The 115,343-nt window shown below is 33.7% G+C and carries 92 protein-coding genes and 1 tRNA gene (2 of these 93 cut by a window edge); 57 read left to right on the top strand and 36 right to left on the bottom strand.

Translation table 11 applies throughout. The features are described 5' to 3' along the window. From O5O44_RS10935 to O5O44_RS10895, 9 genes are all read right to left on the bottom strand, one after another. Positions 1-538: the start of a site-specific DNA-methyltransferase gene (locus O5O44_RS10935; protein ID WP_289194391.1), read on the bottom strand. It extends 1,406 nt beyond the left edge of the window; the window shows 538 of its 1,944 coding nt (coding positions 1-538); the start codon lies at positions 536-538; the stop codon falls past the left edge of the window. A 25-nt stretch (positions 539-563) separates the two neighbouring features. Then, complete coding sequence (locus O5O44_RS10930; protein ID WP_289194390.1) at positions 564-2,432, bottom strand: site-specific DNA-methyltransferase; 1,869 nt, start codon at positions 2,430-2,432, stop codon at positions 564-566. Between the two features lie 22 nt (positions 2,433-2,454). Beyond that, on the bottom strand, positions 2,455-2,646 hold the full coding sequence (locus tag O5O44_RS10925) for a helix-turn-helix domain-containing protein (RefSeq protein ID WP_289194389.1): 192 nt from the start codon (positions 2,644-2,646) through the stop codon (positions 2,455-2,457). 534 nt (positions 2,647-3,180) lie between these two features. Then, positions 3,181-3,840 (bottom strand): phosphatase PAP2 family protein, encoded by a 660-nt coding sequence (locus tag O5O44_RS10920; protein ID WP_289194388.1) that lies wholly within the window; start codon positions 3,838-3,840, stop codon positions 3,181-3,183. A gap of 1,161 nt (positions 3,841-5,001) precedes the next feature. Beyond that, on the bottom strand, positions 5,002-5,751 hold the full coding sequence (locus O5O44_RS10915; RefSeq protein WP_289194387.1) for a sugar phosphate isomerase/epimerase family protein: 750 nt from the start codon (positions 5,749-5,751) through the stop codon (positions 5,002-5,004). A gap of 108 nt (positions 5,752-5,859) precedes the next feature. After that, complete coding sequence (locus O5O44_RS10910) at positions 5,860-5,994, bottom strand: hypothetical protein (RefSeq protein ID WP_289194386.1); 135 nt, start codon at positions 5,992-5,994, stop codon at positions 5,860-5,862. Between the two features lie 6 nt (positions 5,995-6,000). Continuing rightward, the gene (locus O5O44_RS10905) at positions 6,001-6,975 is read right to left on the bottom strand and encodes a type I phosphomannose isomerase catalytic subunit (RefSeq protein ID WP_289194385.1); all 975 of its coding nucleotides are present in this window, start codon (positions 6,973-6,975) and stop codon (positions 6,001-6,003) included. A gap of 14 nt (positions 6,976-6,989) precedes the next feature. Then, the gene (locus tag O5O44_RS10900) at positions 6,990-8,531 is read right to left on the bottom strand and encodes a sulfatase family protein (protein WP_289194384.1); all 1,542 of its coding nucleotides are present in this window, start codon (positions 8,529-8,531) and stop codon (positions 6,990-6,992) included. A 25-nt stretch (positions 8,532-8,556) separates the two neighbouring features. Beyond that, on the bottom strand, positions 8,557-10,125 hold the full coding sequence (locus tag O5O44_RS10895; RefSeq protein ID WP_289194383.1) for a sulfatase family protein: 1,569 nt from the start codon (positions 10,123-10,125) through the stop codon (positions 8,557-8,559). A 302-nt stretch (positions 10,126-10,427) separates the two neighbouring features. Between O5O44_RS10895 and O5O44_RS10890 the strand changes: the two genes are divergently transcribed. The 4 genes from O5O44_RS10890 (at position 10,428) to O5O44_RS10875 (ending at position 18,570) form a co-directional block, all read left to right on the top strand. Next, positions 10,428-11,453, top strand: a complete 1,026-nt coding sequence (locus tag O5O44_RS10890; RefSeq protein WP_289194382.1) for a glycoside hydrolase family 130 protein — start codon at positions 10,428-10,430, stop codon at positions 11,451-11,453. Positions 11,454-11,456: 3 nt separating this feature from the next. After that, complete coding sequence (locus tag O5O44_RS10885; protein ID WP_289194381.1) at positions 11,457-13,085, top strand: sodium:solute symporter; 1,629 nt, start codon at positions 11,457-11,459, stop codon at positions 13,083-13,085. 121 nt (positions 13,086-13,206) lie between these two features. Beyond that, a complete protein-coding gene (locus O5O44_RS10880; protein WP_289194380.1) occupies positions 13,207-14,604 on the top strand; it encodes a sulfatase family protein in 1,398 nt (465 codons plus the stop codon). 150 nt (positions 14,605-14,754) lie between these two features. After that, on the top strand, positions 14,755-18,570 hold the full coding sequence (locus tag O5O44_RS10875; RefSeq protein ID WP_289194379.1) for a hybrid sensor histidine kinase/response regulator transcription factor: 3,816 nt from the start codon (positions 14,755-14,757) through the stop codon (positions 18,568-18,570). A gap of 54 nt (positions 18,571-18,624) precedes the next feature. Here the strand turns inward: O5O44_RS10875 and O5O44_RS10870 are convergent, their stop codons facing one another. Then, a complete protein-coding gene (locus O5O44_RS10870; protein WP_289194378.1) occupies positions 18,625-19,542 on the bottom strand; it encodes a carboxylesterase family protein in 918 nt (305 codons plus the stop codon). A 294-nt stretch (positions 19,543-19,836) separates the two neighbouring features. Between O5O44_RS10870 and O5O44_RS10865 the strand changes: the two genes are divergently transcribed. From O5O44_RS10865 to O5O44_RS10720, 30 genes are all read left to right on the top strand, one after another. After that, the gene (locus O5O44_RS10865; RefSeq protein WP_289194377.1) at positions 19,837-21,123 is read left to right on the top strand and encodes a hypothetical protein; all 1,287 of its coding nucleotides are present in this window, start codon (positions 19,837-19,839) and stop codon (positions 21,121-21,123) included. A 6-nt stretch (positions 21,124-21,129) separates the two neighbouring features. Beyond that, a complete protein-coding gene (locus O5O44_RS10860; RefSeq protein WP_289194376.1) occupies positions 21,130-22,335 on the top strand; it encodes a hypothetical protein in 1,206 nt (401 codons plus the stop codon). 27 nt (positions 22,336-22,362) lie between these two features. After that, positions 22,363-24,825, top strand: a complete 2,463-nt coding sequence (locus O5O44_RS10855; protein ID WP_289194375.1) for a T9SS type A sorting domain-containing protein — start codon at positions 22,363-22,365, stop codon at positions 24,823-24,825. Between the two features lie 20 nt (positions 24,826-24,845). Continuing rightward, positions 24,846-28,058, top strand: coding sequence for a SusC/RagA family TonB-linked outer membrane protein (locus tag O5O44_RS10850; protein WP_289194374.1), 3,213 nt, complete (start codon positions 24,846-24,848; stop codon positions 28,056-28,058). 10 nt (positions 28,059-28,068) lie between these two features. Next, entirely contained in the window at positions 28,069-29,658 is a 1,590-nt protein-coding gene (locus tag O5O44_RS10845; protein ID WP_289194373.1) for a RagB/SusD family nutrient uptake outer membrane protein, read from the top strand. Positions 29,659-29,668: 10 nt separating this feature from the next. Beyond that, positions 29,669-31,492: a sulfatase family protein gene (locus O5O44_RS10840; RefSeq protein WP_289194372.1), complete on the top strand. Its 1,824-nt coding sequence runs from the start codon at positions 29,669-29,671 to the stop codon at positions 31,490-31,492. A 44-nt stretch (positions 31,493-31,536) separates the two neighbouring features. After that, on the top strand, positions 31,537-32,877 hold the full coding sequence (locus O5O44_RS10835; protein ID WP_289194371.1) for a sulfatase family protein: 1,341 nt from the start codon (positions 31,537-31,539) through the stop codon (positions 32,875-32,877). A gap of 115 nt (positions 32,878-32,992) precedes the next feature. Further along, positions 32,993-33,319, top strand: coding sequence for a hypothetical protein (locus O5O44_RS10830; protein WP_289194370.1), 327 nt, complete (start codon positions 32,993-32,995; stop codon positions 33,317-33,319). A 25-nt stretch (positions 33,320-33,344) separates the two neighbouring features. After that, positions 33,345-34,862: a T9SS type A sorting domain-containing protein gene (locus O5O44_RS10825; RefSeq protein WP_289194369.1), complete on the top strand. Its 1,518-nt coding sequence runs from the start codon at positions 33,345-33,347 to the stop codon at positions 34,860-34,862. A 223-nt stretch (positions 34,863-35,085) separates the two neighbouring features. After that, positions 35,086-37,110: a T9SS type B sorting domain-containing protein gene (locus O5O44_RS10820; RefSeq protein WP_289194368.1), complete on the top strand. Its 2,025-nt coding sequence runs from the start codon at positions 35,086-35,088 to the stop codon at positions 37,108-37,110. A gap of 240 nt (positions 37,111-37,350) precedes the next feature. Next, positions 37,351-38,214, top strand: coding sequence for an alpha/beta hydrolase (locus O5O44_RS10815; protein WP_139002885.1), 864 nt, complete (start codon positions 37,351-37,353; stop codon positions 38,212-38,214). After that, positions 38,211-39,269 (top strand): SUMF1/EgtB/PvdO family nonheme iron enzyme, encoded by a 1,059-nt coding sequence (locus O5O44_RS10810; RefSeq protein WP_289194367.1) that lies wholly within the window; start codon positions 38,211-38,213, stop codon positions 39,267-39,269. Before O5O44_RS10815 ends, O5O44_RS10810 begins: the two co-directional genes overlap by 4 nt. Before the next feature lie 35 nt (positions 39,270-39,304). Then, the gene (locus tag O5O44_RS10805) at positions 39,305-41,026 is read left to right on the top strand and encodes a phospho-sugar mutase (RefSeq protein WP_289194366.1); all 1,722 of its coding nucleotides are present in this window, start codon (positions 39,305-39,307) and stop codon (positions 41,024-41,026) included. A 166-nt stretch (positions 41,027-41,192) separates the two neighbouring features. Then, on the top strand, positions 41,193-44,063 hold the full coding sequence (locus tag O5O44_RS10800; RefSeq protein ID WP_289194365.1) for a ligand-binding sensor domain-containing protein: 2,871 nt from the start codon (positions 41,193-41,195) through the stop codon (positions 44,061-44,063). A gap of 204 nt (positions 44,064-44,267) precedes the next feature. Next, the gene (locus tag O5O44_RS10795; RefSeq protein WP_289194364.1) at positions 44,268-45,755 is read left to right on the top strand and encodes a T9SS type A sorting domain-containing protein; all 1,488 of its coding nucleotides are present in this window, start codon (positions 44,268-44,270) and stop codon (positions 45,753-45,755) included. Positions 45,756-45,848: 93 nt separating this feature from the next. Then, positions 45,849-48,935: a SusC/RagA family TonB-linked outer membrane protein gene (locus tag O5O44_RS10790; protein WP_289194363.1), complete on the top strand. Its 3,087-nt coding sequence runs from the start codon at positions 45,849-45,851 to the stop codon at positions 48,933-48,935. Between the two features lie 10 nt (positions 48,936-48,945). After that, entirely contained in the window at positions 48,946-50,724 is a 1,779-nt protein-coding gene (locus tag O5O44_RS10785) for a RagB/SusD family nutrient uptake outer membrane protein (RefSeq protein WP_289194362.1), read from the top strand. Between the two features lie 22 nt (positions 50,725-50,746). Further along, positions 50,747-52,348: a PKD domain-containing protein gene (locus O5O44_RS10780; protein ID WP_289194361.1), complete on the top strand. Its 1,602-nt coding sequence runs from the start codon at positions 50,747-50,749 to the stop codon at positions 52,346-52,348. Positions 52,349-52,579: 231 nt separating this feature from the next. Then, positions 52,580-55,840, top strand: coding sequence for a carbohydrate-binding protein (locus O5O44_RS10775; protein WP_289194360.1), 3,261 nt, complete (start codon positions 52,580-52,582; stop codon positions 55,838-55,840). Then, complete coding sequence (locus O5O44_RS10770; protein ID WP_289194359.1) at positions 55,840-56,544, top strand: fibronectin type III domain-containing protein; 705 nt, start codon at positions 55,840-55,842, stop codon at positions 56,542-56,544. Before O5O44_RS10775 ends, O5O44_RS10770 begins: the two co-directional genes overlap by 1 nt. Positions 56,545-56,652: 108 nt before the next feature. Further along, positions 56,653-57,519: a glycoside hydrolase family 16 protein gene (locus tag O5O44_RS10765; protein ID WP_289194358.1), complete on the top strand. Its 867-nt coding sequence runs from the start codon at positions 56,653-56,655 to the stop codon at positions 57,517-57,519. Positions 57,520-57,611: 92 nt separating this feature from the next. After that, positions 57,612-59,027: a glycoside hydrolase family 30 protein gene (locus O5O44_RS10760; protein ID WP_289194357.1), complete on the top strand. Its 1,416-nt coding sequence runs from the start codon at positions 57,612-57,614 to the stop codon at positions 59,025-59,027. A gap of 26 nt (positions 59,028-59,053) precedes the next feature. Then, on the top strand, positions 59,054-60,568 hold the full coding sequence (locus O5O44_RS10755) for a sugar porter family MFS transporter (protein ID WP_289194356.1): 1,515 nt from the start codon (positions 59,054-59,056) through the stop codon (positions 60,566-60,568). A 345-nt stretch (positions 60,569-60,913) separates the two neighbouring features. Continuing rightward, the gene (locus tag O5O44_RS10750) at positions 60,914-61,573 is read left to right on the top strand and encodes a hypothetical protein (protein ID WP_289194355.1); all 660 of its coding nucleotides are present in this window, start codon (positions 60,914-60,916) and stop codon (positions 61,571-61,573) included. 340 nt (positions 61,574-61,913) lie between these two features. Further along, a complete protein-coding gene (locus O5O44_RS10745) occupies positions 61,914-62,462 on the top strand; it encodes a hypothetical protein (RefSeq protein WP_289194354.1) in 549 nt (182 codons plus the stop codon). 771 nt (positions 62,463-63,233) lie between these two features. Then, positions 63,234-63,572 (top strand): single-stranded DNA-binding protein, encoded by a 339-nt coding sequence (locus O5O44_RS10740; RefSeq protein WP_289194353.1) that lies wholly within the window; start codon positions 63,234-63,236, stop codon positions 63,570-63,572. Positions 63,573-63,653: 81 nt separating this feature from the next. Beyond that, positions 63,654-64,103, top strand: coding sequence for a JAB domain-containing protein (locus tag O5O44_RS10735; RefSeq protein WP_289194352.1), 450 nt, complete (start codon positions 63,654-63,656; stop codon positions 64,101-64,103). A gap of 18 nt (positions 64,104-64,121) precedes the next feature. Further along, positions 64,122-64,301 (top strand): hypothetical protein, encoded by a 180-nt coding sequence (locus O5O44_RS10730; protein WP_289194351.1) that lies wholly within the window; start codon positions 64,122-64,124, stop codon positions 64,299-64,301. 466 nt (positions 64,302-64,767) lie between these two features. Then, positions 64,768-65,184 carry a BfmA/BtgA family mobilization protein gene (locus O5O44_RS10725; RefSeq protein WP_289194350.1) on the top strand — a complete coding sequence of 139 codons (417 nt, stop codon included), beginning with the start codon at positions 64,768-64,770 and terminating at the stop codon, positions 65,182-65,184. Positions 65,185-65,345: 161 nt separating this feature from the next. Then, positions 65,346-65,846, top strand: coding sequence for a hypothetical protein (locus O5O44_RS10720; RefSeq protein WP_289194349.1), 501 nt, complete (start codon positions 65,346-65,348; stop codon positions 65,844-65,846). A gap of 3 nt (positions 65,847-65,849) precedes the next feature. Here O5O44_RS10720 and O5O44_RS10715 read toward each other — a convergent pair whose 3' ends face one another. Together O5O44_RS10715 and O5O44_RS10710 are read right to left on the bottom strand one after the other, a co-directional pair. Further along, a complete protein-coding gene (locus O5O44_RS10715) occupies positions 65,850-67,061 on the bottom strand; it encodes a site-specific integrase (protein ID WP_289194348.1) in 1,212 nt (403 codons plus the stop codon). Between the two features lie 239 nt (positions 67,062-67,300). Then, positions 67,301-67,385, bottom strand: a tRNA-Ser gene (locus tag O5O44_RS10710). Positions 67,386-67,571: 186 nt separating this feature from the next. Between O5O44_RS10710 and O5O44_RS10705 the strand changes: the two genes are divergently transcribed. The 3 genes from O5O44_RS10705 to O5O44_RS10695 all read left to right on the top strand — a co-directional run bounded on the left by O5O44_RS10705 (position 67,572) and on the right by O5O44_RS10695 (position 70,939). Beyond that, complete coding sequence (locus tag O5O44_RS10705) at positions 67,572-68,201, top strand: NAD(P)H-dependent oxidoreductase (protein ID WP_289194347.1); 630 nt, start codon at positions 67,572-67,574, stop codon at positions 68,199-68,201. Between the two features lie 152 nt (positions 68,202-68,353). Continuing rightward, on the top strand, positions 68,354-69,556 hold the full coding sequence (locus O5O44_RS10700; protein WP_289194346.1) for a DegT/DnrJ/EryC1/StrS family aminotransferase: 1,203 nt from the start codon (positions 68,354-68,356) through the stop codon (positions 69,554-69,556). Positions 69,557-69,820: 264 nt separating this feature from the next. Then, positions 69,821-70,939 carry a T9SS type A sorting domain-containing protein gene (locus tag O5O44_RS10695; protein ID WP_289194345.1) on the top strand — a complete coding sequence of 373 codons (1,119 nt, stop codon included), beginning with the start codon at positions 69,821-69,823 and terminating at the stop codon, positions 70,937-70,939. A 65-nt stretch (positions 70,940-71,004) separates the two neighbouring features. Here the strand turns inward: O5O44_RS10695 and ribB are convergent, their stop codons facing one another. The 6 genes from ribB to tpx all read right to left on the bottom strand — a co-directional run bounded on the left by ribB (position 71,005) and on the right by tpx (position 78,221). Then, positions 71,005-72,150: a 3,4-dihydroxy-2-butanone-4-phosphate synthase gene (ribB, locus tag O5O44_RS10690; RefSeq protein WP_289194344.1), complete on the bottom strand. Its 1,146-nt coding sequence runs from the start codon at positions 72,148-72,150 to the stop codon at positions 71,005-71,007. Positions 72,151-72,181: 31 nt separating this feature from the next. Then, complete coding sequence (locus O5O44_RS10685) at positions 72,182-74,074, bottom strand: LptF/LptG family permease (protein ID WP_289194343.1); 1,893 nt, start codon at positions 74,072-74,074, stop codon at positions 72,182-72,184. A 78-nt stretch (positions 74,075-74,152) separates the two neighbouring features. Beyond that, positions 74,153-74,788, bottom strand: a complete 636-nt coding sequence (lolA1, locus tag O5O44_RS10680; protein ID WP_289194342.1) for an outer membrane lipoprotein periplasmic chaperone LolA1 — start codon at positions 74,786-74,788, stop codon at positions 74,153-74,155. A 68-nt stretch (positions 74,789-74,856) separates the two neighbouring features. After that, a complete protein-coding gene (locus tag O5O44_RS10675; protein ID WP_289194341.1) occupies positions 74,857-77,238 on the bottom strand; it encodes a DNA translocase FtsK in 2,382 nt (793 codons plus the stop codon). 115 nt (positions 77,239-77,353) lie between these two features. Next, positions 77,354-77,722: a diacylglycerol kinase gene (locus tag O5O44_RS10670; RefSeq protein WP_289194340.1), complete on the bottom strand. Its 369-nt coding sequence runs from the start codon at positions 77,720-77,722 to the stop codon at positions 77,354-77,356. Then, positions 77,715-78,221, bottom strand: coding sequence for a thiol peroxidase (gene tpx / locus O5O44_RS10665; RefSeq protein WP_019387570.1), 507 nt, complete (start codon positions 78,219-78,221; stop codon positions 77,715-77,717). Before tpx ends, O5O44_RS10670 begins: the two co-directional genes overlap by 8 nt. Before the next feature lie 283 nt (positions 78,222-78,504). On the opposite strand from tpx, the gene katG reads away from it, so the two are divergent. Both katG and O5O44_RS10655 read left to right on the top strand, forming a co-directional pair. Next, positions 78,505-80,724, top strand: coding sequence for a catalase/peroxidase HPI (katG, locus tag O5O44_RS10660; RefSeq protein ID WP_289194339.1), 2,220 nt, complete (start codon positions 78,505-78,507; stop codon positions 80,722-80,724). Positions 80,725-80,802: 78 nt separating this feature from the next. Continuing rightward, positions 80,803-81,273: an ankyrin repeat domain-containing protein gene (locus O5O44_RS10655; protein ID WP_289194338.1), complete on the top strand. Its 471-nt coding sequence runs from the start codon at positions 80,803-80,805 to the stop codon at positions 81,271-81,273. A gap of 33 nt (positions 81,274-81,306) precedes the next feature. Here O5O44_RS10655 and O5O44_RS10650 read toward each other — a convergent pair whose 3' ends face one another. The 5 genes from O5O44_RS10650 to nhaC all read right to left on the bottom strand — a co-directional run bounded on the left by O5O44_RS10650 (position 81,307) and on the right by nhaC (position 85,287). Next, a complete protein-coding gene (locus O5O44_RS10650) occupies positions 81,307-82,281 on the bottom strand; it encodes an MBL fold metallo-hydrolase (RefSeq protein ID WP_289194337.1) in 975 nt (324 codons plus the stop codon). Between the two features lie 188 nt (positions 82,282-82,469). Further along, the gene (locus tag O5O44_RS10645) at positions 82,470-82,727 is read right to left on the bottom strand and encodes a DUF6952 family protein (RefSeq protein WP_289194336.1); all 258 of its coding nucleotides are present in this window, start codon (positions 82,725-82,727) and stop codon (positions 82,470-82,472) included. Next, positions 82,708-83,022, bottom strand: a complete 315-nt coding sequence (locus O5O44_RS10640; protein WP_289196445.1) for a thioredoxin family protein — start codon at positions 83,020-83,022, stop codon at positions 82,708-82,710. Before O5O44_RS10640 ends, O5O44_RS10645 begins: the two co-directional genes overlap by 20 nt. A gap of 5 nt (positions 83,023-83,027) precedes the next feature. Beyond that, the gene (locus O5O44_RS10635) at positions 83,028-83,672 is read right to left on the bottom strand and encodes a peroxiredoxin (RefSeq protein WP_019387564.1); all 645 of its coding nucleotides are present in this window, start codon (positions 83,670-83,672) and stop codon (positions 83,028-83,030) included. 139 nt (positions 83,673-83,811) lie between these two features. Continuing rightward, on the bottom strand, positions 83,812-85,287 hold the full coding sequence (gene nhaC, locus O5O44_RS10630; protein ID WP_289194335.1) for a Na+/H+ antiporter NhaC: 1,476 nt from the start codon (positions 85,285-85,287) through the stop codon (positions 83,812-83,814). Between the two features lie 429 nt (positions 85,288-85,716). Here nhaC and O5O44_RS10625 point away from each other — a divergent pair, with 429 nt between their 5' ends. From O5O44_RS10625 to O5O44_RS10615, 3 genes are all read left to right on the top strand, one after another. Beyond that, on the top strand, positions 85,717-86,490 hold the full coding sequence (locus O5O44_RS10625) for a hypothetical protein (protein ID WP_289194334.1): 774 nt from the start codon (positions 85,717-85,719) through the stop codon (positions 86,488-86,490). Between the two features lie 40 nt (positions 86,491-86,530). Beyond that, positions 86,531-87,553 carry a metal-dependent hydrolase gene (locus O5O44_RS10620; protein ID WP_289194333.1) on the top strand — a complete coding sequence of 341 codons (1,023 nt, stop codon included), beginning with the start codon at positions 86,531-86,533 and terminating at the stop codon, positions 87,551-87,553. A gap of 174 nt (positions 87,554-87,727) precedes the next feature. Next, a complete protein-coding gene (locus O5O44_RS10615; RefSeq protein ID WP_289194332.1) occupies positions 87,728-88,174 on the top strand; it encodes a hypothetical protein in 447 nt (148 codons plus the stop codon). Between the two features lie 40 nt (positions 88,175-88,214). On the opposite strand, the gene O5O44_RS10610 is transcribed toward O5O44_RS10615, so the two are convergent. Beyond that, complete coding sequence (locus O5O44_RS10610; protein WP_289194331.1) at positions 88,215-89,417, bottom strand: aminotransferase class I/II-fold pyridoxal phosphate-dependent enzyme; 1,203 nt, start codon at positions 89,415-89,417, stop codon at positions 88,215-88,217. 188 nt (positions 89,418-89,605) lie between these two features. On the opposite strand from O5O44_RS10610, the gene O5O44_RS10605 reads away from it, so the two are divergent. From O5O44_RS10605 to O5O44_RS10595, 3 genes are all read left to right on the top strand, one after another. Then, a complete protein-coding gene (locus O5O44_RS10605; protein WP_019387557.1) occupies positions 89,606-90,064 on the top strand; it encodes an Lrp/AsnC family transcriptional regulator in 459 nt (152 codons plus the stop codon). A gap of 153 nt (positions 90,065-90,217) precedes the next feature. Then, on the top strand, positions 90,218-90,736 hold the full coding sequence (locus tag O5O44_RS10600) for a hypothetical protein (protein WP_289194330.1): 519 nt from the start codon (positions 90,218-90,220) through the stop codon (positions 90,734-90,736). Between the two features lie 2,164 nt (positions 90,737-92,900). Next, on the top strand, positions 92,901-93,701 hold the full coding sequence (locus O5O44_RS10595; RefSeq protein WP_289194329.1) for a sensor histidine kinase: 801 nt from the start codon (positions 92,901-92,903) through the stop codon (positions 93,699-93,701). On the opposite strand, the gene O5O44_RS10590 is transcribed toward O5O44_RS10595, so the two are convergent. From O5O44_RS10590 to panB, 4 genes are all read right to left on the bottom strand, one after another. Further along, positions 93,702-95,081 (bottom strand): aldehyde dehydrogenase, encoded by a 1,380-nt coding sequence (locus O5O44_RS10590; protein ID WP_289194328.1) that lies wholly within the window; start codon positions 95,079-95,081, stop codon positions 93,702-93,704. It lies immediately after the preceding gene. Between the two features lie 26 nt (positions 95,082-95,107). Next, positions 95,108-95,803, bottom strand: a complete 696-nt coding sequence (locus O5O44_RS10585) for an RluA family pseudouridine synthase (RefSeq protein ID WP_289194327.1) — start codon at positions 95,801-95,803, stop codon at positions 95,108-95,110. 28 nt (positions 95,804-95,831) lie between these two features. Then, positions 95,832-96,185 carry a four helix bundle protein gene (locus O5O44_RS10580; protein ID WP_019387549.1) on the bottom strand — a complete coding sequence of 118 codons (354 nt, stop codon included), beginning with the start codon at positions 96,183-96,185 and terminating at the stop codon, positions 95,832-95,834. Between the two features lie 73 nt (positions 96,186-96,258). Then, complete coding sequence (gene panB / locus O5O44_RS10575; RefSeq protein WP_019387548.1) at positions 96,259-97,077, bottom strand: 3-methyl-2-oxobutanoate hydroxymethyltransferase; 819 nt, start codon at positions 97,075-97,077, stop codon at positions 96,259-96,261. Positions 97,078-97,194: 117 nt separating this feature from the next. Here panB and O5O44_RS10570 point away from each other — a divergent pair, with 117 nt between their 5' ends. Then, the gene (locus O5O44_RS10570) at positions 97,195-97,656 is read left to right on the top strand and encodes a nuclear transport factor 2 family protein (protein ID WP_289194326.1); all 462 of its coding nucleotides are present in this window, start codon (positions 97,195-97,197) and stop codon (positions 97,654-97,656) included. A 1-nt stretch (position 97,657) separates the two neighbouring features. Here O5O44_RS10570 and O5O44_RS10565 read toward each other — a convergent pair whose 3' ends face one another. After that, positions 97,658-99,079 (bottom strand): L-serine ammonia-lyase, encoded by a 1,422-nt coding sequence (locus O5O44_RS10565; protein WP_289194325.1) that lies wholly within the window; start codon positions 99,077-99,079, stop codon positions 97,658-97,660. Positions 99,080-99,402: 323 nt separating this feature from the next. Between O5O44_RS10565 and dnaK the strand changes: the two genes are divergently transcribed. From dnaK to O5O44_RS10550, 3 genes are all read left to right on the top strand, one after another. Continuing rightward, positions 99,403-101,310, top strand: a complete 1,908-nt coding sequence (dnaK, locus tag O5O44_RS10560; RefSeq protein ID WP_289194324.1) for a molecular chaperone DnaK — start codon at positions 99,403-99,405, stop codon at positions 101,308-101,310. A gap of 132 nt (positions 101,311-101,442) precedes the next feature. Then, complete coding sequence (locus tag O5O44_RS10555; protein WP_289194323.1) at positions 101,443-102,099, top strand: hypothetical protein; 657 nt, start codon at positions 101,443-101,445, stop codon at positions 102,097-102,099. A gap of 131 nt (positions 102,100-102,230) precedes the next feature. Then, positions 102,231-103,460, top strand: coding sequence for a class I SAM-dependent rRNA methyltransferase (locus O5O44_RS10550; RefSeq protein ID WP_289194322.1), 1,230 nt, complete (start codon positions 102,231-102,233; stop codon positions 103,458-103,460). A gap of 84 nt (positions 103,461-103,544) precedes the next feature. Here O5O44_RS10550 and O5O44_RS10545 read toward each other — a convergent pair whose 3' ends face one another. From O5O44_RS10545 to O5O44_RS10530, 4 genes are all read right to left on the bottom strand, one after another. Further along, the gene (locus O5O44_RS10545; RefSeq protein ID WP_289194321.1) at positions 103,545-104,045 is read right to left on the bottom strand and encodes a nicotinate-nucleotide adenylyltransferase; all 501 of its coding nucleotides are present in this window, start codon (positions 104,043-104,045) and stop codon (positions 103,545-103,547) included. Positions 104,046-104,328: 283 nt separating this feature from the next. Next, entirely contained in the window at positions 104,329-104,829 is a 501-nt protein-coding gene (locus tag O5O44_RS10540) for a nicotinate-nucleotide adenylyltransferase (RefSeq protein ID WP_289194320.1), read from the bottom strand. Between the two features lie 329 nt (positions 104,830-105,158). Next, positions 105,159-105,677, bottom strand: a complete 519-nt coding sequence (locus tag O5O44_RS10535) for a hypothetical protein (RefSeq protein WP_289194319.1) — start codon at positions 105,675-105,677, stop codon at positions 105,159-105,161. A 159-nt stretch (positions 105,678-105,836) separates the two neighbouring features. After that, positions 105,837-106,535: a Crp/Fnr family transcriptional regulator gene (locus O5O44_RS10530; RefSeq protein WP_289194318.1), complete on the bottom strand. Its 699-nt coding sequence runs from the start codon at positions 106,533-106,535 to the stop codon at positions 105,837-105,839. Between the two features lie 329 nt (positions 106,536-106,864). On the opposite strand from O5O44_RS10530, the gene O5O44_RS10525 reads away from it, so the two are divergent. Continuing rightward, complete coding sequence (locus O5O44_RS10525; protein ID WP_289194317.1) at positions 106,865-107,812, top strand: NAD(P)H-dependent flavin oxidoreductase; 948 nt, start codon at positions 106,865-106,867, stop codon at positions 107,810-107,812. Here the strand turns inward: O5O44_RS10525 and O5O44_RS10520 are convergent. Continuing rightward, positions 107,801-108,157: a hypothetical protein gene (locus O5O44_RS10520; protein WP_289194316.1), complete on the bottom strand. Its 357-nt coding sequence runs from the start codon at positions 108,155-108,157 to the stop codon at positions 107,801-107,803. The genes O5O44_RS10525 and O5O44_RS10520 overlap by 12 nt on opposite strands. 197 nt (positions 108,158-108,354) lie before the next feature. Here O5O44_RS10520 and O5O44_RS10515 point away from each other — a divergent pair, with 197 nt between their 5' ends. Then, positions 108,355-109,248 carry a YncE family protein gene (locus O5O44_RS10515; RefSeq protein ID WP_289194315.1) on the top strand — a complete coding sequence of 298 codons (894 nt, stop codon included), beginning with the start codon at positions 108,355-108,357 and terminating at the stop codon, positions 109,246-109,248. Positions 109,249-109,303: 55 nt separating this feature from the next. Further along, on the top strand, positions 109,304-109,681 hold the full coding sequence (locus O5O44_RS10510) for a DUF2200 domain-containing protein (protein WP_289194314.1): 378 nt from the start codon (positions 109,304-109,306) through the stop codon (positions 109,679-109,681). 41 nt (positions 109,682-109,722) lie between these two features. On the opposite strand, the gene O5O44_RS10505 is transcribed toward O5O44_RS10510, so the two are convergent. Beyond that, the gene (locus O5O44_RS10505; protein WP_289194313.1) at positions 109,723-110,295 is read right to left on the bottom strand and encodes a GNAT family N-acetyltransferase; all 573 of its coding nucleotides are present in this window, start codon (positions 110,293-110,295) and stop codon (positions 109,723-109,725) included. A 72-nt stretch (positions 110,296-110,367) separates the two neighbouring features. Here O5O44_RS10505 and O5O44_RS10500 point away from each other — a divergent pair, with 72 nt between their 5' ends. From O5O44_RS10500 to O5O44_RS10480, 5 genes are all read left to right on the top strand, one after another. Beyond that, positions 110,368-110,790 (top strand): PaaI family thioesterase, encoded by a 423-nt coding sequence (locus O5O44_RS10500; RefSeq protein ID WP_019387531.1) that lies wholly within the window; start codon positions 110,368-110,370, stop codon positions 110,788-110,790. A 2-nt stretch (positions 110,791-110,792) separates the two neighbouring features. Then, positions 110,793-111,908 carry a chorismate-binding protein gene (locus O5O44_RS10495; protein ID WP_289194312.1) on the top strand — a complete coding sequence of 372 codons (1,116 nt, stop codon included), beginning with the start codon at positions 110,793-110,795 and terminating at the stop codon, positions 111,906-111,908. Positions 111,909-111,958: 50 nt separating this feature from the next. Continuing rightward, on the top strand, positions 111,959-113,719 hold the full coding sequence (gene menD / locus O5O44_RS10490; RefSeq protein WP_289194311.1) for a 2-succinyl-5-enolpyruvyl-6-hydroxy-3-cyclohexene-1-carboxylic-acid synthase: 1,761 nt from the start codon (positions 111,959-111,961) through the stop codon (positions 113,717-113,719). A 97-nt stretch (positions 113,720-113,816) separates the two neighbouring features. Beyond that, positions 113,817-114,155: a DUF2853 family protein gene (locus O5O44_RS10485; protein WP_019387528.1), complete on the top strand. Its 339-nt coding sequence runs from the start codon at positions 113,817-113,819 to the stop codon at positions 114,153-114,155. A 264-nt stretch (positions 114,156-114,419) separates the two neighbouring features. After that, a complete protein-coding gene (locus O5O44_RS10480; protein ID WP_289194310.1) occupies positions 114,420-115,253 on the top strand; it encodes a CvfB family protein in 834 nt (277 codons plus the stop codon). Here the strand turns inward: O5O44_RS10480 and O5O44_RS10475 are convergent. Continuing rightward, on the bottom strand, positions 115,238-115,343 hold the final stretch of the coding sequence (locus O5O44_RS10475) for a hypothetical protein (protein ID WP_289194309.1). 326 nt of this gene lie beyond the right edge of the window; the window shows 106 of its 432 coding nt (coding positions 327-432); its start codon lies beyond the right edge, outside the window; the stop codon is at positions 115,238-115,240. The two genes, O5O44_RS10480 and O5O44_RS10475, sit on opposite strands and share 16 nt — an antisense overlap.

The following is a 115,343-nucleotide window of genomic DNA, read 5'->3' as shown; positions in this document are numbered from 1 at the left end:
TAACAACTTGTTTTCCATAAAAAACTTCTTTAACCAGTAGTAATAGGTTATGCAGTTCCTGATAACCAATGCTTATAACTACCTTCCCACTATCACTAAGCAACTCTTTTGATATTTGCAAACGTTTACTCATAAATGACAACCATTTGCTATGACGGTAAGCGTCTTCTTTGTCGACAAAATTGTCATTGTAAAGAAAATCTTTATTTCCCGTATTATAAGGTGGGTCGATATATATGAGTTCAATCTTGCCTTTATGAGTAAACGTAAGAGCCGTAAGTGCGTGTAAATTATCTCCTTCAATTAGAATATGGTTAGGATTATTATTTAAATCACTTTCATTAATTATAGCACGTTCTTTTACTTCTTTTAAAATAGGCAGCTGTTTACGAAGTTGCTCTTCAACTTCTTCTGGTTTATCTTCCCAAACTAAACCGTACTTTTTTCTAGTGTTTATTAAATTAATTAAGTACCCACGCTCATCTTGTGTTAGACCGTCTAAAACTTTTATTTTATTAATTATATCTCTTTTATTCATTTATACACCTTGATACAATCATTATTTATTCATTTTCTAAAATATCATCTTCCAATACAGGAACAAACTCTTTGTTTTCTTTAGGCAATACATTTTGATAAGCCTTGTAAATAGCATCAGGTAATGCCGCAAGCGTTATATTATCTGCTATTACCTCAAACTCCTCGTGGTACGCGTATTGGCCATTGGCAAATACGTATACTTTTATTGTACTTTCTATAGCTTGGCTTGTAACAAATGCAGTTAAGGCTTCGATTGCTTCTTCTATATACATATCGTCGTATACGACATATACATATTTCCCTTGATTGTTGGTAAATAGTTTGTGCCAAGATTCTTTTTCTAAGGCACTAGTTATCTCTAAATAACAATCTTCTTTTATGCATAACAACTCTGTTGCTAATTGGGTTAATTGACGCTTATTACTTAATGAGGGCTCTCTATCAACAAAAGCAGTCTTGTAATAGCGAAGATTGTTGTTTTTTAATCCTTCTATCTGCTCGCCTTTAGTACTGGTAAATCCCTCTATTACACGTTTATTACGCTCATAGGTAACTTCCTTTGCAATGTTGTTTTCGTTATTCGTAACAATTATACCTTGTCTAGAACCGTTGTCTTCTGAATTTAAATTTAATAGCGTATGCAACGTTGTTCCTGAACCCGCGAAAAAATCCAATACTACTAAATCTTTTGAATCAACGGAATCTATCAATCTGTTAATTAAATCTGTGGGTTTAGGATAATCAAATTTACTTTCTCCAAGTATTTCTAATAACTCATTACTGCCATCACTTTTTGTACTTATGATTGACCTTAATAAAAAACTATTAACATCTTCTAGATACTTTATAGTACTAGGTTGTGTGTTTTCATCCTTGGCAAACCAAACTTTACCGCAGACAAATGAACCGTCATATCTTTCAACCACATTATTATAGTCTAACATTTCTTCAAAGGTGTCTTTAGTAAATCTCCAGCCTCTATCTGGAACTTTAGCTGGTTTCAGGGTTTTAGGGTGTAGCACATCATACCTAGGGCCTACAGTTTTTGCATTAGGCCAACTAACATTTATTTTACCCCATAGTTTATAATCTGAATCAAATGAGTTATACAATGTTATACCTCTATCGTAATCATTTTTCTTAAAAAACTTCTTAATTTCCTTTTCAGCTAACTCGATTTTAAGTTTTTTTCTTTTTAAAGATTTAACGAACTCATTTACATCTTCAATACCATCTTTCTTTTGTGAAAAAATATGCTGAGAACTATAACGTTTTGCGTACAAAAGTACAGACTCGTGAATGTTACCGATTCCTTTGTCGTTTTTAGGTATTCTTTTGTTCCATATAATTTGCTCAACAAAATTATTTTCACCAAATATTTCATCAAGTAAAACCTTAAGGTTATGACATTCATTTTCATCAATAGAAATAAAAATCACGCCATCATCTTTTAACATTTTATGTGCAATTCTTAAACGTTTTTCCATAAAAGAAATCCACTTGCTATGGCGGTAAGCATCCTCTTTATCTACATAATGGTCGTTATATATAAAATCCTTCTTTCCTGTATTGTATGGTGGGTCTATATAAATGAGGTCTATTTTGTTTTCGTGGGTAAAAGTGAGTGCCGTTAAGGCGTGTAGGTTGTCGCCTTCTATTAGTATATGATTAGGGTTTTGTTGCTCTTCGGTATCATTAACGATAGCGCGTTCTTTTACTTCTTGCAGTACAGGTAGTTTGGTGCGCAACTCTTCTTCTACGTCTTCAGGTTTGTCTTCCCACACTAAGCCGTATTTTTTTTTGGTATTTACTAAGTTCACCAAATAAGCACGTTCGTCTTGGTTTAAGCCTTCTAAGGATTTTATTTTATTGAGTATGTCTTTTTTGTTCATACGTTTTGCTAATTATAGCGCATTATTTTTTTGTGTCTAACAACACTTTAGGGTCTACGTTTAATATTTCTGCTATTTTATATAGTACTTCTAAACTTGGTTGGTTTCTGTTTTGCACATACCCATTAACTGTATTAAAACTTTTACCAAGTTTATCTGCTAACCAAACTTGCTTGATTCCTTTAGCTTCAAGTACTTCTTTAATTCGGTTCATAGGGAATAGAATTGAATGTTAAATATATAGTTTTTACTTGATATTAATATAACGTATTGCGTTATATTTTTCTAATATGTTTCAATCAATATAAAACCCAAATTAACCTATGGGTTATTTTGGGTTTAATAGAGTACAGTAAGTTTTAATTACGCAACAACTTTTGCTTTCTCCTTTAAAGTTTCAAGATACTTTATCATATTGCCTTTACACCATTCCTCTCGTGCTAATTTTGGTGGGTGACCTATGGCTTTAGCTTTGTGCTACATATCCCAGAAAGAAATCCAGTACATGCATATAAATTTTAAGGTTCGCAATATTTTGTATTAAAGAATTTACTATTTTCAAATACTAAATATAGTATCATGTGCGAAGATGCAATAACACCAAAAACGAAACTTCATAGTTGGATGTATACCTTACTATATCCAGTGGTATTAGACTTAATTATTTTCCTTTATTAATGCTTTATACAAAGGCAAATTTTTAGGATATTTATTCTCGTTAACATAACATGAGTCATTAGTACAGGTGCTAAAAATTCATGCTTAAATAAAAACCGTAATGCTCATTGTCAATTCTCGGTATAAAACTAATACCTTTTGTATTCTTGAAGGGGTTCCATTTAATAATAGGGTGTAATAAATAAACCAATTCTGTTACTAAAATAGCGATGCCGGAACTGACAATAACATCGCTAACCCAGTGTGCATTGTTCATTACCCTAAATACCCCAGTTGTTGTAGCAAAAGCATAACCGCTGTAGGCTAAAAATGGAGAAGTGTCTATAAACTCATGATATAAAATACCAGCGTTTGTAAATGCACGCGACGTATGTCCGGAAGGGAAAGATTTTAAATCGTCGTCTCCGTTGGGTCTACGTTTTTTGGTCCATACTTTTAATTTAAATGTAATATAATCAGAAACTATATTGGCAATTACAAGGTTTTTAGTTTGGTCGAACCAATGGTTTTTGGATTGCACACCTAAAGCATCGGCTGCATACATTTCTACAATTGGAACATATAACGTGTAATCATCAATCTCGAAAGCATAATTGTTTCCTACAGTATGTCGTACTTCTCTTTGAAAATCCTTTTCAAAATGACTTCCACTTAGTAAAGACCCTCCAACTATTAAAGAAGCAGGTAAAATGGCCTTTTGAAGAAACGTTTTTTCTTTTTTTTGTTTCATAAAAAGCGAGTCTGTTTGAGCATTTACAGGAATTGATAAAATGCTAAAAATCAATAAATAGAGTAGTGGTTTAAAGCTCATTAAAAGGGTTATTATTTATAAAATACTTTGTTATACAGATAAAAAATGAAAATGCATTTTTCATAGGTTCAAGACATATGTCTCCTTGAAATTACAAAATAATTTAAATATAAATACTTTGTTATCAATATTTTACAATATAATAGCTATCAGTTAGAATGAGTAAATGCCGTACAGCATTTACTTTTTTGTTTGATATAAAATAGTTTTCTATGAAACTGTTTAAATTAAAAAGGGCAAAAACAAAATGTTTAAAGGCTTTTAGTGGAATTTGACATGTTTCTTGTGGAGAGGGAGGGATTAGATATCCCCAACAGGCTATCCTGTACAAGCATAAAACCCTCACCAAGCTGCGCTTGTTAGGTTTTTTATATTTATTCACTTCTGAAAAGGTGTTTTCAGCGCTTTTAAAAATAAAAAACCCGCAACATTTGTTGCGGGTTTCTTTTGCGGAGAAAGAGGAACTATCCAGAATTTATTTTTTCTAGGTTTTATGGGGTCTAAAAACTGCCTGAAATTTCAGTGACTCCGAATTAGCCCCTTTTTAACAATTATTTAACGATTTTAAGAGAATTTAGGGAGATTTATGCAAAATTGGTATTTGTTAGATTCTTTAATTTTAATTACAAAAAAAAACAACTTAGTTGAAGCTTTAAGCTCTCGATATCAATTGGGATTTTGGTTGACCGGGCTGGGGCTCGAACCTGTATATTAATCAATTGATATTCAAAAATTTAAGGTAGTTTTGGTGTTTGAACTCACCGAATAACTCACCAAAAGTGTTTTTAATAAATAATGAACTTAAATGAATTTATTTGAATGCAAAATCAAATATAGTTAATGATGGCCGTATTACCATGAAAAACTCTAAAAATGTATATTATAATAATGGATTATCTAATTAAATATAGAGTGTTCTACATCCATTATCCCAATATTTACTTTGACGTCTTAAATTTGTTGTGCGAAATTCTGTGGAAGTATGGGTAGAATACATTTTGTTGCACTTATTGTAAAATTAATATGATATTTTTTTATTAATAAATTTGATGATTTTAGGTTTATGCCAATTTTTGACAACTATACTAAGCAATTTTTCATACTCTTTACACATTCTTGCAAGGAGGAAACTGGATTATCCGAGTTAGCCTCGTATTCAATTACAGCCACGCCATTAAAATTTATTTTGTCTAATGTTTGAACAAACTCCCTTAAAGGTAAATTTCCTTTACCAATTACAACATCACGCCACTGAGCATTGCTATCAAAAGTAAAATCTTTAAAATGAACCCCATAAATTTTGTCCCCATATCTTTTTACCCAATCTAATGGATTGCCATGTTCTGGACCAATTTGCATTGCCCAGCCAGTATCAAGACACAAACCAATCTGCGGTCCTCCTAATTTTAAGAGATAATCAATAACGTCATTCGAGCCCGCAAATTTATATCCACCATGACAGTGTAAGCCCACTTTTATGCCAAATTCATCGCACCAATTTTTGACTTTTGGAATTGCTTTTTCAAAAGAGTCTACTTCAAAATGGGCACTTATGTATTTTGCACCTGCAGTTGCTGCACACTCAAACCATAACCTTTCTTTGTCATTGCCTACAAAAGTCTGAACACCAATTGATACAATTGAAATATTATGGGATTCATAAATTTTTATTACCTCTTTCCAATTTGCTAGATCATTAAAGTCTGCATGGACTTCGCATATTTCAATTGAATCCAATCCTATTTCCTTAACTTTTTTTGCAACAATGGCATTATCCTTATAGTTCCTAAAACAGTAACTCTGAACACCAAATTTATTTAACTTAAACATTGTTCTTTAGAAGTATATATTGATTATTCAAATTATCTTCATTCATTAGATGAGAAACTTAACTCAAACAATCAGGTTATTTGTGATTTTACTTTTTTAAAACTAAGGTCATATGCTTGAGATGGTGTTTGCGTCGGGTTCTCTCTCTTCTAAAACTTTTGAAACCTCTTTTAAAACATCTTTCCGAACCCCTAGTTTTTCAGCTTTTAGCAATATTTCAATAATGTAATCTTCGTTTGTCATAAGGGACTAGTAATAAACCTCCAAAATTTTAGATTCTTTTTGAGGTGTTAGCTTTAATTGGTTAATAATAGCCGGAATCAAAATACTCTCTCCTTTGGCTAAAGAATAATTGGCATTATCAACGGTAATTTCTAAACAACCTTCTGTACAGATATAAATCACGAAAGAATCTATTTTGGTATAATCTTTGTTTATTTCTTTTGTAAGATAAATGATGTTGGTTTTAAAATAGGGGGTGTGAATCAACTTATTAGAAACATTACTTTCCGTCTTATAGGCAGTTGTGTACGCCTCCTGCACCTCAAAATCCAGTACATCTAAAGCTAAATCATTATGTAGTTCTCTTTTTTCTCCTGTAGTTTTGTCTACTCGATCATAATCGTAAATACGATAGGTGATATCGGACGTTTGTTGAATTTCTGCAAGCAGTACCCCAGCACCAATAGCATGTACTCTACCTGTTGGGATATTAAAAGCATCGCCAGCTTTGGTTTTTACAGAGTTTAAAACTTCTAAAACCTTATTGTTTTCTAAATATTTGGAATAGGAGTTCTTGTCTAACTGTTTGTTAAAACCAACAATAATCTCTGCGCTGTCATCAGCATCCATGATATACCACATTTCATTCTTTCCAAAAGAATCGTGACGCTCTTTAGCTATATGGTCATGTGGGTGTACTTGGATAGATAATGGAGTTTTAGCATCAATAAACTTAATAAGCAGTGGGAATTCGGTTCCAAAAGTCTTATAGACATTGTCCCCTAATAACTGCCCTTTAAATTGTTCCGTCAATTCTTTAAGGGTTTTTCTGGAAAATTCGCCATTAGCTACCTTGGTTTCATCACCTTTTACATCTGATATTTCCCAAGATTCGCCGTTGTTATCCCCTTTAAATCCTTTGTTTAAAACCTTGTTTAGTTTATTTCCTCCCCAAAGTCTGTATTTAGAAATAGGTGTAAATTTTAGTGGATATAAATTCATTTTTTGTTTAAGTTTTAATCTTTTACTTGATATAGTTTTATATTTCCTTTTGTGGGTCCACTAATATTACTAGGACGTTTCCATTTAATGGTTTCATTTCTATGATTAGCCTCCTTAATTTGGTTTTTCATCCAATTATTTAAAAATTGTGTGTTGCCTTTATTCTCAAATGCTCCTAGGACGTAATCAGTAGTGGCTTTCATATGATTTTCTAGAGCAGTCCGAAGTTCTCTAACAATCTCTTTGTAATTTGGGTCATCAATAAGGTTATTAAGTGCATTTGGGTCTTTTTCATAGTCATACAACTCTTCAGATTCCCTATATAACCAATGATTGAAGCGTTTTTCAGCTTCTAAATCTGTTTCTGCCAATTTTTTCATGGTTTTGAATGATGTATGAGATGCTGAAGCTGATTTAAACTCATATTTTCCAGTAGCCCAAGCGTTAAATACGTAACCGTATTTTTTTGTAATTACAGTTCGCGAGGGTCTTGGAATACCACCTGCATTTTCATCAAATTGCCCGAAAACATATTTATTTGATTTATTAACTGTTTTTGGATTGAACGACGTTCCTTCAAAATGTGACGGAATATCTATATTTAACATATCCAAAATAGTTGGCGCAATATCTATTGCTGAAACTAAATCTTTAGTATTTCTAGTATTAGGATTTATACTATTGGGCCAGCGAACTATAAAAGGAACACGTAGGCCGTTTTGATAAGTTGTAGATTTAGCATACGGTAATGGCATTCCGTGATCCGATAAAAGAATAACAATGGTGTTCCCTGAGAAACTACTGCTGTCTAATGTCTTTAATATAGCCCCAACACAATCATCCCCTCTTTTTACAGAATTGTAATAGTTTACCATTTCCTGCTTTATCCTTGGGTTTTTAGGCAAAAACCCCGGTATTTCAACATCGTCTTTTGTGTAGATCTTAGACGGCTTAAACTTATCAAACCCTTTCTTTCTGGAAGCCATATCATTAAAAAAAGGTTTATGTGGATCGGCTACATTTACCACACAATAAAATGGCTTATTAGAATTTTTTACGTTACTAAAGAACTTAGTTACTAGTTTACTATACGCCTCCGCAGATCGCTTTTCTATACCTTTAAATCCAAGTGTAGTATTCCAAAATAAATCAAAATCCGGACTTAAACTTGAATCTGGAGCTTTGTTAATTACTCCGGTGTAGAAGCCTTGTTCTTTTAAAATCTCGGGCAAGGTTTTGTGCTCTGGCTGTACATAGTAAAACCCTCTCATACCACTTTGATGTGGGTATAAACTGGTTTGAATAACACTTCTTGAAGGAGAACAGTTAGAGACTTGCACATAACCATTTTCAAAAACCAAACCTTCGTTTCCTAATCGATCTATGTTAGGTGTTAGGTCTGGAATTGTATTGCCATAAATTCCTGCCGAATCCCAATTCATATCATCTAACGTTATAAGCAGAATATTGGGCGTATTTCCTTTGTTTTGACCATTAACTGATTTGCATGATACTAGGCTAAATAAAGCTATCAGTAAAAAGATATTTCTTATCATTATAGGGGTCTTAAATTAGTAGTTTTTATTTCTTTTTGTGAGACTCCAAACCTCCAAAATTTGTATCGGATATTTTTCGCAATTCATCTAAACTAAGGTTGTTGCCATATTCCTTTTTTAAGCTATATAATTCGTCCTTTAAATTTGAAATGAGTAGTTGATAGGACTTGTCTTCAATCAAATTGTTTAATTCATTGGGGTCATTCTCTAAATCATAGAACTCCCAAACATCCACATCATAGTAAAAATGAATGAGTTTATATCTATCTGTTCTTATACCATAATGAGGCTGGACATGGTGCCAAAATGGGTATTCGTAGTAGTGATAGTACATAGATTGGCGCCATTCAGTATTCGGGATACCACTTAATTGTTTAAAAAAACTTTTACCTTGTACTTCTTTTGGGATGTCTACACCAACCATATCTAATACAGTAGGAGCCAAATCTATATTTGATATTACATCAGCAATTACAGTTTTGGGTTTAATCTTTTCTGGATAACGTATTACAAAAGGCATGCGTAACGATTCTTCATACATGAATCGTTTGTCAAACCAGCCATGTTCCCCCAAAAAGAACCCTTGGTCCGAAGCGTAAATAACTATAGTATTTTTCTCAAGATTGTTCTCCTTTAAATAATTTAGAACCTTACCAATATTATCATCAACTGATTTAATGGTCGCTAGATAGTCTTTAATGTATTTTTGATATTTCCATTCCTTTAAAGCCTTTCCCTTTAAACTAACGTTAGGTAAAACAACTTCATTGGGATTATTTCCAAAATCTAGCCATTTTCTTGTTTCTTTTTTAGTAAGTGAATCCGGAGGCATTAATTTCATGTCTCTTCTATTGAAGAAATCCATCGTCATATGGGTGTCGCCTGCAGTTTGTTCCCTGCCTTTATAGTCGTCATAAAAAGTGTCCGGAAGCGGTAAATCTTCATGTTCCCATAACTCTTCATATTTTTTGTCCGGGGCCCATTCTCTATGGGGTGCTTTATATTGAAGTAGTAAACAAAATGGCTTATCACTTTCTTTATTTTTTAGCCATTCTAGAGCAAAATCGGTGGTTAAATTTGTTGCATACCCTTTTTCGTTTACTGGTATACCATTTTCGCTGTAGGTTGGATTCCAATACACACCTTGTTCACCATGGTCAATATGATATTTGTAATAATCAAACCCTCGTGGTTCTGAAGCCAAATGCCATTTGCCAACTAAGGCGGTTTGGTAGCCGGAATTTTGAAGTGCTTTTGGGTAGGTCCATTGAGTTCCATCAAAATAACCACCTTGATAGTTTTTGTAATAACCATTTATATGATTGTATTTTCCGGTTACAATAGATGCTCTACTGGGGCCGCAAATGGCATTGGTGCTAAATGCGTTTATTAATACGGCTCCTTCATCAGCTATCTTGTCTATATTAGTGGTAGGTGCTATACCTTTATATCTATCATTATAAGCTGAAATAGCACTTGTGGCATGGTCGTCAGAAAGTATAAAAATAATATTGGGTTTTTGTGATTGACCAGTATCACTCTGGCAGTTTCCAAAAACGGGAATTAGGCATAGTAAGAGAAAGAATTTATTCATATCTATTCAATTTGAGAATATAGGCTTATAGGCAACAAATTTAATTCGCTTGATGCTTTATTAGGTTTGTTTATTGGGCAAAGTTATCTTTAAACTGACCTTTGGTCATTAAAACCCATTGGAGTGTCTACGCGAATATTGCAATACCTAGTACCATAATACAAAGATTTAGGTTGAATCCCCCCTTTAGTTATCAGGTTGACCATCTATTTATCCTTATTGACCTATTTGAAAACCTTTATTTTCTAATATCAAATTAATATTGTGCAAATAAAAATTTACTAATAAATATTTCTAAACTGATGAAACTTAAAAAATTTGCAGGAAATCCAATATTAACTCCAAATCCAAAAAACGATTGGGAGAACCTTGTAGTTTGTAACCCTGGAGTGTATTATGATAATGGAAAATTCTATATGCTTTATAGAGCTGCAGGAGATGATGAAGACCATGTCATAAGATTTGGTTTAGCAGTAAGTGAAGATGGAGAAAATTTTAAACGTGTGTCTGATAGACCAGTTTTAGGCCCAAGTGAAGATGGTCCAGATATGGGGTGTATTGAAGATGCTAGAATTGTAAAGTTTGATGATTATTATTATGTAACCTATGCCTACAGGCCTTTTCCTCCTGGACAATATTGGAAATTTGCTCATGATGAGGTTTTAACAGAAGATCATGGAGATCATGCACCACATTTTATAAATAATAATATGGCAAACTCTGCTTTAGCGATGACTAAAGATTTTAAAGAATGGATAAAATTAGGAAGAATTACAGATTCTAACTTAGATGATAGAGATGTCATTTTATTTCCAGAGAAAATCAACGGAAAATATGCCATGTTACACAGGCCAAAAGAATGGATTGGAGAAGAATATGGTGTAAGCAAGCCAGCAGTTTGGATTCGCTTTAGTGATGATATGTTAGTATGGAAAGAACCTAGTACTATCCTTATAGGTGGAATTGATGGTGGATGGGAAGAAAAAGTAGGTGGAAGCACACCTCCTTTAAAGACTGATAGAGGTTGGTTAGTATTATATCACGGTGTAGAAAATGGAGGTTTAGGATACTATAGAGTTGGTGCTGTAATGTTAGACTTAGAAGACCCAACCAAAGTAATTGGTAGAACTAAAGACTATATTATGGAACCAGAATTCGATTATGAAATTGAAGGCTATTATAAAGGTTGTGTTTTTCCGACTGGAAATATGATTGTAGATGATACTTTGTATGTGTATTATGGAGGAGCAGATAAATACATAGGTTTGGCAACTTGTGATGTAAATGAATTAATTGATTTTACACTTAGTAAAGAACAAAATTCATAAAATATGCTAGCAAATAATATTATTACCAATGGCCCAAATTGGGTAAATGGTCTTTCTTGGGCAGACATTGTTATTATCATACTTTATTTTCTTTTTATAGTTTACCTAGGTGTTAAATACAGTAAAAGTAAGGATGAAAAATCGTATTTTCTCGCTGGTAGAGGGATGACTTGGCCAGTTATTGGTTTTTCTCTTTTTGCCGCTAGTATATCTAGTTCAACATTAATTGGACAAGCTGGTGATGCCTATAGTACAGGGATTGCCGTTTTTAATTACAACCTGATTTCGGTTTTGGTTATGATATTTTTTGCTTGGTTTATTTTACCATTCTACATTAAATCCAAAATATTTACTATTCCTGAGTTTCTTGAAAAAAGGTTTAATGTAGCTTCTAGGTATTATTTTTCGGCAATCACCATTATTGTAAATATCTTCTTAGATGCAGCAGGTTCTTTATATGCTGCTGCAATGGTAATGAAATTGGTGTTTCCAGAGGCTTCAATATTAACCTTGTCAATCATATTTGCAATTGTAGTGGCTGCTTACACCATACCAGGAGGTCTATCTGCTGCTATTAGAGTTGACTTAATGCAAGGTGTTTTTCTTTTGGTAGGTTCCGTGATTTTAACTTTTTATGCAATCTATAATGGCGGTGCAGAATATGTAAAAGAATTACTGACTGAAGGAGATGTTTTAATGAAGCTTGTAAGACCAAATAATGATTCATCTGTACCTTGGCTGGGAATGATTGTTGGGATTCCAATTTTAGGACTATTCTTTTGGGGAAACAATCAACAATTGGTGCAACGTGTACTTACAGCAAAATCTATTGATGAAGGACGTAAAGGAGTTTTATTGGTTGGTTTTTTAACCATGCTAACATTGTTTCTAATCATTATTCCTGGAGTAATGGCTATTAAATTATTCCCAGAATTACCAAAGCCAGATATGGTTTATCCAAACCTAATTATGGAATTATTACCCAATGTGCTTATTGGGTTTATGATGGCTGCTATGGTAGCTGCATTAACATCTTCGTTAAGTGGGTTGTTAAATTCAGTTGCAACACTTTTTACGATGGATTTTTATAATAAAATAAAGCCAGAAAGTACATCAAAACAAAAAGTAAGAGTTGGAAAAACGGCTTCTATTACAGTATTAATCATTGCTGTAATGTGGGCGCCACAAATTGGAAAGCAATTTGGAACGCTATTAAAGTACTATCAAGAAATGTTATCAATTATGGCACCGCCAATTGTAGCTGCATTTATTTTAGGAATCTTTTGGAAAAGAACCAATGCAACTGGCGCTTTCTCTGGTTTAATAGCAGGAATTTTACTAGGAATAGCCAATATTATTTTTACCGTAAACAACGGACATTCAATTTTTGGTGACATACACTTTTTACTAACAGTGCCATATTATTTTGTGTGGAGTATGTTGGTTATGGTAGTAGTTAGTTTAGCGACTAAAAAACCACCACTTGAGAAGACTGAAAACCTAACCTTCTCTTTAGCAGAATTTAAAAGAGAAACCATTAATTTAAAGCAACAAGCAGTTTATAAAAGCTATAGATTTTGGTCTTACTTACTTATTGTTTTTTGTGTCATCATTTTAATTGCATTCTGGTAAAAAATAGATTATGAAATTTTTAAACAACTATAAAACAATACTTTTATTATTTGTTGTTGCAAGTACCTTCTTTTCTTGCGCTCAACAAGAAACAGCTAAAAAGCCTAACTTTTTATTTATTTTGGTAGATGATCAACCTTTTGATGCATTAGAATCTAGTGGTAGATATCCATTTCTTAAAACACCAAACATGCAGCGTTTACAAGATGAAGGAGCAATCTTTGAAAACTATTATGTTACACAATCCATTTGTTCACCATCTAGAGCGAGTTTCTTAACAGGAACATATCCGCATATACATGGTGTTAATCAAAATAATCAGCATGTTGATCCAGATTGGGAAACCTATCAACCATACAATCAACATTTGCAAAGTGCTGGTTACCAAACAGCTCATGTGGGTAAAATTCACATGGCACACTTTAAGGGAGAAAAACATATCAGGCCTGGATTTGATTATTGGTACAGCTTTATTGGGCAAGGAGAATATTTTGACCCTATGGTAAATGATAATGGTAAGGAGTATCAGGAAAAAGGGTATATGACAGATATTTTAACGGGCAAAGCAATTGATTGGCTAAAAAAAGAAAGAGATCCCAATAAACCTTTTAGTTTAAATCTTTGGCATAAAGCGGTGCATGAAAACCATTCTCCAGCACCAAGACATAATAAAATTTTTAAAAATGACAGCCTGCCTACACCTCCTTATGGTACGCATCTAGAAAACTTTGCAGGGAAACCTGAATGGCAACGTATTAAAGCATGGGATTCTAAATGGAAGCAGTATGTTCGCTCAGACACCATAGCTCCAAAACCTTGGCCAATTAAAGGATATAAGTTTAAGAGTCTATTAGAAACTTTATTGGCTGTAGATGAATCTCTTGGTAAAGTCATTCAAACTCTTGAAGAGATGGATGAATTGGAGAATACTGTCATTATCTACAGTAGTGACAATGGTTATTTTATGGGGGAGCATGGTTATTGGGATAAGCGTATTGCTTATGAAAATTCTATGAAAATACCTATGCTAATAAGATATCCAGAAAAAATTAAGGCAGGTACGGTAATTAATGAAAATGCTTTAAATATAGATTTGGCTCCAACTATTCTAGAATTGGCAGGAGTGAATGCTCCTGAATATATGCAAGGAGAGTCTATGCTAAATCTTTTTGATGAAGACAAAGAGAATGATCAGTGGCGAAAATCATTTATGTTTGAGTATTATGTTGATGATGAATACCCCTATGCGGGACCAGATATGTTGGCTATCCGCTCAGAAAAATATAAGTTGATAGATGCTTTTTTAGAAAATGATATTGATGAGTTGTATGATTTGGAGAATGATCCAGGAGAGATGAAAAACTTAATTAATGATCCAACATACGATACTGTAGAGAAAGAATTAAGAGAAAAATTAGAAAACCAAAAGAAGAAGTATAAGTACAATACCGATAGAGATTGGTGGTTGAGAACCCAAATTCCAAAGAAAAATCATAGTAAGGGTATAGAAATTAGATAACTACTCGTTCTCTAATTGTTTCAAAAATACAATCTTTTAAAATTTAATTTTTGTTTTTTTAAAAACAAGAACAATTAGTTAGGCTCATCCTAGTCCCTCAGCTATAAATTATAGAGCTTTATACAGTTCAAAAATTAGTATTTTTAGTATATGAAAAAACTAGTGATTTTATTTTTGTTTTGTTTATTGTTCGTATTCTTTAATACAGCACTTTATAGTCAACAAATAATTCATTTAGACAGTAAAGATGGTCTAATTAGCGGAACAATCAATGCATTTGAACGTGATAGTTTGGGCTATATGTGGATTGGGACAGATCAAGGGGTCAATAGATATTCTGGAGTAGAGTTTAAAAATTACGACCTAGATGAGAACAACAAAATAAAAGGGAAGGAAATTGCTGATCTCCTTAATGTAAAGGGCAATCTTTATGCAATAAGCTCTGGTGGTTCTCTTATTAAATATCATTATGAGAAAGATCGTTTTGAAGAACTATATACAGAGACCAAGAACAGGTTTATATCTTTAACAAATCTAAACGATTCGAATATACTCATAGGGCTTTCTGCAGGATTTATCGTTTATGATTTATCAACACATCGGGCTACAGAAGTACAATTCAAAAACTTTATCAATAATAGGAAAGTTGAGTTCTATAATAATATGGTGTATGCCGCTTCTTCAAGAGGACTTTTAGTCTTTAGTTACAAAGAAGACACTAAAAAACTTGCCTTAGAACAAAAATATTTATCAGACCAAGACATTATAGATTTTGCTTTTGATTCTGAAACAAGAATTTGGGTAGGTACAGAAGTAGGAGGTTTGTATATCATCAATAAAGAAGATATTAAGAACATACCCATTAGTCAAATTTCTAATAAGACATATGCCATTCGTCAAATTGATTTTGATAAGAATAATAATGCTTTAATTGCTATAGATCGATTAGGACTGTTTCTTTTAGATGACAAATTTGAGATTGTTAAATCCTATAGCCATAATGAAGATAATCAAAATTCTATTAGTCAAAATAGTATATATGAAATCTATGTTGATGATACGAATGCCTACTGGTTGGGAGTTAGGGAAGGCGGAATAAACATTGTTTACGATAAAGAAAATGTATTTACCAATATTAAGCATGTACAAAACAAGGCTAATAGCATTCAAAACAACAACATAAGGTCTATTTATGAATCGACTTCTGGCGCTGTCTGGTTTGGTACAGAAAACGGTGTGAGTAAATACGATGAGAATAAGAATTGGACTAATTATAATAAAGATCCTAAATTGTATAATACAGCCGTTTTAGCGGTAAATGAATATCAAAACAATTTGATGTTAGGAACCTATGGGGAAGGATTATTGGTCTTAAATCAAGACAATGGTAAAGTTTCTAATTTTAAGTTGGAATCTAAAAAACCTTCAAAATTTATTTTTAGAATAAGAGCTTATGATGATAATTTATGGATAGGAGGTAGTGATGCACCGTTAACACATTTTAAAAACAGCAGGTTTGTAAATACATATTCAGTAGGATTGGTAAGGTCTTTGGTAGAAGGATATGATAATATAAATTATGTTGGTACTAACACAGGTTTTTTTGAACTTAATACACGTAATGCGAGTATACGAAAAATTGAAGAATCCATTTTTAACGCCTTTAACGAAATCTATGATTTAAATTTAGACTATGTAAACAACTGTATTTGGATTGGAAGCAAAAATGGTTTGTACAAATACAACTTGAGTACAGAACAATTAGAAAATTTAGCAGATAACACCAATAAAAGAATAGGAACCGTTTATTCTATTAAAAAAGACAATATGCAAAACCTCTATTTTGCATCAGTTTCTGGTCTTTGGAGGTATGACATTAAAAATAAATTCTTCAGAAAGTATGGCCTGCAGGATGGAATGTTAATTGACGAATTTGGTATTGGAGCTTCCGCCAAGTTTAAAGATGGCAGATTAGCTTTTGGTGGTGCAAAAGGAGCAGTTGTTTTTAACCCCATTGATTTGTTTAAGGACAGGCCTCTTTCAGACATATTTATCTCAAACTTTCAGATAAACGGTAAAGAACCCGATAGTTTAACACTTTCAAAAAATATCAATTATACTAAAAAACTGGTGTTAAATTATGATCAAAATACCATCTCTTTTAATTATGAAACCATCAAGTTTCACGGCTCTAAGAGTAATGCTTTTCAGTCTAAATTAAAAGGGTTTGATAAAGATTATCATGTAAGCTATGGTAATGAAAAAATATACTATTCAAACTTGAATCCTGGAACTTATCAATTACATGTAAAGGGTTTTAATGCAGATGGAGTAAAAGGAGACAATGATTATACCCTAGAAATTGTTGTCAAAAAACCTTTCTGGAAATCCATTTGGGCTTTTGGTTTTTACATGCTACTTTTTCTTTTAATTGTCTATTTAATTTTTAGAATTTCTAGAGCCAATATTCAAAAGCGGTTTGATGAAAACAGGATTAAGTTTTTTGTTGAGGTAGCGCATGATATTAGAACTCCGGTATCGCTTATTCAGCTACTTGTAAAACAACTCACAAATCAGGAAAATACAGAAAAGTCAATAGAACTTATTCAAAGAAACTCACAAAACTTAAATGAGTATGTAACCCAACTGTTAGATTTTCAAAAGATAGATAGAAAGCAACTAAAACTAAGCGTTAGCAAAGTAGATTTAAAAGATTGTTTAGCCAAAATTATTAATGATTTTACACCTATTCTTCAAGAAAAGTCTTTAGATATATCCTTAGAAGTTAAACACATTCCTGTATGGTTTGACAAAGCTAAAATGAACCGAATTTTTTACAATTTAATTTCAAACGCCATTAAGTATAGTAACGAGGGAGGAGAAATAAAGGTGAAGGCATATTTAGATGACAGTAATTTTAAAATTGAGTTTATAGACAATGGTGTTGGTATCCCAGAAAAGCAGCAAGAATTAATATTTAAACGTTTTACTAGAGGAACTAACGTTTCCAATAAAGGAATTCCGGGTACAGGTATTGGGTTACTATTGTCTAAAAAAATAGTAGAATTACATGGTGGTAAAATACTGTTGGAGAGTAAAGAGAATATAGGTTCTAAGTTTACTATTGTTTTGCCTAGTGGAACAGAACACTACAGTGACGAGCATATTGTAGATGAAAGCAATCAAGAAGAAGCAAAAGCTAATGTTGACGAACTGATCACTAAGAATAAGCTCATTCTTTTAGTAGAAGATAATGAAGAATTACGAGGAGCCGTTAAAAATGAGTTAGTAAAAAATTACACCGTTATTGAAGCTTCTAACGGTAAAGAAGGCTTGTTGTTAGCGCTCTCAAAAAACCCTGATTTAATTATCACAGATGTTATGATGCCAGAAATGGATGGTAAAGAGCTGTGTAATTTGCTTAAAACCAATTTTAAAACAAGTCATATCCCTGTAGTTATGTTAACTGCGCTTGCAGATATAGACGATAAAATACAAGGATTAGAAACCGGTGCAGATGCTTATGTAGAGAAGCCATTTAATGTATCTATTCTTACCGCAACGATCAATAATCTTATTAGATCTAGAGAAAATGTGAATAGATTGTTAGGCGATAAAGAAGTAAAAAAACAGATGACACCAGATGAGAGTTTCTTGTCTGATGTTATAAATGTGATCAAAGAGAATTTAACAGAAAAAGATTTTTCTATTGATACTTTGTGTGAGGTCATGGGGCTCAGTAGGTCTAATCTATTTAGAAAATTAAAAGGATTAGTACATATGTCTCCATCAGATTTAATTGTAAAAATTAAACTGGGGCATGCAGAGGAATTAATGAAAAAGAAAGCACATAGTAGAATTTCTGACATTGCTTATGAATCTGGATTTCAAGACCCAAAATATTTTAGCACACTGTTTAAAAAACACTACGGAAAAACACCAAAAGAGTTTATGGAAAACAACTAATCTTTACTTCTAAGATTTTCCATGTTACTTACCATTGAATTAGCGATAGAATAATTAATCTGGGCGTTTATATTGCAACATCCAATTAACAATGTCTACATCGAACACCTCCCCAGTTTGGTTTTTGTCCCAAAAGGTTTGATCATAAACACCATGGTCTATACGATGGTACTGTCCATCAAAATCATCTTGGGTAAAAACAGTAATCTTCTGATGATTTTGGTCAGGATACTGTGCTTCAAACTTATTCGCTACGCTCGTGGATCTGCTTACGGGTAAGGTTGGATCCCGTTGTCCATGAAACATCCAAAAAGGCATTAACTTTAACCCTTCAATTTTAGTGTCATTTACATCCACAGTTCCCGCCAAAGAAACCGCGGCAGCAATTAAGCTGGCATCGTAACTAAATGAATTGAGATATGTCCAAGTTCCATAGCCGCCCATACTAAAACCTGAAAGGTAAATTCTATTTGTATTGATTGCATTCGGATATGTATCGATAAGATATTCAATAAATTTTTTCAATTCATCTCCCTCCCAATTCGCTGACGTTTGAGGAGCAAAAACAGGAAGGGCTACTTTAGGGCTCCACAAACCAAGTTTTATAGCACGTATGGCTGCACCTTGATCTACCTTGTTTAAATCATCAGGATTGTTTGCACTGTTTCCTCGGTTTCCAACCCCATGGAGGAAAACTAAAATGGGATATTGTTTTCCGTCAGTACCAAACCCTTCAGGTCTTCGAACTACATATCCATAAGGAGATGTGTTTTCGCCTTTTAAACTTTGCTCCTTTACATAAGTAGCACTTGTTGGAAGGTTTACTAAATCAGTATCGTCACTAACGAGTGCTAATTGTTCTATTTCTGTAGTAGTAGCATCATTAGGAATCGTTGCTTCAACATCATCGTTTTGTTGGCAAGCAGCCATTTGTATTGCAATAATACAGGTAAATATTGTTTTAAATTTCATAGTATACCATTTAGAGATATAAAAATATAAAACCAATAAAGGTTAAAGGTTTTTGTTCAATTAAGTTTAAAAACAGTTTTCAACCTTATTTTATGATGGTTGTTAGCTACAAAGTATGGCTTAAATGGTTGTTTTTTAGATTCATGTGTTGTTTTCGGGTAAGCTGAGCAATTATTTTTCAAAAGGATGTGAAATTAGGTTTTGACTACTATTTAAACCTAGTTGAATTGCTTTTCTACCTATTTTGTTTCTTTTTTTTGGATTTTGCAGTATCGATAATTTATCTGAATACAAATGAAAAAAACAAAAGCATTTTACTTACCCATATTGCTTGTTGCAGTAGGTTTAATTTACTTTTCAATAAGTGCATTTAATAATAGTGAAACCAATCAAATTAAGAAAGCTGAAAAGAGTATTGAATCTTACAATTTTGCCATAGGAACTCAAACTGTAGGGGCAAAATATAAGTTTACAGAGAAGACTATGTTGGTAGAAACGGCGAATGAGATTAAAAACATGGGCTCTAATCTTCTTAAGTTTTCTATGCACCCTAGATATTGTTCAGAAAATTATGGATTACCAAAAAACGACAATATAAACTCGCTTACCAAATTGGCAACTCTAGAGCCATCTATGAAAGAGGTGTTGGATATGGATTTTAAGTATTACCATATTTGGGTTTATGGATTTTCTCAATACACGCCAGAACCAGTAGGTAAGAAGGACGATACGGCTCAAATAAAATTCATAAACGGATACCCTGAGAAATACAAAGAGGCTTTGTATAAAGAGGTGTATGATTTTACATCACACCTTTTAAAAACATATAGTGGTTCTGGTAAAGTTTTTTATTTAGGAAACTGGGAAGGCGATTGGCATTTAAGGTCAGATTATGATAGAACGAAGCCCGTGAATCTGAAAACTTTAGAGGGTATGACGCAATGGGCAATAACGAGACAAAAAGCTATTGATGATGCTAAAAGGGATGTAAAGCACAGTAAGGTTGAGGTGTATCATTATATAGAGGTTAATTTGGTTAGAAAAGCTTTAATGGAACCAGAGGCAAAAGTGGTTGCCAATAGTATTGTAAATGTAGTAAATCCAGACTACGTATCGTATTCTTCGTATGATGCTACTAACCCATATAAAAAAGAAACAGCGTTAAACGAAAACCTTAAAAAATCACTGGATTATTTGGAGTCACAGTTGTCACCAAAAGAAGGGCTACCTTCTGGAAAGCGCGTATGGATTGGAGAATATGGTAACCCTAGCATTCATCACAATGATGAAATGCAAAATTTACGCTCTATCTGGACCATAAAAACGGCATTGGAATGGGGTACGCCTTTTATTTTGTATTGGGAGATGTACAACAATGAAATTAAAAAGGAGACAGGAGAACAAGTAGGATATTGGCTGATTGATGATAAAGGTACAAAACAACCCATTTGGCATACACACAACAATTTTTACAAAGAGTCTAGGACTTTTGTTAAAGATTATTTAGATAAAAACAACTTGCTTCCCAGTTTTGATCTCTTTAGAAAACATGCGCTGAAGTTTAAAAGTTTAAATCCATAAATCCCTATGAAAGTTAATAGATATCTTATTTTTTGTTTGCTTTTATCAAGCGGACTGCTATTTGGGCAAAAGGTAGATTATGACCCAATATTTGAGCTTGAGGATTACAATTTTGTATTGGGAACACAAGGTATTGGTGGTAAATACCAGTTTACTAATGATTCGAAGCTGGTAGAGCAAGCTAAGCATATCCGTTCTATGGGTTCTAATATTTTAAAGATTTCCTTGGGACGAAATACTACAAAATCTTACAGCTTAAAAGAGGTTAAGGCAAATACAACTTTAGAACTTTTTAAATCCATTCCGGATTTCAAGAAAGTTTTTGACATGGACTTTAAATATGTTTTTGCGTGGGTGCATACACTTACCGATGTGAAATGGAAAAACAGGATAAATAAAAGGGAGGAGCAAGATCTGTATAACGAAATGTTCGAGTTAGCCACATACCTGTTAAAAGAATATAACAATTCCGGTAAAACCTTTATGATTGGAAATTGGGAAGGCGATTGGTTATTACACTCTGGTTTTAACAGGAACATGACACCATCTAAAACTCATGTAAAGAACATGACCAAGTGGTTTCAGATAAGGCAAAAAGCCATTGATGATGCCAAAAGAAAAACCGAACACAAAAATGTGGAAATCTATCACTACGTGGAGGTGAATTTGGTTTTAAAAGGGATGCAGGGCAAAACCTGTATTTCAAAAGATATCCTTCCTAAGGTTGATGTAGATTTTGTGTCGTATTCCAGCTATGAGGCGATTAAGAACAAGAGCTATGACGAGAAAAAGAATACATTAAAAGGAATCTTCAACTATCTGGAAGGGCAACTAAAACCTAAAAAGAATTTACCATTTTCTAGAAGAGTTTATTTGGGAGAGTATGGCTATCACGCTAATAAAAATAAGCCTGAAACTCTAAAAACGCAAGACAAAGAGACTAAAGAGATTATGCAAATTGCACTGGAGCTGGATATCCCATTTGCACTACACTGGCAGATGTATAATAATGAATATGATAAAAATACAGGACGTTCAAAAGAGATGTCACTTATAAATGAACAAGGAGAAAAAAGACCGCTGTATTATTTACACCAGAATTTTTACAAAAAAATGAATGCTTATTTAGAGGGCTATAAAAATGAAAATAAAGCATACCCTCCGTCAGACGTATTCAGAAAAAAGGCTTTGGAGGTTTTAAAAGCCTTGTAGTCAAAAATAAATTGCAAAAAAAGAACTATGAAAAAAATTACTAATAACAAGCTTATACTTCTAGTGTTTAGCTTTTGCTTAACGCTGTCAACTACATATGGGCAATTATCACTTATAAGTGATCAAAATATAGATTTTTCCGAGGCTATAACAACCGTATCCAATGGTAATTGGAGTGACTCTTCAATATGGAGTACAGGGGTTGTGCCTACAGCTACAGATGATGTTAGTATTGAAGGGAATCATACCATATACATCGATGTACAAGGAACGACATCTGGTCAGGTTGTGGATTTATGCAACAATTTAAGAGTAAAACAGGGAGGTGTGTTGCAAATGGGACATAACACGCCCAATTTTGCAAAAGACTTGCGTATAAATGGTAGTATTTTATGTAATGGTACTTTTTCTGCTGGTAGAAACCAGCCCTCGGGTGCTGGAGATGGACTGATATATGATTATAACAGTCGTATATACTTAAATCTAAATGAAGAAACAACATATGTATCGGGCTCAGGTTTTTTTAATCCCAAGTCCTTAAACATTTCAAGTTCTTCTGGAGAAAGAAATTTGGTTATAGACCTATACAATATAATTATAGATGATAGTTTTGCTATTAAATCTAATAATAGGGTTAATGTAACCATTAAACATTATTCCTATATTAATATTAAGCAGAACCTTGGTCTTACAGGTAGTACTTACCAATGGAGCTTACCAACGGCTAAAGCAGACTTAACAATCGAAGGTGTCGTAATTGCCAATAATGTAAGTCTGTTTACAAAAAATACAACGTCAGGAGATTCATCTTCTTTAACAATAGCAGATAAGGGGAGTTTATATGTGCAGTCAATCAATGAAGGCGATTTAAATGTAATAAGTGAAGCAGCTGGTTTTAATCTAAATATAAGTACAGACGGTCTTTTTAGATTAGGAGAGGGTGTTGATTTTGATAACCTGCTTCAAAGCAATCCTAATTTTAATTTTACTAATAATGGTGAGTTAAGGGCACATTATTCAAGTACGTTACCGACTAAAGCACAAATTACGTCTGCCATTGATGCAAATGACCCAAACCTTGGAGTAGATGTTAGTCAAATTCAAAATATTTTTGGGTCTAGTCATATCGCTGGTTGGTATAATTTTACCGATAGACCTTATTTGTTGGAAGGATTAGATTATTATAAAGATTTTGGAGCTACTTCCATTAAAACAACACTAACAGCTATTAACGGAAAGATGTTTAGTGCCTACCCCTTTAACCATACATGGCCAAGTTTTCCAACATTAAAGGATGTAGCCCAACATCAATATATTGATTCCTTGTTTAAAAGGAAGCATATAAAAACACATACATTTTGGACGACTACAAAAAATAAGGGCGATTGGAAAAAAGGCCCCGACTTCGACCATAGCAGTTATTTAAATGAAGAACAACAATTTTACGATTTAACCAAACACCTGCTGGAGACCTATGGAGCAACGCGAAAAACCTTTGTATATCAAAACTGGGAAGGTGATTGGATGCTACGAGGGCAAGGCGTACTGTGGGAACAAGACCCAACACTTATACCCGATGATGTTGAATGGGATATTGAAGGTATGGCTCGTATGTTTAGGGCTAGACAACGAGGTACGGAGCGAGCAAGAAATGAGGTTTTTAATGATTCAGTAAAAGTTTACCATGGTATTGAGTTTAATAAACTATGGTGGAATGACAGCGGTACGCGTAAAACCATGATGGAAAGTGATATTCCATGTGTTATAGCTGATGTAGCCTCTAAAACGAGATTAGATTTAACCTCTTGGTCTGCTTACGATGGAGGTTGGACTAATAATGCTAATCCTCACGGACATGCTATGTGGAAAGGCTTGGAAATAGCACGCTATTTTACAACAGAAACAAGAGATCTTCCTTTTAGTTTTCCAGTACAAATAGGGGAGTTTGCTATTAATGAAAATCCACCTTATAATGGAAGTAACACCCAATCGGTCATAGAAAACCGTTATGGCAGGTATATCGGGGTGGCATTAGGGCTTAATATACCGAATTTCTATTTATGGAATTTGTATTGCTCTGGACAACAAGGAGCACCAAATGGTTTTACCTGGGAAAAAGGCGTGCAATACGAAGATGATTTTCTTTATGAATGGATGGATGGTAAATGGCTAATTGAACCAGATGGTTCTTGGGGTCATGCCGCTAGTTTTTTAATGGAACAATGGGCTATAACGCTATCAACAGAGTCTCCAGAAAGCATCAGCAATGTAACAATATATCCAAATCCTGCCATAAATGAGGTTAACTTAAAGGGGGTAGAGAGTGGTGCTAGAATTTTATTTTTTGATATTCATGGCAGAGCCTTAAAAATGTTTACCTACCAGCAAAATGAAAATATTGATGTTTCTGGATTAAGTGCTGGTTCATATATAGTACGTATTCAAGATACAAATAAGTCCATTGAAATAAAAAAACTAATTATTAACTAAAATCAAACTAAATTTAACTTATGAGAAAATTAATTTTATTTGTTTTATTGTTCCCTGTCTGCCTCATGGCACAGGAAATTAATATAAAAGGCAAAGTACTAGACAAAGAAACAAAACAGCCTTTACCTGGTGCCGCTATTCTTGTAAAAGGAACCTCCAAGGGAGCCGTCACAGATTTTGACGGGGAATTTCAAATTGATGCAGAGAAAGGAGCCGTACTTGTATTTTCATATATAGGTTATAAAACTACAGAATTAAAGGTTTCTTCACCTTCGGTTCAAGTTCTTTTAGAATCTGATATTTCACAGCTTGATGAAGTTGTGGTAAGTGTAGGTTACTTCGATGTTACTAAAAAAGATTTATCGGGTTCAATTGCTCAGGTTACAACAGAGCAACTGGAGAAAAATAGAACAAACTCTATAGAACAAATGCTACAGGGTCAAGTAGCTGGTGTTGTTGTAAATGAAAGTTCAGAACCAGGTGGAGGCATTGCCATTTCTGTTAGAGGAACAAACTCTATGCTTGGTGGAACGCAACCTTTATATGTAATTGATGGTATTCCAATTGACCCACTAACAGATGCCGAAGGAAATGGAGGCTCGGGGCAATCACAAAGCTCCCTTAGCTTTTTAAATCCAAATGACATAGAAAAAATGGAAGTGCTTAAAGATGCCGCGGCTACAGCAGTTTATGGAGCTAGAGGAGCCAATGGGGTTATTATTATTACCACAAAAAGCGGCGGAAAAGATGGGGGCAAAGATGCATTAACACTAACAGTTGATAATTTTATTACAGACGTTGTAAAAAATATTGGTGTTATGGATGGCCCTCAGTTTGAAGATTATATGAATCAAAGAGTCATTAACCAATTATATGTAAATATTACTGACCCGCAGAGGGCAGGTGGTGCTTTTGATGGCTCTCAACCTTTAACCGTAGATAATTACCCAGAATTAGCAGCTTTTAATTTGCCTTATCCTACTACTACAGGAGTTAACAATAATTGGCAAGATTTAACATATCGAATGGCATTTTCAAATGCGTACAATCTATCATATCGTGGCGGAGATAGAAAAAGAAATTTATCTGTGAGTTTAGGCTTTCAGGATATTGAAGGTGTTATTATTAACACAGGTAATAAGAGAGTGACTTTTAATGTGAACGGTAAAAGAAAAGCTTTCAATGATAAAATTGATATTTTTACAAGAACTAATATGGCTTACAATACAGGTAATGCTGCTTCTGTAGGTAACAGTCAAATTTTCCAACAAAGAAGTGTGGTGTCGCAAGCGTTGCAGTTTCAACCCATTTTTGATATTTTGGAGCCTGGACAAGATGATGATATTTATGCAGATTTAAATGAAGGAAATGTTATTTCAAATCCTTACACACTAGCTAAGTTCGTGACTGATAGAAAGCAATCCGTTAATTTTATTCAAAATGTTTCAGTATCCGCTAAAATAACCCCAAAACTAACGGGAGTTGTTAAAGGCGCTTTTAACTATCAAAAAAGTAATAGAGATAGTTATTATCCAACGAATACCACACGGGGTAGAAGAAATAATGGTGAGGCTACACAATCTTTTATAGAGAACAAGAAAATTTATACCGAAGCAAGTTTACGTTATAGAAACAATTTTAAAGGTCACCGTGTTGATGCTATTCTTGTAGGTACTTATGAGAATAATAATATTCGCGCTATGTTTAACAAGGCATTTGGCTTTGGTAATGATGCAACAACCTTTTATACTTTTGAGTCGGCAACAGATGTATTAGTACCTATTGCACAATTTAGAGAGTTTGGTTTATTGTCTGGGCTTGCTAGAGTTGGGTATAATTACAAGAGTAAATATTATATAGATGTAAATACACGTATAGATGCGTCTTCTAAATTTGCCGAAAATAATAAAAGTGCTATTTTCCCTTCTGTGGCGTTAGCTTGGGCAATTTCTAACGAAAACTTTTTAAAGAATTCTAATTCAATTTCTAATCTAAAGCTAAGACTATCTTATGGTAAAACGGGAAGTAATCCTATAGCTCCTTATCAGTCACTAGCGCTTTTAACACCAATTAGATATAACTTTAATAATCAGTTGGTAACAGGTTTTTATGAATCAAACTTGGCTAATGATGACTTAACTTGGGAAACTACAGACCAATTCAATGCCGGTTTAGATATTGGACTTTTTAATTCTAAGGTTGGCTTAACCATAGATACCTATTATAAGTTGACTTATGATTTACTTCAAAATGTAACATTGCCAGCATCAAATGGTTTTGCAACGATTGTTGACAATTTTGGAGAAGTTGAAAACAAGGGTATTGAATTGGGTATTAATGCAGCGCTTTTTGATACTGATAAATTTGGATGGAATGTATCAGGTAATTTTTCATTGAATAGAAATAAATTAGTGAAACTAAACTCTAATTTAGAATTTCAATTGGGGCCATCAGTCGGATTTAGTCAGGCAAACCCAATTATGTTTATGGAAGGGCAACCTTTAGGTATTTTTTGGGGAGCTCAAACCAATGGAATTTATCAAGACTGGGATGAAGCTATAGCTAGTGGTATTGATGGTGCTGCTCCGGGAGAAATTAAGTACATTAATAATTCGGTTGATCTTGATGGTAGTGGTCAACCATTGGCAACACAAGAGATTAATTTTGAGGACTATGTGCAAATCGGTGATCCTAATCCTGATTTTACTGCTGCGATTACCAATAATTTCAGTTTAGGTAATTGGGATATGAGTGTATTATTCACAGGTCAAAAAGGAGGTGATATTTTCTGGGTAGACTCTTGGGCCTTAACCGGAAACCAAAACAGTAGAAATGGCTTGTTATCGTCTTTTGAAGATTCATGGAAAGCACCATTAAATGTTGATGCTTCTGGTAATGTTACCTATAACCCAGCTGATGGACAAACGACTAATGTTGGTAACCCAGCACCGCTTACAGACCCTGGGCAAAGAGCTATCGTTTCAGACAGGCAAGTTTTTGACGGGTCATACATAAGATTAAAAAACCTAAATATTGGCTATACCATTAACTTTAAAAATAGTAAAAGTTTAAGGTTATATGCTACGGGTCAAAATTTGGTGACTTGGACAGATTACCCAGGTTATGACCCAGAAGTGCAAACGTATAACAAAGACCCTCAGAGAAGAGGTGTTGACTTTGGAGGGTATCCAGGTACGAGAACCTATACGTTAGGATTAAAGTTTAATTATTAAAAAATTGATTATGAAAGCATTTAAATTGAAAAACATGAAATTTAAGTTGTGTTATTTACTAATTGTTTCATTCATTTTTGTTAGTTGTGATGAAGCATTAGAGGAAGAGCCTTTTACGCAAATAGGAACAGATTTTTTCTATCAAAACGATACGGATGCATTGGCTGCAGTAACAGCAGTTTATGCCCAGTTAAAAAGTGGTGTTGGTTATTACAGACAGCAATTTTTATCCAATGCTTTTGCGGCCTCGGATCAAGGAGCCTCTAGTTGGAAACATGGGAATTTTAGAAGTGGTACTATAGCTAACACAGACCAAAATTTGCCTAACTTTTGGAAAGAAGCTTATGTTGGCATAAAAGATGCCAATAATGTGATAGCTAGGGTGGCTCAAACAAGCAATATAGATGAAGAGCTAAAATGGAGAGTAATTGGAGAGGCAAGATTTTTAAGAGGTTTAAATTACTTTAACCTGGTAAGGTGTTTTGGAGAAGTACCACTTAGAACGACACCAGTACAACCAGGAGAAGAAGGGTTACCAGTGTCTCCTATTGAAGATATCTATGAGGTAATTATTAACGATTTTCAATTTGCGGCAGATAATTGTTGGGGATTTAATGAAACTAGAAATGGTTATATCAATAATATTGGAAGGGTAACAAAGGCGTCAGCACATGCAATGTTAGCTAAAACCTATTTACAAATAGCCTCTTCAAAGCGCAGTGCTATGGCTGGGGTATTAGGCAATGAACGCTATAATGGTATTTCAGAATCGCCAGAATCGTATTACCGAATGGCCAAAGAGCAATGTGATTTGGCGTTAAACGAAAACGGTTATCAATTGGTGTCTAATTTAGAAGATTGGAAAAATATTTTTTCAGCTTCAAATGGAAATAACCCAGAATTGTTATTTGATGTGCAAGGTTCCTCAATTGTGGAACAAGGTACCGCAGTTTCCAATTTATTTTGTCCTAGAAACGCTGGCCTTAGCGGAGGTGGCTGGGGTGGCACCAATAAAATGCAAGGAGGTTTTATAAATAACAATATAGACAAGACCGATATTCGATTTCAAAACTCCATTATTCAGAATTTTCAAGACGCTACCAAAACATATGTCTTGAATCCTAATAGTACGGGTTATATCAGGACCATAACCGCAACAGGGGCAGCAAATGGAAACTTGAACGTAGTATATACATCAAAATATATCGATACCAATGCTACAACAGAATATACAAGCCAACAAAATTGGCATATTATTCGCTTGGCAGAGGTTTATTTGATGCGTGCAGAAGCTTTGGCAGAGATTAACCAAGACCCAGCTATGGCCAACGCTGATTTAAGTACATTGAGGAATCGTGTGAGTATGGATAATTTTGACGGGACTGGGCTATCTATGGAAGAATTCAGGCATGCCATTTTGCATGAAAGATTTCAAGAATTATCATTAGAAGGCCACCGCTTTTTTGATTTAACCAGAATGGGTGTTTATGATGAATACTGTAGGTCAAGTTATAATAATACGGTTGGAGCAAGGCAGCCTGAAGATTATACCTGGCCAATTCCGTTAATTGAATCGTCTGCAAACGGAAACATAGATTAATAAATCACCTATGAGAAAATTATTTTTTGGGTTCTTACTGCTTTGTGCATGTAACATTCATGCACAAAGTAATAGTCAAAAACCTAATGTTGTCTTTATAATTTCAGATCAGCATAAATTAGAAGAAACCGGAGCATACGGAAGCCAAAGGTCAATTACACCAAATATTGATGAACTAGCCAAAACAGGGGTAATGTTTAATAACGCTTACACACCCGCTCCTGTTTGTGCACCTGCAAGGGCATCATTGGTTACCGGTATGTATCCCTATGCCAATGGTGCCATATATCATAAAGCTCCAGTAACTATGCCCAATGGGAAAGTTAAAAATCTAGGTAGTGGGTACCTTAGGGAAACTGGTTATCATGAGGGCATTGTTACCTTAGCAGATGTGTTTAAAGAGCAAGGGTATGTGTCGGCTTCACCAGGTAAAATGCATGTGCACGGTGAACTCCAAAAAGATGTAGACGAAGACCATAAGGAAGGAAATGATATGGGCTTTGATGAAATTGGCCTAAGGTATTATACATACTTCCCTGGCGGCCATTATGAAGATGAAGTGGGTGAAGATACCTATATGCGTTACAGACAATTTAAGAAGTATGGGAAAACCTATAAGGGAGGCTCTATGCATCTTAATGAGGAATATGTGCCTACTCTTGTTAAGAATGATGAGGATAACTTTGATATGGTGGTGGCACGAAAATCTGTGGAGTTTATCAATAAAAGAGCAGAAGATGGCAAAAACTTCTTCTTACATGTAGGTTTTGAAAAACCGCATGCCCCATTTACAACTACCCAAACGTATTTGGATATGCATACGCCCTCTGAATATCAATTACCTGAAACTTATGATGACTGGTATAAAAAAGGTAAATACCCTTGGGTGCCAAATTGGGTACATTCAGGAATTCCTAAAAACCTTGAAAAAGCTCAAAATGTGATGGCTGCCTACAATGCTTGTATTACAGAAATGGATGATATGGTAGGAAGAGTAGTCAATGCCTTAAAGGAGAAAGGGCTTTATGACAACACTATTATTATCTACACTACAGATCATGGAGAGCATTTATTTGAACATGGTTTAAGAGGAAAACACAATATGTATGAAGATGCTGTAAATGTGCCATTCATTGTATCGTATCCAAAATTATTTAAAGGGAATACAATCAATAATTCCATTGTTAGTTTTATAGATTTAATGCCAACATTGGCAGAATTAATTAATGGTAAAACTCCAGAAACCGCGCAAGGTGTTTCTTTATTAGATGTATTAACTAAGGGAGAGGAGTTAAAAGACAGAGTTGTGTATTCGGAATTTAGGGGAGGAGATTACAAATTGTTGCCAGGAGCTAGAAATGTGCCGTCTAGAATGATGCGAAAAGGCGATTATAAATTTGTTTACACCCATGGCATTATAGATCAATTATATAACATTAAGACAGATCCAGATGAATTGAATAATCTAATTTTTGATGATAATTACAAAACAATTTATCAGGACATGTATTTTCAAACATTGGCAGGGTGGCAATTTCAAGAGTATGCTCCCATAGCGGTTTTTTTGAAAAAGAAAAAAATAAAATGGCAGAAATCGGATGCCTTTAATACCTACGCGGTATATTATTCTTTATCAGACAATATAGAGGAGGCTCGTTTAGTTCTAGACAATATTGCTGAAAATAGTTTTGAACCTAAAGAGAAAGGCTATTATTGGTTGGTTGCAAGACCCAAACTCTCTAAAACATCAAAATTTTATGGAGATGATATACCTGTTGCAGTTGAAAATTATAGTTATACGCTCCCTATATCTGACATATTGAAATTTGATTAATAGCAAACTTTAATATTTTATTAGTTTTAAAAAACCGGGATAATATGAGAAGAATAAATTTAATTGCAAGTTTAAAGGTCGTTCTCTATCTCGGTTTTTTTTTCTTATCCATGAATCTATACTCGCAAGAAAAACCAAATATTATTTTTATTCTGGCCGATGATTTAGGCTATGGAGACCTAAGCTGCTACGGAGCCAAGGACCTTAAAACACCCCAAATAGATAAACTGACCCAACATGGAGTCAAGTTTACAAGAGCATATGCCAACAGTACTGTATGTTCACCCAGTAGAGCCTCTATCCTTACAGGAAATTACCCAGATATGGTTGGTGTTCCAGGAGTAATTAGGGATATGCCTGACAATACCTGGGGAAACTTAAAAGACGATGTAATTACACTCCCTGAAGCCTTACAAAAATTAAACTATAATACGGCACTTATAGGAAAATGGCACTTAGGTTATAAAAGTCCCGATTTGCCCAACAACAGAGGGTTTGACTATTTTAAAGGCTTTGTGGGGGATATGATGGACGATTATTACACTCACAAAAGAGCAGGTGTAAATTGGATGCGGGAAAATGCAAGAGAAATAAACCCTAATGGGCACGCCACAGATTTGTTTACAAATTGGACTTTAGATTATTTACAAAAACAAAAGAAATCCGACAAACCATTTTTTCTTTTTTTAACATACAATGCCCCTCATGACCCCGTGCAACCCCCAATGGAGTGGTTAAATAGTATTCAAAAAAGGGAAAAGAATACACCTCTTAAAAGACAAAAAATGATTGCTTTTGTTGAACATCTTGATTTTAATATTGGTAGGATTTTAGAGCATTTAAAAAGGACTCAATTAGATAAAAACACTATTGTGGTTTTTACTTCAGATAATGGTGGAGCCTTAAACTATGGAGCAAATAACCAACCTTTTTCTGGAGGGAAAGGCGATATGTTAGAAGGAGGTATTAGAATTCCTTGTATTGTTAAACCACCCAACCAATCAATATCTAGGGTTATTGATACACCTTTACTGCTAATGGATTTTTATCCAACCTTGTTAAAGTTTGCTGGAGAAGGAGAGATTAATTCAGAATTACCTTCAAGAAGCATAGTACCACTTCATGGTCTAACAAACTCAGAAGATTCCAGAAATATGGTTTGGGTACGAAGAGAAGGTCATAAGTTTGGAGGTAGGGCTTATTATGCCATTTCAGATGGAAGGTATAAATTACTTCAAAACAATCCTTTTTCAGAATATAAGCTATTTGATTTGGTCCATGATCCAAAAGAGACAATTCCCTTGGATGATCCTCAAATAAAACAAAAGTTAAAGAAAGCTCTAGCTAAACATATACAGACAGCCGGTAGTATATCGTGGCAATAAGCATTTCATCCTGTATGGTCAGATGTTCAACCTTTATGAACAGCAGTAAAACCTCTTTTTTTTGTCTTGTAAATATCTTGCAGGAACAATAATCTATAAATTAAAAATATTGATAATGAGGAAATTAAAATTGCTATTAGCATGTATGACTTTTTTTATTGCTCTTGGAGTAAATGCACAAGTAAAACCAGAAAAAAAGGCAAAGAAAATTGCTAATGAAATGACCGAAGTCTTAACGTTAGATAAACAAGAATCTAAAGCTATTTACAAAATTCAATTAGAACGCTTCAAAGAAGGAGAGGCTATTAAAAAGGAATATGCTAACCAACCAGAAGTTAAAAAGCAAAAGCTTAAAAAGCTTGGGAACAAAGTCTATAACCAACTAAAAGAGGCTATAGGTATTGAGCAACTAAAAAAATGGAAAGCTCATAAAAATAATTAATTATTAATTCAAAAAACTAAAAATCATGAGACAAACAATTACTTTTTTATTACTAGCTGTATTTACAGCAGTACTTACAGCGCAAACCGTTAATATTCAAGGAGACCCCTATGGGGGAAATCCTTATGCAACAATTACAGACGCTATAACGGCATCAAATGACGGAGATGTTATATTAATTACAGGAGTACATACAGAGCCAATTTCTTTTGATAAAAGTATTACTCTTAGAGGAACAGACCCAACAACAGATATTATTCAAGCTGCAGCTTCTGCATCTTCAGACGGAACGGGTAGTAGAGTTATAAGCGTAGGTGAAGGTGCCCTTACCATTACTATAGAAAACCTTGGAATTAGATATGGAAATGATGCCAATAATGGTGGTGGAATTAATGTTGACAAAGTTACAGGTCTAATAACATTAAAGAATTTAATAATTGAGGATAATTACACCGCAAAAAATGGTGGTGGTTTAAGTTTTGCAGGTACAAATGCAGATGTTATTGAATGTACAGTAAAGAATAATACATCAACTTTAGATGGTGGTGGTATTATAGCAGCCCCTAATAATGGAGCGGCTATAAATTGTACTGTAAATGTAAAGCAGTCTTTGGTAGATAGTAATACAGGTAGAAATGGTGGCGCAATCTATATCAACGGAAATAAAGATTTTGGAGATGATTATACTATCGATGTTAATATTGAAAATAGCACCATATCCAATAACAATGCCACGAGTGCAGGTAGTGGAGCCGGTGGAGGAGCTGTTTGGTGTAAAGTAGCACAATATGTAGGAGCGACAGCAGGACTTGGGAATATTAACTTGAATTTAGTACATGCTACAGTATATAACAACTCGCACGTTAATCTTACTAAAAGTGGATTCCGTTTTACAGGACCAGCTGGAGTTACAACTAATTTTAGTGCTTTTAATTCTATTATAGTTTCATTTGGTGACGATGTAGCTACAAAAGCTATAAATTTTGCCAATGCTAATTTAACCAATATGGTAAACTGTATTCTTGGTGGTCTAGAAGGAGCAGCAGGTTCATTAGCCATCATCGATGAAGCAGCAAAAAATAACCAAAAAGGCAGAACAGCTAACCAAGCAGGTTTATTAGGCACTTTATCTGATGAAGGTGGTAAAACACAGGTTATTACAATAGCAGAGTCTAGTACAGCAGATGATTATTGTACTGCTGCTACAGGAGTTGCTATACCAGCCATAGATCAAAGAGGGTATTTAAGAGAAAGCACAAATGATGCTGGTGCCTATGAAAATGGAGGTACTTTATCATTAAGCATCGATGAATTTAATAGAGTTTCTGTTAAATTATTTCCAAACCCTGCTCAAGAGTTTGTTAAGATTGATGGTGTAAATAGCATTAAAGAGCTTAGGGTATATTCTGTTCTTGGAGCTTTAGAAAAAGTAGTATATAATCAAGATGAAATTGATGTGTCAGACTTAGCAAGAGGCGTTCATTTAATTTCAATATTAGATGAGAATAATTTTAAAATAACAAAGCGTCTTATAGTAAAGTAGTTTTAGTTTAGTTGTTAGAGATATAGCCCCATTAACCTTATAAATTTAATATTTAGTTGTACTAAGTATAGGTTAATGGGCTCTCTTTTTTGTGCAAATTAGTTGCTTACAAACAATTGCAAAACTTATAAGATTAATCATTGGTTCTCTTTAATTAAAAGGTATATAATACACTCTCAAACTTTTAATGTCAATGTTTCGGTTCAATATCTGTATTTGCATATTGTTGTATGCTACTATTGCCTATGGCCAAAAAGAAGCTGCTAACTGGTATTTTGGTAAAAAAGCTGGTGTGAGTTTTACAGAACCTGGTCCTCAAGCATTGTTAAATGGTAGACTTGACACTAATGAGGGATGTGCCACAATCTCAAACAATAAAGGAGAACTTTTATTTTATACAGATGGTATTACGGTTTGGAATAGAAATCATAACGTGATGCTTAACGGTCAAAGTTTATTGGGAGATCCTTCGAGTTCGCAATCGGCTATTATTGTACCCAAGCCTAAGTCAAATTCAATATATTACATATTTACCGTAGCTGCTACTGCAGGTAATGATGGTCTTAGGTATTCAGAAGTAGATATGAATCTAGATAATGGAAAAGGAGCCATTACTAATGTCAAGAATGTTTTATTGACAACACCTAGTACAGAGAAAATTACGGCAGTACAGCATGCAAATGGTCTGGACTTTTGGGTAATTGCCCATGCATGGAACAATGCTAATTTTCTGTCTTACAGGATAACAGAATCTGGTGTCTCCACTAGTCCTGTTATATCGAGTGTTGGCAGTATACATAATGGGGATGCAGGAAATAGTATTGGTTATATGAAGGCATCACCCAATGGTAAAAAAGTGGCTTTGGCCAAATGGAATATTGATAGCGTAGTAGAAATATTTGATTTTGACGCTAATACAGGAATATTGACTAAGCCAATTACTATTGATAATGTGTTTGGTAAAGAACAGAAAACAGGTGCTTACGGCATAGAGTTTTCACCAAATAGCAAAGTACTTTATGTTTCAGATGTAAATCTGAATAATTCATCCTCTAAGCTATATCAATTTGATTTATCCAATTCAGATAAGCAAAGTATATTGGATTCTAGTACCATTATATATTCTGGTAGTGATATATTATCGGCAATACAGCTTGCAATAGATAGAAAACTGTATATATCTAACACAGTATCATCGTATTTAGATGTTATCGAATATCCAAACACGATAGGTTTTGCATGCAATTATAACAATCAAGGTCTAAGCCTAAATAGAAGGATTACTATTTTTGGCTTGCCACCATTTATACAATCCTTTTTTGTTGCTAAAATAGAAGCCAATAATGTTTGCCTCGGAAATGTTAATAGCTTTAAAATAGATACTGATGAACCCATTGATGAAATTAATTGGGATTTTGGAGATGGCGTTACCTCTAATGTACAAAGCCCGGAACATGTCTATGAGTTTTCCGGGGTTTATACCGTTAATGCAACCATAATTTCTATGGCCAATACATATAATTTAACCACCCAAGTAGAGATTTTTGATAACCCAAAAATTGAAATGCAAACAGAGTACTTTATTTGTGATGCACAGCCTATAAAATTATCCCTTAACACAACTCACGATGCTTATTTATGGTCTACTGGTGAAACAAAATCAGAAATTACAATCGATACACCCGGGAGTTACAAAATTACCGTTTTTGACAGCTATTCAGGTAGTTCTGTTTTTTGTGAATCATCATTAGATATTAGGGTAATTGAATCGGGAATGCCTAAATCAATTCAAATAGACACTGTAGATTGGACCCGAAACAACAATTCAATAATTATTCAAGCGGAAGGGATAGGACAATATGAGTATTCATTGAATAATGAAAACTATCAGAGTAGCAATAGGTTCGACAATTTATCTTCGGGAGACTACATCATTTATATAAGGGATTCAAATGGTTGTGGCGTTTTAGAGGAAGAAGTATATCTATTGGACTACCCAAAATTTTTTACCCCCAATGGTGATGGTGTGCATGACTTATGGAATATTCGTTTTGCTGAAACCGAGCCCAGTATTTCAATCCAAATATTTGATAGGTACGGTAAACTATTAAAAGCTTTTGACCAAAACTCCACAGGTTGGGATGGTACATTTAACGGAGCCATTATGCCCACTGATGGATATTGGTTTGTGGTTAATAGACCAAGTAAAAATAAGATTTACAAGGGGCATTTCACATTGAAGAGATAATAAAAATAGCAAAACTATTATGATGAGTATACTAGGGACAATATCAGTATTATTGGTGCTAAATTTTCTTTTATTAACATTTAGTTGCAACAAAGATTAAGCATATAAAAATTTATGTATGTTAAAATTTAAAGAAAAATTTTAGACCTTATAAACTCAAGGTTTTCTTAACATTTCAATACTTAATTATAGTACTTTGAATATAACCAAGTGAGTCCTTAAATTTATTTAATAATGCAAATGAATATTTTAAAACATAGTTTATTACTAACATTATTATTAATTATTGCATCTTGTACTGAAGAAGGTGATTTAACAAATAGCATCAGCGAAAATGAGTTGCTTGATTATAAGGAATTATTAAATTTATCTTATGGTGAAAGTAGTAATCAAACATACGATATTTATCTTCCAGAAGGGAGAAATGAGGACACCAAAGTGATAATACTAGTTCATGGAGGTGGCTGGAATTCTGGTGACAAAAGTAGCATGTTGCCATTAATTAATCTTTATAAAGTTGATTTTCCAGAGGTAGCGCTTGTAAATATTAATTATAGATTATCCGATGAGGACAATCCACCCTATCCAATGCAAATAAATGATATAACAACAATTGTAGATGATTTAAAATCAAAGAAAGATGACTATGTGATTTCTAATGAATATGGGTTTCTCGGGATTAGTGCTGGTGGTCATTTGTCACTACTATGGAGCTATAGTTTCGATATTGATAATAATGTAAAAATGGTTGCTTCTATAGTGGGACCAACAAATTTTACGGATCCTGCGTATTTGAATAATACAAATCCTATACTGCAAGAGTTGTTAGATTCTTATGGTGTAAATACTACAATCTCTTTTTTAGAGGAAGTAAGTCCTGTTCATCAAGCTAAAACAACTTCACCTCCAACAATTCATTTTTATGGAGGTCAAGACCCTTTAATACCAGTTAGTCAGGGAACTAATTTAAGAGATAAATTAAATTCACTAAATGTAAATAATGATTACACACTTTATCCTGATGCGGGTCATGGTTGGGGAGGAACAGAATTACTAGATACTTGGAGTAAATTAAAGACCTTTACTGAAACTCAACTATTATGAAATGGATTACTAGGTATAACCTAATATGTATTTTAACTCTTTTCATAGTAAGCTGTAAAGATACTAGGACTAAAATAAATGAAGATAATTCACATGCTAAAGCTCCAGATGGTATGGTTTGGATACCTGGAGGAGTATTTGAACAGGGAGCAACAAGTAATGATAATATGACAATGCATCATGAAAAACCAAGGCACACAGTTAAAGTAGATGGGTTTTTTATGGATGTAATGGAGGTTACCAATAAACAGTTTGCAAAATTCGTAGAAGAGACCGGTTATATTACAACAGCAGAAAGAGCCATAGATTGGGAAGATATGAAATTGCAAGTTCCAGAGGGAACACCAAAACCACATGACTCCATATTACAACCTGGTTCTTTAACCTTTAAAAAAACAAAATCAACTGTTCCTAACCTTTATGATTTTTCACAGTGGTGGCATTGGACAATAGGAGCAAATTGGAAAAACCCTAGCGGTAAAGAAAGTACTATAACTAATAAAGATAACTACCCTGTAGTTCATGTTTCATTTGAAGATACCCAAGCTTACTGTCAATGGGCAGGTAGAAGGTTACCTACAGAGGCCGAATGGGAATATGCAGCTAGAGGCGGTGTACATAATACAATTTACTTTTGGGGAAATAATAAGGACATGCTTCATAAAAATGCAAACACTTGGGAAGGTGAATTTCCCGTAAAGAACTTAAAGCTAGATGGCTATGAAAGATTAGCTCCTGTAGGTTCATATAGCCCAAACAAGTATGGATTATATGACGTTTCTGGAAATGTTTGGGAATGGACCAGTGATTGGTACAATCTTAATTATTACCAAAAGCTTTTTAATAGCAATACTATAGCTGATAACCCAGGGGGAGCAACAGAACATTATAATCCTAATAATCCCTACAATATGGAAAAGGTTATTAAAGGAGGTTCTTTTTTATGCAGTGACTCCTATTGTGCAAGTTATAGGGTTTCTGCTCGTATGGCCACTAGTATGGATTCTTCTATGGAACATTTAGGGTTTAGAACAGTACTTGATTTACATAAATAAAATAGTAATTAATATATAAAAAATAAATATTCCAAATGGATCAAAAAATTTTAGACCGTATAAACACATGGTTAACCCCAACTTTTGATGAAGACACTCAGCAATTTATTAAAGATAGTATTGCTTACAATCCAAAAGACATTCAAGAAAGCTTTTACAAAGATTTAGAATTTGGTACAGGCGGTATGCGTGGTGTTATGGGTGTTGGTACCAACAGAATAAATAAATATACTTTAGGTAAAAGTACTCAAGGTTTAAGTAATTATTTAAAAACGTCTTTCCCAGGCGAAAAACTTAAAACAGTTATTGCCTATGATTGCAGACACAACAGTAAAACATTAGCTAAAGTTGTAGCAGATGTGTTTTCGGCTAACTGTATTGAAGTATTTCTTTTTGAAGATTTACGCCCTACACCAGAATTATCATTTGCTGTTAGACATTTAAATTGTCATTGCGGTATCGTGTTAACGGCCTCACATAATCCACCAGAATATAACGGGTATAAAGTATATTGGCAAGATGGTGGACAATTGGTGCCTCCACATGACGAAGCCGTTATAAATACTATTAATGATTTAGACTATGCCGACATTAAATTTGAAGCTAATGATGGTTTAATCAATTTTATCAGTGCTGATATTGATAACGTTTTTATTGAGGCTTCAGTAAAAAATGGTAGTTTAAATACACCTCAAGAAGCAAAGGATACTATTAATATTGTTTTCACGTCGCTTCATGGTACTTCTATCACTGCGGTTCCTGAGACGTTAAAACGTGCCGGATATAAAAATGTACACATAGTAAAGGAACAAGAAACTCCAGATGGTGATTTCCCTACGGTAGAATCTCCAAACCCGGAAGAACCAGCTGCCTTGAAAATGGCCTTAGAATTAGCTGATAAAGTTGATGCTGATATTGTTATTGGTACCGATCCGGATTGTGACAGACTTGGTGTAGCCGTTAGAGACCTTAATAATGAATTAGTGCTTTTAAACGGAAATCAAACCATGGTTATGATGACCGATTTTCTTTTAAAGCAATGGAAAGCACAAGGAAAAATTCAAGGGAAAGAATTTATTGCCTCAACCATAGTTTCAACACCTATGCTTTCTAAAATGGCTAATGCTTATAGTGTGGATAGTAAAATAGTTTTAACAGGTTTTAAATGGATAGCTAAACTTATTAAAGACTACCCGGAATTAGACTTTATTGGTGGTGGTGAAGAAAGTTTTGGTTTTATGGTAGGCGACTTTGTAAGAGATAAAGACTCCGTTACCTCAACACTTTTAGCTGTAGAAATTGCTGCTCAAGCCAAATCCCAAGGTAGTTCTGTTTACCAAGAACTTATTAAACTCTATGTAGAGCATGGTTGTTATAAAGAAAAGTTAGTATCACTAACCAAAAAAGGCATTGAAGGTGCTGAAGAAATAAAACAAATGATGGTGGATGCCAGAGAAAACCCACTTAGTATAGTAAACGGTTCTAAAGTTGTTAAAATAGAAGACTATCAATTATCAACTTCAAAAAATATGCTTACAGGAGAAGAAAGTGCACTGGATATTCCAAAATCTAATGTGCTTATTTATTACACAGAAGATGGTAGTAAAGTAGCATTAAGACCAAGTGGAACTGAACCTAAAATAAAATTCTATGTAAGTGTAAATGATACTTTAAAATCTGTTTCAGAATTCAAAACTCTTGAAGGAGCTTTAGATTCCAAAGTAGAAACCATTTTAAAAGACATGAAACTTATTTAATGAAGTTTTTTAGGCAAATACTCAAGTTTGCAACACCATATAAAAGTTATGCTGTTTTATAATATATGGTTTTATAGATATAATTATATTTGATTAAATTTATTATCCTTTAAACTTCAAGGAGGCCTTACTTTGTTATATGGTTTTAAATAGATTAAAAGTCAAAATGAGATATGTAGAATTAGTTTGTTTAGGCTTACTATTTGTTCATAATTCATTATTGGCTCAATTGCAAAATACTTCAGGGATACCATTTATTAAAAATTTCACGGAGGCAGAAACAATAAGTGATTTGGAAATATTTGATATTTCGCAAGGAGGTAAGGGAGAAATGTATTTTGCTACACGAAAAGGGTTGTTGGTATATGATGGAATACGTTGGAAAAATTATGCTTCTGGATTAGAGTCTGATTTACGAGCTATTTTGTATAAAGATGATGGGCACATCTATACGTCTGGACACGGCGGTTTTGGCTATTGGTCCGAAAATAGCAAAGGTACTTTAGAGTATACAAGTTTATTTTTTAAACAACCAGAAAAGGATGATTTTTTACTCCCTGTTTTTTCAAGAATAGAAGAAATTGATAACAAGATTTTATTTCAAACATTTCAGCAAATATATATTTATAACCCTGAGACGAATGATATTGAATCCATGGGTGCTATTAGAGGCTTTAAGGTGTTGTTAGAATCTAAAAATCGGGCTTTTATTCAAGACTCTGGAGCCTTATTTGAAATAAAGAATAAACAATTATTGCTAATTGATGAGACCAATTTTAAACAATTACATATTGTTGATGTATTTGTTCAATCTCCTAATAAGTTTTTAATTATAACAAAAAACAAAGGATCTTGGACTATTGATAATGGTAGGTTAAGAAAGAATGACTGGGAAGCAAATGATGTTTTAGAAAAACATTTAGTAAATAATGTACAAGAATTTGAAGGGAATAAACTTGTTATTGGTACAGTAAGAGGGGGGCTTTACATAGTTTCCACAGAAGGCAAAATTATTTTACATATAGATAAAAGAAATGGTATTACTAATAACTCTATTAGAAAGGTTTTTGTGGATGCAAATAATAACTTATGGCTAAGTATGAATAATGGGTTAAGTTATGCTCAAATAAATAGCTATACAAGCTACCTTATAGATAATGAAGGTGAATTTGGAACGGTATATTCAAGTTTTTTAAAAGATTCTTTATTGTATTTAGGAACCAATCAAGGTCTTTTTGTTAAAGATTTTTATAATCAAAGATCAATTCCCAAACTCATTGAGGAAGAATTTGGTCAAATTTGGACTATTAAGGAGCTTGATAATCAAATTTTGGTTGGGTCACATCAAGGAATATCCATAATTAAAAATAAAAAATTAGAAACCTTACACGTTGAAGGAGGGGCATGGATATTTAGAAAGCATCCAAAATATGATGACATCATGTACGTTGGATTTTATTCAGGTATTAGTCTATTCAAGCGTATAAATAACTCATGGGAGTTTGTTAAGAAATGGCATAATTACGGTGAATCTTCCCGTTTTATGGAGTTTGATAAATATGGGTTTTTATGGGTAGCACATCCTTCGAAAGGATATTATAGGTTAGACTTGTCTGATGATGGTTATAACCTTCGCGAAGTAGAATTTTATGGCTTAGATAATGAGTTTGTTACTACTTATGCACACTTAAGTAAGATTGATAACGACATTGTGTTTCATAATCCAAACGGTTTTTTTAATTATGACCCAATAGATAATTCTTTTACTACTGCTGAATACGTATCTAAAGTTTTTAAAGATATAAAAAACGTTAATGTTATTTCGCAAGATGAGAATATTTTTTGGTATTCAACCCCTACATCTTTAGGCTATGTATTGCGTAATGGTAATAGGTTTGCAACGATTAATGAACCTTTTTATTCTGTAAGAAAGAAACATTTAAACGATTTTAATAAGTTTAGCAAGTTAAATGATTCTGTTTATGGGATTGGATTAAAAAACGGTATGTTTTTTCATTCTATTAGTAATGAAGATATGGGCAAAGTCATTATTAAACCGCCTCTTATTAGCTATATTCACTTAATCGGTACCTCAGATACCATTGAGGCACCTATTTATGATGAGAAAAAGTTAGAAATTCCATACAAAAATAATTTTGTTAAAGTTGGTTTGGCATTTCCTCAAACACCTTTATCTAGTTCCCAAAAGATACAATATAGACTAAATGGATTCGAAGAAGAGTGGTCTGATTGGGATTATTTATCAGAGTTAAATTTTCCTGGACTACCCTCGGGCAGTTATGATTTAGAGTTGCGGGCTGGAGGAGAAAATCAAGTTTCTTCAACAATCATAAACAAAGCCTTTTATGTAAAACCGCCTTGGTACTTAACAAAAGTGGCTTACATCATCTATTTTTTATTTATAGTACTTCTTAATGCCTTGTACAGAAGCTATTTTAAAGCAAAATCAAAAAAACAGATGGAAGTATTAAAATTAGAAGAAGCAAAAAAGAGGCAAAAGCAAGAAGAGACATTTAAATTGGATAGATTAGAAGCTGAAAGGGAAATGTTAATTTTAAAAGAAGAAAATTTAAGTTTAGAGGTAAAAAAGAAAAATTCAGAGTTGGCTTCTTCAACATTAAATAATATTAAAAAGAACGAACTACTTACCGAATTAATAAAAGATATTAAAAAGATTGACGAAGATGTTTTAAATAGCTCCTTGCATTCTCCAATAAAAAAAGTGATTAAGAAAATTAATAATCATCTTACTGATAAAGATGATTGGCTTGCATTTGAACTCCATTTTAGAAATGCACATGCCGACTTTTTTGATAAACTCAGAGAAAAACATCCAGACTTATCTTCTAACGAAATTAAATTAAGCGCTTATCTTAAACTTAACCTTTCTTCAAAAGAAATAGCTTCATTAATGAATATATCCCTAAGAAGTGTGGAGCAAGGACGTTGGCGGCTTCGTAAAAAGCTTAATTTACCTAAAGAATCTAGTTTGGTAAATTATATTCAATCCTTTTGAGTTTAATTTTTTAAATATCACATAATCAGTTATTTGTGAGATTTATGTAGAGGTTTTGTAGAGTACACTACATACTAGCTTGTAGTTTATGTAGATGTGATTTTCTGGAAATATCACCTTATTTAGTAAACCTTTGTGTCAACTAAAACCTGTAGGTCTTCTTTATTACGGGTACAGACTATTATTAACTAAAAACTAAATAAGATGAAAAAAATTACACTACTATTATTATTAATGGGTACAACTATAGGTTTTGCACAAAACTTATTTACAGATGGAACTTTTGATAATCCGTCGGCTTGGACCGTTATCCAACAAAATGGAAATAATAATGCAACAGCAGTTATTGCTGGTGGCGTAGCTACATTTGATGATGTTACTCAAGGTAATTGGGGAAGCGAAGGCCATGTTGCCATTTACAAAGCATTTACCGTTCCAACAACGGGATGGTATGAGTTTGACGCAGATGTTACAACAAATGGATTAGATCAACACTGGTTTGAAGTGCATATTGGTACTGCGGTTCCTGTAGATGGGGTGGAGTATAATGCCACAAAAATATTAACTCTTCACTCTTGGGACTGTGGAGCTACAACAAATACGTATTCTGGTTCTATGATTGCTACAGGTTGCCAAGGTTTAGATGGAAAGATTCTGCTAGATGCTGGCACTACCTATTACTATCTTGTTAGAACTGGCGGAATAACTTGGGGCACTGGAGTAATATTAGACAATGTAACTATGGTAGCTGTCGTAGCACCACCAGTTGCAAATTTTACAGAAGCAACATCTGAATCAAATTTGATGGCTACTTTTACTAACACATCTACAGATGCAACAAGCTATTCTTGGGATTTTGGAGATGGTTCAACTTCTACCGATGTAAACCCGGTCCATACCTATGCTTACAAAGGCCAATATATTGTTACTTTAACAGCTACAAGTACTGCAGGTTCTAATGAAACTACTAAAGAAATTTTTGTTGGCGCGGTTTCTACACCAATTTCTGAGTTTGATTTTGATTTTAGTTCACCAACTCCACTCAGAAATGAGAGTCTTCTTGATTATGTTGAAGCTGGTGGCGTTGCTACAGCTTCAGGTGTAAATGATGATTGGTGGTCTCAAATAAAATATATACATAATGCAGGAATAGATTTATCTTCAGGGGATAGGGGATTCTCAATAGATGTAAATGGACCAAGAACTTCAACGCTCACTATAAAAGTAGAAAGTGGCGGAACGGAACATGCTGTAACAGCCGACTATACTACACCAAATGTATGGCAGACCTTAACGTTTGATTTTTCAAGCTTTAGCTCTACTAATAATACTAAAATAGCTGTGTTTTTTGACATTCAAACTAATTTTGATGCTGGAGTTGATCCTGCTCAAAATGTTTTTCAAATTGATGATTATGCATTTGGGGAATTTGCTTCATTGAGCACTAAAGATTTTAAAATAGAAGGCTTAGCTACATACCCTAACCCAACAACAGATACTTGGAACATTTCCACTAAAAACCAAGTTATTAATTCAATAGAGGTATTTAACATATTAGGTAAAAGGGTACTTGATTTACGTCCAAATGGTTTATCGGCTGAAGTTGATGCTTCAAATTTAAATTCCGGTATCTATATCACAAAAATCACTACAGAATTAGGAACACAAACTAAAAAACTGATTAAACATTAATAGTGCATTTAGCATGTCCATAAAGAGTGTTTTTATGCTTTTGGTTATTCTAATTATTTAGTCTAACAATTCTATAAACTCAAACTAAATTATATGAAGAAAAAGTTGTTTTTAAATTGCTCAGGAAAAAAGAGAAAATCACTTCTCTTTTCTTTAACCTTATTTCTGTGCTTTAGTATAATAGGAATGGCACAAAATCAAGTGTCAGGAAAAGTTACTGATGAAGCCAGTTTCCCTTTACCAGGTGCTAATGTCATTAAAAAGGGAACAACAACTGGTACTCAAGCGGACTTTGACGGAAATTTTTCTATCGAAGCTGTTACTGGAGACATTTTAGTAATCTCGTACCTTGGCTATGTTACCCAAGAAGTAATAATAGCCAATAAAACCAGTTTAACAATTGTACTTATTGAAGATGCCAGTCAATTAGATGAAGTAGTAGTAGTAGGTTATGGTAGTAAATCTAAAACCAAGCTTATATCTGCAGTTTCTACAATTGATGAAGAAACCTTAAAAAAACAACCGGTTCCTAACGTAAGTAATGCTTTAGAGGGTTTAGCTTCAGGGTTATTTGTAAGTCAAGGTTCAGGTGAACCAGGATTTAGTAACTCTAGTTTTGAAGTTAGAAACTTTGGTAGTGCATTGGTTATAGTAGATGGAGCACCGGGAGATCTAAACCAATTGGATCCTAATGAAATTGAAAATATTTCAGTACTGAAAGATGCTTCAGCAGCCGCAGTTTATGGGGTACAAGGAGGTAATGGTGTTGTTTTAATAACTACCAGAAAAGGAAAAATTGGAAAACCTAAACTTACCTATAGTAATCAATTTACATATACCTCATTTACATCTTATCCAGAATATTTAAGTTCAGCAGATCGTGCAGAAATTTTAAATGAAGGGTTAAGAAATGCTGGTGCAGCTCAATTTTATACAGATGAAGAAGTAGAGTTGTTCCGTTCTGGTGCAGATCCAATAAATTATCCAAATACAGATTGGAGAGATTTGGTTTTAAAAGATTGGGGGTTTCAACAACAGCATAACCTTAACCTATCTGGTGGAACTGAAAAAGTAAAATATTTTGTATCTGCAGGCTATGTAGATCAAGGATCTAATTATACAGAAGATGTATTGTCCTTTCAGCGTTATAACCTAAGAACAAACATAAATGCCGATGTTACTGATAACTTAAACCTAACTGTTAACTTGGGCGCCCGTAGACAGCTTAATGAAACTCCGGGCTATTCAGCATATGACATATTTAGAGAGTTAAGTAGATCACTTCCTAATGACCTAGCTTATTATCCAGATGGTACCCCTGCAAGACCTAGCACGACTCCTAACCATGTGATTGAAGGTATCAGAGATTTTAATGCGGGTTATTTCAGGGCAAGAAATAATAATTTTGATGCAAAAGTATCGCTTGAATGGGATGTGAAACAAATTGAAGGTCTTAAATTAAAGTCCTATGCCTCACTGGTATATAATACTAATTTTAATAAAGATTGGGATACAAGTTTTGATCTTTTTACCCTAAATAGGCAAACTGGAAATTATGATGTGTTTAGGTCAACACCACCAGGTTCACCAAGTGAAACCAAGCTAACCCAGAGTACAAGTTATAGCAATCATTATGTACTTCAAGAATCTATCAACTATGAACGTACTTTTGGAGACCATCATGTGTCCGGATTATTATTAGCAGAAATACAAAAAATACAGGGTCAGGATTTTAGTGCATTCCGTCAAGATTTCCAATCCACAGCAATAGATCAACTTTTTGCGGGTGCTATAGAAAATCAAGGTGCTAACGGAGGCGAATTTCGTGAAAACCGATTAGGGTTTGTAGGACGGTTTGGTTATGATTATAAATCAAAATATTTTATAGAATCCACGTATAGGTATGATGGATCCTCCAGATTTGCCCCTGGTAATGAATATGGTTTATTTCCATCAATGTCATTGGGTTGGAGAATCTCGGAAGAACCATTTTTTGAACCACTAAAGAACACCGTTTCTAATTTAAAATTAAGAGCCTCTATTGGTACTGCCGGTAATGATGGTACTGCGGGCTATCAATGGTTAAGTGGTTTTAATTATAGTTTCTTTTTTGCAATAAATGATACGGCAATTCCAACAATTGACAATACTGCTTTGCCTAATAGAGATATTACGTGGGAAACCAATACAACGTATGATGTTGGTTTAGATGTAGATTTGTTTAATAATGACCTAAAATTTTCATTCGATTATTTTTTCAGAAAAAGAGAAGATGTTATTGCAGGAGCCAATGCAAGTGTTCCTAGCACCTTAGGGGTTGCCTTAGCAGCACAAAATTTTTATGAATTTTCAAATGAAGGTTTTGAGTTTTCAATTGATTATAAGAAGCAGCTAAATGACGACTTAAAAATTAGCGCTTTATTGAACTTTTCAAAATCAAGAGAAAAAGCAGTTTTTATTGATGAAACATTTCAGGAAGATCCATTTATGCGAGCCAATTTGACAGAAACTGGCGGTTTTACAGGTCTACGAAGAGGGTATATCTCAGATGGGCTTTTCCAAAGTCAGGAAGAAATAGATCAATGGGCCATCCAGGATGATAGCAATAATACAAGCTTACAACCAGGAGATGTGAGATATGTGGATTTAAATGAAGATGGCATCATTGATGTGAGGGATCAAAAAGTATTTGGGGATGGCAGTAAACCAGCTATTAACTACTCTCTAAACTTAGGAGCAGAATATAAGAATTTTGCCTTATCGGTTTTATTAACTGGAGCGGCTGGATATGACATTTATCTGGATGGAGAAGCTCAAAGCCCTTTGCGTAATGGGTTTAATGGATACGATTATCAATTAGATTACTGGACACCAACAAATACTGGTGCAGCATTTCCAAGGATAACTGATGGCGGGTTTAATAATAACAACTATAGATATTCCGATTTTTGGTTAAGGGAAGGCAAACATATCCGCTTTAAAAACATTAACCTAAGTTATACATTTCCAAAAAAGAAGGACGATGCAACCTTTGATGAAATTAAGCTATTCTGTACGGGATACAATTTATTCGTCATCAAGGATTTCGATGAGGATTTTGATCCACAGATAGGCACTGGCGTTGGATGGTACTATCCGCAAACTAAATCTATAACTTTTGGTGTTAATGTGTCACTTTAAAAAACTTACTATGAAACAATTAAAATTAATATTAGCAATACTAACGGTCGCATTTGGAGTATCGTGTAGTGATGATTTCTTGAATCAACCACCATTAGACAGAATTACTGAAAATGATGTATGGAACGATAAGGCCTTAACAGATGCCTATTTATTCCAGATATATGAAAATATGCCATGGGATTACTTAAAAGATTTTGGTGGAGGTGCTGGATTTGGTGCACATCGTGATGCACTCTCAGATTTGGCTATGAGTACTTATTCTTGGACGCCAGCAAACAATGAGTTTCGACCAGGTCTCTGGGGAACGGCAAATAATTTATGGCCAATGGATTGGTGGGGTTATTATAATTTATGGAAAATTAATTATGCCATTGAAAATATAGAGCAAGCACCTACAAGTGTTCTAACAACAGAAGAGCGTAACAATCGTTTAGGAGAATTACATTTTTTAAGAGCATACAGTTATTTTGAATTAGCAAAACGTTATGGTGGCGTGCCAATTATACTTGAAGCACAAAATCCAGACATTACGCCACAGGAAGAATTATTTCCCCCAAGAAATACCGAAAAAGAAGTGTATGACCAGGTATTGTCAGATACCCAAGGGGCATTTGATTTGTTACCAGACAGATGGTCAGGCCAAAGGGGAAGAGCCTCAAAATGGGCAGCAAAATCATTAGAATCCAGAGCAGCTTTATATGCCGCCAGTATAGCAAAATATGGAAGTGTACAATTAGATGGGATAGTTGGAATTCCAGCTTCAGATGCAGATGGGTATTATCAAATAGCATTAGCAGCTTCTCAAAAAATAATTAATGAATCTGGACACGTATTATTTAATAAGTACCCAAATGCAAGCGATAACTATGCCAATTTATTTCTTGATGAAACGGATGACGAAACCATTTTCATGAAAATATGGATTCCGTTTGAAAAAGGCCATTCCTATGATTTGTATAACGTGCCTTATAGCTATAGAGTAGATTGGAGCGGAAGTATGTCACCTACAAAGCAACTACTGGATAGTTATGAAATGTTAGATACTGGCTTGTTACCTGATGAACCGGGTTCAGGTTATGATGAAAATAATCCTTTTGAAAACCGTGACCCACGAATGAGAGGGACATTGCTAACCAATAATGATATTTTCCAAGGCTTGCCTGTAGAGCTATGGTATGGTACAGAAAGGAATGGTGTTATTGATGCAGAACCTAATACAGGGGTTGGTAAAGATGGTTTAGGTATTCATCCAGATGCAACAAAAACAGGTTTTTACGTCAGAAAATATTTAGAAAAAGCAAGTGCTCCACTTTTTACGAAACAGTACTTTTCCGGTACTGATTGTATCTTGTTTAGATTGGGTGAAATATATTTAAATGCAGCAGAGGCGGCTATAGAGCTAAATCAGGAAAGTGCGGCAAGGGATTTTATAGAACCAATTAGAACAAGAGCGGGGTTACAACAAAATCTTAGGTTAGAATTGTATTCCGGTATGGATTTAAGGGATAGAATACGTAATGAAAGAAAACTGGAAATGGCCTTTGAAGACCACCGTTATTGGGATGTCAGAAGATGGCGCATTGCCACGGAGGCTTTAAGCATTCAAGTGGAAGGGTTAAGAATACTTAGGCATATAGATGGTTTTGGAAATGAGACATTCAGCTATGAAACATTTGATGCCGAAACCAATAAAATGAATTTTTCTGAACGTCATTATTACTTGCCCATTGGTCAAGGTAGGATTAATAATAATAACAAACTTATAGAAAATCCGCTTTACGATTAAAAATATATAAAAAAATAAACAGATGAAAACAATACAATTTTTAAGCAGGTTTTTAATGTTAGGAATTATTTTAATTTCTATAGGCTGTGCCGATGATGATAAGTTTGTAGCTTATGTACCTACAAGCGAAGATGCGACATTTTCATTTGCATTTGATGAAGAAAACCCAAATAATGTAATATTTACAGCGAATACCGAAGTAGAAACTTGGTATACGCATTGGGATTTTGGAGATAATTCTTCAGCAGAAGGAATGGAAGCGAGTAAAACATATTTGACCAAAGGAGATTATGATGTAAGATTTAAAATATTTACTGATGGAGGCGTTGCAGAATCTGTACAAACCATAGTCATCAACCAAAATTTTCAGGGCCCAAATATATTGTTAAACGGAGAATTTAATGGTAATGACCATTGGACAGTTTTACCTATCTCAGATGGTGTAGATGTAAACTTTCCAGGAGATAAAGCAGTTTGGACTGGTGGAAGTTGGGGACAAGTAGGAATCTATCAACCCGTACATGTTGAAGCAAATGTTCCTTACCAGATAGATATGGACATTGCTGGAAGCGGACTATCTGATTCTTGGTATGAAGTTTATATAGGATCGGAAGTTCCACAGCCTGGTCAGGATTATGCTGATGGAGGTATACGATTGGGTTTAAATACTTGGGTTGGTTGTGGTAATGAGCCTTTTGATGGCAAGTTTACTGAAATTACCTGTGTTGGTGAAGGTGGCGGATTGGTTACATTTAATACTACAGGAACTGTCTATTTTGTTATTAGAGGCGGAGGAGCTGATTATGGTACTGGTCTTTCTTTAGACAATGTTTCTATTACGCCATTGTTGCCAGGTATTGAGAGAATGGACCCTTTATTTCCTCCTACTGCTGATTTTACATTTAGTGTAACTGATCTTACGGTAACATTTACAAATACATCAAGTAATGCTACGTCTTATTTGTGGGATTTTGGAGATGGCGTAGGGACTTCTACTGAAGAAAACCCAACATATACATATGCTGAAGAAGGTATTTATACGGTCAAACTTACAGCTACAAATAGTGATGGTTCTACAGAACATACGGCAAATGTAACATTTGCACCTAACCTCATTGCTAATGGAAGTTTTGATGATGATTCAACTTGGTCAATTATACAACATAATGGATCTGGAAATGGTATAGTTACAATATCTAATGGGGTTGCTGTATTTGATGAAGTTACGGATATACCATCTGGTTCTTGGGGTAATGAAGCACATGTTGGAATCAACCAAGCAGTTACGGTTGCGGAAGCCGGAGATTATATTTTGGACATGAATATAACTACCAATGGTATTGATGAACTATGGTTTGAAGTATGGGTTGGAACTGAAGCTCCGGTTGATGGGGCTGATTATGGCGATGCTAATGGTGCTACTAGAGTTTTAAATGTAAACGCTTGGGATTGTGCTAATACAAGGACTTATTCAGGTTCTATGGCAGCAACAAATTGCACTGGCGTAGATGGAACTATTACATTAGATGCAGATACCTACTACGTTGTTATTAGAAGTGGTGGTTTTAATTTTGGTGATGGCGGTGTAATAATTGATAATGTTACTATGATAAAAATGAATTAGTATCAGTAATAAAGAGATTGAAGTTAATTTGCCTGTTTTCTAAGAACAATAAGCTTCCAATCCTTAAAAAAGATGTTTACAGAGAATTGATAATAGTCATTGAGCTTTGTTTTAGTTTAGTTTAAATGGTGTGCATTCTACTGGTTGAGTAAATCAACCAGTAGAGGCACTAAAAAATTGACAGACAAGGTGTTTTAAAAAAATATTTAATAAGAAGTAGTATAATATAATATGAGGAAATATGTGATTTTATTGGTCTTGCTATTGGCAACCACATTAAGTTGGGGACAATGGTTAAAAGCTGAGGGTAAAAGAATAGTTAATTCAAGTGGAGATGATGTGCTGTTGCGGGGCTTAGGACCTGGAGGATGGCAGGTTATGGAAGGTTATATGATGAATACCTCTGGGTTTGCAGGTGCCCAACATGAGATTAAAGAAAAATTAATCGATTTAATGGGAGAAGTAAATACAGAGACTTTTTTCAGCAAATGGAGAGAAAACCATTTTACGCAACGCGATGTTGATTCTTTATCGGCTTGGGGTTACAATAGTATTCGTATTCCAATGCATTACAACTTGTTCACTCTGCCCATTGAAGATGAGCCTGTAGCAGGTGAGAATACGTGGATGGAAACAGGGTTTGAGCTTATTGACAATGTTTTGGCGTGGGCCGCTCCGTACAACATGTATGTTATTCTAGATATGCATGCTGCACCAGGTGGTCAAGGTCGTGGATCAGAAATCAATGATTACGATCCCGATAAGCCTTCGCTTTGGGAAAGTCAAGAAAACAGAGACAAGTTGGTAGCTTTATGGGGCAGAATAGCAGACAGATATAAAGATAATGAATGGATTGGTGGTTATGATTTAATTAATGAAGCACACTGGGATTTAGGTGAAAACAATGCATTATTAAGAGAAGTTTATGAAGACATCACAGAGGAGATTCGCAAGGTAGATACTAAGCACATTCTTTATATAGAAGGAAACTCCTATGCCAACGATCACAGGGGGCTTACACCGGCTTGGGATGATAATATAGTTTATAGTTTTCATAAATATTGGAATACTAACAAACCTGGAGATCTTGATTGGATCCTACCTTTAAGAGAGCAAACTAATGCACCATTATGGATGGGCGAATCAGGAGAAAACTCCAATACATGGTTTACTGATGCCATATCGCTATTTGAAGATAATAATATTGGATGGGCATGGTGGACTATTCGTAAAATTGGTGATATCGATAGTCCTTACGCGGTAGATATAAATCCAGGATATCAAAAAATATTAGATTATTGGAAAGGTGAAGGGCCAAGACCTACAGAACAGGAAGCCTTCGATGGCATGATGCAGCTTTGTGAAAATTTATTGGTTGAAAATAGTCGATATAGAAAAGATGTTCCAGATGCCTGCATACGACAAGTACAAACCGATGAAACCTTGCCATATCATGGTACACCAGTAGCTATACCAGGAATAATATATGCTCCAGATTTCGATTTAGGTAAAAACAATTTTGCTTATTATGATACCAATGTTGCTGATTATAATTTATCCACGGGTGAATTCCAGGCTTGGAATAGTGGTTGGTCTTACAGAAATGACGGCGTAGATATTGAGAAAAATAACGAAACCACAGATAGTAACGGATTTAATATAGGGTTTGTAAATAAGGGAGAATGGACAAAGTATACCGTACAAATTAATGAAACCGGAGCATACAAAGCTACTTTTAAAGTAGCCTCACAAGAAAGTGGCGGAGAATTTTACCTTTCTCTCGATGACCAAGCAATAACTAATAATCTAACTGTTAGCTCAACAGGTGGCTGGACTCAATATACTATTTTTGAGGTTCCTGATGTACTACTAACGGCGGGAATACATAGCTTAAAATTACATTTCAGTAATGACATCCCTTTTAATATAACAAGTATGTCTTTTGAAAAAACAGGCGAAGTAGTTGATGTAACATTAAATACATTAAATGGAAATACAGGAGAAAATGAGAAATCTATAGAAATAGTTATCAGCGAAGCTTTATTGGAATCTTCACTTGATGGTACATTAAACCAGTTTACCGTACTTGTGAATGGAGAGGAAAGAGTTATAACATCAATTGATGAAGCCCCTTTAAAGGATAGAACTTTTGTCCTCACTTTAGATAAGTATTTGATTAAAAGTGATGTTATTACAGTAAGTTATTCGGGTACATCAATTCAATCTCAGTCAGGTAAAACCTTAAATGTTTTTACAGATTTACCCATTAATAATGAGTCGCCAGACCGCGTAGTAATACCAGGGTTAATTGAGGTAGAAGACTATGACTATATGGAAGGTATGGGACTTGAGGATACAACCGATGAAGGTGGTGGTAAAAACCTTGGATTTACGGATCCAGGAGACTATGCGGACTATTCCATTTTTGTGCCTCAAACAGGTCATTATGGTATTAAATTTAGAGTTGCTGGATTTAGTGAAGGACGGATAGGGTTATATTCGGTAGATGAAAATGATGTAGAAACAGAATTAGTTGTAGTAAACACTGTTATTACAGGAGGTTGGCAAACTTGGGAAACCGTTACGGGTAATTTATTTATAGAAGAGGGCATTCACAAATTAAGAATGCGAATTTTAGCAGGGGGCTTTAATTTTAATTGGATGGAGTTTGGGGCTCCAGATTCTGATGGAGATGGTGTTTTAGATGCTGATGATTTATGCCCTAATACACCTGAAAATACTATTGTTGATGTCACTGGTTGTGAAATATTTACCTTGCCGGCAAATAATTATTCGATAACATCGTTTAGTGAAACTTGTAGGTCTCAAAATAATGGTAGCATTAGTTTATCGGTCCTAGAAAATTATAATTATTCAGTAACAATTACTGGCGTAGGTTTCTCAGAAACAAAGACATTTACTTCAGAAGTAGACTTCGAAAATTTATCAGCAGGTACGTACACACTTTGTATAACTATTAACGGTAACTCAGTATATGAGCAATGTTTTACAGTTGTAGTAATTGAGCCAGAAGAACTGTCTGTCTCAACAACAGGAAAAGGCAACAAGGGAAAAAATGTAACGGTGTCATTAGCTGGCGGTGAATTATACTATGTAACACTAAACAATGAAGTGACAATAACAAGCAAAAGCGAAATTCAACTGGAATTAGCTAAAGGTGTAAATAGTTTAAGCGTTACAACCAATAAAGATTGTCAAGGGGTTTATAACGAAACAATAGTATTTAATAGCCAACCACTTGTATATTCCAATCCGATAAAAAACAATACTATAAATATTAATTCTGTTGAGTTTTATGATAAAGAAACTCCTATTGAAATTTACGATCTAACAGGTAAATTACTGTTTTCAAAAACATACCATGCTACGACTAATCAGTTGAAAGTTGATGTTACAAGTATACCAAATGGCATTTACATTTTAAAAGTGATATCAAAAGAAGAAATATTTAATTATAAAATTATAAAGTAATGAATACGCTAAAAAAAATAATACCATTATGTTTGGTAGCCATACTTATTATTATGTCATGTAGTAGTGAAGAAGAACAAACAGCTATGGTTGATATTGAAGACTTGCCGACTGCAGCAACGCTTATTTTTCCGTATAACAATACGGAATGTAATGAAGGCATAGTAGTTTCAGATACAGAAACCGATGTGTTGTTTGAATGGGAAGAAGCAGAAAACACGAGTTCCTATATACTAACAATTACTAATTTAAATGATGGAACCTCAAGGGAAATTAAAACTGTTGCCAATGAGTTTTTAATTCGCGTTCTAAGAGGGACACCTTATTCATGGGTTGTGAAATCTATAGCTAGTACAGGCAATGCTACAGCCGATAGTGAAACTTGGAAGTTTTATAATGCGGGGTTACCAGAACAAAGTCATCCACCATTTCCAGCAGAAGTAATTAGTCCGCAAATGGGAGTAACTGTTAATGAGAGCAATGTTTTATTGCAATGGGAGGCTACAGACATAGATAATGACATTGCATCCTACACCGTTTTATTAGATACGTCTAGCGAACCATTTACAGAAGTTGGAAATCCGAGTGTAAATAGTCTAAACGTAAGTGTTAGCTCAGCGCAAGTGTATTATTGGAAAGTTATTACCACCGATGAACTTGGAAATGAGTCGCATTCACAAACATTTCAATTTAGGGTAAACTAACTTAATAAAATACCTTGGAGCAATACCGATAGTTGTCTAGATGCAAGGTAATTAAGAGTAGGGTAATTCAATAAAATAATATTCATTATTAATTATAAAACCTCAATTATGAGAAAAAAAGATTATTTGTTAATCTATATGTTATTAACACTAAGCCTGATATCATGCAAATCTAAAGAGTCAGAAACAAATAGTGATTTAAAAAAAACAGTTTCGGGTATATGGGAAATAGATTTTTTAGATGAGTTTAATACGTTTAACACTAATAACTGGCAAGACCAACGCATTTGGGTAAATAATGAAGCACAATGCTACGTGCCTGATGGTGAATATGGAACACGAGAAGTAAGTAATGGTACGCTAAAGCTAAAAGTGGTTAATGTAGGTAAGAAGCTTAGCTGTGATAATCTAGACAAACATGGTAAACAACATCCAGACACGGAATATGTTGCTGGTAGAATAGCTTCAAAAAATAAAAAGGAATTTATCAAAGGTAAATGGACTGCCAGATTAAAATTATCAAGCAACGGGGAAGCGAGTATGTTCCCTGCTTGGTGGCTACTTGGGGCACAAAATAATGAGCCTCCTGTACAAGAAACCAATGAAAATATATGCTGGCCTTTAACTGGTTCTGGTGAAATAGACATTTTTGAACACCATGGAGACCATCAAAAAGACCATTTTACTACGGGAGCTATAAAAAGTCTAGAGGAATGTGATAAAGGAGACTGGTGGAGTTTACGTAAAGGGTTTGATGCTACCTTGAACGAATATCACGAATATTCTGTAGAATGGGAAGGTAGCGACCTTGTTTATAGAGTTGATGGTAAAGAAATATATCGTAATGTTGGAGAAGGCGATAAATATCCGGAGCCTATGTTTGCAATATTGAACTATGCAAAAATCACAGATTCGGAAATGACTGGTGAATGGGTTATGGAAGTAGATTGGGTAAAACATGAACACATAAAATAGTATAAAAAATATAATTTATCGTGGTTTATAAATTTTTTTCAGTAATAGCATTACTGCTACTACTAAGCGCATGCAATGATTCAAAAAAAGAATTGTTAGCAACAGCAAATACAGAAGAAGAAACAACAAAAGCAAAAGTGCCCTTTTTAGATAAAGGTCTAAAAGTGTATACAACGGCTAAAGATACAGGCCTAAAGCATGCATTAACTAATGAAACGGTATTTACGACTTACAATCAGCCACATGAAGGCGAGATTTCCATATTTGTAAACCCGGATAAAACCTTTCAGGAATTTTTAGGCATTGGGGGCGCTATCACAGATGCATCGGCAGAGGTTTTTGCCACTTTAAGTGCAGAGAAGCAAAATCAATTATTACAGTCTTATTTTGGGGCAGAAGGTATAAATTATAATATTCTAAGAACCAGTATCCATAGCTGTGATTTTAGTTCAGCAAGTCATACATATATAGAAGAAGGTGATGCCGAATTAAAAACGTTCACTATAGAGCATGACAGGGAGTTTAGAATCCCTATGATAAAAAGAGCGGCAGACATCATAGGAGACGACATGGTTTTTTATGCAAGCCCGTGGAGTCCACCGGCCTTTATGAAAACCAATAACAACATGCTACAAGGTGGTAAGTTGTTACCAGAATACAATCAGGCTTGGGCTAATTATTACGTAAAGTTCATCGAGGCTTATGAGGCCGAAGGATTACCGGTATGGGGATTGACCATTCAAAACGAGCCTATGGCCGTACAACGATGGGAATCTTGTATATATACAGCCGAAGAAGAACGTGATTTTTTAAAGAATTTCTTAGGGCCAACCTTGGAGAAAGCAGGTATGAGCGATAAAAAAGTAGTAGTTTGGGATCATAACAGGGATTTAATATCACACAGGGCCAATACTATCTTTGATGACCCTGAGGCAGCTAAATACGCTTGGGGAATAGGCTTTCACTGGTACGAAACCTGGGCAGGAGGCAACCCTATGTATGATAACCTTAAAAACATAAAAGAATCGTACCCAACAAAAAACTTATTGTTCACAGAAGGCTGTCAGGAAGCTTTTGATGCAAACGAATACCATAGATGGTCAAATGCAGAACGTTATGGTAATTCTATAATTAATGACTTTAACAGCGGTGTTGTGGGGTGGACAGATTGGAACATACTATTAGATGAAACAGGAGGGCCTAACCATGTTGGAAATCTATGCTTTGCACCAGTGCATGCCGATACGCAAACAGGAGAATTGATCTATACACCGTCCTATTACTATATAGGTCATTTTTCAAAGTTTATAAATAAGGGAGCATTGCGAGTGAGCACCACTTCAAGCCGTAGTACCCTTGAGAGTAGCACGTTCAAAAATAAAGAAGGTGAAATGGTGACGGTGGTTATGAACAAGACAGATAGCCCAGTTACATTCAAGTTGATTATTGAAGACAGCCAGGTGGAGCTTTCTATACCTGCTCATGCTATGCAAACGGTTATTTATTAAGATTTAAAACATAAAACCAACAAATTTTGAATAAAACATATACTATTTTTATCAGTTTTATAGTGGCTTTAGGAGGCTTTCTTTTAGGATTTGATAGTGCTGTTATTTCTGGGGCTATTGGAGGGATTACAGTGTACTTCAACATGTCAGACTGGGAACTGGGCTTTTCTGTAGGTTGTGTCATCTTTGGAGCCATGGCAGGTAATATAGTTGCAGGTCCCTTAAGCGATAAGTTTGGAAGAAAAAAAGTGCTCATTGTTACAGCAGTACTTTTTACCGTGTCGGCAACATGGTCTGCATTGGCGACAGGCTATACAGAGTTTGTTGTAGCTCGAATTATTGGAGGAATTGGTATAGGAGGCGCCATATTAATTGCCCCAATTTATATTGCAGAAGTGGCACCGCCAAAATTAAGAGGAAGTTTAGTGTCCTTAAACCAACTTAATATTGTTTTGGGAATATCAGTAGCATATTTTTCTAATTATTTTTTAAAAGACTTAGAAGGTGAAAGTTGGAGGTGGATGCTTGGTGTAGAGGCTATTCCAGCCTTTATTTACTTAATAGCATTATTCACGGTTCCAAGGAGCCCAAGATGGTTAATACAAAGGCTGAACCTTGTAGAAATAGCTGAAAAGATATTAATTAAAATAGGAGGTAAAGAGTTTGCTCTGGCAACCATTGAAGAAATCCAGCGAGGAATAGCAAAGAAAGAAGAAAAAGGAACCATATCGCAATTGTTTAGTTATAAAATGCGTTCCATAATGTTAATTGCATTTGGGATAGCCTTTTTTCAGCAAATCACAGGTATAAATGCTATTTTTTATTATGCTCCAACTATATTTGAACAGGCAGGAGGGAATACCGATTCGTCGTTTTTACAGGCTATTGTTGTTGGAATAACGAATCTGGTTTTTACGCTAATAGCCATTCGGTTAATTGATAGATTAGGTAGAAAACCACTGTTAATAATAGGAACTTCGGTAATGGCAATAGCATTGTCTATGGCAACATTTGCATTTAGTAGTGCTTCGTATTCTCTAAAGGCTGAAAACATTCAAAAAGTTGGAAATTCAGAGGTTAAAACCGCCATAGTGTCCCTTAAGGGAGAGACATACAATTCTCAAAAAGAGTTTTTTAACAAGCTTGAACCATTATTAAATAAAGAGCAGTTTCATGAATTTAAAAGAAATGAAGTTAAAAAATTCATCTCTATTAACGCAACCTTGGTACTTATAGCCATTTTATTGTATGTAGCTGCATTTGCAATATCATTAGGGCCTGTGATGTGGGCTTTAATTTCAGAGATTTTTCCTGCAAATATTAAGGGTGTTGCAATATCTGTCGTTGGTTTTTTTAATTCGTTAGTAAGTTATTCAGTAACCCAATTTTTCCCTTGGGAATTGACCAATTTAGGACCAACAATAACTTTTGCAATTTATGCGGTTATGGCTATTTTATCTTTATTATTTGTAATCAGGTTTGTAATTGAAACAAAAGGAAAAAGTTTAGAAGAAGTTGAGGAATTATTGGTTAATATATGAGAAATTTAATCCATATTCAATTGATTAAGGATTTGTTTAATATTACCTGATTGTATGCCTAATCACGTTATTTAAAGACATTAGAGTCAATGAGGTTTTAAAAGCGGAACTGATAATGTTTGGTTAAAGAAAATTAAACAGGCCATACCAAATCAGCTTAAGAATATACTTAAAAATAAAGTCGAAATTAACAACCTATTTATAGTCGTTTAAATATAAAGTCACGATAAATAATAATCTATATAGGTATTCCCGAAAAAGAACATTATAAAATATTTCTCGGAAAAGGGGCAATATAAACCGTTCCTACGTCTCTATTTTACGTTTCCTTTCCGCTCCAAAATTTTGACTTCCGTTTGTGCCCTGCTCAAATATTGTTTAATTAAAAATTTCATTATCATAGAAACAAAAACAAAAGCAAACGGAAGAGCAAAAGCACAAAACGCGACCGTTAAAAAGGATGTACAAAAGAAGTTGACCGAAGAAGCTATCGGCAAAACCGTAGTTCCTGAAAAGCAACCAGAGACCAAAAAGCCGACCATCAACTTGGACGACCGCATCCAGAAGTTTGAAAAACTCAGGGGGTTGGCCACCCAAAGGGAACGCCTCGCACAAACACTGAGTGAACTGACCAAGTTCAACTACAACCAGAGCGGTTCGGCCTCATTCCACATCAAGGATTCTCAGAACCTGGAATTCAAGACTACCAATACCAACCTTATCAAGTTGGTAACATCACACTTACAATCCACCCCTGGAACAGCGCAAATTGGAAATCGAACAACAGATTGTACAGTTCGAGCTTTAAGATATGTCGATTCAAATGAAAAGCCTACTCGAAAGAGTAGGTTTTCTTTTTTTATGTACCCCCTTACAATTAAAATCAATATACATGGAAAATCACAAAGAAATACTTCAACCGGATTTTGGTCTTGGAAACGGACCGATTTCAATGACCAGGACAAAAACAAGGCTAATTATAATCAATATATGGTACAAAGTTAAGCACGGTCGATTTACCATAAAATTTATCCGCATAAAAAATGACATGAACCCTCTTCGCACGCTCAGGGGAACCCATCCAATTTTTCATTTGAAAATTTTAGCGAAAACCTTCCTACCACTTACCGGTGCACAAATATTGTTTAATCTAAAATTTTAGCATCATGAAACCAATGACATCAGTACCGAACATTCCATTAAAAGAAATAGAGGAACACTATCGATTGAGCAGTGAAAGTTACGATGTAGAAAGCGGGGAAACCCATTTAGCTTACTACAGGGAAAAGCATCCCCTATACTATCACATACTATTAAATAATGTTTTATCCAAAACCTCATAATTATGGAAAATATAAATGTAGTCCAGCTCGATTTTGGTTTTGAAACTGAACCAGTATCGGTAAAGGAAAAAGCAGCAAAGCCGACCAAAAAAGAGAAAGACGATTTCGTTTTCGATTTTATGGATTGTCTTTCAAGCCCGATTATCGTTTTTAAATCCGCATGGCAAGATAGCATACCAAAGGACATCCTAGGCAGGATAAAATTATCACGGATAATGTGCTCAATGGCAAATGAAAAAATGGCATCGCTTATAGAAACCTTAGCTTACATGATGCCCAGAACTTATGAAGCCCCAATGCAGACCGAATGGGTCAACATCTACACATGGTTGGGGCTTCAATACGCCATGCAGTTTAAAAATAAAGGACAGTTAGAGGCTATGGTAGAAATAGCACCAAATGAACTTTCTGATTATGAAAAAAGGCTTTTAAACAACCTACGGGTATGGATTTATGAAAAGAGAAGAAAGGCACTAAAGGATATTATGAAAAAGAATAAAATTTCAGAATCCGATGGTATTCTAGATGTTCAAGAGAAGTTATTTCAATAATTAGCATTAAATCCAGAGAGATAAAAATTTATACTATCCCATTCAGCACATTCCCCTGCATTCCGTACCTCCATTTCGGTAAAAGAGCTTCATTAAATAAAGTCTTGGACACAATCCCCGCTTTTGACTTTCCATTACGTTACACCTTTCCGCTGAGTTGGAAAGGAACACTCCATTCCCAAGAAAAAAGTGGGGATTAAGTCCGCCTAAAACAAGCAAATATCAAAATACAGAATTTTTAATCGGAAAGTCAAAACCTCGATTTTCTTAACAGAATTTGTGGCAAGCCCTTCTTGGGTGCTTGCTCAAAAATTCTTAAAAACCGAACCGTTGACTTGCACATTTTAAGGGGTTTATAATAGATAAAGCCTTTCGATGTTTTTCGGTACAGCGAAAAACAAGCATGGCATAAACACTTCTAATTTAAATACATCTATTGCACGCGCTTAACTTCCCGTACGCTCGCTCCATATATGCATTTAAAAGAATTGCTAATCCCATTATGGAACTTGTCAAGACCAAGCAAGTTTTATAAAAAAATAAGGTATCTACATCCTTGTTTTTAGTCCTTCGGTAAAAACTACGTCGCAGACACTCCTGATTTTTCCCTAAAAGTCTTGACAAAACCCACTTTATCTATTGTGCTGAGCACGAAAGAAATCATACAAACACCCCTTAAAATTTAACTGAATTCCCTTGAAAAAGGGAATCTTAAAGAGAAAGGGCAATTTATTAATCATTTGTCTTAGGGCAGATATAAAACATTTAATCATGAGTACATTAAAAAACAAAGTACAGCTAATCGGAAACGTAGGTATTGAGCCTACCATTACAAACCTTGAAAATGGCAAAAAAGTAGCCCGATTGTCATTGGCAACCAATGAACATTACAAAAACGGACAGGGCGAAAAACAGACCGATACCAATTGGCATACCATTATCGCTTGGGGCAAAACTGCAGACATTATCGAAAAGTACGTAACCAAAGGAAAAGAGATAGCCATAGAAGGCAAATTAAGTACTAGAGCCTATGATGATAAGGAAGGCAACAAACGCTATGTAACCGAGGTCATCGTTTCTGAAATCTTGTTACTAGGTAGCAATAATTAATCAAAAATAATAAGAGGGCATGTACATATCTCGAAATAATTACAGCCCTCTTTTTCATCATTCACTCTAAACAAGAAAACAATGAAAGACAAAGTTAACGAAATAAAAATCAGTTACAAGGAAAAGGTGAGTACATCAAAATCGCCAACCATAAAGTGTTCAAAAGATAGTGCCGAACTACTCTTTAAGTATTGGAACAAAGACACCATAGAAGCCCAAGAATCCTTTAAAGTATTATTATTAAATAATAGCAATAAGGTAAAAGGCATTTATGAACTATCCACAGGAAGTATAACAGGAACATTGGTCGATTTACGCATACTATTTGCAGTAGTTTTAAAATCGTTGAGTGTTGGTTTGATATTATCCCATAATCACCCCTCACATAAATTAAAACCAAGCCAAGCCGATATACAACTAACGGAGAAAATCAAAAAAGCAGCACAGTTCTTTGATATACAGGTGTTAGACCATTTGATACTGGCACCCAATGGTGAATACTACAGCTTTGCAGATAACGGAAATTTATAATTTAAAACAGCAAGAATCATGGTATATTTAAATTATAACAACCTCGATGCAAAAACCCAACAACATTTGTTATCCATTTCCAAAGAAGATGTAGAAAGCAAATTTGGGGAGAGCCTTAAAGCTTATGCCAAATCACATCATTTAAATTATGATACTATTTTGGAAGAAGAAGCGATTAAAAATCTATATAACTACTAATATGTATTTAACATTTAGTTAGTTTATAAACGCCTATGTATAACCTAGACCTTTGATTTCAAATTTCAGAGGTCTTTTCTTTTCATAAGCCTTAAATCTGACGTCCAGATTAAGCCTTTTAGAAGAATCCATACACATTGTCATCAAACCAGTGCAATTGATAACAAACTACGTTTCACAATTAACAACCAAAGCAATACCTTTAAAAGACGCAGGAAGCCTAATAAAAGCAACTGACTTTTTCAGTCAGGTTGTTTGTAGAATTTTGGTCCCTGCGGGACAAAATCGGAGAAGCAAGAGGGTAACACGCTTCGCGATGTTACGATTATACGATTTTCGAAATAAACATAGTGTTTATAGGGTTTGGCATATCTTTTAGACTTTTTGATATTTTGTTATAAACGCTACTTTTTTACTAAAAACATTTAGTAACCACCGTAAAAAGGCAATTATTTTACTAAAAACTATGGATAAAGGATTTGAAAAAGAAGAATTTGAAACGCTAAAGATCAAAAGTTCTGTTGCGATTGAGTTTAGAAAATTTAGCAAAATGCTCTCGAAATCGCAATCGATGACATTGCTTTTAATGATGGAATTTTTTAATGAAAATGGAATTTCCCCAGCCGAGCATTTAGGACCTCGAATGGAAACTTTGGAAAATAGAATTTCTGCACTAATCAAAAAACGGATGAACGGAATGATCGCTATTATGAAGGATATTGAGAAGTCACAAACCAAACCGACCGTGGCGATGATGCAAACTCTTTTTCAAGCAGCAGAACCACCCAAAAAGAAATTGATTTTAGCAAAAAAAATTAAAAGGGGAAAGAATAGAGTTTGGTTTCAAGAAAAGAAATATTTGAATAGTAATGATAATGAGTAATGGAAAGGGTAAACTATATTATTCACCTTAATACTATCCTGGAAATATTCAATAATGATGAGTGCATTAAGCAAGGACATATTACCTTGTACTTAGCATTATTTCAGCTGTGGAATCGAAAGTTTTTCAAAGAGACCTTAACCATTAATCGTGAGCTAATAATGGAAAGGGCGAAGATTAAATCAAAAACAACTTATCATAATCATTTACGAGATTTAGATACCTGGGGGTATCTAACCTATTATCCATCATACAATCCATCAAGGGGCTCTAAAATTAAGATGACCAGAGCTTATCCCAAAAGTGGGACAACTTCTGGTACACATGAGGCTCAAAATTTGGCCAACACCGCCCCAGAACCTAGCCAAAATTTGGTATCTTTTAATAAACATAAAACAAAAGAAAACTTAAATAAACAGCCTAAGATTATTTTTAATGAAAGTGAAGTCACTTTATTCTTTAAGAAAAATAATTGGCCAGAGATAGAAGCACTAAAATTTTATGCCTACATTAAGTCGAAAAAATGGAAAACAAATAATTGGCACATGATTGCGAAGGTTTTTGTGAGAAACGATTTTAAATTGAAAGAACCGAAAACTACCAGTCCAATTTCTGGCTATGTGAATCGTATGAGGCAAATTAGTGATAAAAACAAGAATTAGTCGCTACTTAAACTTATTCCTCAAAATTTCCATATCCTTGCTTACTTTCATATCCAATATTTTAGCATAATGCTGAGTCGTTTTAAGATTGGTATGACCAAGCATCTTACTTACTGATTCTATCGGAACGCCATTGGTAAGTGTTACCGTCGTTGCAAAGGTATGTCGAGCTAAATGAAAAGTGAGGTTTTTGGTAATACCCGCTAAAGTTGCAATCTCTTTAATGTACGCGTTCATTTTCTGATTGCTTAGTACAGGTAGGACTAAATTCTTTTCTTTCAGCAGCTCGTTATCTTTATACTTTTCGATGATGACTTTTGCAATGGGTAAAATCGGGATATTACTTCTAGTATCGGTTTTAGAGCGTTTTGTTTTGACCCATTCTTCGCCATCCGCACCTAAAACGATATCCCCTCTATTCAGTTTTTTGACATCAGCATAAGCTAGACCAGTAAAACAGCAAAAGATAAAAATATCGCGTACTTGGTCGAGTCGTTCCATCTTGAGTTCTAGCTCGATAATCTTTTGAATTTCTTCTTCCGTTAAAAATTCACGCTCTACAATTTTGAGTTTGGCTTTCCAATGCAAGAAAGGATCTTTTTCAATCCAATCGTTAGCATGAGCAATACGGATAATCTTTTTAAAATTAGTGATATACTTAATGGCGGAGTTGTGTGCACACTTCCGAGTGGTTTTAAGGTAGTATTCCATCTCTGTGATAAATTTATGGTCTACATCTTGAACAGGAATATCATTTTTCTTGTATTTCTTCTTAATAAAGTCTGCTACGTGTTTTTTACAAGTACGGTAACGTTCAGCAGTTCCTGCGGCAAAATCTTTCCCAATAAGACTATTAACTTTGTCATTATGTTCTTGAAAGATTTCTAGAAGCATTTTCTTCGTTTTGTCTTTACCTAGATATACATCGCGTAATTGAGAAGCGGTATACGTTGTTCCGTCTCGTTGAAACTTTTGTTCTATGGTGTAGATTTTATTTCTAATAAACTCAATTTCTCTATTTATTTCCTGATTCTCTGGTGAATTGCCTAATACTTTTTGTAATCTACTATTCCATAAATCATTATCCACTTTTCGATTAATACTGCATTCAGCCCGCTTACCGTCTAGGGTTATGCGGAGATAAATATTGGTATATCCCTGAAGATTAGCCTTACTTTTTTTGATATAAAATAATATTGAGAGTTGAACTGACACCGAATGAATTTAAAATTTACTTCAATGTAGTAAAAAATAATCAAATCAGCGTTATTTTAAATAATTGAATATCAATTATTTAACATCCATTCGGTGTCAGTTATAGATAGTTTTTAAGTGACACCGAATTAGCCCCTTTTAGGATGATATTATTTGATATCAAATGAAATCATATAAAATAAAAAACCCTGTAAATCAATTATTTACAGGGTTTTTATTGCCTTTTGTAGGTCTTTCAGCGGAGAAAGAGGGATTCGAACCCCCGGAGGTGTGACCCTCAACAGTTTTCAAGACTGCCGCATTCGACCACTCTGCCATTTCTCCTTGAGTGCCTCATCAAGCTATTTGCCTGAATGCGGGTGCAAATATAACGTCCTTTTTCCTTCTATTCAAATAAAAAGTTAACTTTTTTATCAATAAATTTTATGTATTATTCCATGTGCATATTTTATTTATCAATACACTAAAAAGAAAATTGCATACCTTATTTTTGCATAAATAAAATTCCTAATGAATACAATCGAGCAACTTAAGTGGCGGTATGCAACAAAAAAGTTTAACCCAACCAAAAAGTTATCTAAAGCCAAAATCAATATATTAATAGAGGCCTTTAATCTTACCGCAACATCCTATGGTTTACAAACCTTAAAATTGGTGGTTGTAGAAGATAAAAAATTAAGAGAACCCCTAGTAGCGCCCGCATACAATCAAAAACAAGTTTTAAATGCGTCGCACTTACTCGTTATTTGTATTCAAGATAATATCCAATCAACCGATGTTATCGACTATTACAACAACATCAAACACATACGCAATACCCCAGAAACCATTCTAAAACCCTACCGCGAAGATTTGGTAAGCATGATGCAAGACATGTCGGTAACAGAACGCCAGCAATGGTCCACAAACCAAGCCTACATCGCATTGGGTAATTTAATGACGGTTTGCGCCATCGAAGGCATCGATTCCTGCCCCATGGAAGGATTTATAGCCTCAGAATACGATAAACTATTAAAACTAAACGAAAAAGGATTAAAATCAGTATTGCTTCTGCCCGTAGGTTATCGCGCCGACGACGATATGTTTTCAACCTTCAAAAAAGTAAGAAAACCAATAGACGAAGCAGTCATTATATTATAAAACATTTGGTCGCCTGCCTGCCGGCAGGCAAGTTACCACAAGGGTCGGGCTTTACGTGGCAATCTTTTTGCTGGTGCCTCACAAAAAGGATTTTTACTGCAATCCCTAACGCAAAAAACGTCCCATATAGCAACACATATAAAATCAAAATTATGCCAGGATTCGAATTATTTGGAGAATTAGAAAGAAAAGAAGTTAACGATGTGCTAGACAATGGCGTGCTGATGCGTTACGGTTTCGATGGTATGCGCAACGGCCATTGGAAAGCCATAGAATTAGAAGCCGCATTACAGCACACCTTTCAATCTAAACACGTGCAACTCGTTTCTAGCGGAACCGCAGCTGTATCGGTAGCCTTAGCCTCTGCAGGCGTTGGAGCGGGTGATGAGGTCATTATGCCAACATTTACATTCGTAGCCAGTTTCGAGGCCATTATGATGCTCGGAGCTATCCCCGTGTTGGTAGATATCGATGATACCCTTGGTTTAAACCCAGAAGCAGTTGAAAAAGCCATCACGCCAAAAACAAAAGCCGTTATGGTGGTGCAAATGTGTGGAAGTATGGCCCATATGGATGCCTTACAAGCCGTTTGTAACAAACACAAGCTCCTTTTAGTAGAAGATGCGTGTCAAGCCATTGGCGGCACTTACAAAGGTAAACCCTTAGGAAGCATTGGCGATTTGGGATGCTTCTCTTTCGATTTTGTAAAAACCATAACCTGTGGCGAAGGTGGTGCAGTGATTACCAATAATAAAGATTACTATCTAAACGCCGACCACTATAGCGATCATGGTCACGACCATATCGGTAACGATCGTGGTGCAGAAACGCATCCGTTTATTGGTTATAATTTTAGAATCTCAGAACTTCATGCTGCCGTTGGGTTAGCTCAAGTAAAACGTTTGCCAAAATTCTTAGAAATTCAACGCCGAAACTTAAACATCTTAAAAGAGGCCCTAGCCGATATTCCCGAAGTAACTTTCAGAACCGTTCCAGAAGGAGGCGAGGAGAGTGGTGCTTTTTTCAACTTCTTTCTACCCAATTTAGAAATCGTAAACAAAGTATTAAAAGGCTTTAGCGACAATGGTATTGATGTTTGCTGGAATTACTACAACAACAACTGGCATTACATTAAAGAATGGAATCATTTAAAAGATTTAAAATCGTTGTTTCCAATATCAAAGGAAGTAAAAGACGGTTTAGCGTATTTAAAAACTAAAGATTTCTCAAAGTCTGATGCCTATATCTCGAGAAATATTTCATGTTTAATCAAATTATCATGGACCGAAGAACAGGTAAAAGCGCGCGCTTCTAAAATGGCCAAAGTCATAAAATCGGCACTTTATAAATTGTAAACTTTCAATAAAATAAAACACTATAGAAACTTGATTTATAGTGTTTTATTTCATACTTTTATAATTCCCGCTAATTCTTCTATAGTACTAAATACCGCACCCAGTTGTGGATATCATTTGTATTAATAAGCAATTTATAATGGCTCTCTAACCATTAATAGCAACAGTTTAGTTCATCAGTGTACCTAAGGATTTAAATTAAACATGCTCACATTTTTAATTTATTCGATGGTTCTGTAATACAAACCTTTAAAGCTATTAATCATGAAAAACTTGACACTTCTTGCTGTATTATTTTTTCTATCATTTGGTTATTCAAGTGATGCGCAAACCGTTTATAAAGTAGATGAAAGGCGCATTTACTCTTGGGATGGTAATCCAGATTGGAACCAACATAGCACAGAGCAATATATTTACGCCAATGGTGGTAATAAAGAAACCAGTATTATAACATCGAGTTTTCCCGGTGGAGAAGTCTTATATCAAGATTTAAAAACCTATAACGCCAATAATGATATTATTCTAGAGGTAACACAGTTCTGGAATAGCGTGACGTTGCAATGGGAAACTACTGCTCAAACCGTCTATACTTATAATCTATCTGGGGAATTAGAATACGAAACCGATCAATCTTATAATTTTGTAACGCAAATGTTTACTGATGCATTTAGAACCAAAAACGAGTATCTAAATGGCAACCTAATTAGAATAACATTTCAAAAATCTGAGAATGGCGTTTGGGTTGATGAAGACAAGTTTGAGTATTCACATAATACTTCAGGGCAGCCCGTGGAGGAAATTGAAAGCCTTTGGAACACTACTACTATGATGTGGGATCCAATTGAAAGAGCAATTGCAACATACACCAGTGGTTTATTAACGAAACTTGAAATTTATAAGTACACCAATGGTAGTTGGGAAACCCAGCCTTACGAACAATATTTACTAGAATATAATGGGATGTTGCAAACAAAATTTACTTGGCAGTCGTGGGATGGAGCGCAATGGGTGAATGAAGATTTAGAAACGAGTGCATATGATGCTAACGACAATCTAGAAGAGTTAATTTATTGGAGTTGGTCTGGAAGCGTTTGGGAACCTTATTATAAAGAAGAAACGGATAATTCTGTCGCAGGACCATTAAGCTCCACAGTTTTTGATAGTGAAAACTTTAAAGTGTACCCTAATCCGGTTTCAGAGATTATCAATATTACATCTAAAACACCTATAGATAAAGTAGAACTGTATTCTGTTTTAGGTCTTAAAATCATGGAATCACCTGATTACAAGAATATTAATGTAAGCCATATAAAGTCTGGCTTGTATTTGTTAAAAGCATCAATTGGCCGCAGTAGCACAACAAAAAAAATAGTAATTAAGTAAGTTTGAGTTAGTCCTCGTAAGAAAGGGTAGTTTCAATTAAAATTTTAATTGAAAGTGCCCTTTTTTTAATATTTCACGTATTCAACAATCTCTAATCCATAACCAATCAAACCAACACGTTTAGTCTGTTCGGTATTAGAAATTAATCGCAGTTTATGGATGTTTAAGTCGTGTAATATTTGTGCACCAATACCAAAATCTCTAGTATCCATATTAATTTTTGGAGCTTTTGCAATGCTGTTTGGTACTTGATGGTCTTTTAGAAAAGCCAATCGATTTAAAATATTCATAGACTGTGCTTCTTGGTTAATAAAGATAATAGCACCTTTACCAGCATCGTTAATAACCTTAAACATATTGTCTAATTGTTTATCAGCATTATTAGTAAGCGTTCCTAAAATATCGTTATTAATAAGCGTGGAGTTTATTCTAGTAAGTACTTTTTCATCATCTTTCCAAGTTCCTTTTGTTAAAGCTATATGTACTTGGTTATTCGTAGTTTGTTCGTAGGCTCTTAATCTAAAACTTCCGAAGCGTGTTTCAATTTGAAAATCTTCTTTTTTATCAATTAAAGAGTCATGTTGCATTCTGTATGCCACCAAATCTTCAATAGAAACAATTTTTAAATCTAGTTTTTTTGCAACTTCAACAAGTTGTGGTAGTCGCGCCATCGAACCATCTTCATTCATGATTTCTACAATCACGCCCGCAGGATTTAAACCCGCTAATCTTGCAAAATCTATGGCAGCTTCGGTATGACCTGTGCGTCGTAGCACACCACCTTCTTTTGCAACCAACGGAAAAATATGTCCAGGTCTTGCCAATTCAAAGGGCTTGGTGTCATGATCTATTAAAGCTTTTACCGTTTTAGCTCTATCGCTTGCAGAAATTCCTGTGGTAACGCCGTTGCCTCTTAAATCTACAGATACTGTAAAAGCAGTTTCCATAGGATCGGTATTGTTGCGAACCATCATATTAAGCTCAAGCTCTTTACATCGGTTTTCAGTTAATGGTACACATATTAAACCTCTACCATGAGTTGCCATGAAGTTAATCATCTGCGGCGTTACCTTATCGGCAGCAGCTAAAAAATCGCCTTCATTTTCACGATTTTCATCGTCGACAACAATAATAACTTTGCCGTTTCTAATGTCGTCAATAGCTTCGTGTATCGTATTTAGTTTAAACTCTTGTTTTACGTTTTGTGTCATAGTTTTCACCATCATAGTGCAAAGATAGGCCTTATTTTAAAGATTCTAAACAATTTTGCTTTAAGTCGCCTTTCATTTTTTCATTTAAAAATAAGTAAGTGATAAAGTAAAAAGGTAGTCCTAATACTAAAATAAATACATTGGGTTGCTTCTCTTTTTTATCGATATGCTTATAAAATTGAAACGCATTTATTATCGATTTTATAAAATAGACGACATATAATACTAGCGCCACAACACTTAATTGTATGGATGGCCATGATAAAGATGGTAGCTTATTATTTTTAAAAACAAAAAACAATATTAATAGTGATACACCAATAATATAAAGCACAAACGCGAATTTTGAGTGCTCGTTGTAATCTTTTTTTATGTACTCTAAAGTAAAATATTTGTCGTCGATAATCACACCACTTGTACTAATGTCTTTGGTAGTGATACCTCTTGAGTTTAATAACTCTATAGCTTTAAATCGAACCTCTTCATGATGGCCTAAATCGTCGTAATTGTTAATGACGTTTAAGAGTTCATCGTTATTATAATCCGATAAAAATTTATAATCTACACTGTTTTTGTCTTTTATTTTAAACGCATTCTTCAATGGTTCTATAACATTTCCGAATTCAAATAAACCTCTATCTGCTGTAGCCCTTTTAGTTAAGAAAACTCCAAGAGGAAACATAATTAGCGTTGAAAACCACGGTGCTAAAATGGGGTTAAATTCTCCGGTTTTAGCACTATTCGTTGCAAAAATACCAATGAAGTGATAGGTTAAAAACAATAATATAGCGATTACCATTGGTAAGCCAATACCGCCTTTACGAATTAAGGCACCTAAAGGTGCGCCAACAAAAAATAAGATAACACAGGCAAAACCTAAAGCAAACTTTTCATGTAATGAAATAATATGTCTGTTTAACCATGCTTTAGAATTTTTCATGGCGGCTTCATTAGATACAATAAGTTGTTTTGAGCTTATTGTAGACTTAATTGCAACATCAACCATGGCAATCTGCTTTTTAGTGTCAAAAAGGTCTAAAAGCGATCCTGTATAACTTGAATCTGCTACTTTTTGATTTGGGATTTTAGTTCTGTTAAGCCCAGATCTAAAATGTAAATTTGTCGAAAACGATTCGTTTTCATTTTTAAATTTCACAACAAGTGAGTCAATGGTTTTATTCAACCCTTTAACATCTAGCATGTTGTATTTATCGGTTTGCGATTGTTCATCAAAATCTACATTATTAATTTCTGATAAATCAATATTGATGATTTTCGTTTCAAACGTACTTTTAGCAAATGGTTTTCTATTTCTAGCATTACGGTCTTGTGGGGTCACATCGCTGTAATAATGCCCATCGTTTAAAATCAGTTTTAAAACATTCGAGTTTTCTTCACTTGCCAATTCACCAGTTTTCGATTTTATTACCGTGGCGTTGGTTCTACCATCGTTTCCTTTTATATGTATAGTTACATCTTTTAAATACTGGTCTCTATCGCCGTATTTATCGGCAAATTTAATATTGTAAGTACCCACAGGATTAAATTGTCCTTCGGCAAGTAACATGGCGGGTTTTAGTTTGGCTATATTCCGCCTTAAGTTATATGAATTTAACTCCGCCCACGGAATAACATTATTTGAGAAGAAGAAAGTGACTATACCTAGAATAACTATAAAAACGCTCAACCCAGACATGGCGCGTTGTAATGAAATTCCGGTAGATTTCATGGCCGCAAACTCGTAGTTTTCGGCAAAACTTCCAAACACCATTATGGATGCTAAAAGGATGGTTAACGGCAAAACTAGTGGGATAAGTTTCGGCATGAAATAAAACAAAAACTTCCCAATAACTAGAATATCCAAATCTTTACCAGCTAACTCTTTGATATAAAGCCAAATGGTTTGTAAAACAAAAATTAGCATGAGTATGACAAACACGCTAAGAAAAGTTTTAAGATATGTGGTTATTATGTAACGATCTAATATTTTCAATGAATGAACCTAATCTAGTTTATTGATGTAATAATCTTGATATTTATTGGCATCAAAGGTAAATAAGGTTTTTGATAAAGGGGCATTTGTTTTAAAAGAATTAACAACAAGTGTTGTTTTTGTACCGTTTTTACCAACTTGAATTAAGTTGTAGATATGTTTTGTTTGAGCATCAACCCCTAAGAGAATATTTTTTATTTCAGAATTAGAATCAATAGGTGTTAGTTTTACATATTGAATTTTTCTACCGTTTATGTTCTGAGTAATATCTAGATTATAGGTGTATCCATCTTCATAAAATGATAACATTTTACTAGGCGTGATGGCATCGTTTTCATCATCAACATCTGAAGAAATAGTAACTTCTTCATCTTCAACGCTAATAGAATACAAAGTCTTGCCGTCGAACAAACGGGTAACTCCTAAGATGTTTAATCTGTATTTTTCACCTTGCATAACCACATCGCCTTTGGTTTCTTGTTTGATGTTTTCTGAGAGGTTTTCCAGGGTGTATTTGAAATCTAAAGAGATGTTATCGTAGCTCTTAACTTTTTCAGACACTTCGTTGAGTAAAGCTTTGGCATTGTTTTGAGCAAAAACATTAAGGGATAAAGCGATTAATACTATGGTTACTAATTTTTTCATTGAAAATTTATTTTTTTCATTTCCACTCTTCAACTGTAATCAGTGTCAATTGTGGAAAACTCATTTAATTATATTTCGTCTTCTAATAATTTATCTAAAGCTAACAAATCTGGGACTAAAACTTGTCTTGCTTTACTGCCTTCAAAAGGTCCAACTATACCTGCGGCTTCTAACTGGTCAATTAATCTACCAGCTCTATTATAACCTAATTTTAGTTTTCGCTGTAATAGCGAAGCCGAACCTTGTTGCGCAGTTACAATAACAATTGCCGCATCTTTAAATAGTTTATCTCTGTCTGACTTATCTATATCAAGACTTGTGCCACTTTCTTCGCCTACATACTCAGGAAGCAAATAAGCATCAGGGTAGGCTTTTTGAGCCCCAATAAAGTCAGTAATTTTTTCAACTTCAGGCGTATCAACAAAAGCACATTGTACACGAATTAAATCGTTACCTTGGGTGTAAAGCATATCTCCGCGACCAATTAGTTGGTCGGCTCCTGAGCCATCTAAAATGGTTCGTGAATCGATTTTTGAAGTCACCCTAAACGCAATACGCGCAGGGAAATTGGCTTTAATAATACCAGTAATAACGTTCACCGATGGACGTTGCGTTGCAATGATTAAATGAATTCCAATGGCACGAGCTAATTGTGCTAATCGTGCAATAGGCGTTTCTACTTCTTTACCCGCAGTCATGATTAAATCGGCAAACTCATCAACTACCAAAACTATATATGGTAGAAATTGATGCCCATCATTAGGGTTTAATTTACGTGCTTTAAACTTCTCGTTATATTCGGCAATATTTCTGCAAAATGCGTTTTTTAGAAGTTCATAACGATTATCCATTTCAATACACAACGAATTCAATGTATGGATAACCTTGGTGTTATCGGTAATAATAGCGTCTTCACTGTCTGGTAGTTTTGCTAGATAATGACGCTCAATTTTATTAAAAAGCGTTAACTCTACTTTTTTAGGATCGACCAATACAAATTTTACTTCAGCAGGGTGTTTTTTGTATAGTAACGAAGTTAATACTGCATTCAATCCCACTGATTTTCCTTGTCCTGTAGCCCCAGCCATAAGTAAGTGAGGCATTTTAGCTAAGTCTACCACAAAGGTTTCGTTACTAATGGTTTTACCCAAAGCTATAGGCAATTGCATTTCTGAACTTTGAAATTTCTTAGATGAAATAACAGAGCGCATGGAAACAATAGTCGATTTTTTATTTGGTACTTCAATACCAATAGTTCCTTTTCCGGGTATAGGCGCAATAATACGAATGCCTAATGCTGAAAGAGATAATGCAATATCGTCTTCGAGGTTTTTAATTTTTGATATTCTAATTCCAGCATCTGGCACAATTTCATAAAGCGTTACTGTTGGCCCTATAGTCGCCTTAATGCTGGCAATTCCGATATTGTAATTTTTTAAGGTATCAACAATTTTATTTTTGTTTTCCTCGAGTTCTTCTTGATTGATGGTGATGCCTTCAGTATCGTACTTCTTTAATAAATCGAGGGTAGGAAATTGATATTTGGCAAGCTCTAACGTAGGGTCGAATTGTCCGAAATCTTCAACCAGTTTGTTAGCAAGATTATCAGATTCTGAGACTTCCTCTTTAACGTCTTCAACTTTAATTTCTATTTCGGGTTCTTCCTCAATCATTGGCGTTTTAACTTCTAGTGGAGCAGATTCAGCAACCGGTTTAACCTTTGTTTTCGGTTCAGTAGTTTTTTCTTCTAAAGGAATTTCAAAAGCAGATTTGATCGCTTCAGCTTCTTCAGATAAATTGTTATCTAACGGAACAATGATATCTTCCTTTAATTCTGAAAGATCGTCTTTTATATCTTTTTTAGCAGATGTAAATACTTTAGCAATACTTTCAAAAGTCACTTTAAAACGAATGGCTAAATAGGTAATAAGACCGAATATGAGTAAAAGTATGGTTCCTATTTTACCAATATAATCTTGCAGGAAACTATTAATTTCAAAACCGAAAGTACCACCAAGGATATCATTTTTATTACCGAAGAAGCCTAAAAGGATAGACAACCAAACAACGATAAGAACGCCCCAAAACCAATGTTTTCTTAGTTTTGTTTTGTTAATGTTCATTAAAACATATACGCCCGAAAGAAAGATTAATCCTGAAAAAATAAAAGATGCAATACCAAACCCACGCTGAATAAAAAAGTCGCTTAACCATGCCCCCGATTTACTTAACCAATTTTGAGTTTCTATTTCTCTGGAAGTAAAATTTGATAGGGTACTTTGGTCTGCTTCACCCGTAAAAATAAAAGAAACAAAGGCTATAAAAAGTAATAATCCGAGTATAACAAGGAAACTGCCCCACACCAACTTCTGCTGGCTAGATAATTTAAAACTAGGCGCTTTCAACGGTTTTTTAGGTGCTCGTTTAGTTTTGGGTTTGCTTTTAGCCATTAATGGTTTGTTGTTTCAAAAAATGAAATCTTTAAAATTTTATACTTCAATTCCATTATTTAGTAATGGGACAAAAATACAAATTACTAACGTTTATCCTAAGCGATATAGTATTTTAAAAAATCTTTGGAAGATAAATAATTAAGCCAACTATACTTGCAAAAACCGAAGCTATAAAAACAGCTCCGGCAGCAATATCTTTTATTAAGCCAATTTTTGGATGACGCTCTGGGTGTACAAAGTTTGCTATTTCTTCAATAGCAGTGTTAACGCCTTCGATACTCATTACCAATCCAATCGCAAGAATTTGAATAATCCATTCATAGGAAGAAATCTCAAAATAAAATCCGGCAATAGTTACTATAATAGCAATAATCAGCTGAATTTTTATACTCGCCTCTGTTTTTACGAGCAATAAAGCGCCCTTAAAGGCGTATCCAACACTTTTTAATCGATTCTCGGTAAAAGATTCTTTTTTAGGCATTGTAAAGTGCGTCTAGAGCAGCCTTGTAGTTTGGTTCATCAACAGTTTCGCCAACTTGTTCTGTATAAATTACGGTTCCATTTTCATCTAAAACTACAACTGATCGAGAGTGCAAGCCTTCTAACGGTCCATCTACAAAGTTTAAACCATAAGCTCTTCCAAAGCTTCCATCTTTATAATCAGATAAACTGATGACATTATCTAATCCTTCAGCACCACAAAAACGGGCATGAGCAAAAGGTAAATCATGAGAAATACAAAGTACTTTTGTGTTTTCTAATTCGCCTGCTTCTCTATTAAATTCCCTAACAGATTGAGCGCAAGTACCAGTATCAACGCTTGGAAAAATGTTTAAAACCACTTTTGATCCTTTATAATTCGTTAAACTTTTTACAGATAAATCTGTTGCAGTTAATAAAAAGTCTGGAGCTTTTGTGCCCACTTTTGGTAAGTTTCCTGATGTATTAATTGGTGATCCTTTAAGAGTTACTGTAGCCATTTTTTAATGTTTTTAATTGAACATCTAAAATAGTAATATTAAATAGCTTAATCCTAATTATTTTTTTGAATTTGATCAAAGTTATCTGGTTTTATATGGTAATTGTTTTTATGTACCGCTGTTGTATATTTAAAAACTATCATTTTAGAGGTTCATTATAAATTTTATCAATCCTGTTATAGCATTAAAAAATAAGTTTAAGTCGGTTTTAAGTCTGTAATTTATTAACTTTAAGACATTCTAATTTTTTAATAATCAACACTAAATATAAATACGTTTTACAATGGATAACAACAATCATCATGGGAAAGTATCGGGTATGAACGCTTCCGATGCTAGTAAATGCCCATTTTTAAGTGGTACAGTTAAGCATACTTCTGGTGGAGGAGTAAAAAATCGCGACTGGTGGCCAAACGAATTGAAACTAAACATACTCCGCCAACATGCTACAAAATCGAATCCTATGGGAGCAGATTTTAATTATGCGGAAGCCTTTAAAAGTTTAGATTACGACGCTATAAAAAAGGATCTAAAAGATTTTATGACAGATTCTCAAGAGTGGTGGCCAGCAGATTACGGACATTATGGTGGATTAATGATAAGAATGGCGTGGCACAGTGCAGGAACTTATAGAGTAGGCGATGGACGAGGAGGAGCCGGATCAGGAAATCAGAGATTTGCTCCTATTAATAGTTGGCCAGATAATGGCAATTTAGATAAGGCACGATTACTATTATGGCCTATAAAACAGAAATATGGTAATAAAATTTCTTGGGCAGATTTAATGATTCTGGCAGGAAACTGTGCTCTGGAATCTATGGGATTCCCCACGTTTGGTTTTGCAGGTGGACGTGAAGATGTCTGGGAACCAGAACAAGATATTTATTGGGGGAGTGAAACAGAATGGGGCGCAAACGAAGATAGATATGAAGATGGAGATTTAGAAGACCCATTAGCCGCTGTAATGATGGGTTGGATTTACGTAAACCCAGAAGGACCAAACGGAAAGCCAGACCCAATGGGTTCCGCACATGATGTGAGAGAGACCTTTGGAAGAATGGCAATGAATGATGAAGAAACCGTTGCACTTGTTGCTGGAGGGCATACCTTTGGAAAAGCCCATGGCGCTGCTGATCCTAATAAATATGTAGGTGCTGAACCGCACGGAGCACCTATTGAACAGATGAGTACAGGTTGGAAAAACACTTTCGGAACAGGCGTTTTAGATGATGCGATTACAAGTGGTATTGAAGGCGCATGGACTCCAAACCCAACAAGATGGGATGCCGATTATTTTGATGTATTATTGAATTACGATTGGGAATTGACAAAAAGTCCAGCAGGAGCGCATCAATGGAAACCAACAGCAGCTTCAAAAGCTAAAATGGCTCCTAAAGCGGGTGATCCAAACGGGCGTCAAGAATTGATGATGACTACTGCAGATATTGCTTTAAAAACTGATCCTGCTTATTTAGAAATTTCTAAACGCTTTCATAAAGATCATAAAGCATTTGAAAAGGCCTTTGCTCGTGCTTGGTACAAACTAACGCACAGAGATTTAGGTCCAACCACACGTTATTTAGGTCCTGAAGTTCCGAAGGAAGAATTGTTATGGCAAGACCCGATTCCAAAAGTGAATTATAAGTTGAGTGCTTCTGATATCGCGTCGTTAAAAAACATGATTTCAGATTCTGGTTTAAGCATTTCGCAAATGGTTACTACCGCTTGGGCTTCAGCTTCAACATTCAGAGGGTCGGATAATCGAGGAGGTGCAAATGGCGCTCGTATTAGATTAGAACCTCAACGTAGTTGGGAAGTGAATAATCCAGCAGAATTAAACAAAGTGTTAAAGGTTTTAGAAGGGATTAAAAACAATTTTAAAGGAGAAGTATCTTTAGCTGATTTAATTGTATTGGCAGGAAATGTTGGTGTTGAACAAGCTATTAAAAACGCCGGTTATTCTAATAAAGTTGAATTTACTCCAGGTAGAGGTGATGCCTCACAAGAACAAACCGATATTGAACAATTTGGGTATTTAGAGCCCATTGCAGACGGATTTAGAAATTATATTAAAGGCGATTTAAAAATTGCCGCGGAAGATTTATTAGTTGATAAAGCTAATTTATTAACCTTGTCGGTACCAGAAATGACTGTTTTAGTTGGTGGTTTACGCGTGTTAGGCACCAATTATGATGGATCGGATTACGGCGTGTTTACAAATAAAGTTGGTTCGCTTACTAACGATTTCTTTAAAAACATTTTAGATTTTACATACACTTGGAAAGCGACTTCTGAAGATGATAGATTTTTTGAAGGAAGCAATCGTAAAACAGGAAAAGTCATATTCAAAGGCACACGTGCAGATTTAATTTTTGGATCGAATACCGAATTAAGAGCTGTTTGCGAAGTATATGGTGCAAGCGATGGTGAGGCAAAATTTGTTAAAGATTTTGTTTCAGCTTGGACTAAAGTGATGAATTTAGATCGTTTCGATTTGAAATAATAATCATTTGAGATTTTTATAAAAGACTATTTAAATAATTTTTTAGATAGTCTTTTTTAATTTTTTATTTAAGAATATATGAATAAAGTTGAGCTATTTTTTAATGCTGTACAACAGGGTCAATTAGAAGCGGTTGAAGCCCAATTAAAGACAAACCCAGAACTTGCGAATGTCAAAGACGTTAGGGGATTTACGCCTTTAATCTTTGCTTCTTACTTTGATAAAAAAGATATTGTAGAGACACTTTTAAAGCATAATGCTTCAGTTGATGATTGCGATGGTTCTGGAAATACAGCCTTAATTGGTGTAGCCTTTAAAGGCAATACAGATTTAACAAACATTTTAATAAAAGCTGGGGCCAATATAGATGCAAAAAACAACCTTGGCTATACACCTCTAATATTCGCCACAATGTATAATCAAGAAAAAGTGGTGAAGCTGTTATTAAAACATAATGCAGATAAATTTATTAAAGACAAAGAAGGGAAATTGGCAATAGATTATGCCAAAGAAAAAAGCTATAGCGTGATAGTAAATCTATTAAGTTGATATTAGCACTTAAAGTACATTGTTTTCATTGGATTAGAGCTCAAAAATATCTTGAATTTCGCCAACGTGAAAGCCTTGGTCAAGAATCAACTTTCTTTCCTTACTATCATGATTTATCACAGGGTTGGTATGGTTAAAATGAATGAAAATTATTTTGTTTTTTTCTTTACTACTCAGTCCTTTAAATTTCTTCAAACTCTCTATTATAAATGGATGGGGTATTTGGCTTATATCTCTGTTTTCAAGTTCTTCACCACTATAAAAAGTAGCATCTAAAAAAGCGTAATCCACGTTTTTTATTTCTTCAATGATATCTTTTTCCCACTTTTCCCATTTATCGATATCTGGAATAAATAATGCACTCTTATTTGGTCCTTCAATACGATAGCCAACGGTTTCGGAATATTCATCTCGATGAGGTACAATAAAAGGCGTCACTTTAAGTGATGTAGATAAATTGACTGATTTTCTGTTTTCCATTTCATGAAGTTCCACATTCTTTCGTAGAACCAATTGATCCCAAGGTCCATTTTTAGATAAAAAGTCTTTCATTTTTGGCATGACATAAACTGGAGTGTTTTGTGCATCCATGGCTTCTTTTCCTAAATACATTAAACCCGAATAATGACCAATATGGGCATGTGTTAAAAAAATTCCGTTTACAATTTCATTGTTGTTTTCGGTGTTTAGGCTGGTTAACATTTTCATTTGTGTTCCAATATCTGGCGTCGCTTCAAACAAATATGCTTTATCATTTTCTTTATCAATAAGCCCTAGTGAAATAACTTGTCTTTTATAATCAGGATTTTCAAAAAGCGTACTGCAACACTCCTTTTTACAGGTAATTTGGGGAGAGCCGGCATCTTGAATAGTGCCTAAGATTACAATTGAAGTTTTGCTTAGGCCTTGGTTGATTTTAGTGTTATCTATCAATGTTTTACCTGAAGATTTTTTTTCAGAACAGGATAGTATCAACAAACTAATGGTTAGGATGACATATTTATTCATTTTGTATTGGGCTGCTAATTAATTGATAAAGTTAAATTGAAACACGGTATGTATTTACAACTGAAGTGCTTTATCTAGTTTGAAACTAAGGTAAGTTAAATTTTAATAAAAGGGTTGTGCTGAAAAATCAAAAAAACCACCTTGCATTCGCAAAGTGGTTTTATAAAAAGTCAATTTCTCTTTTTCAATTATTTGTCAATCGAACCCATAACGCGACTCATAAAACTATTTAAAGCTTCCTTTTTGGGCGTACCTTCTTTGGTCATTTTATGAACTTCGATGGCTCCATACATATTCGAAATCAATTCGCCAATAACATCTAATTCTTCATCTTTTAACGATGATACTTCTGTTAAAGCTTCTAACGTTTCAATGGTTTCAACAACGTAATCCTCGTCATTGTCTTCAATAAACTGAGTTAAGTGTTTAATTACTGGTAACTTCATTTACTAAATCTTTTAAAACATCAAATTTGTTGGTTTGCACTTGATTTATAAATGCGCCATTTTTAAAAGTAGCAAAGGTTGGTAAATTATCAACCGTTGCTAACTTTCTGCTTTCTGGGAATTTTTCTGCGTCTGCCATCACAAAAGTAACATCTTCAAGTTCTGAAGCTAATTTTTTTACCTTTGGTTTCATAATACGGCAGTTACCACACCATGTTGCTGAATACTGTACCACTACAGTTTCGTTTTCGGCAACAAGACTTTGTAAATTATCTTCGTTTAATTCCTTTAACATCATAATTAGTTTGCGTGCGCAGATAAATATTCAGCAACACTGTTTCTATTCGCATTCATAGCGTCTTTTCCCTCTTCCCAGTTTGCAGGACAAACTTCTCCTTTTTCTTGAACGTGCGTTAATGCATCTACTAAACGGATGTACTCACCAACATTTCTTCCTAAAGGCATGTTATTAACACTTTCATGTTGTACAACACCATCTTCATCAATAATATAAGTAGCTCTATACGTTACGTTATCGCCTTCAACTTGTACTGTTCCAGTTTCCTCATCGTAGGTTTCGTTGGTAATATCTAAAATACCTAAAACGCTTGATAAGTTTCTGTTGCTATCCGCTAAAATTGGGTAAGTTACACCTTCAATACCACCGTTATCTTTTTCAGTATTTAACCAAGCAAAATGAACCTCAGGCGTATCACAAGATGCACCAATTACAATAGTGTTTCTTTTTTCAAATTCTGGTAAAGCGGCTTGAAATGCATGTAATTCAGTTGGACAAACAAATGTGAAATCTTTTGGATACCAAAATAATACCACTTTCTTCTTATTGTTAACGGCTTCTTCTAATACATTTAATTTAAAAGTGTCGCCCATGTCGTTCATGGCATCGACGTTTAAATTCGGGAATTTTTTTCCTACTAAAGACATAAGTATTCTATTTTTTATAATTAATAATTCGGTTTTATAGCCGCAAAAATAGTATACAAGTATAGAGTAATGAACTGCATAAAATTTTAAATACTTATTGAGAAATAGTATTTATTTATGCTTGTTGAAAATGAGTGAGTTAGAATTGTTTTTGAGTTTTTAATTGCTTTATTTTAATAGAAAATGCGGCAAAAAGTAAAGTTGTAAACGGACTTAACCAATTAAAAATAGCATAAAAGAAATATTCACTAACGCCAACACCTAAAACACCAGATTGATAAGCGCCACAGGTATTCCAAGGTATTAAAACCGAGGTTACGGTTCCGGAATCTTCTAAAGTTCTACTTAAATTTTCAGGAGCTAATCCTTTATCATGAAAGGCTTTTTTAAACATTTTCCCTGGAATAACAATTGCCAAATACTGATCAGAAGCAATGGTATTCAAGCCTAAGCAACTAATTACAGTACTTGCAAATAAACCAAACACAGAAGTTGCTAAACTTAGAAGGGCGCTTGTAATTCTTGAAAGTGCACCTATGCCGTCCATTATCCCTCCAAAAACCATGGCGCAAATAATTAAGTAAATGGTCCAAAGCATACCTTTCATACCACCAGCCGAAAATAGGTCATTTAATTTTTCGTTCTCAGTTATAATTTGGGTATCTGAAAACATAGAAGTTATTATCGAATTTATTTTTGATGACCCCAAATTATTAAGTATTTCGGGTTGAAATATAATGGCGAAAATGGCTGCTAAAATAACGCCTGCACTTAAGGCTATTAATGGTTTTGTTTTTAGGAGGATAAGTGCTATAACTGCTAAAGGCACTAAAAATAGCCAAGGTGAAATATTAAAAGTTGTATTTATAGTTTGCAATAAATTACTAACATCTGCGCTTCCAGTAGTTGTGATAACAAAACTTAAAATACTAAACACAATTAAAGTAACGATTATTGTCGGCACCGTTGTAATACTCATATATCTTATATGTGTAAATAAATCGGTTCCTGCCATCGCTGGTGCAAGATTAGTAGTGTCACTTAAGGGCGACATTTTATCACCAAAATAAGCACCTGAAATAACAGCTCCAGCAATCATACCAGAATTTATTCCTAAAGCAGTACCTATACCAACCAATGCAATACCAACAGTTGCAGAGGTGGTCCATGAACTACCTGTAGCTATTGATATAATGGCTGAAATAATGACAGAAGCTGGTAAAAATATTTCTGGGCTTAGTACCTGTAACCCATAATAAACCATGGCAGGAATTACACCACTAACTAGCCAAGTACCAGCTAAGGCACCCACTAGAAATAAAATCATGATTGGAATAAAAACACTCTTTAGATTTTCCCAAATTTCGGTTACCATTCTTAATATGGAAACCTTATTAAAAAAGCCGACAAAAGCTGCAATTAAACCTCCAATAAGTAGAATAAATTGATTAGAATATGCCCCTAAAAGTTCGCCTTCTGCAAAAATAATGTTGTAAAAAAGAAGTCCCATAAGGATAATCACAGGAATTAAAGCTTCTAAAAAATTTAGTTCTTTATTTTCTATGATAGTTTGGGTATCTGCTTTAAATTCAGAGATATTCTTGTCGTTTTTCATTCGGATTTTTTTGGTCCTGTAATGTTACGATTTTCTATGTTTCTTTCAAAATGATGTGACTTATATTGATTTTATGCGTCGTAAATTTAGAAACCTCAAATATTTTATTGTTATGTTTTTTGCCTTATCATTGTTGTTTGCCTTTGTAGTATTGTACTTTATGATTTACAGTAAATCTGATTCTCAATCAAATGCAAATGATAGTCACAAAAAAAAATCTACGAAAGAAATTATTAAACCAGAAGCCTCTAATTTGGATATTCAGTCCGCGTTAATGCCTGATGAGTTATATTTTCTACGTACGAAATAATCTGAAAATCAAAGGTTTTTCACAGTATTTAAACTTTTTGCAACTGTATAATGCAAACAAATGTATTTAATGCCACACTTTTTTTGAATAATCATCGTTAAGTATTACCTTGTAAAACAATGAAAAAAATAGTCTCTCAGTTTTTTTTGTTATTATGTTTAAATTTGTTTGCACAGGTTGGGATAGGCACAACGAATCCGCTATCAACTTTAGATGTTAATGGTTCTTTATCTTTAAATATAATAACAACTTCATCCAGTCTCACACTAAATGATTCTCATCATACTGTAATACTGTCCGGAAATCCCACAATCACTTTACCTTTAGCGAATACTTGTTTGGGTAGAATATATTGTATTAAAAATCCAACTAGTAATGTTACCACGGTGTCTAATTTTACCAATTTGAATGGCATAGTAACTTCAACCATAAAAAGCAGAACTACAATTCAATTACAGAGTGATGGTACCAATTGGCAACAAATAGGCGAAAACAAAGTTGCGTACGAGAAGATTGTTATTTGGGCGGAAGAAACGGGTAGTATAAGTAATAACAATTCGCAATGGTCTTATGGAAATGGCGATGTTGGTTTTATTGGAATTCCGTTGCCTGAAGCATGGGAAGCATATGCCGTAAGTTTTCATGCCGACAATACTTCTAACGCATCAAATACATTGATAATGGGTATAGGCGATATTTCAGCAAATAACACTTTTACAGAACTTTTTAGGTTTACTGCTTCCGGTGCGGATGATAACATGTCTTACACCGAAGTTTTAGCGACACCTGTTGCAATCCCGTCAGGAACCACTTTAGGTTTCAGATCAATAACTGAAGTTGGCAATATTAATGGCGCCCGTGTGGCTGTATGGCTAAGACGAATTCCTCAATAGCTATTTATATAAATTAGTTAGTTAACTTTGCTAGCTAAATATGGATTCACTTACTCAAATTGTTTTAGGAGCAGCATGCGGAGAAGCTGTACTTGGAAAGAAAATAGGCAATAAAGCTTTGTTATTTGGTGCGATTGGAGGCACTATTCCTGATTTAGATGTTTTGGTGGGAAGTTGGCTTTATGGCAACGAAATTGATGCCATGTTGTTTCATAGAGGATTCATGCACTCTATTTTATTTTCAATTTTAGCAGCTATAATACTTGGTTGGCTTACCTATAAATTATATAATTCTGGTAAGCGTCGAAATTCTACAACGCTAAAAGACTGGATTAGTTTATTCTTTTGGTCGTTGTTTACACATCCTATTTTAGATTGTTTTACACCTTATGGCACCCAATTATTCGCCCCTTTTAGTAATTATAGGGTGGCCTTAAATAATATTGCAGTTGCAGATCCTGCTTACACGTTTCCCTTTTTAGTTTGCATGATAGCGTTAATGTTTTTTAAACGTACATCTTTAAAAAGACGTTTTTTGCTAAAAACCGGTATAGGTATCAGCTCTGTTTATATGCTTTTTACTTTTGGAAACAAGCTATATATCGATTCCGTTTTTAGAAAATCTTTAAAAGAAAGTCATATCAGTGCCACTAGATTTAGTACGCAACCAGCAATTTTTAATAATATATTGTGGTATGGAATTGCAGAAACCGAGAGTTCATATTATGTTTCTGATTATTCTCTAATGGATACGAAAAATAGCTTTTTAGACTTTAAAAAAGTTTCTAAACAACGCGATTTAAAACCTTCAGATTATAAAGACATAAAAGATTTAGCTTGGTTTAGCAACCAGTATTACAGTGTATATAAATTAGGTGTAAATGAATTTGAATATAATGACCTGAGATACCCGCTGTTAGATCTTGATAATCCTAATACATCTGTTTTTAGTTTAACGCTCTACGAAGATGGAAACAGGTTAAACATGAAACCCTTTAAACCTAAGTTTGAAAGTTTAGGTGATATTATTAATACTTTATGGATAAGGATTAAAGGTATCTAGAATCTGTTTTAAGTTTAATTGAATCTTTTGTTAACGTCTAATTTGACGTATAATGAGCTGTTAAAGGATAATACTTTATACTTTTATTTATCTGATTTCAAGATGTTTACGTTTGATTTGTGACCAAATTGTTATTTCGGGTCCAAATATTAAAACAATTAATCCATTATTAAAATGTCCTCATTTATTAATTTATTTAAAATATATTTTATATCCTTTTTTTCATTTTGGTCGGATGAAAATGTCGATCCAGTTTTAAATATTTATGTTAATAGCGAAGTTGTAAATCATATACCTGAAAATGATAAACCAGAGAGTTACAATCCCATTAAGAGTTTTAATAATAAGGCATCAAGAGTAATTGGTATATCGTCACCCAAAAGAAAATTTAGTAACCTAGAATTGGATTCTAAAATAAGCGTTCTTTATTTTAGGTTAAGAAAAAATTTAGAAACACTCGTTTATCTTTCAGAATTAGAATCCCAGTTTGATGATAAATTTGAATTATCACAAGTGATTCAGCAATATAATACCATTAAAAAGTCTATACAGGTTGATACCATTGAAATCTCAAATGAATTGGCATATTACAGAGCATTACAACATGATGCTTGTGCCTAATACTTACTTTTAAAAATTTAGTTGTGCTAATTGTCTATTTTTAATTCAGAATATTTAGCTTCACCATGCATTCATGCATCATTTGGTAAGTGCGTTCAATATCTGCGTCTAATCCAATAGAGAATCGAATTAATCCGTCACTTAAGCCCATTTCCTTTTGTTCATCTTCTGGAATTTCTGATGATGTAGAACTTCCCGGAGCACTAAATAAGGTTTTATAAAACCCTAAACTCACAGCAAGATATCCTAAATTATTGTTTTGCATAAGTTCCATTAATTCATTGGCTTTCTCTATTGAGCCAACATCTATGGTTAACATACCCCCGAAGCCGTAATCCTTATTCATCATAGTTTTAAATAATTCGTGTGAAGGATGCGATTTTAAACCAGGATAAACTGTTTTTAAACCATCAGCTTCAAATTTTTCTGCAAGATACAAGCCATTTTTACTGTGTTGTTGCATACGAATATGTAATGTTCTTAGGTTTTTCAAAATAGAAGCAGCCCTCAGACTATCCATAGTTGAACCTAAAAGCATCGAAGCACCATCATTGACATTACGTAAGTCATTTATAAATTCTTGAGTACCACAAACCACACCACCAACGGTATCACTAGAGCCATTAATAAACTTGGTTAAACTGTGAATTACAATATCTGCACCTAAGGTTGCAGGCGAAATTGAAAGGGGAGAAAACGTATTGTCTACTACTAATTTTAAACCATGCTTTTTGGCAATTTTAGCTAAACCATTAATGTCGGCCACTTCTAACAACGGATTACTAACAGATTCGCAGTAAATTATTTTGGTGTTTTTAGTTATTGCTGCTTCAACCAAATCAAGTTTTGTAATATCAACAAAGCTGGTGTTAATATTAAATTTAGGCGTAAAATTTTTAAAAAACGCATAAGTACCGCCGTATATGGTTCTGCTAGAAACGATATGATCTCCAGCGCTACAAAGTTGCATAATTACGGGTGTAATTGCGCCCATACCAGAGGCCGATACGTTCGCCGTTTCTGTACCTTCCATAGCAGCAAGGGCTTCCCCTAAATATAAATTTGAAGGCGAGGAGTGACGCGAATACAGATAGCAACCATCGGCATTTCCTTCAAAAGTATCAAACATCGTTTTCGCAGATAGGAAAGTGTAAGTTGAACTATCAGATATCGAAGGATTAACTCCTCCGAATTCGCCAAAATATTGGAGATCTTGAATGTTATTTGCGGGTTTAAATGCCATGATTTATAGTTTTGTAGTGTTGAATGGGTTAGAAAACAAATATTATTGAGTTCAAAATTGATTAATTTTAGATTAAAAAACAATATAAGATAGTAATTGTAGAAAATAAATCTAAAAAATGTATTATTTATAGATAATAAAATTGTAATTTACTTCATTATTACCTATTTTAAGGAATATATTCAACTATGATATTTGATGCTACAGATAAAAAATTATTAGAATTACTACAAAAGGATAGTAAACAAACCAATAAAGAGCTTTCTAATAATTTGGGGCTGTCAGTTACAGCTGTTTACGAACGAATAAAAAAACTAGAAAAAGAAGGATTTATAGATGGTTATATTGCGATTGTGAATAAACAGAAAGTTGAGCGCGATTTTGTAGTATTTTGTCATGTCAAACTCGTTCAACACAGTCAAGAGTTCGTTGTAAGCTTTGAGAAGGAGGTAAAAGAGTTAAACGAAGTATTGGAATGCTACCATTTAAGTGGCGATTATGATTATTTACTTAAGGTTTTAGTCAAAGATATGGCAGCATTTAGAGAATTTATGGTAAACAAATTAACGCGTATTAACCATATTGGAAGTACACACAGCATGTTCGTTATCAACGAAGTAAAACATAGTTATGCTATTAATTTATAAGCGATATAATATAATGTTGTAAAAAAGTTGTTCGACTGTTTGTTAAGTATTACGAATTACCAAAAAATCTTTATAACACAAGTATTCTTACAATAGTTAAATCTTTTTACTATTTTTAAGCAAGCTATTATTAACTAAACAACTTTTTAAAACATGAAAAAACTAGGACCAATTATTTTAGGAATAATCATAGGAGCAGTATTAACGTATTATTTTTGTCCGAGGCAATGTGATGATAAACCAACGATGCATGCAGAAAATAAAATACCCAAAGACACTATATCGGTAGCTGAAGCTAAATTGCTTAGCAAAAATTGGGAAGAACGAAATCCAACTGAAGTTGATTCTACTTTAGAAGTAGAAGGTTCAAAAAAGAAAATTCGTTCTGTATGGTGGTCTTTAGATGATGTTAATGCGTATTTAGCTTATGCCAAAGCAAAATCTGATACTTTAGGTTATACCATGACGGGTGTTCGAGTATATTTGGGTAATTACGGAAAAGTAAAAGACCCTATTAAAAAGAATAGAAACACGATGTTTATTGTTCCAACTGGGCCTAAAAACACATCAAAGGCAAGCAGTTTAAATCTATTATTACCTCCGTCTGATGATGATATTCCTGCACCGCCATTTAATGATGGAGGAGGAGGTGATGAAAACTATCCCCAATAGTAATAAGATTTTTGGAAGAAATCTTATTTGAATATAGAACTGAAATAACCAGAGTTGTTGAGTTAACGGCAACTATAACTGGAATTGTACTTTTTAAAAAATATAAGTATACTCATGCAAAGTATTTTATTTATTTTTTAATATATCTTTCTTTTGGTGATTTTGTTAGTACATACACCCATCATGTTAAAAATGATGGGTTTTTAAATTTTTTAGAAGGTACAATTTTAGAGAAAAACTATTGGTGGTCAACTTTGTTTTGGAAATTAGGCGCCATTTTATTTTTCGCTTACTATTACAACAAAATATTAAGGACGAAAAAGTTTAAATTAATTATAAAAGTTATTGGTTTAATTTTCTTAGTTTTTTCGATTATTTATATTGTATTAAATTGGGATGATTATTTTATTCGATTTTTTCCTTCTATAAATATTTTTGGTGCGTGTGTCATATTTTTTTGCACAGTATTTTATTTCATCGAAGTACTTAGAAGCAATAAAATTCTAATATTTTATAAATCGTTAAATTTTTATATCAGTTTTGCCATTTTTATTTGGTGGTTAATCATAACACCTATTGTTTTTTTCGATATTTATTTACTAAATAGAGATTTTGAATATATTCGATTGAGATATTTAATTTATTTAATTGCTAACATCATTATGTATTCAACTTTTACCTTTGCCCTAATATTCTGTAAACCAGATAAAACTGGAATAAATTAATCTTGTGGATGACTTCTTAATAAAAAACTACATACACATAACACATTTTGTGGAGATTCTTGCTGCGGTAACTGGAATATTACTTTTCAAGAAATATAAATACACATACACTAAATATTTTATATACTTTTTAGTGTTTATTGCTTTCGCTGAAATCGTGTCGATGTATACTTATTTGGTTGAAAATAACGGTATTTTAGGTTTTCTTAAGGACACGGTTTTTAGAAGAAATTATTGGTGGGGAACATTGTCTTGGAGTATAGGGGCTATTATGTTTTATTCCTTTTATTTTTTAAAAATATTAAAAACAAAGAAATTTCAACAAATCTTAAAAATAAGTCGCTATGCTTTTCTATGCTTTTGCCTCATTTATATAGCTCTTAATTTCAGTGATTTTTTTATCAGACCATTTCAAATCATTAGTGTACTCGGAGCCCTTATTATATTTATGTGTGCTATATTTTATTTTTTAGAAATTTTGGAAAGCGATACCGTTTTATACTTTTATAAATCTATTAATTTTTACATTGCAGCTACGATATTTTTATGGTGGTTAATAATTACACCTTTAGTGTTCTTTCATATTTATTTTAGGAACGTTGATTGGGATTTTATTCATTTAAAATGGAAAATTTTTCTGTTCTCTAATATTTTTATGTATTTAACTTTCACATTTGCCTTTATTTGGTGTAGTCCGGAGAAGGAACATAATCTTAAAGAATGAATGGTTTTTTAATTGAAAATTATTCTTTACTCACAAAGAGTTTAGAAATATTGGCAGCTGTAACTGGTATATTTGTTTATAGAAAATTTAGTAATTCAGTAGCTAAATATTTCATATACTTTTTAATTTATGTAGCCATTTTAGAATTGGTAGGAGGGTATATAATTTATGTGAGACCCGACGAGTTCTTGCATTTTCTTATGGGTACTTTAATTGAAAAAAACTATTGGTTATATACGATTTGTTGGAAAATTGGAGCCATACTTTTTTTTAATTTTTATTACTTTAAGATTATTGAAAATAACAGGTTAAAAACTGTTTTAAAATACACTGGTTATTCATATCTCGTGTTTTCAATAGTTTATATTATAGCGAACGGGAATAAATTTTTTCACATGTCTTTTCCAATTTTAAGTGTTTTTGGATCCATCATAGTGTTTACTTGCTGCACGTTTTATTTTATCGAACTCTTACGAAGTGAAAAAGTTTTATTTTTTTATAGATCATTAAATTTTTATATTTCAGTTGTGATATTTATTTGGTGGTTGATAACAACTCCTCTGATATTTTACAGCATGTATTATAGCTCAGTGGATTTGAGTAAGCCGTTTAGGCATCCAGAATTTTTTGGCGATTTGAATTATATAACTTTACAAAAAAAGATATATCTCTATTCAAATATGTTTATGTATTTAACTTATACCTTTGCTTTATTATGGTGCAAACCGCAGAACGATTAACAAGTACAGCCTCAGAGCGATATTTATTAGTGTATATGATTTTAGTTTTAATTATCATTACATCACTAGTTATTGTGTTTTTTGTGGTTTTTCAAAAACGAAAAAATAAACTTCTTCAAGAAAGGATAAAGCAACAACAAGCATTTGAAGCTGAAATTATACAGGCTCAAACGGAAGCTCAAGAACAAACATTAAAAAATATAGGTTGGGAATTGCATGATAATGTTGGGCAATTATTATCATTCGCAAGCATGCAATTAAGCATACTTAAAATGCAAGTTTCAGACGATGTTAAAGAAAAGTTTAAAGACACCACAGATGCCCTTAGCAATGGCTTGAAAGAGGTAAGATCGCTATCTAGAACATTAAATAATGATGTAATTTTGAATATTGGCTTTGAGAAGTCTATCACTAACGAGTTAGACCGACTTAAAAAAATGAAATTCACATCAGCTGAACTCAGAATTATAGGTGATAAAGTTGAGTTTAACGACCGAAAACATGAAATTATCATTTTTAGAATTCTTCAAGAGTTTTTGTCTAATTCAGTAAAATATTCTGAGGCTAAAAACATTGGTATTACGCTAGATTACAAACCTGAAAAAATAATTATTACTGCTACAGATGATGGTAAAGGCTTCGATATTAATGAAATAGAACAAGGTTCCGGGTTGATTAATATGAAAAGTAGAGCCCAATTAATTAAAGCTATTTTAGATATAAGTTCTAAACCCGGAAATGGGGTTAATCTCACCTTAGATTATCCTTTAGCTTAATTAGCCAAAATACTTAAATACTTTCTTTAATAACTTTAATTTGCTTTGGTAAGGAGCATACCTAAACGAAGGATCAAACCAAAGGCCTCGTTTAACAATTGGTTTTAAGTTTGAGAACTCATAAAAACCGTATTCGCCATGGTAATTACCAATACCACTGGCTCCAACGCCTCCAAACGGCAATTTATCGTTTCCGAAATGAATCAATGTATCGTTAAGAACGCCGCCACCAAAACTAAATTTATCTAGAACAGATTTAATAAAAGTTTGGTTTTTTGAAAATACGTAAAGTGATAAAGGTTTTTCTAAATTCCACATAATATGTTCAATATCCTCTTGGTTTTGATAAGGAATTATCGGTAATATTGGTCCGAATATTTCTTCTTGCATTATCGGACTAGAAAGCGATGGATTGTCAATTAAAGTTGGAGAAACATAACAATCTTCTTCCTTGATAACACCACCATATACTATCTTTTGACCTTCAAGTAGCGCAGCTAATCTTTTAGTGTTCTTTTGATTAATTATTCGAGGAAAATCTGGTGAAGTTTCAGGGTTTTCGCCATATCTTTTAATTATTTCTGTTTTTAAGGCATTTATGAGACGCTCTTTAATTTCTGTTTTTACGATAATATAATCTGGTGCAATACAAGTTTGTCCGCCATTGAGTAGTTTACCCCAAATTAATCGTCTCGCAACCAATTTTAAATTAACGGTATTATCGATTATACAAGGTGATTTTCCGCCTAGTTCTAGGGTTACAGGCGTTAAATGTTTGGCAGCAGCTTCAGCAACAATTTTACCAACCCTAGTACTTCCAGTAAAAAAGATATATTCCCATTTTTCGGCTAAAAGCGCTGTTGATGTTTCAACACCACCTTCAATAGAAATGGCTTGTGATTCCTCAAATACATTTTTAATTATTTGGGTTATAATTTTAGAGGTTTGCTTTGTTAATTCGCTTGGTTTTAAAACCACTGTATTTCCAGCGGCCATGGCCATAATTAATGGCTCTAAAGCTAATAAAAACGGATAATTCCAGGGGGCAATAATCAGTACCGTCCCGTATGGTTCTTTGTAAATAAAGTCTTTTGAAGGAAAGGTTAATAAAGATGCTGGAATACGCTGTGGTTTTGCCCATTTTTTTAACTTTTTAATGGCTAAGTTAAGCTGTGATATGACTAGCCCGAACTCACTTAAATACGCTTCGAAACCAGACTTTCTAAAGTCTTGATGAAGTGCGTTTAAAATAGCTTCCTCTTTTGCTAATATTTCAACCTTTAAGGCTTTTAAAAGTGAAATTCTATCTGAAACATCCTTAGTTTTCTGTGATCTAAAAAATGATTTTTGTGTTGCAACAATTTCTGGAATGGGTCTCAATTTTTTCTTTTAAAGATATGAAATATTTAAAGACAAGCATTCCATAATGCATCATCTGGTAATGGTGCATCAATGGAGATGTGTTCTTTTTTAACAGGGTGAATAAAGTCTATATGTTTAGCATGTAGGCTGATGCTTGCGTCTTTATTACTGCGGTCGAAGCCATATTTTAAATCGCCTTTTATTGGGCAGCCAATATTTGAGAGTTGAGCTCGAATTTGATGATGTCTGCCCGTTTCTAAATTCACTTCAAGTAAAAAATAAGAATCCAGTTTTTTAATGAGCTTATAATGAAGAATGGCTTTTTTGCTGTCTTTTACCTCTTTAGAATAGGCTGTAGATTTATTGTTTTTAGGATTCTTTTTTAACCAATTTATAAGTGTGTCTTCTTGTTTTGGTGGTTGGTTTTTAACTAAAGCCCAGTATGTTTTTTTGATGTCTTTTGAAAGAAATAATTTATTCAGTCTCGGTAAAACTTTGCTTGTTTTTGCGAATATGACGAGTCCGGTTGTTGGTCTGTCTAGCCTATGAACCGTTCCCAAATGCACGTTTCCAGGCTTATTGTATTTATCTTTTATATATTCTTTTACAACATCACTAAGTGGTTTATCACCCGTTTTATCGCCTTGAACAATATCGCCAGCTCGTTTATTTACTATGATAATATGGTTGTCTTCATGTAAGACCTGAAGGTTGTATTTGTTAGACAATACTTTAGACATTTTTAGACCTGTTAGATTTTTAGACCCGTTAGATTTTTAGGGTTGATTTAAATTTTGAAATCATTTTTATAATTTGTTCTATTTCGTTTAAAGCATTATTTAATTCAGTATTATCAATAAACTTTAAATCTGAAGAAATTAATAGTTGTGTTTCTATTTCGTAACAAGAACCTAAGGCTATTTGTAAAAACCTAGCAAAGTCTTTTTCCGAAAGTCTTGAAGAGCCTTCAGCTATATTTGAAGGAATGGAAACCGAAGCGCGCCTCAGTTGATTTGTAAGCCCAAATTTTTCTGATTCAGGAAATTTGGAAGTTAAACTATATATTTCAGAACTAAAAACTCTGCTTCTTTTCCAAATTTCTAATTCTTTGAATCTGTGCATCTATATTATCTAATTTATCTAATAATCTAGCAATCTAGCAATCTAGCAATCTAGCAATCTAATAAAGTCTAAACTAATACTGTTCACTTTCATTAGGGAAATCTTGAGTTTTTACATCATCAACATATTGCGAAATAGCTTTAGTCATTTCTTCATATAAATGTAAATATCTACGTAAAAATCTAGGGTTAAATTCATGTGTCATTCCTAGCATATCATGTAAAACCAACACTTGACCATCAACATGAGGACCAGCCCCAATTCCAATGATAGGAATACTCACACTATCAGCCACTTTTTTAGCTAATTCAGCCGGTATTTTTTCTAGTACTATTGCGAAACAGCCAATACGCTCCAGCATTTTGGCATCTTCTAATAAATCTTCTGCTTCTTGTTCTTCTTTAGCACGAACGGTATAAGTACCAAATTTATAAATGGATTGCGGCGTTAAACCTAAATGCCCCATTACAGGAATACCAGCGTTTAAAATACGTTTTATAGACTCTTTTATTTCGCGACCACCTTCTAATTTTACCGAGTGCGCACCACTTTCTTTCATGATGCGAATTGCAGAACGCAAAGCTTCTTTGGGGTCGCTTTGATAACTACCAAATGGTAAGTCTACTACAATTAAACAACGGTCTATAGCTCTAATTACAGAAGAAGCATGATAAATCATTTGGTCTAAAGTAATAGGCAATGTGGTTTCATGTCCTGCCATAACATTACTCGCAGAATCTCCTACTAAAATAACATCAACTCCAGCACCGTCAACAATTTTGGCCATAGTATAATCATAGGCAGTAAGCATAGATATTTTTTCGCCATTGGCTTTCATATCTACTAATGTTTTTACGGTAACGCGCTTGTATTCTTTTTTAGCTACAGACATTGGTTTTAGGTTTAGTTTGCACGTAAAAATACTAAATAAAGCAGATACTGTTAAACTTTTCTTTAAACTGAAGTTTGATTGTTGATTATCAGTTATTTTAGTTGGAAATTTAAATCTATGGCACGTATAATTTTTTATTTAGCATTTTTAATTTCGAGTACTTTATTTGGGCAAGTAGATGAAGGAACTCAAGTAAAAAATACAGTAAATACTTTTTTTGAAGGATTCCATAAGGGTGATACTACGATTATGAAATCTGTTATGGCAGATAAAATTGTATTGCAAACGGCTTATAGAAATAAAGAAGGAAAAGATATTTTGGTTAACGATGATATTCAAAAGCTTTTAAATGCCATTGCTAACAGGCCCAGCGACCAAAAATGGGATGAACGTTTGTTAGATTACAACATTCAAGTAGATGGAAATATGGCCAATGCGTGGACCCCGTATGAATTTTGGCTTAACGATACATTTAGTCATTGTGGAGTAAACTCATTCCAGTTGTTTAAAGATGGCGAGAATTGGAAAATTATTTATTTAATTGATACGCGCAGACGTTCCACTTGCGGTAAAGACTAATTTAGCAATCGGTTAAATAGACGCCAACCGCTAAACCACCTTCAGATGTTTCTTTGTATTTAGAATGCATGTCTTTTGCTGTTTCCCACATGGTATTTACAACCTTATCTAGAGGTACTTTTACATTTTCTGGATTGGTATCTAAGGCTAATTCAGCAGCATTTATGGCTTTTATGGCACCCATGGCATTACGTTCTATACACGGTATTTGAACTAAACCACCAATAGGGTCGCAGGTTAATCCTAAATGGTGTTCCATAGCTATTTCTGCAGCAACTAATACCTGCTCTGGTGTGCCTCCTAACAATTCGGTTAATGCTCCGGCAGCCATGGCTGAAGAAACACCTATTTCGGCTTGACAACCGCCCATAGCAGCACTTATCGTGGCTCCTTTTTTAAAGATACTCCCAATTTCTCCGGCTACTAACAAGAATTTTTTAATGTCTTCAAAATTCCCATCGTGGTTTTCAATTACTAAATAGTACATTAAAACGGCAGGAATTACACCAGCGCTTCCGTTGGTTGGAGCAGTAACTACACGACCTAATGATGCATTAACTTCGTTTACCGCCAAAGCAAAACAACTTACCCATTTAAGTATTTGACGAAATTTGACTTCGGTATCGCGGATGCTGTAAATCCATTCTACAGGGTTGTTATATGGTGTTTTACCTTTTAAATTTAAATGCATATCGTACGCACGCCGACGCACGTTTAAGCCACCAGGAAGATTACCCTCTGTATGACAGCCTAGATACATGGATTCCAACATGGTTTCCCAGATGCGTTTCAATTCTGAATCTATTTCTGTTTCTGAGCGAATGGATTTTTCGTTTTCAAGAACGACTTGCGATATGGATTGGTTTAAGTTTTTACAAAACTGCAGTAATTCTGTGCCCTTATCAATCGGGTACGGGAACGTACATTTTATTTCGAAATTTCTTTTGGAGTTTTTCCGTTCTTCTTTTACCACAAATCCGCCACCAATGGAATAGAATGTAGAGGTTATTTTATTACCATTGCAAATGGCTGAGAATTTTAATGCATTGGCATGAAAAGGCAAAAACTTTTTATTAAAAATAATGTCTGTTTTTGGATTGAAAACTAAATCCTTCTCATTATTAAAAAGAATGATATTGGTGTTTTTTATATCTGAAATGATTTCGCTAATCTTTTCTGTTGGAATGGTTTCAGGATTTGCGCCATATAATCCTAGTATAACGGCATAATCTGTGGCGTGCCCTTTTCCTGTTAGAGATAAAGAGCCGTAAAGGTCTACTGTTATTTTTTCAACGCTATCAAAATTATTGGCGGTTTTGAGTTCTTTAATCCAACGTTCTGCTGCGCGCCAAGGCCCTAGTGTGTGGGAGCTTGAAGGGCCAACACCAATTTTTAGCATGTCGAAAACTGAGATACACTCCATAATACGCAAACGTTATAGTTGGACAAATATAGATGGTTTTGCAGAGATTATATTTTATTTGACATGTATTTTTTCAAACGAACTCGCGCAAGGGATTGAACGACCTGTTTGAGCTCCCCGACTTTTTAGGAGGGAGCAAGTAGTGAAAGCCCGACCCTTGTGGTTGCGCCCCAGAAATGACAGGGTTAAGTGACGGAAAACTGAGACTGCGACTGCAAATTGATAAAAATATGACACTGTGTCAGCATTTTTGAGTTGGCATAATGATTGACTTATACTTTCCGAAATTAAAAATGAACATTCAACACAATAAATAAAATATTATGAGTAAAATTATTGGAATCGATTTAGGAACAACCAACTCTTGCGTTTCTGTGATGGAAGGTAACGAGCCTGTTGTAATCCCAAACGCGGAAGGTAAACGTACGACGCCATCGGTGATTGCATTTGTAGAAGGAGGAGAGATTAAGGTTGGTGATCCTGCGAAAAGACAAGCGGTAACAAACCCTACAAAAACTGTTTATTCTATTAAACGTTTTATGGGGAATAAATATTCTGAGTCTAAAAAAGAGGCAGAGCGTGTACCTTATAAAGTAGTGAAAGGTGATAATGACACGCCTAGAGTTGATATTGAAGGACGTTTGTATACGCCTCAAGAATTATCGGCAATGATTCTTCAAAAAATGAAGAAAACAGCTGAAGATTATTTAGGAACGGATGTAACTCGTGCGGTTATTACAGTACCTGCTTACTTTAACGATAGCCAACGTCAAGCAACTAAAGAGGCTGGTGAAATTGCTGGTTTAAAAGTAGAGCGTATTATTAACGAGCCTACTGCCGCGGCATTAGCTTACGGATTAGATAAAAAAGGAAAAGACCAAAAGATAGTGGTTTTTGATTTTGGTGGAGGAACACATGACGTTTCGATACTAGAATTAGGAGATGGTGTTTTTGAAGTACTTTCTACAGACGGTGATACACACTTAGGTGGTGACGATGTTGATGAAAAAATCATCAACTGGTTGGCAGACGAGTTTAATGCTGAAGAGAGCATGGATTTAAGAAAAGATCCTATGTCTTTACAACGTTTAAAAGAAGCTGCTGAAAAAGCGAAGATTGAATTATCATCTTCTGCACAAACAGAAATTAACTTACCATATATTACGGCTACTGCAAGTGGACCAAAGCACTTAGTGCGTACGTTAACACGTTCTAAATTCGAGCAATTAATTGACGATTTAGTAAAACGTACTATCGAGCCTTGTGAGTCGGCATTAAAAGCTGCTGGTTTAAGTAAAAGTGATATTGATGAAGTAATTTTAGTAGGTGGTTCTACTCGTATACCTGCGGTGCAAGCTGCTGTTGAGAAATTCTTTGGAAAAGCACCAAGTAAAGGTGTAAATCCTGATGAAGTAGTATCTCTTGGAGCTGGTATTCAAGGTGGTGTATTAACTGGAGATGTTAAAGATGTATTACTTTTAGATGTAACGCCTTTATCTCTAGGTATTGAAACTATGGGTAATGTATTTACAAAACTTATTGATGCAAATACAACTATACCTACTAAGAAATCGCAAGTATTCTCTACGGCTGCGGATAATCAACCATCTGTTGAGATTCATGTATTACAAGGAGAAAGAGCGATGGCTGCAGATAACAAAACTATTGGACGTTTCCATTTAGATGGTATTCCACCAGCAAGACGTGGTACACCTCAAATTGAAGTAACGTTTGATATTGATGCCAATGGTATTATTAAAGTATCTGCGGAAGATAAAGCGACTGGTAAGAAGCAAGATATTAGAATTGAAGCATCGTCTGGATTAACTGAAGAAGAAATCCAAAAGATGAAAGCGGATGCTGAAGCAAATGCTGAAGCTGATAAAAAAGCTGCCGAACAAGCTCAAAAATTAAATGAAGCTGATTCTATGATTTTCCAAACGGAAAAACAATTAGAAGAGTTTGGTGATAAATTATCTGATGATAAAAAGCAACCTATAGTTGATGCTTTAGAAGAGTTGAAAAAAGCATACGAGTCTAAAGACTTAGCAGTTATTGAACCAGCTTTAGAAAAGATAAATGAAGCTTGGAAAGTAGCGTCTGAAGAAATGTATAAAGCACAAGCTGAAGCGCAACAAGCTGGAGGTGAAGCTCCAGGACAAGATGCTAGTGCAGGAGATCAAGCTGAGGGTAGCGATGTTGAAGATGTAGATTTTGAAGAAGTGAAATAAGTTTAGTTACTTACAATTTATATTAAAACGCAATCAGAAATGGTTGCGTTTTTTTGTTATCTCTTTTTTGTGTTAACTGAAATAGGTGATTCTAAACTATAAATTGTACTTTAATTGAATAAAATCCAACTAATGGAAAAAAATAAAAACGGAATTTCAAATCGGCTTGAGAGTGTAATTACATTAGTTAGAAATGGTTTATTTTGGCACGGTGTACGAAATAATTTGGCTAAAATTGGCTTAGATTTCATGCCTTATTATTATTGTAAGTCGTTGTCTAGTGAAGTAAATCCAGACCAAATCAAAACTCCAGATTTAGATTTAAAGCTTTCCATTTTTGGTAAAGCTGAAATTAATGAAATTAAGAATTCTATACTTGGGATTAGCGATAAAGATTTATTTAAAGATTTAAATAATGGTGTGACATGTGTTGGTTTAAAAAAAGACGACAACATAGTCGCTTTTTTATTTATTCGTAGAAAACCATTTTACTTTAGAAACAGGCTTTTTAATTTAGATAAAAGCGAATGTTTTTTTGATTACATGTACACCTATGAAATATATAGAGGTAAGGCTATCGCGCCATATTTAAGATATCAATGTTATAATTTGTTAGAAAATGAGGGCGTGCAAACATTTTATTCTATTAGTGAGTATTTTAATTTTTCTGCGATAAAATATCAGAAAAAATTTAATGCTAAACGATTAGAATTATGTTTGAGTATTAAACTATTAAAAAAAAGGACTTGGAATTTCACTCTTAAAAAATACGAATCTAAATGCTCCTAGTGTTCTCTAAATCGATTTAGGTTTGGTTGGTATTTCTGGTATAAATTATTATTTTTTTTAAAAGTGAAATGATAAAGATATCATCACATCTGCATCTAAGAGAAAACAATTACTTTTACTCAAATTTACACATGGAATTCTCAATAAAAATAAAGTCTAAGTACAATCCCAAACGATTAGCAGTCAAACTAAATGCTAAAGGTGAACAGTTTGTTGTACAAGGTCATCCGTGGGTGTTTTCAAATAATATTATCAAAATAAATGACGATGCGAAGTCGGGCGATTTAGCGATAATATTTGGCAAAAATAAAAATAGAGTTATTGGTATAGGACTTTATGATGCTAATTCTCCTATTCGGATAAAAATGCTTCATAGCAGTACAGATAAAGCTGAGATTAATGCCGCATTTTTTCAAAATAAAATAAAAGAAGCTTTTAATAAAAGACAGCCTTTATTAAAAACAAATACAAACAGTTATCGTTTACTTTTTGGCGAAAATGACGGATTTCCTGGGCTCATCGCGGATGTTTATGCATCAGTTTTAGTGGTAAAAATATATTCGGAAATTTGGTTATCCTATTTAGAAACGATTATTCCAATTTTAAGAGTTGTTTCAAAGGCAGATACTATAGTCATACGTTTAAGTAGAAACTTGGAACAGTCAAAATTGCATCAATTAAAAAATGGCGAAGTTGTTTATGGTACGCTTCACAATGAGGTTGTAACCTTTGTTGAACACGGTGTTAACTTTTCGGCAAACGTAATCAAAGGGCATAAAACAGGTTATTTTTTAGATCATCGCGCCAATAGAAAACAAGTAGGCGAGTGGAGTAAAGGGAAAACAGTATTGGATGTGTTTAGTTATGCTGGTGGTTTTTCTGTGCATGCATTAGCGAATGGCGCTATAGAAGTTACGAGTTTAGATATTAGCAAACAAGCTTTAGACATTGCGTTGAGTAATGGTAAATTAAATCCGTACACAGGGAAACACAAAATAATTGCAGGTGACGCTTTCGCAGAATTAAAAAAGCTCATTAAAAATAACGTGACTTATGATGTTGTTGTAATAGACCCACCAAGTTTTGCAAAACAAGCCTCTGAAATTGAGTTGGCTAAAAAGAAATATGCACAATTGGCTGATTTGGGCGAAAAACTCACTGCTAAAAAAGGCTTATTAGTATTAGCATCGTGCTCTTCAAGAGTGTTAGCTCAAGCGTTTTTTGATATTAATAATCAAGTCTTGGCATCATCAAATAGAAATTACAAAGAGGTTCTTAAAACGACTCATGATATTGATCATCCTATTAGTTTTCCTGAAGGCGCTTACTTAAAATGTGGATATTATCGTTTTCTTGATTGACGTTGAAGTAAATCTAATCAATTGAAAAAGCACAATCAAAATGTTAATTGTGCTTTTTGAGTTTTTGTAGTTTGTCTGTACTAATTAAATAAAATCACCATTCTCATCTAATTTTACCCTCATAGTTTTATTTCCATTTTTAAGTTTCACTTTGTATTGCTTAAAAATTTTATCGTTGTCCCTGTGAAAGTTCACCAGATAAACATCTTTTTCTAAAGACCAATTTGGAAATCTTTTACCTATAGCTTGCTGAACTGCTCTCGGTAATTTAATGTCTTTAAATTTTTCAATTGTTCTAATAATTTTTCCATCTTTATCGTATGCTGCAAGTATTTTTCCTTCGGGGATAAAAAAGGATACATTGTAAATATCATACTCATCTTCATAAAGCTCTGATTTTTTTATATCGTACATGGCTACTTTTTCTTGTAGCATTTGAACAGATATATCGGTATCTTCATTTTCAACAGCGTTCAAATATTTATAATTTACTGCTGTGATAACCACCTCAGGTAATTGAGTTATTTGAGAATAAACCTCAAAGGTCAGACAAAAAACAATCAGACTAAAAATTAATTTTTTCATAGTATTAATGTATTAAAGGTTAATAACGTTAAGTTACATTAATAATAAAGTTCTTACAATGATAACTGTCAGAATAACAGGTATTTAGTAAGATGTTTAATGTTAAAATTTAACATTTAATATGAGTTAAGATCTGTAACAAAATTTGTTTTTAAACCATATATTAGTAACAATCAAATTACGAGGCAACTTTAAATTAAAGCATATGATATTGGTCATCTTTTTGCTCTTGTGAAAGTTGCCAAATTAAAATGTGGTTATTATATCGGTTTAAAGATTAATTCTATATAAACTCTCCTTTTTTATTGGTTTTCACAGATATTATAGAATCGTTGTTTTTAATTTTTATTTTATAAACTTGTTCTAAAGCATCTTCATCACAATGAAATTTAACCACATAAACATCTTCTACAACACTGCTATTAGGATACTTTTCAGCAATAGCTTGCAATACAATATGAGGTAATCTTATGTTGATATATTTTTCGAATGTTTTAATAATTTTTCCATCCTTATTGAATGAAGCAACTATTTGCCCTTCAGGAATTTGAAAAGTAACATTATAGATGTCGTTTTTAGTGTCATATAATTCAGAAAGTTGAGATGAATTGTATTCTAAAAGAGCTTGTTCTAGTTTGTTAACGTAACTACAATTGTTTTCATAATCCACTGAGTTCATATAATCAGAATTTACTGTTATTACAGTTTCAGGTAATTCCACAGTTTGCGAGTATATTAAACTTAAGGAGCTTAAAGTGAATACTACAGATAATAATTTTTTCATGATAGAGGTTTTATATTTTTCGAGTATAAAATTAATTATGCATGCATAATAAAAATATGATAAAAGTCATGTTATCAATGGTTTACATGAAAATTTTTGTAACCTATTGAAAATCAATTACTATGCATGCATAGTAATTTAAATTATTACAAAAGGAATTAAAGAAAACTTATAAAGAGGTAAAAATGGTTGCTTTTGAATGTGGTAAATTTATTAACTGAGTAGATGTAGAAATTAAAGCAATGTTAAGTGAAGTAAAAAAAACCGCAAATGCCCTAAAATTAGTAGTAACATTTGCGGTGCTATTGAGAATTTGCCATAATAAAATATTAAAGAATTCTTCCAGATGGATCAATTTTTAATTTAATTCTATTATCGTCTTTCAAGAGTTTAACAGTGTAATATTTTTTAGCTTCTTTTCCTTGAAAGTATCGCACCAAATAGGTGTCCGATTCAAAATGCCATCCTGGGTATTTCATCATTATTTGCTTTACAATATCTTTGGGTAAAGCAATATTTTTAAATTTCTCAAAAGACTTTAAAATTTTCCCAGCTTCATCGTAAGTAGCGATAACTCTCGCATTTGATTCTTGAAAAATTACTTCAAATGCTTGAATGTCTTCTAATTCAAAATCTGGATGTTCTGTTACATCGTAACGGGCAACAGTTCTCTCCAGTTTTTTAACCTTTAACGGTGCGTTATCATCAACAACTTTACTTATATAAGTTAAATTGCGTGGAACAATTGTTACTTCTGGTAAAAGTTCACTTTGTGATATACTTTTATTCTGTGCAACTGATAGGTTGGTGAGTCCTAAAACTAATAAACCAATAATAAAATTTTTCATTTTTTTTGTATTAAATTAATAATTCCGTTAACTAATAAACTATCATTAATTCTTAAAAAATTGTACAATTCTATTGTTGGGATTGAACCAAAGATAATCGAGCAATTCAGTTTAAAAAGTTACCTAGGTGCGAAATACTGTTAAATGTTTCTTAATGTATTAATTGTCGCTCTTAATAAGGTTAATCAATTTATCCATATCGCAAATTTCAATATTTTTCTTATGTATTTTTATAATACCACTTAATTTTAAAGTGCGGATATGTCTGTTTAAAACTGCTCGGGTAGTGCCTATTAAGTTTGCTAATTCATTGTGAGGAAGATTGTTAATGACTTCTAACTTATTTGTAAGTTTATTGTGATATTTAATTAAAAGTTTCGCGAATCGAGTTGGTGTATCGTCTATAATTATTTCTTTTACATATTCTTCAAGATGATTCATTTTATGTAAAGTAAAGTCTAGAATAGATTTCACAAAAATCGGGTTTTTAGTTAGCCATACTTTCATACTAGCAACTGGTATACATAAAATTTCACTATAGTTTAAAGATTCGTAATAAATATTATGTGTATAACCATTAATTAAAGTTAATACATCAAACATATCATTAGCTTTAAGAATGTAAAGCGTAAAATATCGGTCGTTTTCAATATTATAATTATACACCTTTATTTTTCCTGTTAGAATAATATGAAATTTATGAATGTTTTTGTCACCAAAATGACATGTTTTTTTTGGCCATTGTTCAATGTAACCAATATCAAAAAGATTTAAAAGGGATGGATTGGGTAACTTATCAAAAAGATTACTCTTTTTTAAATTGATAAAATAAGGATTATTTTGATCGATTTTTCCCATTGCATTCGAATTTATACCATATCAAATCAAACGAGGTTAAATCAATTTTTGAGGAAAATGATTAATTCAGAATGTTTCTTTAAATTCAAAAGGGAAGCTTGAATATACAATTTTTAATTGAGAAATGAAATATTTTAAAATAAAATTAACGAATGTAGCTGATGACGTGAAGTGAAATATGCAATCGTAATACGCCCTGTTATTATTTAAGCAACTTAAGTTTTAAACATAATTCCTTATATTCATAATGACCTTATTATTGTTTAAAGTTTAAATTTTATTATGCACGCATAATAATTTATTATATTTGTTGAAATTAATTATCAGCAATGGAAACAAAACTCACTAAATTATTAAACATTAAATATCCAATCATTCAAGCTCCTATGTTTTTAGTTTCAAATGTAGATATGGTAAAAGAAGCTATGAATGGTGGCATTGCTGGATGTATACCAGCGTTAAATTATAGAACATTAGATGAGTTAAGAGCAGCGTTAAAAGCATTAAAAGCGGCTAAACCAGAAGGTGGTTCTTTTGGCTTTAATTTAATAGTAAATAAATCAAATGTCAAATATAAGGGGCAATTGGAAGTGATATGTGAAGAAGGCTGTGACTTTATAATAACATCTTTGGGAAGTCCTGAAGAAACCATTAAACAGGCACATAAAGTGGGCATTAAAGTATTTTGTGATGTAACCGATTTAAAATTTGCACAAAAAGTTGAATACCTTGGCGCAGATGCTATTATAGCAGTAAATAATGAAGCAGGAGGGCATCGTGGAAACTTATCTCCCGAGGAATTAATAAAAGAGTTAAGTACAAACTGTAAAATTCCAGTTATTTCTGCAGGAGGTGTTGGGTGTAAGGCAGATATAGATAGGATGCTAAGTTATGGTGCTGAAGGCGTATCAGTTGGAAGTCCGTTTATCGCATCTGTTGAGGCCAATGTAACAGAAGAGTATAAGCAAGCTTGTGTTGAATATGGGGCAGATGATATTGTTATGACAGAACGTATCTCAGGAACACCGTGTACCGTAATCAATACGCCATATGTTCAAAAAATAGGAACAAAACAAACCTGGTTGGAGTCTGTTTTAAATAAAAACAAAAAACTTAAAAAATGGGTGAAAATGATTCGATTTTCAATTGGAATGAATGCTACCAAAAATGCAGCAACCAAAGCTACCTATAAAACCGTTTGGGTAGCAGGACCAAGTATTGAACACACCAATGAAATTTTACCAACTAAAGAAATTATAAATCGCTTAGTTAACTAAAGCCACATGCTTCATTTGCCTACGCTTGTTATTGCCAACAAACAAATGGAGTGTTGTACTTGCCGTTAGTCCACCTAGACTTGTAGCGATGGCTTCACCAGTGTCAAACCGTCCTTCGATGATATAACCATCATAAATTTCTTTAGATAAACCTGCAAAAGTAGAAGCTGCTAAACTATACCAAAAAGCCTTCTTTTTGTTTTTAGTTTTTGAATATACCAGAGTATAAGTTCCGCCAGAAATTAAGAAACCAGCACCAAAATGGAGTTTATCATCTCCTGAAATAAATTGTGCACTACATATACTCGTAAAAGTTAATGCCAGAATTACAATAAAGAACTTCATACAATTAATTTTATCTTTTGTAATTTTAAATGATTTATAGTTTCGAGTTAAAATTACTTGATAAACAACTTATTTAATAGGTTTAACGTAGTCATAATTTACTAAATTTGAGTACTATGACATAGGTTTTCAAAGAAAACAAAAAAACATTATACAACGGTTAAATGTTATCAATCAGATTTATAAATACTTTAAAAATGAATTTAAAAGTTACCATTATCCTAATTATTACCTCATGTTTTATATTGTCTTGTGGAAAAAAAGCAAATCAACCTAAACAAGAAAAAGATTTAGAAACTATCGAGCCAAGTCTTCAATTTATTTGGGAAACAGACTCATTATTAACTACCTGCGAAGCTGTTTTGTATGATGACGCATCGAAGATTATTTACGTTGCCAACATTAATGAGGAACCATGGGAAAAAGATAATAACGGTTTTATTTCTACAATTAATGATAAGGGGGAGATATTAAATCTGAAATGGATTGAAGGTTTAAGCGGACCAAAGGGTATGGGGATTTCTAACGGAAAATTGTACGTTAATGATATTGATGCTATTGTCGAGATTGATATTCAGCAACAAAAAATATTGAATAGATATGAGGTACCAAATAATCCGCAATTAAATGATATTACAGTAAGTCCAAACGGTGTAGTTTATAGCTCTGGTTCTAATTCAAATACGATATATAAATTAGATAGTGGAAATGTAGTTGTTTTAGCAGAAGGCGACTTAAATCGACTTAATGGGCTTTTATGGCAAAAAGAAGGCCTGTATTATTTAGAATCGGGTAATCAGAATTTCGGAATCATGAATATGAACGACCTTACTTTTAAAACTTTAACTACAGGCATTGGTCATGGTGATGGTGTTGTACGTTTACAAAATGGAGATTTTATAATATCAAGTTGGAAAGGCGCTATTTTTTACATTAACTCAAAAGATTGGACTAAAACCTTACTTTTAAATACAGAAGCTGAATCTATTCAAACTGCAGATATTGATTATATTCCTTCAACACAAACGTTACTGATTCCTACCTTTTTTAACAATAGGGTAAAAGCGTACAAGGTAAATATGAGCAAATAATTGATTTTACTTTGCTTATTAATAGTTAGAATAAAAAATTTAAAATGAAATAAAGATGAAAGTTACTGCCGAAAAAAATGAACAAGTCGCTACTATGATATTCGCATCTATCTATCCACATTACTTGAATAGATTGGTGAAGAATGGTAGAACAAAAGAAGAACTCAATCAAGTCATAGAATGGTTTACTGGTTTTGATAAAAATGATTTACAAAAACTTATTGATGAGAAAGTAACTTTTGGAACATTTTTTCAAAAAGCTAAAATTCATCCGAATGAATACATGATTAAAGGAGTTGTTTGTGGTTATAGAATTGAAGAAATAGAGGATGAATTTGAATTGTATAAACGATGCAGACAAATGGAAAAACTCATTGATGAATTGGCAAAAGGTCGTAAAATGGAGAAAATATTACGAGAAGAAAGGAAGTAAAACTGGCGTTAAAACCGAAATATTTTCAATTATTAAACCCTTTAAAATCCAACAAAACGGGTCGCTTTGATGCTTTTCCATTCTTCCTTTAAAATACCATAACAGCAGGTGCTTCGTTTAAAACCATCAAGCATTAAAGTATCTTTTCGTAAAATACCTTCTAGTTTTGCACCTAGTTTTTCAACAGCTTTTCTGGATACCAAATTGCGTTCATCTATTCTAAACTCTACTTTATCAAATTGTAACGATTCAAACGCATATTGCAGCATTAAAAACTTCATATTTGTATTTAACCCGGTGCCTTGAAATTCTCGACCCAGCCATGTCCAACCAATGTGTAATACTTTGTTTTTGTAATTCATAAAACCAAAACGGGTACAACCTGCGTAGGCTTTTTTTTCTTTGTCAAAAATTATAAACGGAAACGCTGTTTTTTGATAATAAGCGTCAACTGCGGTTTGCACATAAGCTTTTAAATCTTCAGGTGTGTCTATTTTACTTGGAGAATAGTGTATTAATTTATCCTCTTGCGCTATCTTAATTAGGTGCTTATAATTACTTAAGTCTAAAAGCGATAATTTTACACGGTTATTTTCTAAAGTTGGTGCAATCATTTAATTGAGAATAAGATTAATTCTATATGCATTTTGTACTTTTACAAACACGATTTAAAATTACGTTTTTCTATGCAATTAAATAAAAAAGATGTTTTAGAGCAGCTTAATAAAGCTTGTAAAAATACCTTAATGGAAACCTTAAACATTGAAATGATAGATTTTGGGGACGATTTTTTAATTGCAAAAATGCCAGTAAATTCAAGAGTTCATCAGCCAGATGGCGTGTTACATGGCGGAGCCACTGTAGCATTAGCAGAAAGTGTAGGCAGTTTTGCTTCTCATATTTTTAACGACCCAGAAAAGTTTTTTGTTCGTGGTATAGAAATATCAGCAAACCACCTAAAAAGTATTCGAGAAGGTTACATTTTTGCTAATGCAACGTTTTTACATAAAGGAAGAACTACGCAATTACTCGATATTCGAATAACTGACGAAGCAGATAATTTAATATCAATTTGTAAACTAACAACTATAGCTTTACCTAAAAAATAAGGATGACGTTAGAAGAATTTTACAAGCAGGTTGAAACGCATTACCAAAATCAATTACCCTTTGTTGTTTACAGAAAACCCAACCAAGCTAAGATTTGGGGCAGACTCCAAAGTAATGCAGATTTAGTTTTTACTCAAGATTTTAACCAAAAAGGATTTGTGTTTTCTCCATTTGATAATATTAAGAACACGGTTTTAATTCCAAATGAAATCTCAGAAATTATCCAAACTAAAATAGAGCTACAAACATTCAGCGAAACCAAAACTGGTTCAGATTTCAATTTAAACGATGCTAAAAATTTTCATATTCAACTTGTTGAAAAAGGATTATCGGCTATTAAAAATTCAGAATTAAAAAAGGTGGTGCTTTCAAGGCAAGAAGTAGTTTCAGCTTCTCAAACCAATCCAATTGCTACTTTTAAAAAACTTTTAAATAAATATAATTCGGCCTTTGTTTATTGCTGGTATCATCCAAAAGTAGGATTATGGTTAGGGGCAACACCAGAGACCTTAATAAAAATTGAAGGCAGCCGATTTTCAATTATGGCCTTAGCTGGCACACAAGATTATAAGGGCAGTTTAGATGTTGTCTGGAAAGAAAAAGAATTACAAGAACAGCAATTTGTTACTGATTTTATTATAGAAAACTTAAAACCATCAGTTGAACATTTTAAAGTTTCAGATATTGAAACCGTAAAGGCAGGGAATTTAGTGCATCTAAAAACCATTATTTCGGCGCAGTTAAAACCTAATATACCTTTAACGCAAATTATAGAAGCATTGCATCCAACACCAGCAGTATGCGGATTGCCAAAAGAAGCTGCTAAAGCTTTTATTTTAAATCACGAAAACTATAACCGCGAATTTTATACGGGATTTTTAGGCGAATTAAATTGCGAAATTAAAGTAGCACCTCGTTCCTCGAAGCGTAATATTGAAAATAGAGCTTATGCGGTAACTAAAAAGAGCACACAGTTGTACGTTAATCTTCGATGTATGCAACTTATAAACCAGCAAGCCATAATTTATGTTGGAGGTGGTATTACCGAAAGTTCGAACGCAGAGCAAGAGTGGGAGGAAACCGTATCAAAATCATTAGTGATTAAAAGTGTTTTGTAATTGCATAAATAGCGGCGTATTTCTTATTTTTGAAGTTAGAAAAGGACTCAATGATTTACCCAAAAATTCCGCTTGCCCAAACTGTTATTCAACTCTGTAAGGCTAAAGGTATTAAGCATATTGTAATTTCCCCAGGAAGTAGAAATGCGCCTTTAACTATTGGATTTACTAAAAATAATTTCTTTAAATGTTATAGTATTGTTGACGAGCGATGTGCTGCATTTTTCGCATTAGGCATTGCGCAACAATTAAAAGAACCTACAGCTGTAGTATGTACTTCTGGTAGTGCGTTATTGAATTATTATCCTGCGGTATCAGAGGCTTTTTACAGTAATATTCCATTGGTTGTATTATCTGCAGACCGACCTAAGCACCTCGTTGGTATTGGTGATGGGCAAACCATTAATCAGAAAAATGTATTTGAAAATCATATTTTATATTCCGCCAATTTAAAATTAGACTTAAAAGATGAAAAGAATGTACCTGAACAAGAAGAACTGCCCATTATAAAGAATTTAGAAGATAAATTTGAGCGGTTATTAGGCTTGCAGAAAGACATTCAAACACACAACGAAGAACAAATTAATGTGGCTATAAATGTGGCACGATTTAAAAAAGGGCCTGTGCACATCAATATCCCTTTTAACGAACCACTTTATGAAACCGTTGAAAAATTAAGCGTTACACCAAAAGTGATTGACGTTGATATTGAATCAGAGGAAATAGAAGATTATTTACTTCAATCTTGCTTAGAAGATTGGAATGATGCCTCTAAAAAAATGATATTAGTTGGCGAAAATTTTCCAAATTCTATTGAGAAAAAATGGTTGGACGAATTGGCAGAAGATGATAGCGTAATTTTACTCACAGAAACTACTTCGAATTTACATCATCCAAGTTTTTTTACAAGCATAGATCAATTGATTGCGCCATTAAACGACACTGAAAAAAAACAACTCAGTCCAGATATTCTGGTAACGTTTGGGGGCTTAATTGTATCCAAAAAAATTAAACAACTACTTCGTAAATATCAACCTAAACAGCATTGGCATATCGATGCAAAAATAGCTAACGATACGTTTTTTTGTTTGAATAATCATTTTAAAGTAACCCCAAACGAATTTTTTGAAACGTTTTTGACTAAGATTACGCATTATTTTAAAAGTGATTATAAATCAACTTGGACAGCAGTAAATCAACATCGATTAAAAAGGCATAAAGCCTATATTGATCGCATTCCTTTTTCAGATTTCAAAGTGTTTAATACAGTTTTAAAATCGATTCCTAAACAATATATCTTACAATCTGGAAATAGTTCAACTATAAGATATACCCAGTTGTTTAAAATTGATAAATCTATTGAAGTGTTTTGTAATCGAGGTACTAGTGGTATAGACGGCAGCACATCAACAGCTATAGGTTGTGCTGTGGCCAACGAGCGCCCTACACTCTTTATTACTGGCGATTTAAGTTTTTTTTATGATAGTAATGCACTTTGGAATAATTATATTCCTAAAAACTTCAGAATAATTGTAATAAATAATCAAGGTGGTGGTATTTTTAGAATATTACCAGGACACAAAAACACCGAAAATTTTGATACTTATTTTGAAACCAAACATGAATTAAACGCTGAACATCTGTGTAACATGTATGGTATTAAATATGAAACGGCAACTGATTATGAATCCTTAAAATCAACTTTACAATCGTTTTATTTAGAAGGCAATAAACCCAAATTATTAGAAGTTTTTACACCTAGATCTATTAATGACGAAATTCTTTTAAATTACTTTGAGTTTATAGTATAAGTATGTGACTTAATCATAATTGTGGTGTCTAAAAATTAGCTATATTTATACTGCTATTAATTAATTTATTTTATTAACACCTTAAAACTAGAATATTATGAGTAAAAGAGACGAGCTTATTGCAAAATATGCTACTGATTTAAAAGAAAAATGCGGAGTTAACGCAGACATGGATTTATTAAGAAAAGTAACTATTGGTTGCGGACCATCTATTTACAACGCTGACGCTGCAACAGTATCAGGATCTGATGAGTCTGAATTAAACACAGTTAAGAAAAACTTCTTAATTAAGAAATTAGGATTGAAAGATGGACCTAAATTAGATGAAGGTATAAATGCAGTTATTGAAAAATATGGAAAATCTAACCGTAATAAATATAGAGCTGTTGTTTACTATTTATTAACTAAACATTTTGGTAAAGAGTCTGTTTACTAGTAAATAGTTTATATAATACATTTAGCACTGCTTTTGCGGTGCTTTTTTTTTGCATTATTTTGAGATGAAAGCTATCGCTTGCATAATAGAAATGTAGTTGCGATTTGATGCGTAAGGAATTCAACGGTGTTTGATCCCCGACCATAATCGGGAAAGTAGTAAAATCCCAACCCATTAATGATACCCCAAAAAGTAAAAAATAATTAGATAAAGTTCAGCTTTTAATTACCTAACACGACACATAAAAATTGTTACCTTTGGCGCATGATAAATTTAGGTGAAATAAATACATTAGAAATACTTCGTGAAACCGATCATGGTGTTTATTTAGTTGATGATGATGATAATCAAGTGTTACTTCCAAACCGTTATGTACCTGAGGGTTTCAAGATATGGGAAAAGCTTGATGTTTTTGTGTATTTAGATAACGAGGAACGCCCTGTTGCAACTACAGATATGCCTTATATTAAGCGTGGTGATTTTGCCTTGTTACGCTGTAACCAAGTGACTGATTATGGCGCTTTTTTAGATTGGGGTTTAGTTAAAGAATTGTTTTGCCCGTTTAGCGAGCAAGCATTCAAAATGAAACCAGGAGGTTGGTATTTGGTACACTGCTATTTGGATGAAAAAACAAATAGGTTAGTAGCTTCTAGTAAAACAAATCGCTTTTTAGATAATAAGGAATTAACTGTTGCCGAATTTGATGCTGTTGATTTGATAGTGTCTCATCCATCTGATATCGGGATGAATGTGATTGTAAATAAAAAACACATTGGTTTAATTTATAAAGACAGTATTTTCAGAGATTTAAGTGTTGGCGATAAACTTAAAGGCATTGTTAAAAAAATACGTCCGGGAAATAAGTTGGATATCGCTTTAGGACAGGTTGGTTATAGAAATATAGAGCCTAATGCCGATAAAATTATGAAAGAATTACAAGATAATAGCGGGTACTTAAAACTAACAGACAAATCGAGTCCGGAAGCTATTAAAGAAACACTTCAAATGAGTAAGAAAAATTTTAAGAAGGCAGTTGGAACTTTGTATAAAAAGCGCTTGATTGAAATTAAACCAGACGGCATTTATTTAGTGGAATAAAACAAACCGCTATTTTTTACTTTGTTATACACATTGAAGATGGCATCGTGTATATTTTCATAATCCACTTTATCCGAAATGCAAAAATCA

This window comes from Algibacter luteus (genome assembly GCF_030344935.1).
Taxonomy (GTDB): domain Bacteria; phylum Bacteroidota; class Bacteroidia; order Flavobacteriales; family Flavobacteriaceae; genus Arenitalea; species Arenitalea lutea.
The sequence above is the reverse complement of the archived record's forward strand: the minus strand, read 5'-3'. Positions and strand labels throughout refer to the sequence as shown.

Excerpts from the sequence above, each read along its gene's own strand:
- O5O44_RS10930 (WP_289194390.1), bottom strand. The coding sequence starts at position 2,432 with ATGAACAAAAAAGACATACTCAATAAAATAAAATCCTTAGAAGGCTTA.
- O5O44_RS10925 (WP_289194389.1), bottom strand. The coding sequence starts at position 2,646 with ATGAACCGAATTAAAGAAGTACTTGAAGCTAAAGGAATCAAGCAAGTT.
- O5O44_RS10920 (WP_289194388.1), bottom strand. The coding sequence starts at position 3,840 with ATGAAACAAAAAAAAGAAAAAACGTTTCTTCAAAAGGCCATTTTACCT.
- O5O44_RS10915 (WP_289194387.1), bottom strand. The coding sequence starts at position 5,751 with ATGTTTAAGTTAAATAAATTTGGTGTTCAGAGTTACTGTTTTAGGAAC.
- O5O44_RS10910 (WP_289194386.1), bottom strand. The coding sequence starts at position 5,994 with ATGACAAACGAAGATTACATTATTGAAATATTGCTAAAAGCTGAAAAA.
- O5O44_RS10905 (WP_289194385.1), bottom strand. The coding sequence starts at position 6,975 with ATGAATTTATATCCACTAAAATTTACACCTATTTCTAAATACAGACTT.
- O5O44_RS10900 (WP_289194384.1), bottom strand. The coding sequence starts at position 8,531 with ATGATAAGAAATATCTTTTTACTGATAGCTTTATTTAGCCTAGTATCA.
- O5O44_RS10895 (WP_289194383.1), bottom strand. The coding sequence starts at position 10,125 with ATGAATAAATTCTTTCTCTTACTATGCCTAATTCCCGTTTTTGGAAAC.
- O5O44_RS10890 (WP_289194382.1), top strand. The coding sequence starts at position 10,428 with ATGAAACTTAAAAAATTTGCAGGAAATCCAATATTAACTCCAAATCCA.
- O5O44_RS10885 (WP_289194381.1), top strand. The coding sequence starts at position 11,457 with ATGCTAGCAAATAATATTATTACCAATGGCCCAAATTGGGTAAATGGT.
- O5O44_RS10875 (WP_289194379.1), top strand. The coding sequence starts at position 14,755 with ATGAAAAAACTAGTGATTTTATTTTTGTTTTGTTTATTGTTCGTATTC.
- O5O44_RS10870 (WP_289194378.1), bottom strand. The coding sequence starts at position 19,542 with ATGAAATTTAAAACAATATTTACCTGTATTATTGCAATACAAATGGCT.
- O5O44_RS10865 (WP_289194377.1), top strand. The coding sequence starts at position 19,837 with ATGAAAAAAACAAAAGCATTTTACTTACCCATATTGCTTGTTGCAGTA.
- O5O44_RS10860 (WP_289194376.1), top strand. The coding sequence starts at position 21,130 with ATGAAAGTTAATAGATATCTTATTTTTTGTTTGCTTTTATCAAGCGGA.
- O5O44_RS10855 (WP_289194375.1), top strand. The coding sequence starts at position 22,363 with ATGAAAAAAATTACTAATAACAAGCTTATACTTCTAGTGTTTAGCTTT.
- O5O44_RS10850 (WP_289194374.1), top strand. The coding sequence starts at position 24,846 with ATGAGAAAATTAATTTTATTTGTTTTATTGTTCCCTGTCTGCCTCATG.
- O5O44_RS10845 (WP_289194373.1), top strand. The coding sequence starts at position 28,069 with ATGAAAGCATTTAAATTGAAAAACATGAAATTTAAGTTGTGTTATTTA.
- O5O44_RS10840 (WP_289194372.1), top strand. The coding sequence starts at position 29,669 with ATGAGAAAATTATTTTTTGGGTTCTTACTGCTTTGTGCATGTAACATT.
- O5O44_RS10835 (WP_289194371.1), top strand. The coding sequence starts at position 31,537 with ATGAGAAGAATAAATTTAATTGCAAGTTTAAAGGTCGTTCTCTATCTC.
- O5O44_RS10830 (WP_289194370.1), top strand. The coding sequence starts at position 32,993 with ATGAGGAAATTAAAATTGCTATTAGCATGTATGACTTTTTTTATTGCT.
- O5O44_RS10825 (WP_289194369.1), top strand. The coding sequence starts at position 33,345 with ATGAGACAAACAATTACTTTTTTATTACTAGCTGTATTTACAGCAGTA.
- O5O44_RS10815 (WP_139002885.1), top strand. The coding sequence starts at position 37,351 with ATGAATATTTTAAAACATAGTTTATTACTAACATTATTATTAATTATT.
- O5O44_RS10810 (WP_289194367.1), top strand. The coding sequence starts at position 38,211 with ATGAAATGGATTACTAGGTATAACCTAATATGTATTTTAACTCTTTTC.
- O5O44_RS10805 (WP_289194366.1), top strand. The coding sequence starts at position 39,305 with ATGGATCAAAAAATTTTAGACCGTATAAACACATGGTTAACCCCAACT.
- O5O44_RS10800 (WP_289194365.1), top strand. The coding sequence starts at position 41,193 with ATGAGATATGTAGAATTAGTTTGTTTAGGCTTACTATTTGTTCATAAT.
- O5O44_RS10795 (WP_289194364.1), top strand. The coding sequence starts at position 44,268 with ATGAAAAAAATTACACTACTATTATTATTAATGGGTACAACTATAGGT.
- O5O44_RS10790 (WP_289194363.1), top strand. The coding sequence starts at position 45,849 with ATGAAGAAAAAGTTGTTTTTAAATTGCTCAGGAAAAAAGAGAAAATCA.
- O5O44_RS10785 (WP_289194362.1), top strand. The coding sequence starts at position 48,946 with ATGAAACAATTAAAATTAATATTAGCAATACTAACGGTCGCATTTGGA.
- O5O44_RS10780 (WP_289194361.1), top strand. The coding sequence starts at position 50,747 with ATGAAAACAATACAATTTTTAAGCAGGTTTTTAATGTTAGGAATTATT.
- O5O44_RS10775 (WP_289194360.1), top strand. The coding sequence starts at position 52,580 with ATGAGGAAATATGTGATTTTATTGGTCTTGCTATTGGCAACCACATTA.
- O5O44_RS10770 (WP_289194359.1), top strand. The coding sequence starts at position 55,840 with ATGAATACGCTAAAAAAAATAATACCATTATGTTTGGTAGCCATACTT.
- O5O44_RS10765 (WP_289194358.1), top strand. The coding sequence starts at position 56,653 with ATGAGAAAAAAAGATTATTTGTTAATCTATATGTTATTAACACTAAGC.
- O5O44_RS10745 (WP_289194354.1), top strand. The coding sequence starts at position 61,914 with ATGGAAAATATAAATGTAGTCCAGCTCGATTTTGGTTTTGAAACTGAA.
- O5O44_RS10740 (WP_289194353.1), top strand. The coding sequence starts at position 63,234 with ATGAGTACATTAAAAAACAAAGTACAGCTAATCGGAAACGTAGGTATT.
- O5O44_RS10735 (WP_289194352.1), top strand. The coding sequence starts at position 63,654 with ATGAAAGACAAAGTTAACGAAATAAAAATCAGTTACAAGGAAAAGGTG.
- O5O44_RS10730 (WP_289194351.1), top strand. The coding sequence starts at position 64,122 with ATGGTATATTTAAATTATAACAACCTCGATGCAAAAACCCAACAACAT.
- O5O44_RS10725 (WP_289194350.1), top strand. The coding sequence starts at position 64,768 with ATGGATAAAGGATTTGAAAAAGAAGAATTTGAAACGCTAAAGATCAAA.
- O5O44_RS10720 (WP_289194349.1), top strand. The coding sequence starts at position 65,346 with ATGGAAAGGGCGAAGATTAAATCAAAAACAACTTATCATAATCATTTA.
- O5O44_RS10705 (WP_289194347.1), top strand. The coding sequence starts at position 67,572 with ATGAATACAATCGAGCAACTTAAGTGGCGGTATGCAACAAAAAAGTTT.
- O5O44_RS10700 (WP_289194346.1), top strand. The coding sequence starts at position 68,354 with ATGCCAGGATTCGAATTATTTGGAGAATTAGAAAGAAAAGAAGTTAAC.
- O5O44_RS10695 (WP_289194345.1), top strand. The coding sequence starts at position 69,821 with ATGAAAAACTTGACACTTCTTGCTGTATTATTTTTTCTATCATTTGGT.
- ribB (WP_289194344.1), bottom strand. The coding sequence starts at position 72,150 with ATGACACAAAACGTAAAACAAGAGTTTAAACTAAATACGATACACGAA.
- O5O44_RS10685 (WP_289194343.1), bottom strand. The coding sequence starts at position 74,074 with ATGCTAATTTTTGTTTTACAAACCATTTGGCTTTATATCAAAGAGTTA.
- lolA1 (WP_289194342.1), bottom strand. The coding sequence starts at position 74,788 with ATGAAAAAATTAGTAACCATAGTATTAATCGCTTTATCCCTTAATGTT.
- O5O44_RS10675 (WP_289194341.1), bottom strand. The coding sequence starts at position 77,238 with ATGGCTAAAAGCAAACCCAAAACTAAACGAGCACCTAAAAAACCGTTG.
- O5O44_RS10670 (WP_289194340.1), bottom strand. The coding sequence starts at position 77,722 with ATGCCTAAAAAAGAATCTTTTACCGAGAATCGATTAAAAAGTGTTGGA.
- tpx (WP_019387570.1), bottom strand. The coding sequence starts at position 78,221 with ATGGCTACAGTAACTCTTAAAGGATCACCAATTAATACATCAGGAAAC.
- katG (WP_289194339.1), top strand. The coding sequence starts at position 78,505 with ATGGATAACAACAATCATCATGGGAAAGTATCGGGTATGAACGCTTCC.
- O5O44_RS10655 (WP_289194338.1), top strand. The coding sequence starts at position 80,803 with ATGAATAAAGTTGAGCTATTTTTTAATGCTGTACAACAGGGTCAATTA.
- O5O44_RS10650 (WP_289194337.1), bottom strand. The coding sequence starts at position 82,281 with ATGAATAAATATGTCATCCTAACCATTAGTTTGTTGATACTATCCTGT.
- O5O44_RS10645 (WP_289194336.1), bottom strand. The coding sequence starts at position 82,727 with ATGAAGTTACCAGTAATTAAACACTTAACTCAGTTTATTGAAGACAAT.
- O5O44_RS10640 (WP_289196445.1), bottom strand. The coding sequence starts at position 83,022 with ATGTTAAAGGAATTAAACGAAGATAATTTACAAAGTCTTGTTGCCGAA.
- O5O44_RS10635 (WP_019387564.1), bottom strand. The coding sequence starts at position 83,672 with ATGTCTTTAGTAGGAAAAAAATTCCCGAATTTAAACGTCGATGCCATG.
- nhaC (WP_289194335.1), bottom strand. The coding sequence starts at position 85,287 with ATGAAAAACGACAAGAATATCTCTGAATTTAAAGCAGATACCCAAACT.
- O5O44_RS10625 (WP_289194334.1), top strand. The coding sequence starts at position 85,717 with ATGAAAAAAATAGTCTCTCAGTTTTTTTTGTTATTATGTTTAAATTTG.
- O5O44_RS10620 (WP_289194333.1), top strand. The coding sequence starts at position 86,531 with ATGGATTCACTTACTCAAATTGTTTTAGGAGCAGCATGCGGAGAAGCT.
- O5O44_RS10615 (WP_289194332.1), top strand. The coding sequence starts at position 87,728 with ATGTCCTCATTTATTAATTTATTTAAAATATATTTTATATCCTTTTTT.
- O5O44_RS10610 (WP_289194331.1), bottom strand. The coding sequence starts at position 89,417 with ATGGCATTTAAACCCGCAAATAACATTCAAGATCTCCAATATTTTGGC.
- O5O44_RS10605 (WP_019387557.1), top strand. The coding sequence starts at position 89,606 with ATGATATTTGATGCTACAGATAAAAAATTATTAGAATTACTACAAAAG.
- O5O44_RS10600 (WP_289194330.1), top strand. The coding sequence starts at position 90,218 with ATGAAAAAACTAGGACCAATTATTTTAGGAATAATCATAGGAGCAGTA.
- O5O44_RS10595 (WP_289194329.1), top strand. The coding sequence starts at position 92,901 with ATGGTGCAAACCGCAGAACGATTAACAAGTACAGCCTCAGAGCGATAT.
- O5O44_RS10585 (WP_289194327.1), bottom strand. The coding sequence starts at position 95,803 with ATGTCTAAAGTATTGTCTAACAAATACAACCTTCAGGTCTTACATGAA.
- O5O44_RS10580 (WP_019387549.1), bottom strand. The coding sequence starts at position 96,185 with ATGCACAGATTCAAAGAATTAGAAATTTGGAAAAGAAGCAGAGTTTTT.
- panB (WP_019387548.1), bottom strand. The coding sequence starts at position 97,077 with ATGTCTGTAGCTAAAAAAGAATACAAGCGCGTTACCGTAAAAACATTA.
- O5O44_RS10570 (WP_289194326.1), top strand. The coding sequence starts at position 97,195 with ATGGCACGTATAATTTTTTATTTAGCATTTTTAATTTCGAGTACTTTA.
- O5O44_RS10565 (WP_289194325.1), bottom strand. The coding sequence starts at position 99,079 with ATGGAGTGTATCTCAGTTTTCGACATGCTAAAAATTGGTGTTGGCCCT.
- dnaK (WP_289194324.1), top strand. The coding sequence starts at position 99,403 with ATGAGTAAAATTATTGGAATCGATTTAGGAACAACCAACTCTTGCGTT.
- O5O44_RS10555 (WP_289194323.1), top strand. The coding sequence starts at position 101,443 with ATGGAAAAAAATAAAAACGGAATTTCAAATCGGCTTGAGAGTGTAATT.
- O5O44_RS10550 (WP_289194322.1), top strand. The coding sequence starts at position 102,231 with ATGGAATTCTCAATAAAAATAAAGTCTAAGTACAATCCCAAACGATTA.
- O5O44_RS10545 (WP_289194321.1), bottom strand. The coding sequence starts at position 104,045 with ATGAAAAAATTAATTTTTAGTCTGATTGTTTTTTGTCTGACCTTTGAG.
- O5O44_RS10540 (WP_289194320.1), bottom strand. The coding sequence starts at position 104,829 with ATGAAAAAATTATTATCTGTAGTATTCACTTTAAGCTCCTTAAGTTTA.
- O5O44_RS10535 (WP_289194319.1), bottom strand. The coding sequence starts at position 105,677 with ATGAAAAATTTTATTATTGGTTTATTAGTTTTAGGACTCACCAACCTA.
- O5O44_RS10530 (WP_289194318.1), bottom strand. The coding sequence starts at position 106,535 with ATGGGAAAAATCGATCAAAATAATCCTTATTTTATCAATTTAAAAAAG.
- O5O44_RS10525 (WP_289194317.1), top strand. The coding sequence starts at position 106,865 with ATGGAAACAAAACTCACTAAATTATTAAACATTAAATATCCAATCATT.
- O5O44_RS10520 (WP_289194316.1), bottom strand. The coding sequence starts at position 108,157 with ATGAAGTTCTTTATTGTAATTCTGGCATTAACTTTTACGAGTATATGT.
- O5O44_RS10515 (WP_289194315.1), top strand. The coding sequence starts at position 108,355 with ATGAATTTAAAAGTTACCATTATCCTAATTATTACCTCATGTTTTATA.
- O5O44_RS10510 (WP_289194314.1), top strand. The coding sequence starts at position 109,304 with ATGAAAGTTACTGCCGAAAAAAATGAACAAGTCGCTACTATGATATTC.
- O5O44_RS10505 (WP_289194313.1), bottom strand. The coding sequence starts at position 110,295 with ATGATTGCACCAACTTTAGAAAATAACCGTGTAAAATTATCGCTTTTA.
- O5O44_RS10500 (WP_019387531.1), top strand. The coding sequence starts at position 110,368 with ATGCAATTAAATAAAAAAGATGTTTTAGAGCAGCTTAATAAAGCTTGT.
- O5O44_RS10495 (WP_289194312.1), top strand. The coding sequence starts at position 110,793 with ATGACGTTAGAAGAATTTTACAAGCAGGTTGAAACGCATTACCAAAAT.
- menD (WP_289194311.1), top strand. The coding sequence starts at position 111,959 with ATGATTTACCCAAAAATTCCGCTTGCCCAAACTGTTATTCAACTCTGT.
- O5O44_RS10485 (WP_019387528.1), top strand. The coding sequence starts at position 113,817 with ATGAGTAAAAGAGACGAGCTTATTGCAAAATATGCTACTGATTTAAAA.
- O5O44_RS10480 (WP_289194310.1), top strand. The coding sequence starts at position 114,420 with ATGATAAATTTAGGTGAAATAAATACATTAGAAATACTTCGTGAAACC.